Genomic DNA, 115,343 nt, shown 5'->3' on the forward strand with positions numbered 1-115,343 from the left:
TAGTCAGCGTTGCGGTGTAAGTGATCTGACCGCCTTCAACAATGTTGTTGGTCGCGGTCAGCGTCAGGCCGGTGTTATCAACCGAATCAGTGATCGTGGTAACGGCTGGCGTGGTGTTTGGCACCAGATTTTCGAAATTGCCACCGGTAGCCCCGGTGATCGTGGTGCTGACGGTGCTGCCATTGTTGTAGACGTCATTGGCCGCAGTCGGCACGTTCACGGTGCCAACGGTCTCGCCCGCAGCAATGGTGATGGTCGAGCCGTTCGACAGGGTGACGGTAACTGGCGTCTGCGCTGGATTAGTCAGCGTTGCGGTGTAAGTGATCTGACCGCCTTCAACAATGTTGTTGGTCGCGGTCAGCGTCAGGCCGGTGTTATCAACCGAATCAGTGATCGTGGTAACGGCTGGCGTGGTGTTTGGCACCAGGTTTTCAAAGTTGCCGCCGGTAGCGCCAGTGATCGTGGTGCTGACGGTGCTGCCATTGTTGTAGACGTCATTGGCCGCAGTCGGCACGTTGACGGTGCCCACGGTTTCGCCGGCCGCGATGGTGATGGTCGAACCGTTCGACAGAGTGACGGTTACCGGGGTTTGTGCCGGATTGGTCAGCGTCGCGGTGTAGGTGATCTGACCGCCTTCAACGATGTTGTTGGTAGCGGTCAGGGTCAGCCCGGTGTTGTCGACCGAATCAGTGATCGTGGTCACGGCTGGTGTGGTGTTTGGCACCAGATTTTCGAAATTGCCACCGGTGGCGCCAGTGATGGTGGTGCTAACGGTGCTGCCGTTGTTGTAGACGTCATTGGCCGCAGTCGGCACGTTGACGGTGCCGACGGTTTCGCCCGCAGCAATGGTGATGGTCGAACCGTTCGACAGGGTGACGGTAACTGGCGTCTGCGCTGGATTAGTCAGCGTTGCGGTGTAAGTGATCTGACCGCCTTCAACAATGTTGTTGGTCGCGGTCAGCGTCAGGCCAGTGTCATCGACCGAATCGGTGATGGTGGTGACCGCAGGCGTGTTGCTTGGCACCAGATTTTCGAAATTGCCACCGGTAGCGCCAGTGATCGTGGTGCTGACGGTGCTGCCATTGTTGTAGACGTCATTGGCCGCTGTTGGCACGTTGACGGTACCGACGGTTTCGCCGGCCGCGATGGTAATGGTCGAACCGTTGGACAGAGTGACAGTTACCGGGGTTTGTGCCGGGTTGGTCAAGGTCGCGGTGTAGGTGATCTGGCCGCCTTCAACAATGTTGTTGGTCGCAGTCAGGGTCAGGCCGGTGTTGTCGACCGAGTCGGTAATGGTGGTAACGGCTGGCGTCGGGTTCGGCACCAGATTTTCGAAATTGCCACCGGTAGCGCCGGTGATCGTGGTCGTAACGGTGCTGCCATTGTTGTACACGTCGTTGGCCGCAGTCGGCACGTTGACGGTGCCGACGGTTTCGCCAGCGGCAATGGTGATGGTCGAGCCGTTGGACAGCGTGACGGTTACCGGGGTTTGTGCCGGGTTGGTCAACGTCGCGGTGTAAGTGATCTGGCCGCCTTCAACAATGTTATTCGTCGCAGTCAGGGTCAGACCGGTGTTATCAACCGAATCAGTGATCGTGGTAACGGCTGGCGTGGTGTTTGGCACCAGGTTTTCGAAGTTGCCGCCGGTAGCCCCGGTGATCGTCGTGCTGACGGTGCTGCCATTGTTGTAAACGTCATTGGCCGCAGTCGGCACGTTCACGGTGCCGACGGTTTCGCCCGCAGCAATGGTGATGGTCGAACCGTTGGAAAGAGTGACAGTTACCGGCGTCTGCGCCGGGTTGGTCAGGGTCGCGGTGTAAGTGATCTGACCGCCTTCAACGATGTTATTGGTCGCGGTCAGAGTCAAACCGGTGTTGTCGACCGAATCGGTGATGGTGGTAACGGCTGGCGTGGTGTTCGGCACCAGGTTTTCGAAATTGCCGCCAGTTGCGCCAGTGATCGTGGTGCTGACGGTGCTGCCATTGTTGTATACGTCGTTGGCCGCAGTCGGCACGTTGACGGTACCAACGGTTTCGCCAGCCGCAATGGTGATGGTCGAGCCGTTCGACAGAGTGACGGTCACCGGGGTTTGCGCCGGGTTGGTCAACGTCGCGGTGTAGGTGATCTGACCGCCTTCAACAATGTTGTTGGTCGCTGTCAGGGTCAGGCCAGTGTTATCGACCGAGTCGGTGATCGTAGTTACTGCTGGCGTCGGATTCGGCACCAGGTTTTCAAAGTTGCCGCCGGTAGCCCCGGTGATCGTCGTCGTAACAGTGCTGCCGTTGTTGTAAACGTCATTGGTCGGGGTCGGCACGTTAACAGTGCCGGTAGTCTGGCCAGCGCCAATGGTAATGGTCGAGCCATTCGACAGCGTGACGGTGACCGGAGTTTGCGCCGGGTTAGTCAGCGTCGCGGTGTAGGTAATCTGGCCGCCTTCGGTCACGCTCGAACCAGCCGTCAACGTGACGGTAGTGGTGTCGACGGTGTCGGTGACTTGCGTGGTCGCCGGGATAGTCGGCGGGGTCACGGTGATGCCGTTGCCGCCGCTGGTGCCGGTGACGGTCACGTCGATCTGGGTCGGGTCGTTGTAGACCGTGTCGTTCGGTGCCAGCGGCACGTTGACGGTGCCGGTGGTGGCGCCGGCCGGGATGACGATCACTGCGCCATTGGACAGGGTGATGGTCAGGTCGGTCAGCGGCGCCTGGGTCAGGGTCGCGGTGTACACCAGCACGCCGCCGGCTTCGGTGATGGTCGGCGTGGCGCTGAGGCTCAGGGTCGAGTCACGCAGCGCGTTGGTGGTGGTGTCGGTGGTCAGGCCGCCGGTGGTGTCCTGCGCGACTTGCCCGGCAGAATTGATGCCCGCCGTCGGGAAGCCAATGGTCGGATCGACGCGGCCAGCGGTGGCGTCGAGCATGACAAAGCTGTGACCACCACCGGCGGCGCCACCGGTACCTGCGGCGGTCGGGCCGGCCGCGGTGGATTCGAGTGCGGTGGTCGGGTCGACACCAGCGGCGATGGCTTGCTGCAGTTCTTCTACAGAAGGCGCAGCCTGCGCGGTGGCTTCGGCCAGGTCAGTGCTGGAGTCAGGTGAACTGGCGCTCCACTGGGTGTCGCGACCCAGATCGAGCATGCGGCCATCGGCCAGTTCCAGCGACACCGCACCGGACAGACCGGTATCGATCTGGTCGCCGACATACAGGCGATCGCCTTCAACGAGTACGCGACGCACGCCCTCTGGGGACACCACGAAAACCTGACCGACAATGCTTTTGACGACGGCAACAACACTGCTCATTGAAGACTCTCCGGGGTGTCACATTCAGTTGACTTCCATGGACCTGACGGGCGTCGGCGCCACTTCAGTCTGGACGTACTTTCTATAGATGGATAACTTATTGACGCTGTATTTCCGTCAATAATCTGGCTATAAATTATCGCGATTAACTTTATGCCAAACTATTGACCTTCTGGGTGCCATCCTAAACAATCGCCCCACTAATGTCACATTGATATTTCCGCGGCGACCTGTCCTTCAGCCTGTCATCCAGTTCCTGTTTTGAACTTTCCGACATACGGTCTTTCGGGTTGCCATCATCCGACGCAGCACCACGTTCTGCTGTGATTCAAGACAAGAAGTTCCGGGAAAATTCCAACCATGCGTTCGCTTTTGCTCCTTGCCGCTCCCTTCGCTCTCGCCGCCTCATTCGTACAAGCACAATCCTTACCAGAAGCCATGCAACAGGCGCTGGATGTCCATCCGGAGATTCAGGCGGGGGTCAACAGTCGATTGGCGGCGGATTATCAGTTAAAGGCTGCGAAAGGGGGATACCTGCCCAAGGTCGATCTGCTCGGCGGTTATGGCCGTGAAGGCACCGACAGTGTGACCACTCGAGCGAACGGTGGAAGCAATCACTGGGAGACGTTGAACCGCAGCGAGTCAAGTTTACGTCTCTCGCAAATGGTTTTTGACGGTTTCGCGACGTCCAATGAAGTTGCGCGTCAACAAGCCAACGTCAGCTCCCGTGCTTACTCGTTGCTGGGCACTTCCGAACGCACTGCGCTGACCGTCGCCCAGGTTTATCTGGACGTGCTGACCCGTCGCGAATTCGTGCGTCTGGCCGAGGAAAACCTCAAGAGCCACCAGCGCATCTACGATCAGATCCAGCTGCGCACCCAGCGCGGCGTCGGCAGCGGTGCCGACCTTGATCAGGCCGAAGCGCGTATGGCCCAGGCCCGCAACAATCTGATCACCGAGCAGACCAACCTCGCCGATGCGGAAACCAACTTCCTCAGCGCCGTCGGCCAGATGCCCGACCAGCTCGAGCGCCCGGCGCCGTTCATGGCGATGATGCCCGCCAACCTCAATGAAGCCCGCGCGCAGATGTTGGAAAACAGCCCGATCCTGCGCTCCGCCGAGTCGGACATCGCCGCTGCCGAGAAGCAGTTCGCCACTGCCAAATCGACCTTCTACCCGCGCTTCGACGCTGAGCTGGGCCGTACCGCCGACAACGATCTCGACGGCCAGAACGGCCACAACAACGAATGGCAGGCCATGCTGCGCATGCGTTTCAACCTGTATTCCGGTGGCAGCAACAAGGCCGATCTGGAATCCAAGTCGTACCTGGCCAACCAGGCGCTGGACATCCGCAACAACGCCCTGCGTCAGTTGAACGAAGAGCTCGGCCTGGCCTGGAACGCCCTGAACAACGCCAACGCTCAGGTGCCGATCGCTCAGCAGTACGTCGATCGCAGCACCTCGGTGCGTACCGCCTACCAGCGTCAATTCAGCCTCGGCGAACGCACCCTGCTGGATTTGCTCGACAGCGAAAACGAGCTGTTCACCGCCTCGCGGCGTCTGGCGGAAATCAAGAACATTCAGTTATTTACTCAGTACCGAATCAAGGCGACCATGGGCCAATTGCTCAAAAGCCAGGGAGTGGTCGCGCCGTTGGCATCCGTTGTGCAGAACGACGTGAAGCCCAAGGTCCAGCTGCCTGGGATGAACTGAGTTATCCCTTTCAACTGTTAAAGAGTGTCGAGCGTGGAATCAGAAGTCAGTCGAGTTCAACTCAGCCATGATCCACGCGCGTTGCATGACGATCCGTTGCTGGATGGTCTGCTCGCCCTGTGCATGCTGCACCAGAAGCCTGCCAGCGCGGCGATGCTGACCACCGGCCTGCCGCTGCCCAAACAACGTTTGAGTGTCGAGTTGCTGCCGCGCGCAGCGGCTCGCGCCGGGCTGCAGGGGCGGGTGTTGCAGCGCAAGCTTGAAGAAATTCCGGCGATCGCCATGCCCGCGCTGTTGCTGCTCAAGGATGGCCGCAGTGCCGTCCTGCTCGGCTGGCAGGGCGACGACGAAGCACGCGTACTGCTCAGCGAAAGCGATGGCGGCGAGTCGGTGGTCAGCCGTGAACTGCTGACCGACGATTACACCGGCAAAGTCTTTTTCGCCCAGCCGCAGCACAAATTCGACGTCAACCACGGCACGCTGATCCCGCGCGCACGCTCGTGGTTTCGCGACACCCTCAAGCGTTCGCGCTGGCTGTACGCCGATGCGATCGCCGCCAGTTTCCTGATCAACATCATCGCCATGGCCGCGCCGCTGTTCGTGATGAACGTCTACGACCGCGTGGTACCGAACCAGGCCGAAGCAACCCTTTGGGTGCTGGCGCTGGGCATCACCGGCGCTTACATCTTCGACTTGATCCTCAAGAGCCTGCGCAGCCTGTGCCTGGATCTGGCCGGGAAGAAAACCGACCTGATCATCTCCGCCACGCTGTTCGAGCGCATTGTCGGCATGGCGATGAAATACCGCCCGGCGCGGGTCGGCAGCTTTGCCCAGAACATCCACGAGTTTCAGAGCCTGCGCGACTTTCTCGCCTCGCTGACCCTGACCAGTCTGATCGACCTGCCGTTCACCATCCTGATTTTCATCGTCATCGCCATTCTCGGCGGGCATCTGGTGTGGATTCCGGTGCTGGCGTTCCCGATTGCCCTGTTGATCGGCTACGCCTTGCAGAAGCCGCTGATCGCGACCATGGAGCGCACCATGGCGCTGGGCGCCGAGCGCCAGTCGAGCCTGATCGAAACCCTCGCCGGCCTGGATGCGGTCAAGGTCAACAACGCTGAAAGCGAGCGCCAGTATCAGTGGGAGCAGACCATCGGCACCCTCAGCCGTCTCGAGCTGCGAGTGAAAATGCTCTCCGGTCTGGCAATGAACATCACCTTGCTGATCCAGCAACTGGCCGGGGTGATCATGATCGTCTTCGGCGTGTACCAGATCATCGCCGGCAACCTGAGCATGGGCGGGCTGATTGCCTGCTACATGCTCAGTGGCCGCGCGCTGAGCCCGCTGGCGTCGCTGTCCGGCCTGCTCACGCGCTATCAACAGGCGCGGGTGACCATGACCTCGGTCGACCAGATGATGGAGCTGCCGCAGGAGCGCAACTTCGAGGAGCGCCCGCTGAGCCGCAAGGTTCTGCAGGGTGCGATCGAATGCCGTCAGCTCAGCTTCACCTATCCGGACCAGCAGAACCCGGCGCTGAAGAACATCAACCTGGTGATCCGTCCCGGCGAGAAGATCGGCATCATCGGCCGCAGTGGTTCGGGCAAGAGTTCGCTGGCGAAACTGCTGGTGGGCCTGTACCAACCGGACGACGGTGCCTTGCTGGTCGACGGCGTGGACATCCGCCAGATCGACGTCAGCGAACTGCGTTACAACATCGGTTACGTGCCGCAGGACATTCAGCTGCTGTCCGGCACCCTGCGTGACAACCTGGTGTCCGGCGCGCGTTACGTCGAAGACGAGCTGGTGCTGCAAGCCGCCGAACTGGCCGGCGTCCACGAATTCGCCCGTCTGCACCCGCAAGGCTACGAGCTGCAAGTCGGCGAGCGTGGGCAAAACCTCTCCGGCGGTCAGCGGCAGAACGTCGCCCTGGCCCGGGCGCTGTTGCTCAATCCGCCGATTCTGCTGATGGATGAGCCAACCAGTGCGATGGACAACACCGGCGAAGAACGCCTCAAGCAACGCCTCGCAGCAGTGATTGAAAACAAGACCGTGGTGCTGGTCACGCACCGGGCATCGCTGTTGTCGCTGGTCGATCGGCTGCTGGTGATCGATCGCGGGCAAATTCTCGCCGACGGCCCGAAAGCCGCCGTGATGGAAGCGTTGAAGAAGGGGCAGATCAGTGTTGCTTAAGTCCGGTGTCAAGGAGTCGATCCGTCGCTACTTCAAGGGCTCTGCCTCGCTGCAGGGTCAGCCGCTGCCGGAGGTCAACAAGGCGCTGATCGAAGACGCCCCGCGCGTCGTGCGCCTGACCATCTGGGCGATCATCGGCTTCTTCGTGTTCCTCATGCTCTGGGCCAACTTCGCCGTGATCGACGAAGTAACCAAGGGCGACGGCAAGGCGATTCCGTCGTCGAAGATCCAGAAAATCCAGAACCTGGAGGGCGGTATCGTCTCCGAGCTGTTCGTCAAGGAAGGCCAGATCGTCGAGGCCGGCGCGCCGCTGATTCGTCTCGACGACACGCGTTTTGCCTCCAATGTCGGCGAAACCGAGGCTGATCGCCTGTCGATGCTGCTGCGGGTCGAGCGCCTGAGCGCGGAAGTCGATGATCGTCCGCTGAATTTCCCCGAGGACGTGCTCAAAGCCGTGCCGGGCCAGGCGAAAAGCGAAGAGTCGCTGTACATCAGCCGCCGTCAGCAGTTGCACGATGAAATCGGCGGCTTGCAGGAGCAGTTGATCCAGCGCCAGCAAGAGCTGCGTGAGTTCAGCTCCAAGCAGGCGCAGTACCGTCAGCAACTCGGCTTGCAGCGTCAGGAAATCAACATGTCCGAGCCGCTGGTGGCGCAGGGCGCGGTCTCGCCGGTGGAAGTGTTGCGCCTCAAGCGTGCCGAAGTGGAAACCCGTGGCCAGCTCGATGCGACCACGCTGGCCATTCCGCGCGCGGAATCGGCGATCAAGGAAGTGCAGCGCAAGATCGACGAAACCCGCGGCAAATTCCGCAGCGAAGCGCTGACCCAGCTCAACGAAGCGCGCACCGATCTGAACAAGGCCCAGGCCACCGGCAAGGCGCTGGAAGACCGCGTCAGCCGTACGCTGGTTACCTCACCTGTGCGGGGTATCGTCAACAAGTTGCTGGTCAACACCATCGGCGGCGTGATCCAGCCGGGCAGCGACATGGTTGAAATCGTGCCGCTGGACGACACCCTGCTGGTCGAAGCCAAGATCCGCCCGCAGGACATCGCGTTCCTGCATCCGGGTCAGGAAGCAATCGTCAAATTCACCGCCTATGACTACACCATTTACGGCGGGCTCAAGGCGCAGCTAGAGCAGATCGGTGCGGATACCATCACCGACGAAGACAAGAAAACCACCTACTACGTGATCAAGGTGCGCACCGAGCGCAGCCACTTGGGCACGGATGAAAAGCCACTGCTGATCATCCCGGGGATGGTCGCTTCGGTGGATATCATCACCGGCAAGAAGTCGGTGTTGAGCTATTTGCTCAAGCCGATTATCCGCGCGCGGGCTGAGGCGTTGCACGAGCGCTAGATTTTCGGCGCTGGTGACGGCCTATTCTCGAGCAGGCTCGCTCCCACAGGAGATTGCATTCCAACTGTGGGAGCGAGCCTGCTCGCGAAGGCGTCCTCCGAAGCGCTACATATCCGTCGGTAAGTGACACAAATGGTCACCCACGCCCTCACCATTCGCCATATCGTTATTCATTAACGGTATTTAATTTCCAATTCTTATAGCTATAAAGTCACCCACCTGCGTACCTGCCGACCAATCGGCGCGCCGCACGACCTGAACCGACACGCAATCCAGCGTGAGTGTCTGATCGACGAGCGCGTCCGTGAGCGCGCCGTGCGTGGGAGATGATTGATGTCCGCCGCTACTGCCACCGAAAGCGCCGCAACTGCCGCGCCGCAAATCTTCGAAATTCGTCCCTTCAGCGGTGCCGTCGGCGCCGAGATCGTTGGCCTCGACCTGCGCCGGCCGGTCAATGATCAGGACTTCGCGCGCCTTCATCGCGCGCACCTGGATCACCACGTCGTGGTGTTCCGCGATCAGCAGATCACCCCGCAACAGCAAATCGATTTCAGCCGCCGTTTCGGCGTGTTGCAGATCCACGTGCTCAAGCAATTCCTCTTGGCCAATCACCCGGAAATCCTCATCGTTTCCAACATCATCGAGAACGGCCAGAACATCGGTCTCGGTGACGCCGGCAAATTCTGGCATTCCGATCTCTCCTATAAAGAGCTGCCGAGTCTCGGCTCGATGCTGCACGCCCAGGAGCTGCCCGCCGAGGGTGGCGACACGCTGTTCGCCGACATGCACAAAGCCTGGGACGACTTGCCCGCTGCGTTGCGCACTGCGGTCGAAGGACGTTCCGCTGCGCATTCCTATACCGCGCGCTACAGCGAAACCAAGTTCGAGGGTAACTGGCGCCCGACCCTGACCCCGGAACAGCTGGCTCAGGTCGCCGAAGTGGTGCACCCGGTGGTGCGCACTCATCCGGAAAACGGCCGCAAGGCCTTGTTCGTCAGCGAAGGCTTCACCACGCGCATCGTCGGTCTGCCGAAAGACGAAAGTCGTCAGTTGCTCGGCGAACTCTTCGCCCACAGCGTGCTGCCGCAAAACATCTACCGCCATCAGTGGGAACCGCATGACCTGGTGTTCTGGGACAACCGCTCGCTGATCCACCTCGCCGCCGGCTGCCCCGCGCATCTGCGCCGCAAGCTGTATCGCACGACTATCCAGGGCGACGCGCCTTTCTGATTTGCCGGAGATCGATCATGAACGCCCCTTTGCCAGGCCACGCGGCCAGCAGCCTGATCGCCCGCAGCGAAGCGTTGCTGGCCGTCGATCACGTCAGCCTTGAATACCGCACGCCGCAGCGGGTGGTGCGCGCTACCCATCAAGTCAGTTTCGCCGTCGACCCGGCTGACCGGTTCGTCCTGCTTGGCCCGTCCGGTTGCGGGAAATCGACCTTGCTCAAGGCTGTCGCCGGATTCATCCAGCCTTGCGAAGGCGAGATCCGCCTGCAAGGCCAGCGCGTCGATGCGCCGGGGCCGGATCGCATTGTGGTGTTTCAGGAATTCGATCAGCTGCCGCCGTGGAAAACCGTCAAGCAGAACGTGATGTTCCCGTTGCTCGCCTCGCGCACCTTGAACAAGAAAGAAGCCGAAGAGCGTGCGTTGCATTATCTGGAAAAGGTCGGCCTCGCAGCATTCGCCGACGCCTATCCACACACCTTGTCCGGCGGCATGAAAGCGCGGGTAGCGATCGCCCGGGCCTTGGCCATGCAGCCGAAAATTCTTTTGATGGACGAACCCTTCGCTGCACTCGATGCGTTGACCCGCCGCAAGATGCAGGAGGAATTGCTGCTGCTCTGGGAAGAGGTGCGCTTCACCCTGCTGTTCGTCACTCATTCGATCGAAGAAGCCTTGGTGGTCGGCAATCGCATCCTCTTGTTGTCGCCACATCCAGGGCGGGTGCGCGCCGAAGTGCACAGCCATCAATACGACCTGCACAGCCTCGGCGGCGTGGCGTTTCAGGAGTCGGCGCGGCGCATTCATCGTCTGCTGTTCGATGAGGGCCAAGCGCCGGAGACCGAACGTGATCACGACTTCAACGATATTCGCATCGCTTATTGAGCGGTCAGGAGGACTACCCGATGAGCCATTCATCATCCGTGCGTGAAGAATTCGAAACCGTGCTCGAGCCGCTGACCGCAGTGCCGGTCGAGCGCGAATTGCCGCTTGCGACGCGCCTTTGGCAACAGGGCTGGCTGCGCAAAAGCCTGATCCTGATCGTATTGGCGATCATCTGGGAGGTAGTCGCGCGGATTCAGAACAACGACCTGATGCTGCCGAGTTTTTTGCAAACCGCGCAGGCCCTGTTCGACGGTCTGCTCAGTGGCGAGTTGCTGGCCAAGGTGTGGATATCCCTGGTGGTGCTGATCAAGGGTTACCTGATCGGCATTGTCCTCGCGTTCGCTCTGACGACATTGGCGGTTTCGACCCAGTTGGGACGTGATCTGCTCAGTACGATGACTTCGATGTTCAACCCGTTGCCGGCGATCGCCCTGTTGCCGCTGGCGCTGCTCTGGTTCGGATTGGGGCAGAACAGTCTGATTTTCGTGCTGGTGCATTCGGTGCTGTGGGCGCTGGCGCTGAACACCTATGCCGGATTTCTCGGCGTCTCCGAAACGCTGCGTATGGCCGGGCGCAATTATGGTCTCAAGGGGTTGCGCCTTGTGTTGTTCATACTGATCCCGGCGGCACTGCCGTCGATTCTCGCCGGTTTGAAGATTGGCTGGGCGTTTGCCTGGCGCACCTTGATCGCAGCCGAATTGGTGTTTGGCGCGACCAGTGGCAAGGGCGGGCTGGGCTGGTACATCTTTCAGAATCGTAATGAGCTGTACACCGACAAGGTGTTTGCCGGGTTGGCGGTGGTGATCCTGATTGGTTTGCTGGTGGAGAATCTGGTGTTTGCCACCCTAGAGCGAGTGACCGTCAAGCGCTGGGGTATGCAGCGCTGAGCCCTTCGTTGGCTGGGCCGGCCTCTTCGCGAGCAGGCTCGCTCCCACATGAGCACGCATTCCAAGGTGGGAGCGAGCCTGCTCGCGAAGAGGCCAGCGCTGGCATCGTCACTCTTGAGGGATGTTTGTTAGCATTGCGCCCGGATCAATCCAGATCAGCCAAGAGTGCTCAGCATGCAACTCCCGGACATGAACCTTCTGGTCGCCCTCGATGCCTTGCTCGAGGAGGGCAGTGTGGTCGGCGCGGCGCGGCGGATGAACCTCAGCCCGGCGGCCATGAGCCGCACGCTGACGCGGATTCGCGAAGCCATCGGCGATCCGATCCTGGTGCGCGCCGGGCGTGGTCTGGTGCCGACCCCCAAAGCCCTCGAACTGCGCGAACAGGTGCGCGACGTGGTCGAGCAGGCGGCGCTGCTGTTTCGCTCCGCCGATAGCGTCGAACTGGGCACCTTGCGTCGACGTTTCAGCATCCGCGCCAATGATTTCTTCGTCGGCGTTTATGGCGGCAAGCTGTTCGACACCCTCGACCAGCTCGCCCCGCATTGCGAATTGCGCTTCGTCCCGGAAGGCGATGGCGACGATGAAGCGCTACGCGAAGGGCGCATCGATCTGAGCGTGAGCAACACCCGGCCGCTCACGCCGGAGGTAAAGGTACAGAACCTGTTCTCCACGCATTTCGTCGGCCTGGTGCGCGAGAACCATCCGCTGCTCGACGGCGAAATCACCGCTGAGCGCTACGCCGGTTTTTCCCATATCAGCATGTCGCGGCGTGGCATCGCTCGCGGCCCGATCGACACGGCGTTGAATGCGTTGGGGCTGGAGCGCCGGGTGGCGGTGATCGCGCCGAGTTTCCATGCGGCGATGTTTGCCTTGCCCGACTCCGACCTGATTTTGCCGGTGCCCAAAGAAGCACTGCTCAGCGTGCGGCGGCTGGGCCTGAAACTGCGTTCATTCGACCTGCCGATTCCGCTGCCCATGCTGATGCTGACCCAGGCCTGGCACCCGCGCTTCGACAAGGACCCGGCCCACCGCTGGCTGCGTGAAACCCTCAAGACCTGCTGCGATGAAACGTGGCTGGCGGCACAGCCGTAAATCATCAGGCACCATCGAATCCCTGTGGGAGCGAGCCTGCTCGCGAAAGCGGTGGATCAGTCACCTCAATGGCGACTGGTCCACCGCTTTCGCGAGCAAGCTCGCTCCCACATAGGCATTCACCGTTGTGTCTGATGCACTTATAACCTGCCAATAAGTCAATTTTCGTCAGCAGTAAGCCCCACTAAAATGCTCCGGTATTTTCACCCCCGGAGCTTTTCATTCATGACATCCCTGACGGTCTCGGCGCCTCTCGCCGCGACCAGCCCGGCGACGGCGGCTGCGCCTGCGGTGTTCGGGGCGCGGATCATCATTGGTCTGGTCGGCGTGCTGTTGGCCGTGCTGGTCTCTGGCCTCAACGAGATGGTCACCAAAGTCGCACTCGCCGATATTCGCGGCGCGCTGCACATCGGCTACGACGAAGGCACCTGGCTGGTCGCCAGCTACACGGCCACGTCGGTCGCGGCCATGGCCTTCGCGCCGTGGTGCTCGGTGACCTTCTCGCTGCGCCGCTTCACGCTGTGCGCCATCGGTCTGTTTACCCTGCTCGGGGTGCTGTGCCCGTTCGCCCCGAACTACGAAAGTCTGCTGCTGATGCGCATCCTCCAAGGCCTCGCCGGCGGTGCATTGCCGCCGATGCTGATGACCGTCGCACTGCGCTTTCTCCCAGCGAACATCAAACTGTACGGACTGGCCGGCTACGCACTGACCGCGACTTTCGGCCCGGGACTCGGCACGCCGCTGGCCGGTCTGTGGACTGAATACGTCGGCTGGCAATGGACCTTCTGGCAGATCATCGTGCCGTGCCTGATCGCGATGGCCGCAGTGGCTTACGGATTGCCCCAGGATCCGCTGCGGCTGGAACGTCTCAGGGCGTTCAACTGGAAGGGCCTGCTGTTGGGCTTTCCGGCGATCTGCATGCTGGTGATCGGTCTGTTGCAGGGCAATCGACTGGACTGGTTCGAGTCGAATCTGATCTGTGGATTGCTTGGTGCCGGTTCGCTGCTGCTGGTGGCGTTTCTGATCAATGAGTGGTCGCAGCCGATTCCGTTTTTCAAGCTGCAGATGCTCGGCATCCGCAACCTGTTGTTTGCGTTGATCACCCTCGCCGGGGTGCTGATCGTGCTGCTGGCGGTGGTGCTGATTCCGTCGAGTTATCTGGCCCAGGTGCAGGGTTATCGTCCGGCGCAAACCGCGCCGATCATGCTCATTGCCGCGCTGCCGCAGTTGATCGCGCTGCCATTGGTGGCGGCGCTATGCAACTTGCGCTGGGTCGATTGCCGCTGGGTGCTCGGCATTGGGCTGGGCATGCTCGCGCTGTCCTGCCTGGGCGGTTCGCACCTGACTTCGGCGTGGATTCGCGACGATTTCTACGTCCTGCAATGGCTGCAGATTTTCGGCCAGCCGATGGCGGTGTTGCCGCTGCTGATGTTGTCGACCGGCAGTATCACGCCGATGGAAGGGCCTTTCGCGTCGGCGTGGTTCAACACCGTCAAAGGCCTGGCTGCCGTGGTTGCCACCGGCGTCATCGAAGCGCTGACCACCGCGCGCCTGCATTTCCATTCGACCATGTTGGTCGACAGCCTCGGCAATTCGCCGCTGGCCGATCACAGCGATCCGGGTCTCGCTCACCGCGTGCATGAGCAGGCGGTGGTGCTGACTTCGTCCGATTTGTACCTGTGCATGGCCGGCGTTGCCGTGGCATTGATTCTGCTGATTTTCTGGCTGCCGACGCGGATTTATCCGCCGCGCGCGCCGACCTGATCGCTGTACTGAAACTGAAGGTTTTTTATGACTCAATCCAAGCAAAAACTCGTGGTGGCCGTGGCTGCCGCGCTGGCGGTGGGCGTGCTGGTGTATCTGGCAATGCCCGGGCTGTTCGGCCAACGCACCGAGCAAACCACCAACGACGCCTTCGTCTCCGCCGACTACACGCTGGTGGTGCCGCGCGTGGCCGGGTTCATCAAGCAGGTGCTGGTCGAAGACAACCAACAGGTCAAGGCCGGGCAGTTGCTGGCGTTGATCGATGACCGTGATTTGCGCGCAGCGGCGGAGGCGGCGGATGCGCAAACCCTGGTCGCGCGGGCGCAGTTGCAGAACGCCAACGCAACCCTGGAGCGGCAGGCTTCGCTGATCGCTCAGGCGCAGGCCACCGTGGTCTCGGCCAAAGCGGAAATGGCTTTTGCGCAGCAGGAACTGAACCGCTACAACCATCTCGCCGGTGTCGGCGCTGGCACCGTGCAGAACGCGCAGCAGGCGCGCACGCGCATCGATCAGGCCTCGGCGCGCCTCGACACCGCGACCGCGAAGCTGGCGGCCGAACGCAAGCAGGTCGAAATTCTCACCGCCAAGCGCAACGCCGCCGAAGGCAATCTGAAACACGCGCAGGCGGCGCTGGAGATTGCCAGTTTCAACCTCTCTTACACGCGCATCACCGCGCCGCAGGACGGCATGATCGGCGAGCGTGCGGTGCGCGTCGGCGCCTACGTCACCCCGGGCAGCAAGCTGTTGGCGGTGGTGCCGTTGCAGCAGGCCTATGTGGTGGCCAATTTTCAGGAAACCCAGTTGACCGACGTGCAGCCCGGGCAGGATGTGCAAGTGCGGGTCGACAGCTTGGGCGGTGAAGCCCTGACTGGCCGCGTCGAGAGCATTGCGCCGGCAACGGGCGTGACCTTTGCGGCGGTGAAACCTGACAACGCGACGGGCAACTTCACCAAGGTTGTGCAGCGGATTCCGGTGAAGATCGTGCTGGAACCGGGCCAGCCACTGGCCGAGCGGTTGCGGGTGGGGATGTCGGTCGAGGCGAGTATTGATACCGCCAGCTCAAAGGCGTCCGGGCGCGAGGTGACGCAGCGATGATCGGTGTTGAATCGGCTGTCGCCTTCGCGAGCAGGCTCGCTCCCGCAGGGACAACGCATTCCAGAATGTGGGAGCGAGCCTGCTCGCAAAAAAGCCAGTGGCAGCAGCTAACCTTCAGTGCCTTGCTCACGATGAGTCTCACCGCCTGCACTGTCGGCCCAGACTTCCAGAAACCCGAAGCCCCTCAGCCTGCCGACTGGGCCAAACCCGCCCGGTCCGCCCCAAGCCAGGCCGTTAGCGAACCCCTGAACGAACGCTGGTGGGAAACCTTCCACGACCCGCAACTTTCCGCGCTCACCCAACGCGCGCTGACCAGCAACCTCGACCTGCAACTGGCCAGCAGCCGCCTGCAACAAAGCCGCGCCGCGCGCCAAGTGATCACCGCCGAGCGTTATCCGAACAGCACCGCCAGCGGCAGCTACGGGCGCAAACGCAACAGTGGCAAAGGCTTGAACGATCCATCGGGAAATAACGGCGACGAGGCCTTCAACCTGTGGGATGCCGGTTTCTCCGCCTCATGGGAGCTGGATGTCTGGGGCCGCGTGCGCCGTGAAACCGAAGCCGCTGATGCCAATCTCGAAGTGGCGGAAAATGATCGTCGCGGTGTGCTGCTGACGGTGCTTGCCGACACCGCGCAAAACTACATTCAGCTGCGCGGGGTGCAGAGCACCCGCGCCGTCACCGAGCAGAACCTCGACGTCGCCCGCCACAGCCTGAAACTCTCGCAGCTGCGGCTGGCCGATGGTGTGGCGACCGACCTGGACGTCGCCGAAGCCGCCGCGCAAGTCGCCGCCATCGAGGCACGGCTGCCGGCGCTCGAGCAGCGTCAGGCGCAACTGATCAACGCGATCAGTCTGCTGATGGGCGAACCGCCGCAGGCCCTCGCTCAAGCGTTATCCACAGACGCGGCAGTGCCGCAGTCGCCACTGCAAGTCGCCATCGGCCTGCCGTCGCAATTGGCCGAACGCCGCCCGGATATCCGCCAGGCCGAAGCGCGTCTGCACGCCGCCACCGCCAACATCGGTGTGGCCAAGGGTGATTTCTATCCGCGCATCACCCTGTCCGGCAACCTCGGTTCACAGGCCATGCAACTGAGCGATTTCGGTTCATGGGGCTCGCGTGCCTTTGCCATTGGCCCGCAATTCAGCCTGCCGTTGTTCGACGGCGGACGCCTGCGCGGCATGCTGCAATTGCGTGAAGCCCAACAGCAGGAAGCGGCGATCGCCTACCAGCAAACCGTGCTGCGTGCCTGGCATGAAATCGATGATCAACTGACGGCCTACAACGCCAGCCAGCGCCGTCGCGACAGCCTCGCCGAAGCCGTGCGCCAGAACCAGATCGCCTTGCGCACCGCGCAACAGCAATACGTCGAAGGCGTGGTCGATTTCGTCAACGTCCTCACCGTGCAAAGCGCCTTGCTCGCCACGCAGGAACAATGGGTGGAAAGCTCGACCGGCGTTTCCCTGGCGATGGTCGGTTTGTACAAGGCGCTGGGCGGCGGATGGCAGTCGGTCTATCCGGCAGCGCAACTGGCCGCAGGCTCACCTGACGTCGCCAGACCCTGAACCCGCCGCGACAGCTATGATCAACTCCATTGCAGCGAACGGCCTAACGCCGGACCTGAATTGCAGAGGAGTTGCATCATGGAAAATCCGCAGCACAGTCTACCGGCCCTGTTCAAACAACTCGGCCTTGATGACGATCCGACCGGCATCGACCAATTCATCGCCAGCCATTCGCCGCTCAAGCCGGAATTGCATCTGGCTGACGCGTTTTTCTGGACAACAGGTCAGGCGCAGTTTCTGCGCGAGGAGATTCTCGACGATGCGGATTGGGCGGAAGTGGTGGATCAGTTGAATGTGATGTTGCGTAAGGGGCGGGCTGATTACTTCGGCTGAGGCCAAGTCCGTGCCGTATGCACCAGCGCCATGATCCAGACGGCATCTCTCTCCGTTTGATAGACAAGACGGTAACTGGGATGCGGAATCACCTCACGCGTACCGGCAATAATGCCGGCACGGCCAATCAACGGATTGTCGGAAAGGCGATGAACCGCTTCGCTGAAGCGCAGATCCATTTCGATGGGCGCTCTTGGGTTGGCGGCCTGCAGGTAGTCCCAAATGTCTGCACGATCCTGTGCGGCAACTGGCGTCCATATGATTTTCATAGGTGATCTTCTGCCTGCCTGCGCTTTGCCGCGAACGCTGCTTCTACGTCTTCGTTGTTCAATCCGTCTCCTGCACGTACGGATTCCCGAGCGATTTCAACCTTGCGTTGCAGGAACGCTTCATATTCGCGGGTCTCTCGCTGGGTTTGAACATACTGACGCATCATGTCTCGCATGATTTGAGACGCAGGCCGGTGTGCCGCTTCGGCTTCCGCCATGAACTCCTCCCGCAGTTCCGGCTCCAGTTTCATCGTGAAAACGGCTTGTTTTGACATATCAGGCTCCTGAATTTGGTGATGACAACGTATATACCTTGTCAGTATCGATGGAGAAAGCTTTGAGTCAGATAGGGCGACTAACGGAGAGATTTGTTTCAAAACTTGACTGAAATTCCCCGCCAATGCGATATTGATAGTTAGCAAACTAACAGTGTCCGTTATCCCGTGTCCGATTCCCTCGACAGTCTCCAGATGAACATCAGCAGCGCCATGGTGGTGGCCGCCCGGCATTGGCGGAAGATCTGCCAGACCACGCTGGTCAACTACGGAATTTCCGAAGCCTGCGCCGTGCCCTTGTTGATGATCGGTCGCTTGGGCGAGGGCGTGCGTCAGGTGCAAGTCGCCCAGGCTGCGGGGATGGAGAGTCCTTCGCTGGTGCGCTTGCTCGATCAGCTGTGCCATGCCGGTTACGTCTGTCGCACCGAAGATGCGCAGGATCGCCGGGCCAAGTGCCTGAGCCTGACCGATACCGGTCGCGAGCTGGTGCAAGCGGTGGAGGCCGAGCTGGTGCGCTTGCGTCATGAGGTGCTGGAAGGCATCGAGCGCAGCGATCTGGAAGCTACGCTTCGGGTACTGAGGGCTTTTGAGGCGGCGAGTTCGCCTGTGGTGGTCAATTCTTGAACGGTTTTTTCACTGGCATGCCGCCGGCCCGTGACTGGTTTTACGGGGTCCGTACTTTTGCAGCGTCGATGATTGCGCTGTACATCGCCTTGCTCATGCAAATGCCGCGTCCGTATTGGGCGATGGCCACGGTGTATATCGTCTCCAGCCCGTTTCTCGGCCCGACCAGCTCCAAAGCGCTGTACCGCGCGGCCGGTACATTTCTCGGCGCAGCGGCGGCGGTGCTGTTCGTGCCGATGTTCGTGCAGAGCCCGTACGTGCTGGTGGTGGTGATCGCGTTGTGGACCGGCATTCTGCTGTTCATGTCCCTGCATCTGCGCACCGCCAACAGCTATGCGCTGATGCTGGCCGGTTACACCTTGCCGCTGATTGCCCTGCCGGTGGTCGATAATCCGCTGGCGGTGTGGGACGTGGCCGAGGCTCGTACCGAAGAGATTTTCCTTGGCATCGCCGTCGCTGCGGTGGTCGGTGCGATGTTCTGGCCGCGTCGGCTGGCGCCGGTGTTCAACGATGCCGTGAGCAAGTGGTTCGCCGATGCGACGAGCTACAGCCTGAAGTTTCTCAGCCGCGATGTGCAGCCGGAGGAAGTCACCGCGCTGCGCATGGCCATGGTCGCCAATTTCAACAGCCTCGAGTTGATGATCGGCCAGTTGCCCCACGAAGGCGCGCGGCCACAAACCGTGCGTAACACCAAGGAGCTGCGCGGGCGCATGATTCACCTGTTGCCGGTGATCGATGCCCTTGAGGATTCGCTTTACGCCCTCGAACGCCGCACCCCGGAACTGGTAGAAAAATTCCAGCCGTTGCTGACCGCGACCCGGGAATGGCTGGGCCACGCGGACGCCAATCTCGAGCGCTGGCAAGCACTCAGAGATCAACTTGAAGCGTTGCAACCGAGCGCCGAAGCGCTGGAGGAGCGCAAGCAGTTGCTGTTCTCCAATGCGATCTACCGCCTCGGTGAATTCATCGATCTGTGGCAGGACTGCCGCAGCCTGCAGGATGCGATTCTGTGCGAGCGCCAGGACAGCTGGCGCGCGGTCTATCGGCACTGGCGCCTGGGCCGGTTGACGCCGTTCATCGATCGTGGGCTGATGCTCTACTCGGTGACCTCGACCATTCTGGCGATCATCGTTGCTTCGGTGCTGTGGATCCTGCTCGGCTGGCCGGACGGCGGCAGCGCGGTGATCCTGGCAGCGGTGGCGTGCAGCTTCTTTGCCTCGATGGACGACCCGGCGCCGCAGATTTACCGGTTCTTTTTCTGGACCGGGATGTCGGTGCTGTTCGCCAGCCTTTATCTGTTTCTGATTCTGCCCAACCTGCACGACTTCCCGATGCTGGTGCTGGCGTTTGCCGTGCCGTTCATTTGCGTCGGCACGCTGACCGTGCAGCCGCGATTCTACCTCGGCATGCTGCTGACGCTGGTCAATACCTCGTCGTTCATCAGTATTCAGGGCGCCTACGACGCTGACTTTTTCGCCTTCGCCAACTCCAATCTGGCTGGACCGCTGGGGCTGTTGTTCGCTTTTATCTGGACGCTGGTGGCGCGGCCATTCGGTGCCGAACTCGCGGCCAAGCGTCTGACCCGATTCAGCTGGAAAGACATTGTCAGCATGACCGAGCCAGCCAGCCTCGCCGAGCATCGGCATTTGGGCGTGCAGCTGCTCGATCGGCTGATGCAGCACCTGCCGCGTCTGGCCCTGACCGGTCAGGACACCGGTATTGCCATGCGTGAAGTGCGTGTCGGTCTGAATATGCTCGATCTGCTTGCCTACACCCCGCGCGTCACCGGCGTGCCAAACGCCCTGTTGCGACAAGTGGTGGGCGAGGTCGGTGAGTATTTTCGCGCGTGCCTCAAAGCCGACGAACGCCTGCCGGCACCGAGCGGTCTGCTGATGACCCTTGATCGCACCCGACGTGCGCTGAACGGCCAGGGCGACGATGAAACCCGTCGACACCTGCTGCACGCCTTGAGCGGTCTGCGTCTGGCCTTGCTGCCCGGCGTCGAGTTCGTCTCCAGCGCCGAGCCCGAAGAACCGCTGCCCGATGGAGCGCCCCTATGATCGGTGATCTGGATATCAGCGGCATTTTCCTGCCGACCCTGCTGGTGCTGATGGGCATTACTTACGTGCTGTTTTTGTTGGTGCATGGCGTGCTGCAACGCCTGCACTTTTACCGTCTGGTCTGGCACCGGGCATTGTTCAACGTGGCGCTCTACGCCGTGCTGCTGTACGGCGTGGACTCACTCAGTCGATACCTGATGACATGAAAAAACCGTTTCTGACCATCGGTCGCGTGGTTCTGACCCTGCTGATCGTGACTTTTGCCGTTGTCCTCGTCTGGCGCATGGTGATGTATTACATGTTCGCGCCGTGGACGCGAGACGGCCACATTCGCGCCGACATCATCCAGATCGCCCCTGACGTTTCCGGGCTGATCCAGCAGGTCGAGGTAAAGGACAACCAGTTGATCAAGCGTGGCCAGGTGCTGTTCAGCATCGACCAGGATCGCTTCAAACTGGCCCTGCGCCAGGCCAAGGCCGCCGTTGCCGATCGCGAAGAAACCCTTGCCCAGGCCCAGCGTGAAGCCAAGCGTAACCGCGGTCTCGGCAATCTGGTGCCGGCCGAACAGCTGGAAGAAAGCCAGTCGCGCGTCGCCCGTGCACAGTCGGCATTGGCCGAAGCCTTGGTGGCGGTCGACAGTGCGCAGCTCAACCTCGATCGCTCGGTGATCCGCAGCCCGGTCGACGGTTACGTCAACGACCGCGCGCCGCGTCCGCAGGAATTCGTCACCGCCGGGCGCCCGGTGTTGTCGGTGGTCGACAGCAACTCCTTCCACATCGACGGCTATTTTGAAGAAACCAAACTCGACGGCATCCACGTCGGGCAATCGGTGGATATCCGCGTGATCGGCGACCGCGCGCGGTTGCGCGGACATGTCGAAAGTATCGTCGCCGGCATCGAAGACCGCGACCGCACCAGCGGCAGCAACCTGCTGCCCAACGTCAACCCGGCGTTCAGTTGGGTACGCCTGGCGCAGCGGATTCCGGTGCGCATCGCTTTTGATGAGGTGCCGGCCGACTTCCGCATGATCGCCGGGCGTACCGCCACCGTGTCGATCATCGACGACCAGCATGAGGAGCCGCAGCCATGAGCAGGGCCTGGTTGATCGCCGGGTTGGGCGTGATGCTCTCGGCCTGTCAGATGGTCGGCCCGGATTATCAGGTGCCCACTGACGCGGCGGTGCAGCGCAAGGATATTCAGGGTGAGCTGGCTGTCGCCGACAAACCGGTAATCTCGGCGCCGGTGCCGACCGACTGGTGGCGGCTGTATAAAGACCCGCGCCTTGATCAACTGGTGCAGCAGGCCATGGCTTCCAATACCGACCTGCGCGTGGCGGCGGCGAACCTGTCGCGGGCACGTGCTCAGGTGGATGAAGCCGAGGCCGCTGGTGGCTGGAGCGGCGGGGTAAAAATGGGCGCGCAACGTTTGCAGGAATCCGGTCAGGCGTTCCTGCTGCCGGAGAAAGTCCCGGTGGCCAACATCGCCGATATCGGCATCAGCGCTTCGTACCAGTTCGACCTGTGGGGCACCTTGCAGCGCGGCATCGAAGCGGCCAAAGCCAATGCCGATGCAACTCAGGCCGCCGCCGACACTGCGCGTATCACCTTGGTGGCGGACGTGGTTCGTGCTTACACCCAGGTCTGCGCAGCCAACGAAGAGCGGGAAATCGCCGAGCATTCTCTCGATCTGCAATCGCAGAGCACCACGCTGATCCAGCGCCTGCGCGATGCCGGGCGTGGTGACGAGACTCAGGTCACCCGTTCGCAGACCCAATTCAAATCCCTGCGCGCCGACTTGCCGCGCTATGAAGCAGCGCGTCAGGCCGGGCTGTTCCGTCTGTCGATGCTGCTGGCCAAACCGGTCGAACAGTTGCCGGCAGGTACCGCCAGTTGCGCCGAGTTGCCGAAGATCGCGCAACTGGTGCCGGTCGGTGACGGCGCTGCGCTGCTCAAGCGCCGCCCGGATATTCGTCAGGCCGAGCGGCGTCTCGCAGCGGCAACCGCCGGCATCGGTATCGCCACTGGCGAGCTGTACCCGGACATCAGCATCGGCGCGACCATCGGCACCGTCGGCATCATTGATGACCTTGGCGACCCGTCGACCAACCGCTGGGGCTTTGGCCCGTCGCTGAGCTGGAAAGTACCGACCAACGGCGCCCGTGCGCGCATTCGTGAAGCCGAGGCCAACACTCAAGGCGCGCTGGCGCATTTCGACGGCGTGGTGCTCAACGCCATCCGCGAGACCCAGACCGGTCTGGCCCAGTACAGCGCGCTGCTGCAACGCCGCGATGCGCTGGCCGAAGCCGAACAGTCGGCGAAGCTCGCCGCCGAGCAGACGCACCGCTTCTTCCAGGCCGGCCGCGAGTCGTTCCTTGCCGACCTGCAAGCAACCCGCACCTACACCGATGTCACCGCGCAACTTGCCGCCGCCAACACCCAGGTCGCGATGAGCCAGATCGATTTGTTCCTCGCCCTGGGCGGTGGCTGGGAAAGTGGACGAACGAACACCTCGAGCGCCAGCAAACCCTGAGGCCGTTGCTATGCTTTGAAGTGTTGGAGGGGCGCCCCATGCCAAGCGCTCCTGCAATGCACATTGCTCGTGCTGGCCCAGGGGAAACCAATAATGAAAAACCCTTACGCTCTCGGCTTCTGGTGCGCTCTGGTGGCACTGGTGCTGCTCTCGGCCACGTATTTCTACGGGATCATGCTGGCCCACCAGATCGATACGGCGATGATCTTCCTCGACAGCGCCGTTGCACTGATCGCGGTGATGGCGATCGTCGTCGTCGCGTGGACCTCGATTCAGCTGCAACGGGTCAAGAAGCGCCAGCTCGAACGGGGCAAGATGCTCGTGCTGATCTGGGACACCAAAGTTGCCCTGCGCCGGGTCGAAACCGTGTTCGACCGCTACTTCTGGGGCAGCTACTGGCAGCCCGGGCGAACCTTCGCCGAAGTCATGGGCGAGCTCACCGGCACGCCGCTGGAAAAAAGCCTCGAAGCCCTGAAAAAGCAATGCCTGGAACTCGACAAGCAGATCGCCGATGACGGCTGGCACTGGCTGAACAACGCCCGCAAGCTGTCCGACGTCGCCACGGCCATGGCCCGCGAACGCTATCAGCTGGATTTCTGCGATGTGCGGGCGGATACCACCGGCGGAGCGGTGATCGATCGCGACTTTGAAGTGCTGGTGTATACCTGGACCGCGCGGCTGAAGAGCTTTGATCATCAGCTGGATGAAATCGAGGTTCAGTATTCCTGATTTGCTGTGAATCCACCGACCTCTTCGCGAGCAGGCTCGCTCCCACAGGTACGGCACTGTCCTGGTGGGAGCGAGCCTGCTCGCGAAGAGCCCGCAAAAACACCGAAACTCTTCGCTCCTGCCGACTGTCCATTCCCCCCATAGACACTCTTTAACCTTTAAACATTGGGCCGTCTTCCGCGCCCGGTGCTAATCTCCACCGCTTAATTGCGCACAGTCGAGCCGTGACCCGATCCCGGGTTCAAGGAAGACGACTTCATCCACAGCCACGGAAACCGATCAGGTCATTCATGAATAAATCAGCAGGCGTGCTTCTCGGAATTGTTGTTGCCATTGGCGCGATCAGCGCAGGCGGGGCCTGGTACACCGGGACCAAGATCGAAGGCGTGCTGAACAACGCCGTGACCAACGCCAACAAAGAGTTGCAGACCGCCATGGCCGGCTCCAACGGCACCGCGTCGCTGGAACTGGTGTCGCTGGAACGCCACACCTTCACCAGCACCGCGCACTATCGTCTCAAGGGCGAGGGCGAGATGTTCGGCGATGCGCCGGTCGAGCTGCTGTTCGTCGACCACATCGAACACGGCCCGCTGCCGTTCTCGCGTCTGGTTTCGCTGAAGTGGCTGCCGGTCATGGCCACCAGCAACTACGAGCTGGAAAAGAGCCCGTCCACGGAAAAATGGTTCGCCGCCACCAACGGCGCCGCGCCGCTCAAGGGCGTCACCAACATCGGTTACGACGAATCGACCACCAGCACCCTCAACCTGGTGCCGTTCGAAACTGCGCTGGATGAGCAATCGAGCCTGAAATTTTCCGGTCTGAGCATGGACATCGCCGCCAGCGCCCAGGCGCAGAAAGTCAAGGCCGACGGCTACATGGACAACCTGAAATTGGTCACCGTGTCGGAAGACCAGGCGCCGGTGCAGGTCGAGCTCAACGGCCTGACCCTGGCCAGCAACCTCGCCAAGAGCAGCTACGGCTACTACACCGGGGAAAACACCCTGGAAGTGACCAGCAGCAAAACCACCTTCAGCGCCAAGCCGATGGTGCTGGGCGTGAAGAACTTCGAAATGAAGAACCGCACCGAAGAAAGCGGCAGCAACGCCTCGGGGCGTGCCGACTACAAAATCGGCGAAGTGACGCTCAACGACAAGAAAGTCGGTTCGGCGGCCATGGCCATGAGCCTGAAGAACCTCGACATTCCGTCGACCATGTCGCTGATGCAGATCTACCAGACCAAACTGCAGCCGTACGAAAAAGCTGCCGCCGAAGCTGCCGCACAGGGGTTGCCGGCACCGGAGCTGAATCTGACCGAAGCGGAAAACGCCCAGGTCAAAGCCGATCTGCAGAAGTTGCTGGCGGCCGGCCCGCAATTGGCGCTGGAGAATCTGTCGTTCAACACCGCCAACGGTGAAAGCCGCGCCAATCTGGTGATCGACCTGACCAAGCCGCAATCGATGGACCTGCCGCCGGATCAACTCGGCAAGCAACTGATCGCGCTGCTCGACCTGAACATTCAGGTGTCCAAGCCGATGCTCGTCGATTTGCTCAGCGTGCAGGCGCAACTCGATGGCCAGACTGACGCCAAAGCCATCGTCGATCAGTCCAAGGAAGCGGCGGACATGTTCGCCGGCATGGCGGTCGGCTCGCAATTGGCTGTCGCCGACGGCACCAACGTGGTGACCAAACTGCATTACGCGGCCAATCAGGTCGAATTCAACGGCCAGAAGATGACCGTCGAGCAGTTCATCGGCTTCCTCATGAGCAAGTTTGCCGGCGTCACCCAAGAGCAATAAGCCCACCGCGCGCCCTCCAGACGCCCGGCCCCTGTGTAAACAGGCGCCGGGCGTTTTGCTGTACGGGTTTTGTACAGACAGGCCGATTCTGAACAATTATTGCGTTGTGAAAATTCGACTACGCTTGCGTGCAGACTGCCTCACCAAGCTTGGCCGAGGGCTGTCATCGTCGGCCACCGTTACGAATGGGCAAGGAGGGCATTGCGACCCGGCTGGCCATGTAAGGATGCTGACAAATGCCGCGTATTGATGGCCCTGTATTACATCGTGGTTTGCGCCCTTTGTTCCGATTCGCCCTGTGCAGCCAGTTGCTCTGGCCAGTGCTGGCGTTGGCCGACACACCCTACGACGAGATGGTGCGCGATGCCCGCGCCGGGCACTACACGCCTGCGCTGACGGTTTTGCGTCAGGTGCCGCCGGGCCAGGCCAGCGACGGCCAGGTCAGCGATCACCTGCAAATCGCCAGTTGGGCCGGGCTCGATGCCGAAGTGGTCAAGGTCTATGAAACCCAGGGTCGCGACCGCGTCCTGCCGGTGCAGGCACTGACCGCCGCCGCGCGTGCCTATCGCAACCTCAAGCGCTGGGATCAGGCTACCCAGGTCTACAACAAGGCGCTGGCGCTGGAGCCGGACAACGCTGACCTGCAACTGGGCCTCGCGCTGACTCAGGCCGATGCCGGCAAGCCCGATCAGGCCGTCACCCGCGCCCAGGCGCTGGTCGCCGCCAAACCCGACGATCCGTCACGCCGCCTGGCCTTGGGCTATGCCCTCGGCCGCGCCGGCAAACAATACGATGCGCTGTTTGAATTCGATCAAGCCTTCATCCGCGCCGGCAACAAACCGGAAGTCGCCCGCGAGTACGTGGTCGCGCTGCAAAAGGCCCGTCTGCCTGAACCGGCGCTGCGTCTGGCCAGTCAACGTCCCGGCCTGATTGATCCGGTGACCTTGCGCCGGCTCGAAGGCGATCTCGCCGCCGAACGCGTGCGCCTTGCCGAACTGGCCACCCGCAGCGAAAAGGAACGCTATGTCATCGCCGACCGCGCGCTGGCCGATTACGACAAACTGCTCGCAACCTGGACCCCTGACGCCACTGCCCACGATGACGTGACGCGCTGGCGCATCGACCGCATGGGCGCGCTCAAGGCCCGGGCACGCACTGCCGACGTCATCAGCGAATATCAAAAGCTGCAAGCCGAGGGCGTGGAGATTCCGACTTACGCCCTGCGTTGGGTGGCGGCGTCTTATCTGGATCAACGCGAGCCTGAGATTGCCACCGATCTGTATCGCCAGGTGCTTTCGGCGCCGGACGCCGATGTCGGTGATCGTCTTGAGGACACCACTGCGCTGTACTACTCGCTGCTGGAAAGCGACCGCGCCGACGAAGCACGCAAGGTCGCCGAGGACGCAGCGAAAGCCCAGCGTCCGCGTGTCGAGCTCAAGGGCTTGCCGATCGGCAACCCCAACGACGAATGGATGGATGCCCAGCAACTCGCCGCCCAGGCCGGTACCTACGGTTCCGATCTTCCGCACGGCGAAGAGCGCTTGCAGACGCTGGTCGATCAGGCACCGGGCAACCTTGGCTTGCGTCTGGCCCAGGCCGATCTCTACCTCGCCCGCCAGATGCCGCGCCGCGCGGAAAGCCAGCTCAAGGAAACCGAGAGCATGGCCCCGCGCGATGCCGGCCTGGAAGTCGCTCAGGCGCGCACCGCGATGGAGTTGCAGGAGTGGCGGCAGAACGATGCGCTGGTCGACGACGTGGTTGCGCGCTATCCGGACAACCGCCAGGTGCAGCGCCTGGCTCGCGAACGGGAAGTGCATGACATGGCCGAACTGCGTGTCGAAGCCTACGGCGGCAAGGCCAACGGTGGCGGCAGCGGCGATGCCGGTGCGGTCAGCGGCAGCCGTGATTTCGGTATCCAGAGCACGTTGTACAGCCCACCGATCAATGAAGACTGGCGCGTGTTTGCCGGCGCCGGTTATGCCACCGGTGATTTCGCCGAAGGCACTGGCCACCATCGTTTCCAGCGTGTCGGCCTGGAACGGCGCACCCGTGACATGACCCTCGAAGCCGAGGTGTCGAATCACGATTACGGCTTCGGTGACAAACAAGGCGCACGCCTGGCGATAGCCCGCGACATCAACGATCACTGGCAGTACGGCGGCAGCCTCGAATACCTCTCGGCGGAAACCCCGCTGCGCGCGCTCAACAGCGACATCAAGGCCAATGGCGGCAGTGCGTTCCTGCGCTGGCGCGCCAACGAAAGCCGCGAGTGGCGCGTGTCGGTCAGCCCGTCGCACTTCAGCGATGGCAACAACCGCGTCGAAGCCTTGGTGACCGGGCGCGAGGGCATCTACACCGCGCCGAACATTCAGGTCGACGCCGGCCTGGAAGTCGGCACCAGCCACAACTCGAAATCCGACGACGTGCCGTACTTCAACCCCAAGTCGGACTTCAGCGTGATGCCGCTGGTCAACGTCAATCACGTGCTCTACCACCGCTACGAGACTTCCTGGAGCCAGCAATTCCAGGCCGGCGCGGGCACCTACAGCCAGCGCGACCACGGCACCGGCGGCATGGCATTGCTCGGTTACGGCCAAAGGTACGCCTGGAACGACGTGCTCGATGTGGGCGGCATGTTCAGTGTGATCAACCGGCCTTACGACGGTGATCGGGAAACTGATCTGCGTCTGCTCGTCGACCTCACTTTCCGCTTCTAGAAGAGTTTGAAGATGCCTTTTATCTCGCGTTTCATCCTTCTGCTGGGAGCGCTGCTGGTCAGCGCCTGCGCCCAGCAAGCCCCGGCCTTCGCGCCGCCCTCCGAGCGCCCGGTCGCGGCCAGTGAACAACCGTGGCCAAAAAACCATGTGCTCGGCATCGCCTATCACGATGTCGAAGACCGTGATCCTGATCAGGCCGTGGTGGCGGTGCGCACCGAGCGCATGATCGAGCAGCTCGCCTGGCTGCGTGAGAATGGCTACAAACCAGTGACCGTCGACCAGATCATGGCCGCACGCAAGGGCGGCCCGGAGCTGCCGGCGAGAGCGGTGCTGCTCAGTTTCGACGACGGCTATGCCAGCTTCTATACCCGCGTGCTGCCGGTGCTGCGCGCCTACAACTGGCCAGCCTTGCTGGCGCCGGTGGGCACCTGGATCGACACGCCGCTCAATCAACCGGTGGATTTCGCCGGCACGCCGCGTAACCGTGACAACTTCCTGACCTGGCAGCAGATCCGCGAAATTTCCAAGTCCGGTCTGGTAGAGATCGCCGCTCACACCGATGCCAACCACAAAGGCATCCTTGGCAACCCGCAGGGCAACCTGCAACCGGCCGCCGCGACCCGGCGTTATGACCCGGTGACCAAGCGCTATGAATCCGAAGCCGATTTCCAGGCACGCATTCGTACCGACGTGAAGAACATTTCCGAGAAGATCCGCAAGGCCACCGGTTACAAACCACGGGTCTGGGTCTGGCCGTACGGCACCGCCGACGGTACCTCGCTGACCGTGGTCGGTGAGGAGGGCTATGAAATGGCCCTGACCCTGGACGACGGCCTCGACACCCTCGATAACCTGATGAGCGGGCCGCGCTTTCTCGTCGCGTCCGATCCTGACGGCGAGCATTTCGCCAACAGCATCGTCTCGGTGCAGGCCGAAGCGCCGATGCGCGTGGTGCATGTCGATCTAGACAACGTCTACGACCCGGACCCGGCCCAGCAGGACATCAACCTCGGCAAACTGGTGCAGCGCATGGCTGACCTCGGCGCCAGCACGGTGTTCCTGCAAGCCTTCGCCGATCCCAAGGGCGATGGTCTGGTGCATTCGCTGTACTTCCCCAACCGTCACTTGCCGATGCGCGCGGACCTGTTCGACCGCGTCGCCTGGCAGTTGCGCACCCGTGCCCATGTGAAAGTCTTTGCATGGATGCCGGTGCTGAGTTTCGAACTGGATTCGAAACTGCCGCGTGTAACCCGCTGGGACCCGAAAACCGCCATCACCTCGGTCGACCCGAAGCAGTACAAACGCCTGTCACCGTTCAATCCCGAAGTGCGCAAGATCATCGGTGAAATCTATGAAGACGTGGCGCGGCTGACCTCGGTCGACGGCATTCTCTACCACGACGATGCGGTGCTTTCGGATTTCGAAGACGCCAGCCCGGATGCCTTGAAGGCGTACGCCGCTCAAGGTCTGCCGGGTTCGATTGCCGCGCTGCGCGACGATCCGGCAGCGATGCAACGCTGGACGCGTTTCAAGAGCCGCTACCTGATCGACTTCACCAACGAACTGACCGCCAAGGTCCGTGCGATTCGCGGCCCGCAAGTGCTGACCGCACGCAACATCTTCGCCGAGCCGATGCTCAATCCTGAAAGCGAAGCGTGGTTCGCGCAGAACCTCGATGACTTCCTCGCCACTTACGACTGGACGGCGCCGATGGCCATGCCATTGATGGAAAAACAGACGCTGGCCGAGTCCGGCCCGTGGCTGGAAGAACTGGTTGCCACGGTGAAGAAACGTCCCGGCGCGCTCAACCGCACCGTGTTCGAATTGCAGGCGCGTGACTGGAACCAGAAGGATCAGGCCGATATCGATGCCGTGCATCTGGCGGACTGGATGGGCCGGCTCAAGCGCCAGGGCGCGACCAGTTTCGGTTACTACCCGGACAACTTCCTCGACAACCTGCCAGACCTGAAAACCGTAAGGCCTGCACTCTCCAACAAATGGAATCCATAACATGCTGGATAGACTGTTAGCCCTGCTTGTTCTGGCGATTGTCCTTGGCGTTCCGCTGGGGCTGATCTTCCTCGTGACCGGCCAGTTCCTGATGTCGTTCGTGTTCTTCTACCCGCTGTTCATGTCCGGGTTGTGGATCGCCGGCGGTCTGTATTTCTGGCTGCACTGGGAGCGCCACTGGCCATGGCAGGACGACACGCTGCCGCCGCCGCTGGAAGGCGAGCCGCTGATTTCGATCCTGATTCCTTGCTACAACGAAGGCGATAACGCTGCCGATACCATTTACGCGGCGCTGGCCCAGCACTACCCGAACATCGAAGTGATCGCGATCAACGACGGCTCCAAGGACAACACCGCCGAAGTGCTCGATGCGCTGGCCAAGGAAGATCCGCGACTGCGGGTTCTGCATCTGGCGGAAAACCAGGGCAAGGCTGTGGCTCTGCGCATGGGCGCGATCGCTGCGCGCAGCGAGTATCTGGTGTGCATCGATGGCGACGCCTTGCTGGCCCCGAACACCGCGGCTTATCTGGTCGCGCCGATGCTGGATAACGCACGTCTTGGCGCGGTCACCGGCAACCCGCGCATCCGCACGCGTTCGACTTTGATCGGGCGGGTGCAGGTCGGCGAGTTCTCCTCGATCATCGGGTTGATCAAACGTACGCAACGGGTGTTCGGGCGCATCTTCACCGTCTCCGGCGTGATCGTCGCGTTCCGCCGCACCGCGCTGAACCGGGTCGGCTACTGGAGCCCGGACATGATCACCGAAGACATCGACATCAGCTGGAAGCTGCAACTCGATCACTGGAGCATCTTCTACGAACCGCGTGCGCTGTGCTGGATCCTCATGCCGGAAACCCTCGGTGGCCTGTGGAAGCAGCGTCTGCGCTGGGCTCAGGGCGGCGCCGAAGTGCTGTTCAAGAACATTCGCGGCATCTGGCAGTACCGCCATCGCTACCTGTGGCCGCTGCTGTTCGAGTACTGCCTGTCCACCGGTTGGGCGTTCACTTTCCTGCTGTCGGTGATTTTCTGGGGCATGGGCAAGTTCATGGTCATGCCCGACGCGATCGCCGTCGATCACCTGATGCCGCCGGCCTTCACCGGTCTGTTGCTGGCGTTCGTCTGCCTGGTGCAGTTCGCTGTCAGCATCGTCATTGACCGGCGCTATGAGCCGGGTCTGGGCAAGACCATGTTCTGGGTGGTCTGGTATCCGCTGGTGTTCTGGCTCGTCAGTCTGCTGACCACCCTGGTCAGTTTCCCCAAGGTGTTGTTCAGCCAACACAAAAAACGCGCGCGCTGGGTCAGTCCTGATCGGGGTATCAAACCGCTGGGCGACGACCAGGAGGAAGTCATCAAATGAAAATTATCCGGACTCGCCAACGGCCCTTTCTCGTGGTGATCGACGTGATCCTCACCGTCCTGGCCTGGGTCGGCCTGCTGTTCCTGCTGGTACGCGGGTTATGGCCGTTGATCGAAACCAGCGGCGGCCCGCGCATCGATCATTCGGCATTCGATGCCCTGGGCACTTTGCAGGTTTATATGTGGGTGGCGCTGGTCAACGCGGTGATCCTGATCGGCTGGGCGCGTTACCAGCAACGCAAAAGCCGCAGCTTCGCCCAGCGCCGTTTGCCGTCACCGGTGATTGGCGATGAAGGTCTTAGCAAGAGTTTCAAGCTGTGCGACGAGCGTTTCCAGAAACTGCGCACGCCGGGGGTGATGACCATTCACAACGACCAGGACGGCGACATCAGCCATGTCGAAACGCACTTCTGGCCGCTTCAGCAGCAAGCACTACCGGCGCCGCTGGCACCTTTGGAGCATCCACGGGTGATCTTTCTGCATGCCGAAGAAGACGACAGTCGCGAGCCGGTGAAACGCCTGACCTGACCTCGCACAGCGCCGGTGTCAGGCCTGGATCAGCGTCCAGGCCTCTTTCATCCGCAAAGGTTGCTTCATGCGCTCAGCCAGCAACGCCATTGCGCGTTGCTTGTCGCAGGCCACCGCCGCAACGACGATGCCGTCTTTTGCAAACAGGCCAAGGAACGGCGGCTGTTCCGGCTCACCGCTGAACTCGACCTCGTCCCATTCCTGCGCGTGACCGAGATAGTCGTAGTTCTTGCCAAAGTGGTAGGTCCAGAAAAACGGCACATCCAGATAATGTTCCTCGCCACCGAGCATATTGGCCGCAGCGATGCGCGCGTGTTGCTGGGCCAGGCGCCAATGCTCAATGCGGGTTGGCTGGCCATTCAACGGAAACGTGGCGATATCGCCGATGGCCCACAGGCCATCGCTGACGCGCATGCCGTCATCAACACGCAACGATTGGTCTTCTTCCTTGGGCAATGATACGAAAGGTTCAGTGGCCGGGTGAACGCCGACGCCGGCGAGAACCAGATCCGCCGCCAGGCGCAGACCGTTGTCGAGCAGCACGCCCTCGACCTTGTCCTCGCCAAGGATCTGCGTAGCCTCGTGTTCGCTGATGAACTTAACCCCGTGCTCTTCGTGCAACCCGCGAATCGCTTTGCCCACGGCCTCGCCGAATTGCTTGGCAAACGGGATTGCATGGCGTGCCAGCACGGTGACGTCGAGGCCGAACTCGCGCAGGGCCGACGCGCATTCGAGGGCAATGAAACTGTCGCCGATGATCACCGCGCGCTGGCCCGGTTGAGCGGCGTTGATGATCTGTTCAGCCTGTGCTTTAGAACGCAGGACGAAGACGTTGGCCAACTTGGCACCAGGCAGCTTCAACGGATTGGGCGCGCCACCGGTGGCGAGTACAGCGGCGTCGTAGCGCAGGATGCCGCCGTTGTTCAGATGCAGCGTTTTGCCTGGGGCGTCGAGTGAAGTTACTTCGCCTTGCACGCGCTCAATCCGTTGCGCTTGATAGAACGCCTCATCGCGTAGCGGCGGCACTTCTTTCGGTGACATCTCTCCAGCGAGAACAAATTTGCTCAGCACCGTGCGGTCGTAGCCGGCATCCGGTTCGCCGTCGACCAGCACGATGCGTCCGCCGAAACCCTTCTCGCGTAGCGCCGCCGCGCAAGCCGTGCCCGCCGCCCCGGCGCCGACCACCACGAACGTTCTTGGGTCGTCAGCGGGCGGGGTATGCGGATCGGGCAGGGGCTGGTCATCGACCCAGACTTCATCGCCGCGCAACTCCAGCGGATAGCGCTTGAGACTGTCCAGCGATGGCGGCTCGCACAGGCCACCGTCCTCGGCGCGGTACGCGGCCTTGTGCCAGGGGCAGATCAACCTGCCATGACACAACGCCCCCTCGGCCAACGGTGCGCCGGCATGTGGACACAGGCCCTGAAACGCCCGCAACTCGCCGTTGGCACGCAGCAGGACGATCTTGCAGTCGCCGATTTCGACTTGCAGGCCACGGTCTTGCGGGACATCGGCGAAGCGGGCGACACGGTGCAGGGACATTTTCGGCTTCCTCGCAGGCATTTCTCTTGTGAGTTGGCGGCGCCGCGCGAGGTTCAGCCATTTGCTACTGCCAAGGCACGAACGGTACAGCTATAGTTTGCGGGCCGACGACGGCCTCACTGCACAAGGTGCTCCCGGAATGACCCGATTGACCTCTCTCAACCCATGGCTGGCGGCCATCGCCGTGACCCTTTGCGTGCAGTTCCCGGCACAGGCCCAGGAGCGCTTCACCCTGAGCATCCCCGGCGTGTCGGATAACCGTCTGTTCACCTCGGCAGCGGCAAGTGACGCACCCGGTTGCGGCGGCAAGAACCAGTCGCCGGCGCTGAGCTGGAACGCCGGCCCGGCCGGGACCCAGAGCTACGCCATCGTCATGCACGACCCGGATGGCCAGAAAGGTCTGGGCGTCGATCACTGGATTCACTACGGCATCAAACCCACCACCCACCAGATCGCGGCCGGCGTCGGCGCCAAATCCGCGCTCGAAGGCGTCGGCGGCACCAACAGCAAAGGCAACACCCACTACATGGGTCCGTGCCCGCCAGTGGGCGACAGCGCGCACCACTACATCATCCAGATCTACGCCCTCGATCTTGCCCCGGACGCCCTGCCTGCGGGCCTGACCCGCGCCGAGCTGATGGAGAAAATCAAAGGCCATGTGCTGCGTAACAGCAGCGCGGTGCGGCGTTATCACCGCTGAGGTTCGGCCGCTCACGGGCGGCTGACTGCCCTGATTCCCCAGCCATTTGGCATTGCCCCGCGAAAACGCGCACTATCGAGCCATTGCCAATGCGCTGGAGGACACCGTGGCAGCAAAAATCGACCGCATCGCCCAGCTACTCAACTGCCCGGAAAAGGGCGAACAAATGCGGCGTGCAGTAACCGAGACACGTAAGGAATTTCTGCTGAATCAGCCGGAAGAAGACCTCGTTGAAGAAGATGAGCTGTTTGACGAGGCTGAGGAGGAGGGGGATGACGACGGTGAATATGATGAGTTTGACTGGACGACGGAGTGACTTCTTTCAAGAACTTAACTCAAGTATTTCAACGTTAGACGGCTAGTGCAGATCCAGCGGTAGAGTTCAAAAGAAACCTGAATCGCTCCCGCTGGAATATGTCGTTTCGTCAAAGCGTTAAGAGCTGGTCAAAATTTCAGAGTTTTGATGCTAGCTTTAAATACTCCCGAATAAACAGCGCACGCCGATAATGTGCTCAGACGCTGTAACGTCCACTGTTGCACTGCTTTCTTCGCTTTCTACCTGCCAAACTCCCAACTCCGGATGGGTTAAGCACTGAATTAGACAGAGGAAGAAGAATATTTTGGGGCCAAAAGGAAGTAGCACCGGGTTCGAACTTCGTACTAGCGTGCTTATAACTAGTTCCAACTGTCCGTACGTCATTTCTGGATCATTGACGTCGTATTCAATTAGGTGATTGTCATCGGTTTCCTGTATTAAGTTGTAATTGTTCTGATTGACCTGATCGAAGAACTCCAGAACTGGAGATTTAGGGATGAACACCCATTGATCTGACGGCTCGAAATATTCAGAAGCGCCTTCGGCTTTATCTGGTTCGTAGCCCAACCCTAATATCAGACTCGTAGGCTTTGTTTCAGGAGTCGACCAACCTGCAAATGCTTTATGAACGGGCTCTATACTCAGATTTGCTAGGGTATTATCGTTAGGCGGAGTGAACTCTGCCAGAGAGTAGAGAACTATCAGTTCTATATTTGTTTCGGTACTTGTTTGTATTATGGTCGCTAGTAGATCGGCCATTTGCTTCCTGGGTAAGCAAGAGATATCAGCGACAATTTTTATTGTCGTACCGGCTAGAAACGTTTTGATTACTTTAAGAAGTGAAGCGATAGAGCTGTAATGATCGGGGTGCTGATCATCGATGCTTGTATAGTGCGTGCTCGTTTTATCAACCAAAGTACATATTTTTCCTGCCGTGATTGACAGCTTCTCAAGTACGTTGGTGGAACGCGATTCCGAGCAACTATAATTAATAAATAAATCACAGTCAATAGGGTGGTGATATTGAGGTGTATAGTTCTCTAACGTATTTAGTGTCATGCTTTTGACCTAAAATAGTTTTAGTTGACTAGCTGCGTCCGGGGATCTTACTGGTGTTTTCGTTGCTTTAACAGGTGTGACCTTTTCGACATATATCTCGTCTTTGACCTTGGTTAAAGCGCTGTACATCTTAATGTGGCGGCCGGCACGCAAGGGTAGGAAGAACTCAGGAGCTAATCTATGACAGATACGAACATGGCGACCTTGTAATCCTGATGCGCCCGTCACAAATACTGATTCTTTACTAACTTCGGTATCCACGAAGACAAGAGCGCCGAGGTGAATGCATATCGAAATAAATTCTCCGAACTCGATAGCGGATTGTTCGTCGATCGTAAAGGAGAGCGCAGGATCAGGAGAGAACGAATTGAAGAATATTTTTTCCTGAATGTGCTCCGCAAGTATTTGGAGGAAGCCATAAGGCGTTATTGAGCTTTTATTCTGAGTGCTTCTAATAGGGTAGACCTTCAACATAGATATAAATCTATCAGTAAAAGCAGAAATGGCAGACGCCTGAACCCCTTGGGAATTGATAGAAGCACCTTTTTTTCTTGTTTCGGATGCCAGAGTTTCCGCCAGATTTAAAATCCACCTTGGGTTGCCTTCGGTCAAGTCTAATATGTTAGGAAATCTTTGATAAGGCTGAGAGCTAACCTTGGATCGCTTTACATATCTATCCATACTCCAACTTTTTAATAGATGATTTCTCAGATAAACCAGGGGCGTTATTTTCCTCACGAGGGTGCCATTTGTGATTTTGTCTGAAGTTGGTAGGTCAGATATATCGATTTTTTTTGCATTTAGAAACTCGCTAAAAGACGTGTCTTTACGCTCTAGCTCCGAAAATATTTTCTTTCGTTGTTCAATAGATATTCTGCCAGAGTCGTTTTCTTTTTCAGCGTCCGTAGTTTCTTCGGCCGACCCAGATAGGCCTAAAGCTTCGGCGAGGTCTGCTTCGGGTCCAATAACCCCTTTGTTTTTTAAAGCGTGGGATAAGAGCATGCTCGCGAAGTTACGCGTGTCTTCTTTTTTCTCGTTCCAGAGTGGAATTATAGAAAAATCATTGCTCTGGCGAGGAATGTCTTCTTCTTTGCTGGAAAGAAATTTTGAGCCGGCTCCCGTTTGGCTTAATGCATACTTAAAGACCAGGTTGCCGGAGGTGGAGCGTAGGGGAGACAAAATTCGCTCTAAAAGATCCTGGGGGATAATTTCCAGTTCGTCTACAAGTAACGCCCATTTTTGATTTTCTAAGTTCAGTTGGTCGTTGATGGTCTCGATGGCAAGCGTAAAAGAATTCAACCACCCGAGCCCAATAAAAGGATATTCAGTAAAGGCAAGATCTGCACTTGCTGTTAACGCAAGTCGGCTAGATATTTTTTGAAGTTCAGATTGTTGAACTCGTAGAGCATGTTTTAGTGCGGAAAATGAGGGGGTCGATTGCGTTTTCCAGATGTCGGACAGTTTTTTTGAAAGTTCAGCTTGCTGGATGCGACCAAATTCATCGGAGACTGAATCTATCGGTCTAAGTATTCCCAAAGCTAGAGATTTTTCTAAAGCTTCTATGAGTGCGAGGCTTACAAAATTACTGAAGGCACACTCATGAATTGCAGTCCGTAGAGCTGGCTTCTCGATATCTTTAGTTACCAGCTCTAACTGTTTTGCCCACCGCACATCCGCAGCAACGAACACACCAAGAAACTTTATCGAGGTTACGGTGCGATCCGATTTTGAATTGGTCCAGCTCAATAACGCAGGCGCCTGAAGCATTTTTAGTAAAGTCGTTTTTCCACTGCCCCGTGGCCCTACCAATATACAGTTATTAAAAGCCATAAGTTCTTCAAACTGCGGCGGCGGAATAAAGTCTGCAACGACCTCAACTGATGATTTGTGTCGAGCATTAAACGTATCGTTAGTTGTTGAAGTGATGTCGTTCATTTGTTCACCCAAAGTTCATCAGGAAACCATGTGCCTTGATCCGGCGTCCTATATACTCCAATTTCTTCAAGTCGTCTTTGAAGGCTCTGAATATCTTTAGGCATAAGGTAGTTGAGTTCGCTGATTTTCTCTCTGAGCTCAGGCCAAGTCAAAACTGGAGACTCGGAGTCTTGCAATGTCTGTTTAATAATTTGTGCTAGAGATGCGGTTTTAACTGAGCTAGATTGATCAAAGCCACACCCATGAGGAAGGCCGTGTGCGACATGGCTACAGATGTTCCACGTGCTGCCTTCCCAGTAAATAGACTCAACAGTCCCTCGAAGTCTATTTTTTCCACCCTCGGAAACCATGCTTAGTTGAACTATATAAAATTGGTTTTTAGTTTTATTCGCTAGGTCACCCTGCAACAAAGCCCCAAAACTTGCAGCGCCTAAAACAATTGGTGAAAAGTCCTCGCCGCCTGATCGTGTTAAGCGAAATAAATGCTTATGTCCATGAATTACTAGCCAGTCTTCATCTGTTTCCGCAATGGTTTGAAGAAGAAGGTTTCCATTATACATCTCGATTTTACCGAGGCTAACATCTAAATCTTCGTGATTCAGCGGTGGATGGTGAAGCACTATGACTTTGTAGGCATATTTTTTAGATAAGATTTTCAGCTCTGTTTTCAACTCCGCGAGAGCGGAATTGCCAATCCGACCCCTTTCATATTCGTTAGGAAGTAGCGAATTGTGATAGTGGCAAGTGTTTATTGTCACCACAACCCAATCGTCACCGTCCAAGACTTCATATCCTCGGCCCCAATATACCCATTTTTTTTCTGGGTTAGAGAACTCTGCTGGATAATCTTGGGTCGATATTAAATGCTCGATTGGCTGAATCGCAAGCTCGGCGTTGCCTGGGGTTTCATGTTCTTCCGAAGTTCTTGAACTGACCTCGTGATTGCCTGTTGCGGCTATCAAATGCTTTGCTTGGAGAACAGATTTTAGATTCTTTAAGTCGTTCCATCCGTGCTCGAACGATTTTATACATGCTCTCGTTGTGATGTCGCCAGGACATATGAGAATTTCTGCAAGTGGTTGCAGTAAAGGGTTGGTTTTTTGAAAGTCGTCAATCAAACGGCTCATAGGATCGATCTTGGTCCCATGAACGCAAACTTGGGTCGATATTTTCCCTGCACTGTCAGCCGTATAATGCAGGTCCGTTGCAATGGCAATTCTGATTGGCGCAGGTAAGGGCATATTTAGTACTTTAGTAGTTCGTTATGATAACTTCCGGGACTTTTTTTCTACCCTTGGCGAAGCCTGAAATACTACGTTCGACTGATATTTCGTTAATATTCCAATCTTTAAACTGATCTTTTATCGCTGTAATGCTCGCGTAGGATAAGAGTATTTTCACCCCTCTTTCTGATGCGCTTTCTAATGTTTGTCGCAGACGAATAATGTCTAATTCTTTAAAAGAGTTAGGTCCGTATTCTCCTCGATCACGGGACTCAGTCCCGGCGTAAGGCGGATCTAAATATATAAAGTCATCTGCCTTGGCGTTTCGAATGGTAAACTCAAAATCGCCATTATGAAACGTTGTATTTTTGATTTTTCTAGCGAACTCGATTATTTCTTCGTGGCTAGGCACTTCAGTTAGTTTGCTACCGAATGGAACATTAAATTGACCACTTTTGTTCGTCCGATATACGCCATTGAAGCAATGCCGATTAAGGAAGAAAAAACGTATTGCTTTATCGATGTCACAGAGCTGCGCGCCATCTAAAGAGCGAATTCGATAATATTCTTCTTTCGTTCGCGATATGGAGTGAATCCCTTTGGAGATCTCTTGCGGATGTTTTTTTACATTCTTGTAAAAATTTATCAAATCTTCATTAATGTCGCCCATTATTGATTTTTTTGGGCAAAGCCGCAGGAATAGGCTCATGGATCCACAGAATGGCTCTATGTACCGTTCAAACTTTGTTGGGCTATGTTCAGTAAGTAAGTGCAGAATCCGCGTTTTACTACCTGCCCAACGTATAAGTGGTCTGTTCTTAATCGTCACTTATTTCTAACAGCGTCCTGTAAATTTTTTTGAATGTATGTTGCATCGAGAAGTGGACTTTCTAGCATAACCATTATCGGTTCTCGATTGCTGAATTTATCCGCAACGAGCTATACCTTAACTTGGAATGAAAATAAAGAAAAATTCATTTTAGAATCTCGGCATGTTGCGCTGCATGGTGATCAGCTCCGCATTGGCTTTCCCAGCATCCATCCCTGTCCACCGAAACCAAACGACCGTCTCGGGCTGGGTTTGTCTGATGGCGTACCAATTTTCACTTCCTTTATATGTACAAAAAAGCCTCAGGCCATAGGCCTGAGGCTTTCTCGTTTGATTCATGGTGCACCAGGCGGGATTCGAACCCACGACCCCTGCCTTCGGAGGGCAGTACTCTATCCAGCTGAGCTACTGGTGCAGCGGGCGACATCATACCTAGGTCGGCTCGGGGCGTCCATGCCGGGTTTGGCGGGTTTTGTCAGTGTGCGTGTCGGTGCAAAATCGCTGCATTCCTTAAAGCGGTAACGTCCTGCAAAACCCTCGCTTGGCGCTTTGCCGGGGTTGATCTAAGGTTTTTCCTGCGGCAAGGGTTTTCGGTACGTTGATCTGAAAAGCGGCATTTTTGTTCTTTTTTTCGAACGACCTATTGTCCTTTACCCCCTTTGAACCTACGATCCGTTTGAGATTTCAAACGCTCTTTGGCGGGATGTTGCAGCGCAAGTGCGCCCGGTCGTGCACTGTTGATGCGCCACAATCCGCTCACTGATTTCCCTGACGGCAGCCTTGCGAGGCGCCTTTCTACAATCATAATTTGCTCCGCGCAGGCCGCGGTGCTGTTAAGGAAAGCCGACATGCAGCTTAAAGACACCCAGTTGTTCCGCCAGCAAGCCTTCATCGATGGCGCTTGGGTCGATGCCGACAACGGTCAGACGATCAAGGTCAACAACCCGGCCACCGGCGAAATCCTCGGCACCGTGCCGAAGATGGGCGCCGCTGAAACCCGCCGTGCCATTGAGGCTGCTGACAAAGCGCTGCCGGCCTGGCGTGCACTGACCGCCAAAGAGCGTGCCGGCAAGCTGCGTCGCTGGTTCGAACTGATGATCGAGAACCAGGACGACCTCGCGCGCCTGATGACCCTCGAGCAAGGCAAGCCGCTGGCCGAAGCCAAGGGCGAAATCGTTTACGCCGCATCGTTCATCGAGTGGTTCGCCGAAGAAGCCAAGCGCATCTACGGTGATGTGATTCCGGGCCATCAGCCGGACAAGCGCCTGATCGTCATCAAGCAGCCGATCGGCGTCACCGCCGCGATCACCCCGTGGAACTTCCCGGCGGCGATGATCACTCGTAAGGCCGGCCCGGCGCTGGCCGCCGGTTGCACCATGGTGCTCAAGCCAGCATCGCAAACTCCATTTTCCGCTTTCGCCCTGGCCGAACTGGCCCAGCGCGCGGGCATTCCTGCGGGCGTGTTCAGCGTGGTCTCCGGCAGCGCTGGCGACATCGGCAGCGAGCTGACCAGCAACCCGATCGTGCGCAAACTGTCCTTCACCGGCTCGACCGAAATCGGTCGCCAGTTGATGGCCGAATGCGCCAAGGACATCAAGAAAGTCTCGCTGGAACTGGGCGGCAACGCGCCGTTCATCGTGTTCGACGACGCCGATCTGGATAAGGCCGTCGAAGGCGCGATCATTTCCAAGTACCGCAACAACGGCCAGACCTGCGTCTGCGCCAACCGTCTGTACATTCAGGACGCGGTCTACGATGCGTTCGCCGAGAAGCTGAAAGTGGCGGTGGCCAAACTGAAGATCGGCAACGGTCTGGAAGACGGCACCACCACCGGCCCGCTGATCGACGAAAAAGCCGTGGCCAAGGTTCAGGAACACATCGCTGATGCCGTAAGCAAAGGCGCCACCGTACTGGCGGGCGGCAAGGCGATGGAAGGCAACTTCTTCGAGCCGACCATTCTGACCAACGTGCCGAAAAACGCGGCCGTGGCCAAGGAAGAAACCTTCGGTCCGCTGGCGCCGCTGTTCCGCTTCAAAGACGAAGCCGAAGTAATCGCCATGTCCAACGACACCGAATTCGGTCTGGCTTCTTACTTCTACGCGCGTGACCTCGGCCGTGTGTTCCGTGTCGCCGAAGCGCTGGAATACGGCATGGTGGGCGTCAACACTGGGCTGATCTCCAACGAAGTCGCGCCGTTTGGCGGCATCAAGGCTTCGGGCCTGGGCCGTGAAGGCTCCAAGTACGGCATCGAAGACTACCTGGAAATCAAATACCTCTGCCTGGGCATCTAAGCCGGGAAAGGGATCGCTGCAAACGCAAAGGGCACGAGAGCGCTGTCCCTTTGCGTCGTTTCAAACAGGAATTTTCTCTGCGGCCGGGAACGCCGTGGCAGTCGATCATCGCATGCTGCCACCGCCGATTCCTCCCGCTTCATCCTTGAACCACGCCGCCCGATGAGCGGCGAATGAGGACTGTAATGAGCAAGACTAACGCTGAACTGATGGCCCGCCGCACCAATGCCGTACCTCGTGGTGTTGGCCAGATTCACCCGATCTTCGCCGAGTCGGCAAAGAACGCCACCGTGACCGACGTTGAAGGTCGTGAGTTCATCGACTTCGCCGGCGGTATCGCTGTACTGAACACCGGCCACGTGCACCCGAAAATCATCGCCGCCGTGACTGAACAGCTGAACAAGCTGACCCACACCTGCTTCCAGGTGCTGGCCTACGAACCGTACGTTGAGCTGTGCGAAAAAATCAACGCCAAGGTGCCGGGTGATTTCGCCAAGAAAACCCTGCTGGTCACCACGGGTTCCGAAGCCGTCGAAAACGCCGTGAAGATCGCCCGTGCCGCCACTGGCCGCGCTGGCGTGATTGCCTTCACCGGCGCTTACCACGGTCGCACCATGATGACCCTGGGTTTGACCGGTAAAGTTGTGCCGTACTCGGCGGGCATGGGCCTGATGCCAGGCGGCATCTTCCGCGCGTTGTACCCGAACGAACTGCACGGCGTGAGCATCGACGATTCGATCGCTTCCATCGAGCGCATTTTCAAGAACGATGCCGAGCCGAAAGACATCGCTGCAATCATCATCGAGCCAGTGCAGGGCGAAGGTGGTTTCTACGTCGCGCCGAAGGAATTCATGAAGCGTCTGCGCGCTTTGTGCGACCAGCACGGCATTCTGCTGATTGCGGACGAAGTGCAGACCGGCGCTGGCCGTACCGGCACCTTCTTCGCCATGGAACAGATGGGCGTTGCCGCCGATCTGACCACTTTCGCCAAGTCTATCGCTGGCGGCTTCCCGCTGGCCGGCGTGTGCGGCAAGGCCGAGTACATGGACGCCATCGCTCCGGGCGGTCTGGGCGGCACCTACGCCGGTAGCCCGATCGCTTGCGCCGCTGCGCTGGCAGTCATGGAAGTGTTTGAAGAAGAGCAATTGCTGGACCGCTGCAAGGCTGTCGGCGAGCGCCTGGTCACCGGTTTGAAGGCGATTCAGGCCAAGTACCCGGTCATCGGTGAAGTGCGTGCGCTGGGCGCAATGATCGCGGTCGAGCTGTTCGAAAACGGCGACAGCCACAAGCCGAACCCGACTGCCGTGGCCGCTGTGGTGGCCAAGGCGCGTGACAAGGGCCTGATCCTGCTGTCCTGCGGCACTTACGGTAACGTGCTGCGTGTGCTGGTTCCGCTGACGTCGCCGGACGAGCAACTGGACAAAGGCCTGGCGATCATCGAAGAGTGCTTCTCTGAACTCTGATCCGCTCGTGTGACCCGCTCGACAAAAACCCGCTTCGGCGGGTTTTTTTCGTCCCTTGAAACACATCGGACGGGTTTGCGCTGTATCGAATCGCCAGCATTGGCTAAGGTTCAGACATTGCAAGGAGAGCGCGCATGACTGCCGTTGATTTACCCGCCGTACCCCGGGTGCTGATTGCCGAGGCTGATCCCTGGTCCCGTGACCTGCTCAAACAAGTGCTGCTCAATGTGCGCTGCGATGCGCGCCTGGATTTGTGTGCCGATGGCCAGCAGGCAATGTCGTTGCTCAGCGAGGTGCCCTATGACTTGGCCATCGTCGATTGGGAGCTGCCTGGCATCGATGGATTGCATGTGCTGCGCAGCGTCCGCCAGCGCAAACGCAATCCGCCGCTGCCGTTCATTCTGATGAGCAGCCGCAACGACAGCGCCAGCGTGCGCGAAGCGATTCCGCTGGCGCCGACGGCGTACCTGACCAAACCGTTGAACATGGAAGGCCTGACCGAGCGCTTGCAGGGGTTGCTGCTCAACGCTGGCGAAGCAGTGGTTTGCGAAATGCCGGCACTGGCGCCGGGCATGACCCTGTCGGTGTTCCTTGAACGGCGTCGCGAGCAGGCCGATGGCGCGCCGCTGATGACCGACGTGCAAGTGGCGGTCAAGCGCAGCCTCAATCCCGAGGGGCTGGACCTCAAGCTGCTGGAGGAAGAGGTCCGCACCGATCCGCAGATTACCGCCGTGCTGATCGCAGCCGCCAACAGTGCCGCGCAACACTACGGCGCGCCGGTGCAAACCCTGGCCCAGGCGCTGCACCGACTCGGCACCGGGCAGAGCATGAACCTGATTCTCGGCTTGGCGCTCAAACGTAGCGCGCGGCTCAGAGATCCATGCCTGGCGGATTACGCCGAGCGCTATTGGGGGCTGTCACTGCACACGGCGGAATACGCCCGCACGCTGGCGCGCCTGCTCGATCTCGATCAGGAGCGCTGCTATTGCGCGGGCATGCTGCATCGGCTCGGCGATCTGGCGCTGCTGCGCTGCTTGCAGGAATGGCAGCAAGCTGGCGGCGAACTGGACGAGTTGCAGGAGGTCGGTGAAGCGTTGGCGAAGTTTGGTGCCTCTTATGGCTCGGCATTGCGCACCCGCTGGCGTCTGCCGCTGGAGTTGCGCGAGTTGATTGCTTCGGCCTACCAGCTCGGTGGTGGCGTTTACAGTCGCGAGGCGCTGGTGATGCACATGGCCGCGCAGATGGCGCGGCTGACCGAGCATGAAGGCGTTGAGGAACTGGCGAAGAGCCGGACGGCGCGGTTGCTCAAGATCGGGCTGCCGGAGTTGATGCGGATGCGCAAATGACAGATCACCACATTCCGATGTGGGAGCGAGCCTGCTCGCGAAGGCGGCGTGTCATTCAGCTTTGAGTTCACTGACAGAACGCTTTCGCGAGCAGGCTCGCTCCCACAGGTACAGCACCAGGCGTGGAAACCGGGATCAGGCCGCAATGATCCGGTTCTTGCCCTGCCGTTTCGCCTCGTACATCGCCGCATCCGCGCGGGCGAACAGGCTGTCCAGGCTCTTGTCTTCGTCGGTGAGGTTGGTCAGACCCTGGCTAACGGTGATGCTGAATGCTTGGCCGTCGTGGTTAAAGCGCAGTCGCTGGATCTCCTGTTGCAGGCGCTCTGCCACTTGCACCGCCATCTCCGGCGCACAGCCGGGGAACACCGCGGCGAACTCCTCACCGCCAATCCGTCCGAACAGGTCGCCACGGCGCAATGAGCCGCGCCCGCATTCGGCGATCCGTTGCAGCACATTGTCGCCTTCGGGGTGGCCGTAGCTGTCGTTGATCACTTTGAAATCGTCGATGTCCAGCAGCAGGAAGGCCAGCGGTGTGCCTTGGCGGCGCGCCTCGGCGAACTCGCGGTGGGCGCATTCGAAGAAGTGGCGGCGGTTGCTGCTTTGCGTCAGCACATCGGTGGTGGCCAAGCGTTGCAGCTCGGTTTCCATGTGTTTTTTGTCGGTGATGTCTTCGGCGATGCCGACGATGATCACCGGCTGCCCGGGCTCGTCCTGGCGATTGATAAAGCATTTGTCGCTGAGCCAGCGCACCTGGCCATCGGCCGCGATGATGCGGTACTCGCGATCTTCCACCGCACCTCGGTGCAGGACTTCGGCGAGGCTCTGCTCGGCGTACTCCAGATCATCGGGGTAAATGCTGTCGCGCCATTGGTTGTAGTCCGCCAGCAGAAGCGCGGCGGAACGGCCGAAGATCCGTTCATAGGCCGGACTGACGTACAAAACCTGGCGGGTTTCCCAGTTGAAAGCCCAGAGCACGGCGTTGACGCTAACCAGCAGCGAACTGATCAATTGTTCGCGCTCGCTCAGGCGCGCGACTTCGCCCTGCGCATGCATCAGCGCCATCAGCGTTTGCGCGGCCTCTGGCCATTGGGTGTAGGTTGTGTCTTTCTGGTTGTTGTTGACCATCGGCACAAATCTCAAAGGGCGCGCCGCAATGTCGACAACGGCCACAGGACAGCCCGCCGGGATGGCGAAGTGTCTTTGAGATAGGGGATTTTCGGCGAAGTTCCCGGCCATTACCGAGTCCCGCCGGGCGGCGGGGTTAAGGAGGCGACGTGTGCAACGAGGCTGCGATCTTCGAGATCACAGCCTCATTGCCGGTCAGGCAGTCGCAGGACGCAGCGAGTAGGTTTTCAGCTGATCAGCAAAGTCACGCAACGACTGGATGCCACTGGCCTCGGCCTCGTGAATCCATTCCTTGATGGCAGCGAGCATGTCGTGGCCATTGGAACTGGTCTTGACCCAGATCTGCTGCAAAGCCAGGCGTTTCTCGTAGATCACTTTCAGCGCATGGCTGTGTTCGAGCATGGTCTGGATGCGCAAGTGATGACGGTCTTCCAGCAGGCTGGTTTCCCGCGACAGCAGGCGTTTGGCCCGGTGGAACTGGTGGCGCACCGAATGATCGACCTTGGCCAGCTCTTGCTTGACCAGCGGGCCGATCACCAATTTGCGGTACTGGGCCATGATCTGGAAGCGGTTGTTGAGGATCGCCATGGCGGTGTCCATGTCCAGGCTGCCCTTGCCTTCGACGCGGTGGGCAATCGGTGCGACCCGCTGCACCTTGGCCAGACGCAGGAAGCAGAAGACCTTGATCCACGCCCAGCCGAGGTCGAATTCCCACTTCTTCACCGACAGCTTGGCGGAGTTGGGGTAGGTGTGATGGTTGTTGTGCAGCTCTTCGCCGCCGATCAGGATGCCCCACGGCACCAGATTGGTCGCCGCGTCACGGCATTCGAAGTTGCGGTAGCCGACGGCATGGCCGAGGCCGTTGATCACGCCAGCGGCCCACACCGGAATCCACATCATCTGGATCGCCCAGATGGTGATGCCGATGGTGCCGAACAGCAGCAGGTCGATCACGCCCATGATCGCCACGCCCAGCAGCGGATAACGGCTGTAGAGGTTGCGTTCGATCCAGTCTTCCGGGCAGTTCTTGCCGTAGATACGCAAGGTTTCCGGGTTCTGCGCTTCGCTGCGATACAGCTCGGCACCGGTGCGCAGCACCGTGGACAGGCCCTTGATGACCGGGCTGTGCGGGTCATCCTCGGTTTCGCATTTGGCGTGGTGTTTGCGGTGGATGGCGGTCCACTCGCGGGTGTTCTGCGCCGTGGTCAGCCACAGCCAGAAACGGAAAAAGTGTTTCAGACCCGCATTCAGCTCGAGCGAGCGATGGGCCGAGTAACGGTGCAGATAGACCGTGACGGCAACAATCGTCACATGGGTCATCAGCAGGGTGACCGCGACCAGTGACCAGGCCGACAAGCCAAGAAAACCTTCGTACCACATAGGCTATAGGGCCCTCGATAAAGATAAAAACAGCCGTTGCATTATCACTAAGCACACAGATAAAACCAGTCGCCCTTTCAGATAAGAAGTCGCTGAATGTTTCTTGACCTATAATTCCAACCTTTTTGTAGGGACATGGACGACCGAATGTCTGCGACTTACCGCGATGCCTTGCGTGCAGCGCTGCTCTACCTCGTACTCGCCGCCGTGTGGCTGCAGGTTTCCGATCATTTATTAAGCAGATTCTTCGATGACTCCAGTGCGCTGGCCCGCTGGCAACTGATCAACGGTTATCTGCTGGCAACGATCAGCGCCGTGCTGATTTTCCTCGCACGGGCGCGGCTGTGCGGGTTTCTCGGCATCGGCGCGCATTTGCGCGAGCGCCACACCGACCGTGAGCGTCTGCGTCAGGCGGCCGCCGTGTTCGACTGCACCCGCGAAGGGGTGCTGGTTACCGACCACCGGGGCCTGATCGTCCACGTCAATCGCGCCTTTATCGAGATCACCGGTTATCGGCGCGACGAGGTCATCGGCCAGCAGCCCAGTCTGTTCAAGTCCGGCCATCATCCGCCGGGCTTCTATCAGGCGATGTTCGCTACCCTCGAGGCTGAAGGTGAATGGAGCGGCGAGATCTGGAACCGGCGCAAGACTGGCGAGATTTATCCACAGTGGCAAACCATCCGGGTGATTCACGATGATTCCGGACGGCTCAGCCATTACGTGGCGGTGTTCTCCGACATCAGTGCGATCAAGGATTCCGAGTCCGAGCTCAAACACCTGGCGCATCACGATCCGTTGACCGATCTGCCCAATCGCCTGCTGTTCAGCGACCGCGCCGAGCAGGCGTTGTCTTCCGCGCAGACACACAAGCGTGGCTGCGCGCTGCTGATGCTCGATCTGGATCATTTCAAGATGATCAACGACAGCCTCGGGCATAACGTCGGCGACCGATTGCTAAAAGCGGTGGCGACGCGTTTGCAGGAACTGTTCGGCCACGGCATTACCTTGGCGCGGCTCGGCGGTGACGAGTTCGCGGTGCTCGCGGAAAGTTGTCCACAGCCGGCCCAGGCTGCCGCGCTGGCGCAACGGACTCTGGACGCCTTGAAGGAGCCGGTGCTGGTAGATGGCAATCAACTGTTCATCAACGCCAGCATCGGCATCAGCCTGTTTCCCAGCGATGCCCTCAGCGCCGAGCAGTTGTTACGCAACGCCGACAGCGCGCTGTTCAAGGCCAAAAGCAGCGGACGCAATGGCTACGCGCTGTATACCGAAGAGCTGACCGCCCATGCCCAGCAACGGGTCGAAATCGCCTTCGAGCTGCGCCGTGCACTGGAGCAGGAGGAGTTGCGCGTCTACTACCAACCGGTGCATGACCTGCACAGCAGCCGTCTGATCGGCGTCGAGGCACTGGTGCGTTGGCAGCATCCACAGCGCGGTCTGGTGTCACCGGCAGAATTCATTCCGATTGCCGAGCGTACCGGGCTGATCGCCGAGATCGATGCGTGGGTGATGCAGCAGGCCTGCCGGCAGATGTGCCAATGGCAGCAGAGCGGCGTGGTGCTGGCGTTCGTCGCGGTGAATGTCTCCTCGCGGCTGTTTGCCCGACGTGAGCTTTACCAGCAGGTAGCGCAGGTGCTGCACGACACGGGGCTGGATCCGGCGTATCTGGAACTGGAAGTTACCGAAAGCGCGGTGATGGACGACCCGGAAGTGGCGCTGGAACAGATGTATCGCTTGCGCGAGCTGGGTGTGCGTCTGGCCATCGATGATTTCGGCACCGGCTATTCGTCGTTGCTGCGGCTCAAGCGCCTGCCGGTGCAGAAACTCAAGATTGATCAGGGCTTCGTCGCCGGGTTGCCGTGGGATGAGGATGACGTGGCGATTGTCCGGGTGATCATCGCGCTGGCGCGGAGCATGGGTATGCAGGTGCATGCCGAGGGGATCGAGCAGGCTGAGCAGGCGACATTCCTGTTGGCGCAGGAATGCGATCTGGGGCAGGGCTACTGGTTTGGGCGGCCGGTGTCTGCGGATCGGCTTGATTGGGCGAAAACGCCATTGATTGGCTGAATAGGCCTATATGGCTATCACCGACCTTGTGGTGAGGGGATTTATCCCCGTTGGGTCGCGTAGCGGCCCCAAGAAATGGGACTGCTACACAGTCCATCGGGGATAAATCCCCTCGCCACAAGTTCTCTTGACGATTTCAAATCAGCGCAAACCCCTTGCCGTCTCTCATATTATTTTCTGGTTATATAAACATTCTTAAATAGTCTTTTTAAGAATATCCATGCCTCTCTTATATTGCTCCCACGCCGAACGCAGTGCCGCCCACTGCCAGGCAAATCCCCTTCAAAGGAGCAGCACCATGAGCGCATCCCTTCGCAGTGTTGACGGTCAGGACGAAAGCACCATCTTGCGGGAAATCCAGAGCGCCCTGCGCGATCTGCGGTTCGGCGCGGTGGAGATCACTGTGCACAACGCGCAAGTCGTACAGATCGAACGCAAAGAGAAATTTCGTTTGCAGCAACCCGGTAAACAACCGGGCTGAAATCAAAAGATCGCAGCCTGCGGCGGCTCCTACAGGGGGCTGTGTGCAGGAGCTGGCGAAGGCGGCGATCTTTCAACGGGACCCGATTCCAGCAATACATAAGAACAAGCCACCACCAGGAATTCCAGGAGCTTTCACCATGTCGTCGATTCGCCGTTATGCTTTGGCCGCGCTGGCCAGTGCCGTGTTTGCCGGTTCCGCCGTTGCCAAGGATTACGAGCTGCTCAACGTGTCGTATGACCCGACGCGCGAGCTGTATCAGGAATACAACGCCGAATTCATCAAGTTCTGGCAGCAGGATCATGCCGGCGACACGGTGAAAATCCAGCAGTCCCACGGTGGCTCGGGCAAGCAGGGCCGTGCGGTGATCGATGGCCTGCGGGCTGACGTGGTGACCCTGGCCTTGGCTGGCGACATCGATGAAATCGCCAAGCTCGGCAAGAGCCTGCCCGCCGACTGGCAGAAGCGTCTGCCGGAAGCGAGCACGCCGTACACCTCGACCATCGTGTTCCTGGTGCGCAAGGGCAACCCGAAAGGCATCAAGGACTGGGGCGATCTGGTCAAGAACGATGTCTCGGTGATCACGCCAAACCCGAAAACCTCGGGCGGTGCGCGCTGGAACTTTCTCGCCGCGTGGGCCTATGGCCTGAAAGCCAACGGCGGTGATGAGGCCAAGGCGAAGGAATACGTACAAACCCTGTTCAAGCACGTGCCGATCCTCGACACCGGCGCCCGTGGTTCGACCATTACCTTCGTCAACAACGGTCAGGGCGACGTGTTGCTGGCCTGGGAAAACGAAGCGTTTCTGGCGCTGAAAGAAGACGGCGGCGCAGACAAGTTCGATATCGTCGTGCCGTCGCTGTCGATCCTCGCCGAACCACCCGTGGCGGTGGTCGACAAGAACGCCGAGAAGAAGGGCAACGCGCAGATCGCCGAAGCCTACCTCAAGCATCTGTACAGCCCGGCCGGCCAGGAAATCGCCGCGAAAAACTTCTATCGTCCACGTGACAAGGACGTAGCGGCCAAGTACGCCCAGCAGTTCCCGAAACTGGAACTGGTGACCATCGACAAGGACTTCGGCGGCTGGAAATCCGCGCAGCCGAAATTCTTCAACGACGGCGGCGTGTTCGACCAGATCTATCAGGCGCAGTAATCTGACTTCAGCCACACAGCAAGCCTGAAGCCAGGCGCGGCAAATGTGGGAGCGAGCCTGCTCGCGAAAGCGGAGTGTCAGACGACCTAGAGTTGATTGATACTTCCTCTTCGCGAGCAAGCTCGCTCTCACATTGATGCGTTCAGCGGAATGCTTTTAACCAGGGACTCTTATGTCGCGTCGTATCTCCCCCGTCATACCCGGCTTCGGGCTGACGCTGGGTTACACCTTGGTGTACCTCAGCCTGATTGTGCTTATCCCGCTGGCGGCGATGTTCGTCCACGCCGCCCAGCTGACCTGGGATCAGTTCTGGACGATCATCACCGCACCGCGGGTGCTGGCGGCGTTGAAGCTGAGCTTCGGCACCGCGCTGTGCGCGGCGATCATCAACGGCATCATCGGCACGTTGCTGGCCTGGGTGCTGGTGCGCTACACCTTCCCCGGGCGCAAGGTGATCGACGCGATGATCGATCTGCCGTTCGCCCTGCCGACAGCCGTGGCCGGTATTGCGCTGACCGCGCTGTACGCGCCGGCCGGGCTGGTCGGGCAATTTGCCGCTGACCTCGGTTTCAAGATCGCCTACACCCCGCTGGGCATCACCCTCGCGCTGACCTTCGTCACGCTGCCGTTCGTGGTGCGCACGGTGCAACCGGTGCTGGCCGATATTCCCCGTGAAGTCGAAGAGGCGGCGGCGTGCCTGGGTGCGAAGCCATGGCAGGTATTTCGCCACATTCTGGTTCCGGCACTGCTGCCCGCCTGGCTGACCGGTTTTGCGCTGGCGTTCGCGCGTGGCGTCGGCGAGTACGGTTCGGTGATTTTCATTGCCGGCAACATGCCGATGAAAACCGAGATCCTGCCGCTGCTGATCATGGTCAAACTCGACCAATACGATTACACCGGCGCTACCGCCATCGGCGTACTGATGCTGGTGGTTTCCTTCATCCTGTTGCTGCTGATCAACTTGCTGCAGCGGCGCATCGAAACCCCATAAGGAGGCGCGAACATGTCCCAATCGTCCATTGCGGCCGCCTCTTCGGCCAACGCTGCGCGCCGTGGCAGTGCCACTTCGCGCAGAATCCTGATCGGCCTTGGCTGGCTGATCTTTTTCCTGTTTCTGCTGCTGCCGTTGTTCATCGTCGTATCGCAAGGTCTGAAAAACGGCCTCGGCGCGTTCTTCACCGCGATTTTTGAACCGGACGCGCTTTCGGCATTGAAACTCACTGTGTTCGCGGTGCTGATTTCGGTGCCGCTGAACCTGGTGTTCGGTGTCAGTGCGGCGTGGTGCGTGAGCAAATACTCCTTTCGTGGCAAGAGCATGCTGGTGACGCTGATCGACCTGCCGTTCTCGGTGTCGCCGGTGATCGCCGGTCTGGTCTACGTGCTGATGTTCGGTGCGCAGGGCCTGTTCGGGCCGTGGCTGCAGGATCACGACATCCAGATCGTTTTCGCCCTGCCGGGCATTGTGCTGGCGACGATTTTCGTCACCGTGCCGTTCGTGGCCCGTGAACTGATTCCGCTGATGCAGGAACAAGGCACCCAGGAAGAAGAGGCCGCGCGCCTGCTCGGGGCCAATGGCTGGCAGATGTTCTGGCACGTCACCGTGCCCAACATCAAGTGGGGCCTGATTTACGGCGTGGTGCTGTGCACGGCGCGGGCCATGGGTGAATTCGGTGCGGTGTCGGTGGTTTCCGGGCACATTCGCGGGGTGACCAACACCTTGCCGCTGCACGTCGAGATCCTCTACAACGAATACAACCACGTGGCCGCGTTTGCCGTGGCGAGCCTGTTGCTGATCCTGGCGCTCTTCATCCTGCTGCTCAAGCAGTGGAGCGAAAACCGTATCAACCGCCTGCGCGCCAGCGCCGCGGAGGAATAATTCATGTCGATCGAAGTGCGTAACGTCAGCAAGAATTTCAACGCGTTCAAGGCGCTGGACAACATCAGCCTGGATATCCACAGCGGTGAGCTGGTCGCGCTGCTTGGTCCGTCGGGCTGCGGCAAAACCACCTTGCTGCGCATTATTGCCGGTCTGGAAACCCCGGATCAGGGCAACATCGTTTTTCACGGCGAAGACGTTTCCGGCCACGACGTGCGTGATCGCAACGTCGGTTTCGTGTTCCAGCATTACGCCTTGTTCCGCCACATGACAGTGTTCGACAACGTCGCGTTCGGCCTGCGCATGAAACCGAAAAACCAGCGCCCGAGCGAAAGCCAGATCGCCAGCAAGGTTCACGAACTGCTGAACATGGTGCAACTGGACTGGTTGTCGGATCGCTACCCGGAGCAGTTGTCCGGTGGTCAGCGTCAGCGTATCGCTTTGGCCCGTGCTTTGGCGGTGGAGCCGAAAGTGCTGCTGCTGGATGAACCGTTCGGCGCCCTCGATGCCAAGGTGCGCAAGGAACTGCGGCGCTGGTTGGCGCGGCTGCACGAAGATATCAACCTGACTTCGGTGTTCGTGACCCACGACCAGGAAGAAGCGATGGAAGTCGCCGACCGTATCGTGGTGATGAACAAAGGCGTGATCGAGCAGATCGGCTCACCGGGCGACGTCTACGAAAACCCGGCCAGCGATTTCGTCTATCACTTCCTCGGCGACTCGAATCGCTTGCTGCTGAGCGACGACAACCATGTGCTGTTCCGCCCGCACGAAGTGTCGTTGTCCAAGCATGAGCTGGAAGATCACCACGCCGCTGAAGTGCGCGATATCCGCCCGCTGGGCGCGACTACCCGGGTGACCTTGAAAGTGGAGGGGCAGACCGATCTGATCGAAGCGGAAGTGGTCAAGGATCACGACAGCCTGATCGGTCTGGCCAAGGGTGAGACCTTGTTCTTCAAGCCGAAGGTCTGGCAGAAAGTCGCTAACCTCTAAAAGCAAAAGCTTCGCGAGCAGGCTCGCTCCCACAGGGAAAACTTATTTCAAATGTGGGAGCGAGCCTGCTCGCGAATACGATCTAGACAGCAGCGCGATTCGGATTGATCCGCACCACCCCCGCCCGCAACTCGATCTCTTGTTTCAATTCCTGCCGCATCCCGAGCATGAACGCCAGCTCGGCCACGACAAACAACGGCCCGACAATCAGTCCGCTGATGTCATCGACAAATGCCGGTTTGCGCCCTTCATAGTGATGCCCGACAAACTGGATCACCCAGCCGATCACGAACATCGCCAGGCCGCTGCTCAGCCAGACCAGGGTGCTCTGCTGCGCCAGCGCATGCCCGGCCCACACCGACAGCCCCATCAATACCGTCATCAACACGCCAAGCTTCAACTCCAGACGCAGGTAAAACCACGCCGAGGCCAGCGCCACCACAACGGCTGGAGATATCCACAGCCCGCCCAGCTCCCACTGCGGCCGAGACAGCAGGACAGCCACCGCCACCACGATCAGCGGAATGCCGATAAAGTGGCTGGCAATGTTGCGCGGGTCGCGGTGGTAGGCGGCGTATTGACTGAGGTGGTCGACGAGGCTTTTCATTGTTGTTCCTCCAGTGGGGTTGAATGCATCATCCCTCGGGATCCGCGTTCGCTCTGTCGGGCAGGCGACACTCCAGGAGTGGTTATGCAAATTCGTGCACGGTTGCTCAGCGGCCAGTGGTTCAGTCATCTGCCTGCATCTTTTCAGGATAGCCTGCTGGCGCTGGCCCGGGAGCGGCGGCTGACGGCGGGACAACGGCTGTTCCAGCGTGGCGATGCGCCGTGCGGTCTGTACGCGGTGCTCGATGGCGCAGTGCGTATCGGCGCGGTGAGCGAGCAAGGCAAGGAGGCGTTGTTGAGTCTGGTTGAGGCGCCGCACTGGTTCGGGGAAATCTGCCTGTTCGATGGTCAGCCACGCACCCATGACGCCTATGCGGTCGGGCCGTGTACCTTGCTGAATATTCCCCAGGCGGCGTTGCTCAAATTGCTCGACGAACAGCCGCAGTACTGGCGGCATCTGGCGCTGCTGATGAGCCACAAGTTGCGCCTGGCCTTCATCAGTCTCGAACAGCTGAGCCTGCTGCCAGCTCCGGCGCGTCTGGCCCATCGCTTGCTGATGATCGCCGAAGGCTACGGCGAACTCGACGCGCCGCGTCGGGTGCTGCAACTGCCGCAGGAGCAGTTGGCGGCGATGCTGTCGCTGTCGCGACAGACCACCAATCAGATCCTCAAGGATCTGCAGGGGCAGGGGATTATCGGGCTCGCATACGGCGAAATCGAAATCCTCGATGCCGCAAGACTGCGTGCCTTGGCCACGATCTGAAAACTGAAACCGATCCAATGTCGGAACTGGCACCTGTGGCGAGGGGATTTATCCCCGCTGGGGCGCGCAGCGACCCTGAAAAATGGGACTGCTGCGCACTCCAGCGGGGATAAATCCCCTCACCACAAAGGCTCACTCCTACAAAGGATCTGTGTTTGGATTACGACCCGCGATAGGTCGAGAAACCGTACGGGCTCAGCAGCAGCGGGATGTGGTAGTGCTGATCAGTCTGCTTGACCTGAAAGATCACCGGAATTTCCGGGAAGAACGTCTCGTGTTTGATCTTCTGGTAGTACTCGCCGGTCTTGAACACCACACGGTATTCACCGGCTTCGAATGGCTGTTTGGCCGGGAACAGCTCGGCGATCCGCCCTTGCTCGTTGGTGGTGCCTTGGGCCAGTGGTTGCCAGTTTTCGCCGACGTGTTTTTCCAGGGTGACGTTGATGCCCGGTGACGGCAGGCCGTTTTCCAGGTTGAGCACGTGCACGCTCAGCGGATTGCCGGCGGCGAGCGCCAGGCTGGAAACAGCGCTCAGGCCGAGCGCGGCGAGGGTCATGCGCAGGGTGGTCATGGTGGATCTCCTTAGTGGGAACGGGTGATGCTCAGGCCGGCTTTGTCGGCGGCGGCGCGGGCGCAGTTTTCGTCTTGTTCACCGCCGCCGGAACCGGCCACGCCCATCGCGCCGACCAGTTCGCTGCCGGCGAACAACGGAATGCCGCCGCCGAGCAATAGCAAATCATCGAGGGTGTTGAGGTTGGCGGTTTCCGGGTTGCTGCGGGCGCGCTCGGCGAACAGCCGCGTCGGCGTCTTGGTCGACAGCGCGGTGTAGGCCTTGCGCTGGCTGGCGGCGGTGTTGTGCGGGCCAACGCCGTCCCCACGCAGAGTCACCATCAGGCTGCCGCCACGGTCGAGTACCGACACCGTGCCGGTGCAACTGCTCATCGCCTTGTCCGCCAGCCAGCGTGCGGTTTTCAGGTCGAGATCGGCGTGGCGCGGCAGTTCTGGCGTGGCGCTCGCGGCGCCGCTGAGGCCGAGGATCAGGCTGGCGACAAGGTATTTGACGGTCATGTGCAGGCTCCGATTGAGAAGGTCTGCACCTTAACCGGCGCACTTCGTCAGAACTCCGTCAGGCGGATTACAAGTTTGTAATGGGCAACGGCGGCGAACACGCCTAGCCTGTGTACCTGATCAATCGAGGTGTGCCATGCGTTTGCTGGTCGTAGAAGATGAAGCCAAAACCGCGAATTTCCTTGCCAAGGGCCTGGGCGAGTCGGGTTTCGCCGTGGATGTGGCGCTCAATGGCCTCGACGGCCGCTATTTTATCGAGCAGCAGGAATATGACCTGATCATCCTCGACGTGATGCTGCCCGGCCTCAACGGCTGGCAATTGTTGCAACTGATTCGCCAGCGCGGCGCTACACCGGTGCTGTTTCTCACCGCCAAGGACGCCATCGAAGACCGCGTCCGTGGTCTTGAGCTGGGAGCCGATGACTACCTGCTCAAACCCTTCGCCTTCGCCGAACTGCTCGCGCGCGTGCGCACGCTGCTGCGACGCGGGCCGATGCGCGAAGCCGAGTCGTACAGCATTGCCGACCTGGAAATCGACGTATTGCGCCGCCGGGTCAGTCGCGGCGGCCAGCGCATTGCCCTGACCAACAAGGAATTCGCCCTGTTGCAGTTGCTCGCCAGCCGCCAGGGCGAAGTGCTCTCGCGCACGCTGATCGCCTCGCAGGTGTGGAACCTGAATTTCGACAGCGACACCAACATGGTCGAAGTCGCCGTCCGGCGTCTGCGCGCCAAGGTTGACGACCCGTACATGCCGAAACTTATCCACACCGTGCGCGGCGTCGGTTATCAACTGGAAGCGCCGGACGATGTGGAGTAAGTCGATCGCCTGGCGATTGGCGCTGGCCTTCGCCATGGTCTGCGCGCTGGTGCTGAGCGCAATCGGCGTGTTTCTCTACCGCTCGCTGGCCTCGGAATTGGCCTTTCGTGATGACATGGCCTTGCTCGGTCGCCTCGAGCAAGTGCGCGCCTTGCTCGCCGACAGCGACAGCCTCGACGCCTTGCAGGCACGGCCACGGTTGTATCAGAACATGCTCGGTAATCTCGACAGTCTGCTGCTGGTGCGCCGGGCCGACGGTTCCAGCGTGATCGCGATCAACCCGCGCCAACGTGAATTGCCGGCGCTCAATGCATTACCGCGAGAGCAAATGCCGCAGCGCCGTGACGTGCTCACCTGGCAGGCCAGTGACGGCGCTGAGCTGGCCTTGCTGTCCGGCCAGGCGCAAGGCCCCAACGGTGAAACCCTCACGGTGATCGCCGGCAAAGTGCTCAGCGAGCGCGAGCAGATGCTCGGCAGTTATCGCCTGCGTCTGTATCTGTCCGTCGGCCTCGGCGCGTTGCTCGCTTTTGCTCTGGGCCTGCTGTTGCTGCGGCGTGGCTTGCAGCCCTTGCATCAGTTGAGCGAAGCGGTTCGCAGTATCGATCTGCGCAGCCTCGATCGACGCCTGCCGGTCGACGGCACGCCGAGCGAACTGCGCGAACCGGTGCACGCGCTCAACACCATGCTGGCGCGGCTGGACGACAGCGTGCAGCGCCTGTCGCAATTCTCCGCCGACCTCGCCCACGAAATCCGCACGCCGCTGCACACCTTGCTGGCCAGCAACGGCCAGGCCCTGAACCATCCGCGCAGCACGGCCGAATATCAGGAAGTGCTGGCCTCGAACATGGAAGAGTTCGAACGGCTCAAGCGCATGGCCGAGAACCTGATGTTCCTCGCCCGCGCCGAACAGGCCGAACGTGCGCTCAATCTCCACACGCTGGACTTGCGCAACGTCGGCGACGAACTCTGCGATTACTTCGAAGCCCTGGCCGATGATCGCGACCTGCAACTGCAAAACCGCATGCACGGTGAGCTACTCGCCGACCAGCAATTGCTGCAACGAGCCCTCGGCAATCTGCTGGCCAACGCCGTACGCCACGCCGACCCCGGCACCCTGATCAGCCTGCAACGCCGCGATGAACCGGATATGTGCTGGCTGCAAGTGCACAACCACGGCCCGGTCATCGCGCCTGAGCATTTGGGCAAACTGTTCGATCGGTTCTACCGCGTCGACCCCTCAAGGGCGGAACCGGGGGATTCGGGTGGGCTGGGGTTGGCGATTGTGCAGTCGATCATGCACTTGCATGGCGGGCGGGTGCGGGTGAGTAGTGATGTGTCGGGAATGGCGTTTGAGTTGGGGTTTGTGGTGAATTGACAGGCCTCTTCGCGAGCAGGCTCGCTCCCACAAGGAAACGCATTCCAACTGTGGGAGCGAGCCTGCTCGCGAAGGCGCTGGATCACACAGTGATGATTTCGGATCAGCGTAACCCATCGCGAAACTGCCCCGGCGTCATTCCTGTCCAGCGCTTGAACGCGCGGCTGAAGCTGCTGGTGTCGGCGAACCCCAGCAGATAGCTGACTTCACTCAACGAGCACTGCGGGTCGCGCAAGTGCAGCAGCGCCAGATTCTCGCGGCTTTCGTTGAGCAGGGTGTCGAAGCGACAGCCCTCATCCGCCAGATGCCGTTGCAGGCTGCGCAGGCTCAGGTGCAAGGCCTGGGCGATGCGTTCGGCGCTCGGTTCGCCTTCGGGCAGTTGTTCTTCAATGGCATCGCGCACCTTGCGCTCCCAGGTCAGCGGTTTGAGCTGGGCGAGGGTGCGTTTGAGTACGGCTTCGTTGTGTTCGGCCAGTTCCGGGTTGGCGTCGTCGAGGTGGCTGTCGAAGTCGCCGAGGGCGAATTCCAGGCGGTCTTCGGCGGCGCAAAAATGCACCGGCGCGCGGAAGACTTTGTGCCATTGCTGGGCATCGCTCGGTTCGGGGCGGCGCAAGTACACCGCCAGCGGTGCGTAGTCACGGCCGAGGCGATTGCGGCAGGTGCGCACGTAGATCGCCGCGAAGGCGTCGATGGCTTCGACGGCCGGCGCCGGGTTGCCGGACGGGATTTTCAGGCGGAATTGATAACGGTCTTCGCTGCGGCTCAGCTCCAGTTCCAGCGCATCGCTGACCACTGGGTGATAGCGCACGATGCGCTCGAACACCTCGCGCAAGCTGCCGCTGGCCACCAGTGCATAACCGAGCGCGTGGAAGGTGGTCGGGCTGACGAAACGCGACACGCGCAAGCCCAGCGCCGGGTCGCCGCTGGCCTGCACGGCGAGTGCCCACAGGCGCGTGGTACCGGACAGCGGATAGCGCGCATTGGGGTCGTCCATCAGCGCTGGGTCGAGCCCGGCCTGTTGGCACAAGGCAAGACTGTCCAGCCCGAGCGCGTCGAGTTGTTTGCGCAAGGCGCGGGTCCAGCTGGCGAGGGAGGTCGGTTCCTTCATGCGGATTGGCGCGTCCGGTCAACAGGTTGGCGTTCTTGGCTAGCGCGGATCGAACCCCGGCAAGGCACGATGCATTCATCTTAGACCCGAGGATGGAAACATGGACGGTACTTCTGCAAGCCCTGAACGACTGAATGCGGCGCAGCGCTCGGCACATATTCGCCAAGTGGTGTTGGCAAAAGGTGCGCAATTGCGTGAGCGCTACCCGATTCTTCAGCATCAGGATGCCCTTGGTGCGGGGATTCTGGCGTTCGCGCTGGCCGGGATGATCGGCTCGGCGGCGCTGTACATCACTGGCCATATGGCTTGGTGGGTGTGCCTGCTGCTCAATGCTTTTTTCGCCTCGCTGACCCATGAGCTGGAACACGACCTGATCCACAGCATGTACTTCCGCAAACAACGCGTGCCGCACAACCTGATGATGGGCCTGGTCTGGCTGGCGCGGCCAAGCACGATCAACCCGTGGATCCGTCGTCATCTGCACCTCAACCATCACAAGGTTTCCGGCACTGAAGCCGATATGGAAGAGCGCGCAATCACCAACGGCGAGCCGTGGGGTTTTGCCCGTCTGCTGATGGTTGGCGACAACCTGATGTCGGCGTTTATCCGTCTGCTCCGCGCCAAGACCTGGGCACACAAGTGGAGCATCGGCAAACGCGTGCTCAAGGTCTACGCACCGCTGGCGCTGCTGCATTGGGGCGCGTGGTACGTGTTTCTCGGCTTTCACGGGGCCAATGGCATCGCCTATTTGCTGGGCTCGCCAATCGAGTGGTCAGCCACCACACTTTCGGTGATGCAAGTGATCGATATTGCCGCCGTGGTGATCATCGGCCCGAATGTGTTGCGCACTTTTTGCCTGCACTTCATCAGCTCGAACATGCATTACTACGGCGACGTCGAACCGGGCAATGTGCTGCAGCAATGCCAGGTGCTGAACCCTTGGTGGCTGTGGCCTTTGCAAGCGTTCTGCTTCAACTTCGGCAGCAGTCACGGGATTCATCACTTCGTGGTCAAGGAGCCGTTTTACGTTCGCCAGATGACCGTGCCGGTGGCGCACAAGGTGATGCGCGAGATGGGTGTGCGCTTCAATGACTTCGGCACGTTTGGCCGGGCGAACCGGTTTGTGCGCGGAGATGAGGAAGTGGTGTCCGGGGAGGCGGTGGAGGCCTGACAGATGCCCCTCACCCTAACCCTCTCCCAGGAGAGAGGGGACTGATCTAGCTGTTTATGCTGGATACATCGACCTGAAATTTCGAGCCGACCTCAGGTTGGAAAAGCATGAAGATCTGCTCCCTTTCCCCCTCTCCCTCAGGGAGAGGGCTGGGGAGAGGGCTGGGGTGAGGGGGGCTTTTGATCTTGGTTCAATCCGGCTGAAACGGCGAAGCACTGAGGATCACTCCGGTCTCTTCCACATACCGCTGCCAATGCCCGATCAAGTCAGTGAGTTTCTGCGGCTGACTCAACGCCAGATCATGAATCTCCCCTGGATCGCTCGCCAGATCATAAAGCTGCCAGGTCGCCGGACCGACCGGTCCGGGAATCCACACCGCCTTCCACGACCCTTGGCGAATCGCCCGGCGTCCGAACAATTCCCACCCTGTCACGGTGTGTTCGTCATGCACCTGCGCGGTCTCGCCGGACAGGAAGCCCAGCCATGATTTACCGCGCAGTGGCGCCACCGCTTTGCCTTTCCACTGTTTGCCCGGATGCCGCACGCCAGCCAGATCGAGAATGGTCGGGGTGATGTCCATCACCGTGCCGAAACCATGGCTGATCTGCCCTTTCAGCGGCAGTTGCGGATAGTGCAGCAGCGCCGGCACGCGGATCCCGCCCTCGGTGGTGAAAGCCTTGAACAAGCGTGACGGCGCGGTTGCCACTTGCGCCCAGTTCGGCCCGTACCAGACGTAGGAATTGGCCCGGCCGATGTTGTCGAGGCTGTTGTCGTAATGCTGGTTGAGGTAGGTCATCAGCTCCGGGCCGAACTTGGGGAACGCTTCCAGCAGCGCGCCTTCGGCCCCGTTGTCGGACATGAACAGGATGAAAGTGTTGTCGAGCTGTCCCTGCTGGCGCAGGTAATCGATGACCCGGCCGATGTTCCAGTCCATGCGCTCGACCATCGCCGCGTAGACCTCCATGGCTCGTGCGGAAATCTGCTTTTGCTCATCGCTCAAGGCGTCCCACTGCGCGCTGAGCTGAATCAGCGGGTGCGGCTCGACGTCCGCGTCGATCAGGCCCAGCGCCTTGAGTTTTTCCAGGCGTTCGAGGCGCAGCACTTGCGGGCCGGCGTCATAACGGCCACGGTATTTCTCGACGATCTCGGCCGGTGCCTGCAGCGGCCAGTGCGGCGCGGAGAAGGGCAGGTAAGCGAAGAACGGCCGGGTCTGATCGCGCTCCTTGAGGTACTGCAGCAGCTTGTCGCCGAAGGCATCGGAGGAATAGAAATCCTTCGGCAACACGTCAACAAACTGATCGTCCTCGATGTACAGCGCCGGGGTGGATTTCAGCAGGCCCGGCGTTTGCTCATCGTAGGTCGGCTCGAAACCATAGTGGTTGGCAGCGCCCGGCAACAGTGAAAACGAGCGCTCGAAACCGCGCGCATGGGGCGCCAGTTCAGCCTTCAGACCCAAGTGCCATTTGCCGCTCATCAAGGTTTGATAGCCGGCCTCGCGCAGCAGCTCGGGCAGGGCGACGACGCGGTCATTCAGGTAGCCTTCGTAGCCAGGTTTGCCGATCAGTTCCGGGGTCAACGCTTCGGCCATGGTGCCAATACCGGCGATGTGGTGATCGGTGCCGGTCAGCAGCATCGAGCGCGTCGGCGAGCAGGTCGGTGCGGTGTGGAAATCGGTCAGGCGCAGGCCGTTCTCGGCCAGCGCATCGAGGTTCGGCGTAGCGATTTCGCCGCCGAACGCACCGATGTCGGAAAAGCCCAGGTCGTCGGCCAGAATCACTAGAAAGTTGGGACGTTGCGGCATCGCGAAACTCCTGTTCAGCAGGCAATGAACGTCAGCGGCAGATCGCGGATCTGCACCGGTGCGCTCGGTTGGTAATGGTCATCACTGGTCAGCTCGTGCAGCAGTTCTTCACGCAGCTGATGAAAGTCGTAACCGCTGCGTTGGCGCGGGTGCGGCAGGGCGATGTCGACCACTTGCTTGATCCGCCCCGGACGCGGCTCCATCACCACCACGCGGTCGGCCAGAAAAATCGCTTCCTCGACATCGTGGGTCACCAGAATCGTGGTGATCTGTGCCCGCTCGCGGATCGCCAGCAGCTCGTCCTGCATTTGCTGGCGGGTCAGTGCGTCGAGGGCGCCGAAGGGTTCGTCGAGCAACAGGATTCGCGGGCTGGCGACGAGGCCGCGCGCGATCGCCACGCGTTGCGCCATGCCGCCGGAGAGTTGATGCGGATAGGCCGCGGTGAAATCGCTGAGGCCGACCAGCTCGATGAAATCCTTGATGCGTTGTTGTTTCTGCGCTCCGCTCAGCGGTTCATTGACCAGACCCAGGCCGATGTTGTCGGCGACCGTCAGCCACGGAAACAGACGATGTTCCTGAAAGACGATACCGCGCTCGCCGCCGATGCCGCTAACGGCCTTGCCATCGACACTGATGTGCCCGCGAAACTCGGTGTCGAGGCCGACCAGCAAACGCAGCAATGTGGATTTGCCGCAGCCGCTGGAGCCGACGATGGCGACGAATTCGCCCTCGGCAATGTCCAGGTTGAATTCGCGAATCGCCTCCAGTTCGAAACCGTTGACGGCGAAGGATTTGCCTACGTGGTTGAAGCTGACAATTGGTGCGTTCATGCGTGTCTCCAGCGGGTCGCGCGAATTTCCAGGCGTTGGCCGATCAGGTTGAGCAGGGCGCCGGTGAGGCCGACCAGCAGCATGCCGGCCATGATCAGATCCATGCGCAGCAGCTGCTGCGCGCCGATCATCTGACTTCCGATGCCGCCATTGGACGGCATGAAATATTCAGCGCCGATGGTGCCGAGCCAGGCGTAGATCAGGCTCAATCGCAGCCCGGCGAAGATCCCCGGCGCAGCACCGGGCAGGACCAGTCGACGCAGGCGCTGGCCGAGGCTCAGGCGCAGCACTTGCGCGGCTTCGTTGAGTTGCGGCGAGAGGTTGGCGACGCTGCGCTGGGTGGCGATGAACAGCGGGAAGAAGGCGGCGAGAGCGACGAACACCCACTTGGCCAGTTCGCCGAGACCGAACCACGCGGTGAGCAGTGGCACCCAGGCGAAAATCGCGATCTGCCGCAGTGCGGCGAGTGTCGGGCCGAGCAGGCGTTCGCTGAGACGTGACATGCCGAGCAGCAAGCCCAGGGCGAAACCGAGGCCGCCACCGATCAGCAAGCCGCCCAGGGTGCGGCTCAGGCTCAGCGCCATGCCGTTGACCAGCGTACCGTCGAGCAGTCCGTCCCATGTCGTGCTCAGCACAGCCGCAGGGCTGATCAGAATATTCGCGTCGACCCACTGCTGATCATTGGCGTGTTGCCAGAGCGCCAACAAGCCTAGCGGCAACAGCCACGGTTGCAGGCGTTGCCAGCCCTGATAGCGCGGGCCGCGTGTGATGTGCGCGGTGGCCGGGTGCGGCCAGTGCACCAGTTTGCGGTCGAGCAGGCCGATGCCGCGATCCATCGCCACGCCGATCAGACCGATGACCACGATGCACACGAACACGATGTCGAGCATGAACAACTGCCGCGCCCAGACCATCAGATAGCCGATGCCTTCGCTGGAGGCCAGCAGCTCGACCGCCAGCAACGAGGTCCAGCCGGCAGCGAGTGCCAGGCGCACGCCGGCCATGAACGCCGGCAGCGCAGCGGGAAGCACCAAGCGCCAAATCAGCAAGCGCGGCGGCAGGCGCAACACGGCGGCGGCTTCGCGCAGTTTCGGTTGTGCATCGCGCACACCAACCAGTGTGTGCAAGGTCACCGGCACCACAATGGCCTTGATCAGCACCACCAGTTTCAGCAGTTCGCCGATGCCGAAAAACACCATGAACAGCGGAATCCACGCCAGCGTCGGCACCTGCGCCAATCCGGCGAATGTCGGAAAAACCAGGCGCTCCAGACGTCGACTGAAGCCCAGTGCGGCGCCAAGCACCGCGCCGGTCGAAACGCCTGCCAACAAGCCCCAGAACAACCGTTGCAGGCTGATCCACAAATGACTCCACAACTCGCCTTGGGCCAGTTCCACAGCGCTGCTCCACACCAGCGATGGCGCCGGCAGGATCTGCTCGCTCATCCACTGATTGCGCGCGGCCAGCCACCACAGGACGAACAGGCTGACGGGCAACAGCCAAGGCAGCAGGCGTTGATTCAGGCGGGGCCAGGTGCGACGGCTTTTCAGCGGCGGCGCGGCCAGCGGCAGGCTGAGCAGAGATTGACGGGCCATGGGTGACCTCCGTTGTCGGGTTGCATGGCGAACCGCTTTTCATGTGGGAGCGAGCCTGCTCGCGAAATGGCTGTTTAAGACAGCATTGATGGCGGCTGGCATTGCCTCTTCGCGAGCAGGCTCGCTCCCACACTGGGTTTCGTCATATATGAAACTGATCTAACAAACTTGCGTTAGATGCTATCGGGAAATAAGCGAATCCATTTAAGGCTTGCCTGCTTGCGCGCATCCAATGCATTCGAAGAATATTTTCGATGCTGTTAATGCATATAGCGCTGCAAGCCGCACACGCTCTTGCTTAGCTCATATGGATATAAAAATGTGCATTTATAGTATTTAAGTGAAGGTGGGCATCCAGCCTACTTTCGGCTCCTCAGCGATCAAGGAGCCGCACCCATGAACCTTCCCTTCAAACGAATCATTGGCCTGCTGGCCGCCCCGGCGCTTGCAGGCTTTCTTGCGCTTGGCGCCCAAGCCGGAGAGCTCAAGGAAATCCGCATCGCCGTACCCGACCTCAGCGCCGGCACTCAACACAGCGGCGGCGGCATCGTCGATGTGCTGCGCGATCAGCAGATCTTCGAAAAGGCCTTCGCCGAGCAGGGCATCAAGATCCAGTGGAGTTTCTTCAAGGGCGCCGGGCCGGTGATCAATGAGGCGTTTGCCAATGGCCAGGTCGATCTGGCCTATCTCGGCGATCTGGCAGCGATCATCGGCAAATCCAATGGTCTGGACACGCGCCTGCTCAGCGCCACGGCGCGTGGGGTCAAGCAATACCTCGGCGTGGTGCCCGGCTCGGGGATCAAGACCCTGCAGGATCTCAAGGGCAAACGCGTGGCGATCTTTCGCGGAACGGCAACGCAACTGTCGTTCGATGCGGCGTTGGCCAGTCAGGGCCTGAGCGAGAAGGATCTAAAGGTGATCAATCTGGATTTCAACGCGGCGGTCTCGGCGCTCGCGGCCAAGCAGATTGATGCCTCGTGGGGCAGCTCCGCGCTGAGTGCCTTGCAAGCCAAAGGCCTGGCGGAATTGCCGCTCAACACCAAGGACCTCGGCGGCGCTGGCAGCGTGCAGGCGGTGTTGCTGGGTAATGGCAAGTTTGTCGACGCCCATCCTGAAGTCATTGCGAAACTGCTCAAGGCGCAGCAGCAAGCGGTCGAGTGGCTGACGCAGGACAGCAACAAGGACGCCTATGTGCAGCTGGTATCAGGGCTGGCCAGTTATCCGCCGGTGATTCTGGCTCAGGATCTGAAGGATCAGAATCTCAGCGAGATTTTCCCGTCGACACTGGATCCGGTGTTCTTGAGCGGCCTGCAGGACAAGGTCGACCTGGCGGCGCAGCAGAAGCTGATCCGCAAGCCGTTCAAGGTCAGCGATTGGGTGGCGCCAGAGCTTTCTGCAGCCAGGCTTTAGATCTCCAGCGTCTTTCCAGATCGTTCCCACGCTCCGCGTGGGAATGCAGCCGAGGACGCTCCGCGTCCTTTGTGACGCAGAGCGTCACGGGTTTCATTCCCACGCAGAGCGTGGGAACGATCGGCGTGTGCCACGAAGGTTTTTCAGACGGCGACGCTGACGTCCTGCCGATCCACCGCGACCAACGTCTCGATCATTGCCCTCGCCGCCGGCGACAACCGGAATCCGGTGCGGCTGACGATGCCGCAGCGGGCGTTCATGCTTTCGAGGTTCTGCGGCAGGTTGCGCCAGTGCAACAGCACCAGCGAACCCTTGGCGACATCCTCAATAAACGCCTCCTCCGTGCCGACGCCGATTGCATTGGATTGCAGCACCACTTTGACCAGTGCCGGAAAGTGCTCGGTCTCGATGGTCGGCGAGAAATCGATGCGCCCGCTGAGATTCGCCAGCAGCTTGCGAATGCCCGGCGGGATCAGGGTGGCGGCCAGCGGGTAGTCGAACATGTCGTTGGTCGACAGGCTTTCCTTGGCCAGCAACGGATGCCCCGGCCGGCAGAAAAATACCCCGCGCTTGGGCGTCAGCGGTTGCGTCTGGAAATTCGGATCGGACTCGAAATGACGGATGTCGGCGATGAAGAATTCGATCTCTTCGCGGCTCAGCGCGCGGCTCAGTTTTTCCCAGTTATCAACCTGAAAACAGGTGCGCACTTTCGGGTGCGAATTGATGAATTGCGCCACCGCGTCCGGCACCAGTTTCACCGCCGGCGCCGGCCCGCAACCAAAATGCACTTCGCCGGCGTCGAGCTTGGTCATTTGCGTCACTTCAGCGCTGAGCAACGCTGCGCCCTGCACCAGGCTCAAGGCGTGTTGCAGCACCACCTGGCCCTCGGGCGTGGGGCGCAGATCCTTGTTGCCGCGATCGACCAGCACGCAACCGAACTCCTGCTCCAGCCCCTGAATGCTGCGGCTGAACGCCGGTTGAGTGATGCCCATGGCGTCGGCCGCACGGACAAAACTGCGGTGTTCGTTGAGGGCGATGAAGTAGCGCAACTGGCGAAGATCCATATGCTTTTCCGGCATCCTAAAAATAGCTCGAAGGCATTTGCGACGAGGGTTGCTTGAGGTTTTAAATGCAAGCTCTTATTCCGTCAACGAAGCATTTTAATATCTATTAGATATAAATGGAATATAGATAGAGCGTTGTTTCGCTGCCGCCAAAACCGCAATCCGTCGATGAGGGTCTTCCCATGAGCAATGCTGCACTCGCCGTAAAACCCGTTTCTCACGCGCTGGAAATTCACCCGGTAGCCGGACGTATCGGTGCCGAAATCCGCGGCGTGCATCTGTCCGGTGAGCTGGACGCCGCCACTGTCGAAGCCATCCAGCAAGCCTTGGTCGAATACAAAGTGCTGTTCTTCCGCGAGCAGACGCAGCTCGACGATCAGCGTCAGGAAGCCTTCGCCCATCTGCTTGGCGAACCGGTGGCACACCCGACCGTGCCATCGCGCGAAGGCACCCGTTACCTGCTCGAGCTGGACGGCGCCGAAGGTCAGCGCGCCAACTCCTGGCACACCGACGTGACTTTCGTCGACGCTTACCCGAAAGCCTCGATCCTGCGCTCGGTGGTCGCCCCGGCCTTCGGCGGCGATACGCTGTGGGCCAACACCGCAACGGCATACAGCGGCTTGCCGAGCGAGCTGCGTGAGCTCGCCGACAAACTGACCGCTGTGCACAGCAACGAGTACGACTACGCCGGTGCGAAGCCGGACGTCTCGGCAGAGAAGCTGGAGCGCTATCGCAAAGTCTTCACCTCGACTGTCTACGAAACCGAGCACCCGGTGGTGCGCGTGCACCCGATCAGCGGCGAGAAAAGCTTGCTGCTGGGGCATTTCGTCAAACGCATCAAAGGTTATTCACAGGCGGATTCGGCGCACCTGTTCGGCTTGCTGCAGAGCCATGTGATCCGCCAGGAAAACACCGTGCGCTGGCGCTGGCAGGCTGGAGATGTGGCGATCTGGGACAACCGCTCGACGCAGCATTACGCGATTGATGATTACGGCACCCAGGATCGCGTGGTGCGCCGGGTGACGCTCAAAGGCGAAGTGCCGGTGGGGGTGAATGGGCAGCGGAGTCTGACCATCAAAGGTCCGGATATCGTCGGCGTCTGATTGGCCTCTTCGCGAGCAGGCTCGCTCCCACATTGATCGTTCCCACGCTCTGCGTGGGAATGCCTCAACGGACGCTCTGCGTCCGGTTTTGGGACGCGGAGCGTCCCGGGCTGCGTTCCCACGCGGAGCGTGGGAACGATCATTTGATCACAGCTACCACACACCAATCTGAACAACCTTCTCGGTTTCCGGCTCACCATAACGAAACCGCTGCCCGCGCAAATCGATCTCCGGATGGCTGATCGTCGTCCGCCGCTTCAATCCACGCATCCACTCAAACAGATACCCCGCATGCTCCTCGCGCACCGCCGTGTACGCCGGGTCCTCACCCAGATCATTCAGCTCCTGCGGATCATTCAACAGATCAAACAACTGCGGTCTAAACCCGTCGTACCCCAGGTATTTCCAGCGCTCGCTGCGCACCATGGTCATGCGGCAACGGTCGATCGGCTGGCCGAGTCGCTCGCGTGCCGGGGCCTGAAAGGCGTAGTCGTATTCGCTGATTGCATAGCGGCGCCAATCGGGATTTTCCCCGTGCAGCAGCGGGATCAATGAACGCCCTTCCAGCCGGTGTTCCGCGCCCGCTAATCCCAACGCTTGAAGAAACGTGGGCAGCGCATCAATGGTTTCCGCCAGCCGCTCATCGACAGTGCCGCGAGTGACATCCGCCGCCGCCCGAGGGTCGCGCACGATCAACGGCACGCCCACCGCCTGCTCGAGCAAAAACTCCTTCTCACCGAGCCAATGATCGCCAAGGAAATCGCCGTGATCGCTAGTGAACACGATCAACGTGTCATCCCAACGGCCGTTGTTCTGCAGAAAATCGAACAGCCGCCCCAACTGATCATCCACTTGCTTGATCAGGCCCATATAGGTGGGGATGACAGTCAATCGTACTGAATCGCGGGAGAAGTTGAGGCTTTCCTCATGTTGGCGAAAGGCAGTGTATACGGGGTGTTTGCTGGCTGCGGAGGGCATCGCGCGGACCGCTTCGAGAATCGATTTCGTACTGTACAAGGCGTGGTACGGTGCCGGTACGATGTAGGGCCAATGCGGTTTGATGTACGAGAGGTGTAAACACCAGGATTTCTCGCCTTGCTCGGTGATGAAGTCGATGGCGCGATTTGTAGTGTAGACAGTCTCTGAGTGTTGCTCGGGAATTCGTGCTGGCAAATTCGCATGACGCATTTTCCAGCCGCTGAGGATTTCGCCGTTCTCGCCTTCGGCGGCGTTCGCCCAGTCGTGCCAGGGATTCTTGCCATCGAAGCCCTGCGCGCGCAGGTATTGGGTATAGGGCGCGGATTCGCGCTTGTCGTCGAATGAAGCATCGTCGGGGTAGATGCCGTCGTGGCGCAGATACGGTTCGAAGCCGACCTCATTGAGCAACTCGGCTTGCGCGCTTTGCGGGTTGATCGCCAGACGCTGCAAGGCGTCGACATTGGCCGTCGCATGGGTCTTGCCGACCAGCGCGGTGCGGATGCCGTGAGGTCGCAGGTAATCGCCGATCGTCAATTCATCCAGCGGCAACGGCACCGCGTTCCAGGCCACTTGATGGCTGCTGACGTAGCGCCCGGTGTAGGCCGACATCCTTGAAGGACCGCAAATCGTGCCTTGGGTATAGGCGCGGCTGAAACGCACCCCTTGAGCTGCGAGGCGATCGATATTCGGTGTATGCAGATGCGGGTGGCCGTAGCAGGACAGGTAATCGCGGCGCAGTTGATCGCACATGATGTACAGCACGTTGCGCACGGGGTTGGGAGGAGTGGGCATGGAGTTCACCGGTCAGTGGGGACAGGTGAGGGTTTTCGCTGTCGGTGGGGGTTTTCGGCAAGTGCATTTGGGGAATGGTTTTTATGCAGCGATTGCATCAGCCTCTTCGCGAGCAGGCTCGCTCCCACATTTGAAATGCGTATTCCTGTGGGAGCGAGCCTGCTCGCGAAGGGGCCAGCTCAGACAGCAAAATTCTCCAGCGAACACACCTCCTCATCCTCCGCATCAACCACTTTGATCTGCTCAATCATCGCTTCGGCCAGCGGCGACAGCCGATACCCCGCGCGGCTGACAATGCCGTAGCGGGTGTACAGCTCCTCCAGATCATCCGCCAGGCCTTCGATCTTCAAACAGACCAGCTCACCCTTGGCCAGATGCAGCGCATCGGAATACGCGCCGACAATTCCGATCGCCTCCGAACGCAGCACCACGCTCAACAGCGTCGAACCGTTTTCGCATTCCACATTCGGGGTGAAATCCGGACGGCCGCTGAGGTCGACGATGACCTTGCGCAGGTTCGGCGGTCGGATGCTGGCCGCCAGTGGATAACTCAGCAACTGCTCGGCGGTGATGCGTTCGAACGCCGCCAGCGGATGCCCGGCGCGGCAGCAGAAATGCCATTTGCGCGCTCGCAGGCGGTGGGTCTGGTAATCCGGGTCGGCCTCGAATTGTCGGGTATCGGCGACGAAGAATTCGAACTCTTCGCTGAGCAGGCGTTTGCTCAGGCTCTGCCAGTCATCGACTTGAAACTGCACCCGCGCTTTCGGGTAGCGGCCGATGAACGCGCCGATCGCGCGCGGGATCAATCCAGCGGCTGGCGCCGGCCCGCAACCAAAGCGCAATTCCCCGGCTTCGAGGCCATTGAACTGGCTGATCTCATTGGCCATCTGCTGCGCACCGCTGACCAGTCGCCGTGCATGTTCGAGCAGCACCTGGCCCTGTTTGGTCGGCGGCAATTCCTTGCGCCCACGGTCGACCAACTGGCAGCCGACGCTGTGTTCCAGTGCTTGGATGCTGCGGCTGAATGCCGACTGCGACAGGTTCACCGCCTGCGCGCCAGCGATAAAGCTGCGTTGCTCAACCAGAGCGATGAAGTGACGCAATTGGCGCAAGTCGATATGCATTTTTCACATAAAAAATATCCGAGAAATGCATTGGATATGCATTAGGTCGACTCCTTATAAAGGCAATCTCTTATGCAGTAAATATTTGTAAATCCATAAATAAATAACTGAAAAGAATATGCAGCAGTGAAGATGTCTGTGTGTTTTTTGACTAGGAGCCGCGCCATGAGTCCGTTGAATCTCGCGTTACCCCCATCACCCCGACGGCTCAAACGCCTGCCTTTGGCATTGTTGCTGGCAGGCAGCGCCAGTTGGACTCACGGCTATGCCGCAGAAGCCGAAACACCGGCGCCGGTTCCGGCAGGCACAGCGGCGGCCAACGGTTCGCAGCTGGAAACCGTGACCGTCACCACGCGCCGCCGCGAAGAAAGTTCGCAAGACGTGCCGACGCCAATGAGCGTGGTCAGTGGGCAGAATCTGGAGACGCAACGGGTTTACCGGATTCAGGACTTGCAGCAACTGGTGCCCAGCGTCAACGTCGCTTACATGCATGCGCGGCAGTCCAGCGTGTCGATCCGTGGCCTCGGTAACAACCCGGCCAGTGATGGCCTGGAAGGCAGCGTTGGCCTGTACATCGACAACGTTTATCTGGGCCGTCCGGGGATGGCGGTGTTCGACCTGATGGACATCGAGCAGCTCGAAGTCTTGCGCGGTCCGCAAGGCACGCTGTTCGGCAAGAACACCACCGCCGGGGTTATCAACATCAGCACCCGTGCGCCCAGTTTCACACCGGAACGCAGTATCGAAACCTCGGTCGGCGAGGACGGTTATTTCCAGACCAAGGGCACGATTTCCGGACCGCTCAACGACCAACTGGCCGGGCGCTTCTCGGCGTATCGCACGCGCAGTGACGGCGACATCAAGAACGAATACGACGGCCACGACCTCAACGGCGGCTCCCGCGAGGGCTTCCGCGCGCAGCTGTTGTTCAAGCCCAATGAAGATTTCAATCTGCGCTGGATCGGCGATTACAACGAAGAAGATTCCAGCGCCGGCACTCGCGTGTTGTACAACACCGGGCCGACCATCAACGGCGTCAACCTGTATGAATCGCGGGCCAGTGCAGCCGGGGCGACGCTGGTCAACGGCCGGCATCGCAAGGTCAATCTCGATAACGACCAGCACGTCACCGTGCATCAGGGCGGCACTTCAGTGGAAGCCAACTGGACGTTGCCGAGCGACTTCACCCTGACGTCGGTCAGCTCTTATCGTTTCTGGAATTTCACCCCGCGCAACGACGATGGCCTCAACGTGCCGGCCAGTTACAACGCCGGCGTGTCGGTGGAAGACAAACAGTATTCGCAGGAATTTCGCCTGGCCTCGCCCAAGGGTGAGTTCTTCGATTATGTGGTCGGCGCCTACTATTTCGGCTCGGATCTGGACAACAAATCCTTCTCCTATTACGGCCCGCAGGCCGATATCTGGAATGGCACACCGGCGGGCAGCCTGGCCAACGTCACCAGCGTCGGCAACGGCCATATCCAGACCGACAGTTTCGCCCTGTTTGCCCAAGGCACCTGGCACCTGAGCGAACGTCTCGATTTCACCGCCGGGGTGCGTGGCACCTACGAAGAGAAAAACGCCTCGGTCGGCCGCAACGCGCCGGTCGGCGGTGTAGCTGTGGCCGGCGCGGCAGCCAATGCGCGTCGCGGCCGTGCCGGCGTCTACGATTCCGGTGACTTGAATCAGTACAGCTCCAGCCCCTCGGGACTGCTCAACCTGAGCTATCGCATCACCGATGATGTGCTCGGTTACGCCACGCTGTCCCACGGCGAGAAATCCGGCGGGGTCAACCTCGCGGTCGGCTCCGCACCTACCGCTGGCGCCGACTCGTTATTGATCGGCACCGAGCGCGCCAACAACGCCGAACTCGGTTTCAAAAGCACCCTGTGGGATCGCCGCCTGCAACTCAACGCCAACGTATTCTGGACCCAGGTCAACGCCTACCAGACCAATGCCTACGACGCCGCCAACCGCGTGCAATACCTGACCAACGCAGGCTCGGTGCGCTCGCGTGGCATCGAGTTCGAAAGCACCTTGGTGCCGCTGCGTGGCCTGACCCTGAATTTCAACGGCTCGTACAACGACGTCAGCTACCTCTCGTACAAGGATGCGCCGTGCCCGCCGGAAGTCAGCCAGGCCCCGGGTGCGCCGGCCTCGTGCGACCTCAGCGGCCATCAAGTGGTCGGCGCGTCGAAATGGATCGGCAACGCCAACGGCGAATACAAATGGAATCTGGCTAACGGCTTCGAACCCTACGTCACCGGCAGCTACGCGTTCCGCTCCAAAGCGGTGGGTACGGTCGAGGATTCCGACTACGGGCAGATCCCCAGTTACGCGGTGGTCAACCTATCCACTGGCTTGCGCGGTGATTTCAATCAGGGCCAGTGGGACGTCTCGCTGTGGCTGAAAAACGCCTTCGACAAAACTTATTACACGACTCTGTGGACCGGCGGCAACGGCGGCTATGAAGGCCTGCTCGGTACCCCGCGAACCCTCGGCGTTACCGGTCGCTACGACTTTTAATTGAGCTTTCAAGGCGCTGACCTGGACATGGCCGTTCAACCAATCCTCAGCGGCGCCGGCAAGCAGACGCAGCTGATCGACAGCGACGGCGGCAATCGCGCCTAACGTCGGCATTCAGCGAACCAAAACCAGCCTTTTAAGGCGTTAACGGATGCCGTATCCGAATACTTTTCATGCCGCAAAAGCATGGGGTTTATAGCAGATCGCTGCAGCCCTTGTGGTGCGCGGCTTCGGTGAAAACGGGCGATTTGCATATTCCTTGAAGGCCTATGCATAACGTCAAAGATTACTTTCGGTGATAAGCGTGCAAGCCCAATGATTACCCCCATCGACTACGCCGTGGGGGCTTCAAGAATGACGGGTCGATCGCTTTGGCTCGTAGAACGAAAGAGACCGCAGGGAGTTGAACAATGGGCAATGTCCAGACCGCCGCCAGCGCAGGGGAATTGCTGTGGCGGCATACGCCGAGTGGCGAACTGGTCGATCTTGGCCGGCCGCACCGGGTGCCGTTGGGGCAGTTGCGTTTGCAGCGAGCGCCCAAGGGTATTTTGAGTCGGCGCGAAACCCTTCTGCTCGGTGTCCTCGCGCTGGTGGTGCATGGCGCGGTGATTTACTGGGTCAGCCAGAAACCGACGCCGGTGCTGCCGGTGGTGCCGCCGGAAATTCCGCCGATGACCATCGAGTTTTCGCGCCCGGCTCCGCCAGCGCCGCCGGTTGTTGCGCCGCCACCATCGGCGCCCGTGGTCGAGCCGCCACCGCCAGTGGAGGACGAGTTGGCGGTGAAACCGCCGCCGCCCAAGCCGATTCCCAAACCAAAACCGATGGTGAAACCGCCGCCCAAATCGGCGCCAAAGGCAGTAGAGCAACCGCCAGCGCCAGCGAAACCGATAGCGCCCGTCGCCGCACCAGCGCCGGCTGCGCCACCGGCACCGGCGCCCGTTACCCCGGCGTCAGCCAACGCCGCGTATCTGAAAAACCCGGCACCGGAATATCCGTCGCTGGCCCAGCGTCGCGGTTGGGAGGGCACGGTGTTGTTACGGGTGCATGTGTTGGCCAGCGGCAAACCGGGCGAGATTCAGATTGCCAAAAGCAGTGGTCGGCAACAGCTCGACGATGCGGCGCTGAATGCCGTCAAGCGCTGGAGTTTCGTCCCGGCCAAGCAGGGTGATGTCGCCCAGGACGGCTGGGTCAGCGTGCCCATCGATTTCAAGATTCATTAAACCGAAACCAAATTCGCGCGAAATGTTTACACGAGGGAACACATCATGACGTTACTGGCATCTCCACTGGAATCCATCGAAAGCGCGGTGATCTGGCTGCTGGTGGTTTTTTCCGTCGCCACTTGGGGTTTGGCACTGCTCAAGGCTGTGCAGTTCGGTCGTTTGAAAGCGCAGGATCGGCGCTTTCACAAACGTTTCTGGGCGGCGTCGAGCCTGGATGCCGCCGCCGAGTTGAGCGAAACCCAGCCCGGCGCCGCAGCGCGAGTGGCGCAGGCCGGTTATGCGGCGATCCAGGTGGGCGAGGCGCCGCAGGCAAATGACCTGAGCCAGGCGATCAACCATCAGGATCGCCTCGAACGCGCCTTGCGCCAGCAGATCGTGCGCGAGCGGCGTTCGCTGGAAACCGGTCTGGCGGTTGTCGCGAGTATCGGCAGCACCTCGCCGTTCATTGGTCTGTTTGGCACGGTGTGGGGAATCATGGAGGCCTTGAAAGGCATCAGCGCCGCCGGTTCGGCGAGCCTGGAAACGGTGGCCGGGCCGATCGGTGCGGCACTGGTCGCGACTGGCGTGGGGATCGCCGTCGCGGTGCCGGCGGTGCTGGTTTACAACTACTTTCTGCGTCGTCTGAAATTGACCGCGGCGGATCTCGATGACTTCGCCCACGACTTCTACAGCCTGGCGCAGAAGAGCGCGTTCCGCGTGCTGATCCACCCGACCGCACACAAGGTGGCAACGTCGGGCAACGCGGCAAAAGTGAAGGAGGCGTCCTGATATGGCCTTCTCCACGCAAGACACGGATGAGGTGCTCAGCGAAATCAACGTGACGCCGCTGGTAGACGTGATGCTGGTGCTGCTGGTGGTGTTTATCGTCACCGCGCCGCTGCTGACCAACGCGATCCCGATCAACCTGCCGAAGACCGAAGCGGTGGCACCGGTCGAGCAGAAGGATCCGCTGGTGGTGAGCATCGACGGCGCCGGCAAGCTGTTTATCAACAAGGACCAGATTCAGCCCGACTTGCTGGAATTCAACCTCAAGTCGGCCAAGGCCAAGGACCCGGAAGTGCGCGTGCAATTGCAGGCCGATGACGGGGTGAACTACGGCGAAGTGGCGCGAGCCATGGCTTCGATCGAACGGGCGGGGATTACCAAGTTGTCGGTGATTACTGCGCGGTGACAGGTTTTTGCTTTTCCGGGGCCGTCTCCTTGGCAGGGTGCGGCCCTTTTTTTATCCCGCGTTATTGCCACAACACACTCACCCTGTGGGAACGCCTCATATGCATTATGGGTATTAATAAATAGCTTCTTATTCCTTAACGAATATAACTCCCATCCCTATACTCGACCCGGAACAGACACGCCGCAGGAGAGCTTCCCCATGCGCAACGAATCAATCCGCTACCTGATTGTGCCGGGCTGGCAAGGATCGCCAGAAGATCATTGGCAAAGCCACTGGCAGAACAGCCTGCCGAACAGCGCGCGGGTCGAGCAGGCCGATTGGCTGACGCCGCGCCGTGAGGACTGGGTCGCCGCGCTGGCCGAAGCGATTGCCGCCGACAGCACGCCGGTCATTCTCATCGCTCACAGCCTCGGTTGCATCACCGTTGCTCACTGGGCGGCGACTGCGCCGTTGCAGTACCTGCGTCAGGTGCGCGGGGCGTTGCTGGTCGCGCCGGCCGATGTCGAGCGTCCTGCCTGCGCGCCAGCGCTGCGCAACTTCGCACCGATTCCGACGGACCTGTTGCCATTCCCCAGTCAGGTCGTCAGCTCCGACAACGACGCCGCCGTCAGTGCGCCGCGCGCATTGGAACTGGCGCGCAACTGGGGCGCGGAGGCGGGGATTCTCGCCGGGGCCGGGCACATCAACGTCAAGTCCGGGCATCAGCGTTGGGAGCAGGGATTTGCCTATCTCTATCGCCTGCAAAACCGTCTGGAACATCACGCCCGCCGTCGCGCCTGACCTTACTATTCAACGCCCCCGTCGGCTGGCGGTTTTGGGCGGGAGCCTGCCATGAGTCTCGAAACCTTCGGTCAGCCCTTGTTGACCTTTCCCGATGCGGAAAAAAGCCCCCTGAGCATTCGCGCCAAGGCGTTGGTGTTCGTCGACCCACGCTCGCGGCAATTGCGCGAGGAGTTGGAGCAGTTGGCTCCACGTGCGATTTCAGTGTTGATTCGCGGTGAGACTGGCACCGGTAAAGAGCTGCTCGCCCGGCATATCCACCGCGCCAGTGATCGCAGCGGGCTGTTCGTTTCGGTGAACTGCGGCGCGATCAGCCCGACCTACGCCGACGCCGAACTGTTCGGCTACGCCGCCGGCAGCTACAGCGGTTCGGCCAGCAGCCGCGCCGGCTGGTTCGGTTCGGCCAACGGCGGCACCTTGTACCTGGATGAAATCGGCGATCTGCCGCTGCCCATCCAGATCAAGTTGCTCGCGGCATTGGAAAACCACGAAGTCACCCGCGTCGGTGCGCATCAGCCGAGCCCGGTGGATGTGCGCCTGGTTGCGGCGACCAGCATCGATCTGGCCCAGGCCGTGGACGCCGGAAAATTCCACGAGCGGCTCTATCACTACCTCAGCGAGGGTCATCTGGAGCTGCCGGCGTTGCGCGCGCGCACCGGCGATATCCTCTCCCTCGCGGAGTATTTCCTCGGCATTTACAGCCAGCGTCTTGATCTGCCCGTGCCGCTGATCAGCGAAGCCGCTCAGCATGTACTCGAACAACACAGCTGGCCGGGCAACACTCGCGAACTGGAAAACGTCATCCACTTTGCCCTGCTGGTCAGCACCGGCGACGAAATCCTGCCGGAACATCTGAACCTGCCTGACGTGTCTGCGCCGCAGGTTCAGATCGAACGTCTGGTCAGGCAGACCCATATAGGTGGTAGCAGTGCAGAGCGTAAGGCCTTGAAAGACTGGCTGATTCGCTTGAGCGAGGCGGTGTGAGCGTTTTCTTCAACATGAACAAAATGGAATATGAAGCTGAATAAACGTTATTGTCCGGGAATAAAAAATCCGGGTATTGTCCGCCTCACGCCAGCGATATCACTTCACTGGCACACGTATTAAATGCCGTCGTCGATGACGACCGTGATTTTCGATAAGGACACTGCATGAAAAAGGTTCTGTTGTTTACCGCATTGGCGGCTGCTCTGACGGCTTCTTTCGCCAACGCCGGCGAGAAACTGGTAGTTGCCGCAACGCCGGTGCCCCACGCTGAAATCCTTGAGCTGATCAAACCGACCCTGGCCAAAGAGGGCGTGGATCTGGAAATCAAGGTTTTCACCGACTATGTGCAACCGAACGTACAGGTCGGCGAGAAGCGTCTGGACGCCAACTACTTCCAGACCCTGCCGTACCTGAACAGCTTCAACCAGGGCAAATACAAGGACGACAAATCCAAATATCTGGTGACCGTGCAGGGCGTCCACGTTGAACCGTTCGGTGGCTACTCGAGCAAGTACAAGACCCTGGCTGAACTGCCGGACGGCGCAACCATCGCCATCCCCAACGAAGGCAGCAACAGCGGCCGCGCCCTGATCCTGCTGCAGAAGGCCGGCCTGATCGAACTGAAAGATCCGAAAAACGCTCTGGCAACGCCGAAAGACATCGCCAAGAACCCGCATAACTTCAAGTTCAAGGAACTCGAATCGGCCCTGCTGCCGCGCGTGCTGAAGGAAGTTGATCTGGACATGATCAACACCAACTACGCGCTGGAAGCCAAGCTGAACCCGCAGAAAGATGCGCTGGTGATCGAAGGCGCTGACTCGCCATACGTGAACTTCCTGGTTGCCCGTGAGGACAACAAGAACAGCGACGCGATCCAGAAACTGGCCAAGGCCCTGACCAGCCCGGAAGTCAAAGCCTTCATCGAGAAGAAGTACAGCGGCGCGGTGTTGCCGGCGTTCTGATCTGACGCTTGAGTAAATCCGCTTCAGACATGAAAACGCCGATGGCCAGTGATGGTCATCGGCGTTTTTGTGTGTGCGTTTCAAGCCGTTGAAAAGATCGTTCCCACGCTCTGCGTGGGAATGCCTCATCGGACGCTCCGCGTTCGGCTCTTAATGGGACGCGGAGCGCCCCGGGCTGCATTCCTTTGCTGCGCGTGGGAACGATCAAAGGCTCAGCCCACCTGCGTCTTCAACGCCCGGCGCAACGCCCTGAGCAATTTCACGATGTCCTGCGGATCCAGCCGCTGCGGCACTTTTACGTCCATGTCTTTCTTCCTTGTGGTGAATGGGCCGGAGAGTCTGGCCAAAAGCTGTGGTTCCTTGGAGGTCTTTCGTGGAAAAAAGATCCGTCCTACAGCGCAAAGAAAAATAGCCGTCTTATTCCTTCCCGGCAAATCCACAGGATAGTTTTTTGGGTGATATCAATATGCTTTAAAGGTATTTAAATTATGGTTTTTATACCTATAAAGTCAGTGCCTGCCGGACGGCCATCCGCCGTCCATGGATTGCATCATCGCCGCTTACCAAGCAGCGTCAGGACGCTTCATGACTTTCGACTACGCCTTTATCCTCAGCACTCTGCCGGCTTTTCTCAAAGCCGTCGGCGTGACTCTGCAGGTCGGTTTGATTGCGATCGCCACTTCGCTGCTGGTGGCGCTGCTCAACGCGACGATTCTGGTGTTTCGCACGCCATACCTGCAGAAAATGGTCGGCCTCTACGTAGAGCTGGCGCGCAACACGCCGTTGCTGATTCAGCTGTTCTTCGTCTACTTCGCGTTGCCGGCAGTGGGGATCCGGGTTTCCGGTTTCACTGCGGCAATCATCACCATGACTTTTCTCGGCGGCGCCTACCTCACCGAAGTGCTGCGCGCCGGCGTCGATGCGGTGCCCCAGGCACAACTGGAATCCGGGCGGTCGATTGGCCTGTCCCACGGCCAGTTGCTGCGCTATGTGATCCTGCCGCAGGCGGGCATCCTCAGCCTGCCGTCGCTGTTCGCCAATTTCATCTTCCTGCTCAAGGAAACCACCGTGGTTTCGGCCGTGGCGGTGCCGGAAATCCTCTACACCACCAAGAGCTATATCGCGCTCTACTACAAAACCTACGAAATGCTCGCCGTGCTGACGCTGATCTGCGTGCTGCTGTTCTTGCCGCTGTCGCTGTTGCTCAGCCGTCTGGAAAGGAGGCTCCAGCATGGCCAGTTCGGGCCTTGAACTGCTGTGGGTGTCGTTGCCGCAACTGGCAAAAGGCGCCGGGCAAACGTTGTCGATCTCGTTTCTGAGCATCGCCATCAGCACGATCGGCGGTGTGCTCTACGGTGTTCTGCGCACTTTGAACGTAACGTGGTTGAACGCGGTTTTGCGTATGTATCTGGAGCTGTTCCGGGCAATTCCGGTGCTGGTCTGGTTGTATCTGCTGTTCTTCGGTCTGCCGATTTTCTTCGGTCTGAGCCTGCCGAGCTTCTGGTGCGCGGTGCTGGTGCTGTCGCTGTGGGGCGCCAGCGAAGTTGGCGAGGTAGCGCGCGGTGCGCTGCATTCGTTGCCGCGCGGACAGCGTGAAGCGGGGCTGTCGATCGGCCTCAATGCGGCCCAACTCTATGGCTACGTGCTGCTGCCGCAAGCGCTCAAGCGCATGACGCCGCCGACCATCAATGTTTATACGCGGATCATCAAGACCAGTTCCCTGGCGGTACTGATCGGCGTCGTAGATGTGATCAAGGTCGGTCAGCAGATCATCGAGCGCACCTACGAATCGGTACTGATTTACGGTGCGCTGTTCCTGTTTTTCTTTTTCATCTGCTACCCGCTTTCGGCCGCTTCGCGCGTGCTGGAGCGGCGCTGGACGCAAGCATGAGCGCACTGATCAAGTTTCACGGGTTCAACAAATTCTATGGCGCGCAGCAGGTGCTCGACGGCATTGACCTGCAAGTGCAGAGCGGCGAAGTACTCGTCATTCTTGGTCCCAGCGGTTGCGGCAAAAGTACTTTGCTGCGTTGCCTCAATGGTCTGGAAGAGGCCCACAGCGGCAGCCTGAAATTCCTCGACCGAGAGCTGTTGGACAAGGCCACTGACTGGCGCGAAATTCGCCAGCAGATCGGCATGGTGTTCCAGAGTTATCACCTGTTCCCGCATATGAGCGTGCTCGACAATCTGCTGCTCGGCCCGCTCAAGGTGCAGAAGCGTCAGCGCCGCGAAGCGCAACAGCAGGCTGAAGCCCTGCTTGAGCGTGTTGGCCTGCTGGACAAGCGCGATGCTTTCCCGCGTGAGCTCTCCGGCGGCCAGCAGCAACGCATCGCCATTGTTCGCTCGCTGTGCATGAATCCACGGGTCATGCTCTTCGACGAAGTCACCGCCGCCCTCGACCCGGAAATGGTCAAGGAAGTGCTGCAAGTCATTCAGGGTCTGGCTCGCGAAGGCATGACCCTGCTGATCGTCACTCACGAAATGGCCTTCGCCCGCGCGGTGGCCGACCGCATCGTGTTCATGGATGCCGGGCGCATCCTCGAACAATCCCCACCCGAGATTTTCTTTACGAACCCGCAAACCGCACGCGCGCAGCAGTTTCTGGAGAAGTTCTCCTTCGTTGCCACATCGCCAGAATCGAATCCGAAAAAGGAACTGGAACTGCTATGAAAACTGCCGCTTTGTTACTGCCCCTGCTCAGCCTCGCCTTGCTTGCCGGTTGCGGTAAGACCGAAGAGCCACCAAAGCCGAAAGTCGCCAGCGAAAGCCCCGCGCCCTCGGGTTATCTGGACAAGATCAAGGCCCGCGACAAATTGATCGTTGGTGTATTTACCGACAAGCCCCCGTTCGGTTTCGTCGATGAGGCCGGGCGCTACGTCGGCTTCGACACCGACATTGGCCGGCGCTTCGCCAAGGATCTGCTCGGCGACGAAAACAAGGTCGAGTTCGTCGCCGTCGAGCCGGCCAGTCGCATTCCATTTTTGCAGAGCGACAAGGTCGACCTGATCCTCGCCAACATGACCGTCACCCCGGAACGCAAGGAAGCGGTGGAATTCACCAACCCGAACCTCAAGGTGGCCGTGCAGGCGCTGGTGCCGCAGGGCAGTTCAGTGAAAAAACTGGATGATCTGGCGACGCGCACCACGATTGTCACCACCGGCACCACCGCGGATATCTGGCTGACCAAAAACCACCCGGACTGGAAACTGCTCAAGTTCGAGAAAAACTCCGAGTCGCTGCAAGCCCTGGCCAATGGTCGTGGCGATGCTTACGCGCAGGACAATCTGGTGCTGTTCAGCTGGGCCAAGCAGAACCCGGGCTATCGCGTGCTCGAGGAAAAGCTCGGAGCCGAGGCGCCGATTGCGCCGGCAGTGAAAAAGGGCAATCTCGAGTTGCGTGATTGGGTCAACAGCGAATTGGCCAAATTGGGCGAGGAGAAGTACCTGCTCAAGCTGTATGACCAATATGTGCGCAAAGAACTGAGTGATGACACCCGGCCTGAGAGTGTGATTGTTGAAGGGGGCAAGTGGCAGGGGTGATTGCCTGTTGATCGTTCCCACGCTCTGCGTGGGAATGCCTCCAGGGACGCTCCGCGTCCAGTGACGCAGAGCGTCACGGGCTGCATTCCCACGCAGAGCGTGGGAACGATCGAATGGGCTAGTCTGGCCAATGCCACGCCGGCTCATCCAGCACCCGCTGCCCCACGATCCCGGTCTGGCCCAGCGTCTTCTCCAGCACGATGCAGTTGCATTCCGGGTCTTCCTGCAACGCCGAGATCAGTCGCCGTGCATGCGACACCACCCACACCTGACACTGCTCCGAAGCGCGAATGATCAGCCGCGCCAGCGCCGGCAGCAGGTCTGGGTGCAGGCTGGTTTCCGGTTCGTTGAGCACCATTAGTGTCGGCGGTCGCGGTGTCAGCAACGCCGCAACCAGCAGCAGATAGCGCAAGGTTCCGTCTGACAATTCCGCCGCCGACAATGGCCGCAACAAGCCTTCCTGATAAAACTCGATAGCGAAGCGTCCACCGGCCAACGGCGCGATTTTCAGTCGCGCGCCGGGAAACGCATCGCTGATCGCCGCTGTTAACGCCTGCGGATCGCCAATCTCGATAATCGTCTGCAAGGCCGCCGCCAGATCGCGGCCGTCGTGGTGCAGCACCGGCGTGCGAGTGCCCAGTTGCGGCTGACGCACCGGCGCGTCGGCATCGCTGCGAAAGTGATCATAAAAGCGCCAGCGGCGGATGAATTCGCGCATCTGGAATACTTCCGGCGAGCTGCGCAGATTGCCGACCTGGTCGAACAGGCTGTCGAAGTTCGGCGTGTGTTGCGCCAGCACATCCCAGGCGCGACCTTCGCGGGCGCGGATCATCGGACCGTTGCGATCGACCAGCAGGCTCGCCGGGCGGAACACCGGGCCGGCCCAGATGCATTCCCGCTTGATTTCCGGGTCGAGGGCAAAGCATGAAGTGCTCGGCTCCGGCAGGCCCAGGCCGATGGCGTAGCTGAAATCCTCGCCGGCGAATCCCAGTCGCAAGCGCTTGGCGCCGTGGCGCACCGTCGGCTCGATCGCCACCTCACCGTTGCGCATGCGTCGACTGATGGTTTCCGGTCCGGCCCAGAACGTCGAGTCCAGCCCGCCTTCACGCGCCAGCGCATTGACCACGCCGCCCTGGGCGGTTTCCGCCAGCAGGCGCAAGGCGCGGTAGAGGTTGGACTTGCCGCTGCCGTTGGGCCCGGTAATCAGGTTCAGGCGCCCGAGCGGAATCACCAATTTGTTGATTGAGCGGTAATTGGCCACCGCCAGGGTGTTGAGCATGAAATCCTTCTCCGGGTCACTGCGATACGCGGGCAGCATACCTTTAATGAGATAAATCTGGTGTTGGCGCCCGCAACCGTGGAACCCTGTTCTAAGCTCTGAAGTCGTATCGTCTCGACAGCAGCATTTAAGGCCAAGGAGTGTGCATGGCGGGTCCCGGATTGAAAGTGCTGATGGCCGTGAGCGCCATGGCGTTGCTCACCGCATGCGGCGACAAGAAACCTGCTCAGGAATACTTGCCACGGGTCTTTGTGCAAGAGGTCGAACCGGCCAACTACGCCGCCGCGGTGACCCTCACCGGTGATGTGCAGGCGCGGGTGCAGACCCAGTTGTCATTCCGCGTCGGCGGCAAGATCATCCAGCGCATGGTCGATGTCGGCGACCGCGTCACCGCCAAGCAGGTGCTGGCCAAACTCGATCCGAAAGATTTGCAGACCAACGTCGATTCCGCTCAGGCCCAGGTCGTCGCCGAACAGGCCCGCGTGAAGCAGGCAGCAGCAGCGTTCGTCCGTCAGCAAAAACTCCTGCCCAAGGGTTACACCAGCCAGAGCGAATACGATTCGGCACAAGCCGCGCTGCGCAGCAGCCAGAGCGCATTGAGCGCGGCGCAGGCGCAGCTGGCCAACGCCAAGGACCAGCTCAGCTACACCGCGCTGATCGCCGATGCACCCGGGGTGATCACCGAGCGCCAGGCCGAAGTCGGCCAAGTGGTGCAGGCCACCGCGCCGATTTTCAGCCTCGCCCGCGATGGCGACCGCGACGCGGTGTTCAATGTCTATGAATCGCTGCTGGCCGAGCGGCCGTCCGATCGCTCGATCGTAGTCAGCCTGCTCGACAACCCCGAGATCAAAACCACCGGCACCGTGCGTGAGATCACGCCATCGGTGTCGGCGCAATCGGGCACCGTGCAGGTCAAGGTCAGCCTCGACAAGCTGCCGCCGGGCATGCAGCTCGGTTCGGTGGTCAGTGCCACCGCCAAGGGCACCGGCAAATCGGCGGTGGAACTGCCCTGGTCGGCGCTGACGAAAAACATCAGCGACCCGGCGGTATGGCTGGTCGATGACAAGGGCGAGGCGCAGTTGCATACGGTCACGGTCGGTCGCTACCTGACCGGCAAAGTGATCATCAGCGAAGGTCTCAAGGGCGGCGAGAAAGTCATTGTCGCCGGCGGCCAGTTGCTGCACCCCGGCATGAAAGTCGAGATTGCCGAAAACACCTACAAGGATCTGCAACCGGGAGCGCAGCCATGAAGCGCCTCGGCCTGTTGTGCATGGCGCTGCTGCTGGGCGCTTGTTCGGAAAAGGAAACGCCGCCGGAACCGGTACGTCCGGTGCTGTCGGTCACGGTCAAAGCGCTGAACGAAGAAAGTCTCGGGCGCTTTGCCGGCAGCATTCAGGCGCGTTACGAGAGCAACACCGGTTTCCGCGTCGGTGGACGCATCGCCAGTCGCAACGTCGATGTCGGCGCCGAGGTGCAGAAGGGCACGTTGCTTGCCACCCTCGATCCGTCCGACCAGCAGAACCAGTTACGTTCGGCGCAGGGCGATCTGGCGAGAATCCAGGCGCAACTGATCAACGCCCAGGCCAATGCACGTCGTCAGCAAGCGCTGTTCGATCGCGGCGTCGGTGCGCAGGCGCAACTGGACGTCGCCAATACCGATCTGAAAACCACTCAGGCCTCGCTTGATCAGGCACGCGCGGCGGTCAGCCAGAGCAAGGATCAACTGAGCTACACCGAGCTGCGCTCCGATCACAAAGCCGTGGTCACCGCGTGGAACGCCGAAGCCGGGCAAGTGGTAACTGCCGGGCAACAAGTGGTGACGCTGGCGCAACCGGACATCAAGGAAGCGGTGATCGATCTGCCCGATACCCTGGTCGATCAGTTGCCCAGCGACGTGGTGTTCTCGGTGGCTGCGCAGCTCGACCCGAGCATCAACACCACGGCGATCATCCGCGAGATCGAACCCCAGGCACAAAGCGCCACACGCACCCGTCGCGCGCGCCTGACCCTGTCGGAAACGCCGGACGGTTTCCGCCTCGGCACCGCGATCAGCGTGACCCTCAGCTCTGCGATCAAACCGCGCATCGAACTGCCGCTGACGGCGTTGCAGGAAATCGACGGCAAAACCCGCATCTGGGTGATCGACACGCAGAACAAAACCGTCAACCCGCGCGACGTCAGCGTAGTCAGCCGTGGCGACAACAGCGTGGTGCTGGCCGGTGGCGTGCAGAATGGCGAGCGCGTGGTCAGCGCCGGCGTCAACAGTCTCAAACCCGGACAATCGGTAAAACTTGACGAGGACAGTCAATGAAAGGCTCTTTCAACCTCTCCGAATGGGCCCTCAAGCACCAGTCTTTCGTGTGGTACCTGATGTTCGTCGGGCTGCTGATGGGGGTGTTTTCGTACTTCAATCTCGGCCGCGAAGAGGACCCGTCGTTCACCATCAAGACCATGGTGATCCAGACCAAATGGCCGGGCGCGACCCAGGAAGAAACCCTCAAGCAGGTCACCGACCGCATCGAGAAAAAACTCGAAGAGCTCGATTCCCTCGACTACGTGAAAAGCTACACCCGCCCCGGCGAATCGACGGTTTACGTGTACCTGCGCGACACCACCAGCGCTGAGGACATTCCGCAAATCTGGTACCAGGTGCGCAAGAAGATCGACGATATTCGCGGCCAGTTTCCCCAGGGCATTCAGGGGCCGGGATTCAATGATGAGTTCGGTGACGTGTACGGCTCGGTCTACGCCTTCACCGCCGATGGCCTGACCATGCGCCAGTTGCGCGATTACGTGGAACAGGCGCGCGCAGAAATCCGCAGCGTGCCGGGGCTGGGCAAGATCGAAATGGTCGGCCAGCAGGACGAAACGATTTACCTGAATTTCTCCACGCGCAAACTCGCCGCACTGGGTATCGACCAGCGCCAGGTGGTGCAGAGCCTGCAATCGCAGAACGCGGTGACTCCGGCCGGGGTGATCGAGGCGGGGCCGGAGCGGATCTCCGTGCGCACCTCGGGCCAGTTCGAGTCGGAGAAGGATCTGGCCGAGGTCAATCTCAAACTCAATGATCGCTTCTATCGTCTGGCCGACATCGCCGAGATCAGCCGTGGCTACGTCGATCCGGCGACACCGGAATTCCGCTTCGACGGCAAACCGGCGATCGGCCTGGCGATTGCCATGCAGAAGGGCGGCAACGTTCAGGAATTCGGAAAGGCGCTGCACGAGCGCATCGACCAGCTCACCGCTGACTTGCCTGTCGGCGTCGGCGTGCACACCGTTTCCGATCAGGCGGTGGTGGTGGAAGAGGCCGTCGGCGGTTTCACCAGCGCGCTGTTCGAAGCGGTCATCATCGTGCTGGTGGTGAGTTTCATCAGCCTCGGCGTGCGCGCCGGTCTGGTGGTGGCCTGCTCGATTCCGCTGGTGCTGGCCATGGTCTTCGTGTTCATGGAATACAGCGGCATCACCATGCAGCGGATTTCCCTCGGCGCGCTGATCATTGCCCTCGGCCTGCTGGTGGACGACGCGATGATCACCGTGGAAATGATGGTTACGCGGCTGGAAATGGGCGAGAGCAAGGAGCAGGCGGCGACGTTCGCCTACACCTCGACGGCATTCCCGATGCTTACCGGTACGCTGGTGACTGTCGCCGGTTTTGTGCCCATCGGCCTCAACGCCAGTTCGGCGGGTGAATATACGTTCACGCTGTTCGCGGTGATCGCGGTGGCGATGATCGTCTCGTGGGTGGTCGCGGTGTTCTTCGCACCAGTGATCGGCGTGCACATCCTCAGCGACAAGGTGAAAGCCCACGATGCCGAGCCGGGTCGTGTTGGCCGGGCGTTCAACGGTGGTCTGTTGTGGGCCATGCGAAATCGTTGGTGGGCGATCGGCGTCACTGTGCTGTTGTTCGTGCTGGCGGTGTTCTGCATGCGTTTCGTGCAGAACCAGTTCTTCCCCGCTTCGGACCGTCCGGAAATTCTGGTCGACCTGAACCTGCCGCAAAACGCCTCCATCGATGAAACCCGCAAAGCGGTGGACAAGCTCGAAGCGACGCTCAAGGGCGACCCGGACATCGTGCGCTGGAGCACTTACATCGGTCAGGGCGCGATCCGTTTCTACCTGCCGCTGGACCAGCAATTGCAGAACCCGTACTACGCGCAACTGGTGATCGTCAGCAAGGACTTCGAAGCCCGCGAGGCACTCAGCCAGCGCCTGCGCGAACGGTTGCACAAAGACTTCGTCGGCATCGGCAGCTACGTGCAGGCTCTGGAAATGGGCCCGCCGGTGGGGCGTCCGATTCAGTATCGAGTCAGCGGCAAAGATGTCGATCAGGTGCGCAAACATGCCATCGACCTGGCCACTGAACTGGACAAGAACCCGCACATCGGCGAGATCATCTACGACTGGAACGAGCCGGGCAAAGTCCTGCGCATCGACATCGCCCAGGACAAGGCGCGGCAACTCGGGCTGTCCTCAGAAGATGTGGCCAACCTGATGAACAGCATTGTCAGCGGCTCGCCGTTGACCCAGGTCGATGACGATATCTACCTGATCAACGTGGTCGGTCGCGCGGTGGATTCCGAACGCGGCACGCCGGAAACCCTGCAGAACCTGCAGATCGTCACGCCGAGCGGCACCTCGATTCCGCTGCTGGCGTTCGCCACCGTGCGCTATGAACTGGAACAGCCGTTGGTGTGGCGTCGTGACCGCTTGCCGACCATCACCATCAAGGCCTCGGTGCGTGACGAGATTCAGCCGACCGATCTGGTGAAATTGCTCAAGCCGTCGATCGACGCTTTTGCCTCGAAGCTGCCGGTCGGCTACAAGGTCGCCACCGGCGGTACGGTCGAGGAAAGCGGCAAGGCCCAGGGGCCGATTGCCAAGGTGCTGCCGCTGATGCTGTTCCTCATGGCGACGTTCCTGATGATTCAGTTGCACAGCGTGCAGAAGATGTTCCTGGTCGCCAGTGTTGCGCCGCTGGGGTTGATCGGCGTGGTCCTGGCGCTGGTGCCGACGGGCACGCCGATGGGCTTCGTGGCGATCCTCGGGATTCTCGCGCTGATCGGCATCATCATCCGCAACTCGGTGATTCTGGTGACGCAGATCGATGAGTTCGAGCAGAAAGGCTATGCGCCGTGGGATGCAGTCGTGGAAGCGACCGAACACCGACGCCGGCCGATCCTGCTGACCGCAGCGGCGGCGAGCATGGGCATGATCCCGATCGCCCGCGAAGTGTTCTGGGGGCCGATGGCCTACGCGATGATTGGCGGCATCGTCGTGGCGACGCTGCTGACGCTGCTGTTTCTGCCGGCGCTGTATGTGGCCTGGTACAAGATTCGCGAACCGCAGAAGGATGAAAAGCCGGCGCAGTGAGCTAGCCCCTGCGATCTTTGGGAAAGGTCTGACTTACAGGGTGAGCTGACTGCGCTAACGTCCCTTCTTCATTCGAAGAGGGACGTGCCATGTCGACTGTTTCCGGCTGGTTACGCGGATGGTTGCTGCTCGCTGGCTTGAGCCTGTCGCCGGCACTACTGGCCGAAGTGCTGCTGGAAAACCAGCTTTGGCGGGTGCAGGTCGATCCTGCGACGCTGGCGGTGCGCGTTGAAGCTGCCGGCGCTGCGCCGGTGCAGGCCTCGGCCGGTGTGCTGCGGCACAAGGTCAGCGACATGGTCAGGCGCGGCAATCGCATCGATTGGCAATGGGACGATGGGCGCTGGTTGCTCAGTGTTGACCTGAATCAGCGTGACCTGACGTTTTCGATTACGGCTAGCTCGCCCTCGCAGATCGAGTTTATTCATCAGCCCGCCAGTGCAATGGGCCAGGCGCTGATCTGGCCGCTTGCCGAAGGGCGCTACGTGCCGCGCGGTGACCGGGTGTGGCAGAAGTTCCTGCTCGCGCAGGGCGCGCTCGATACCACCCAGGACTTGAGCCTGCCGCTTTGGGGGATGGAGTACGAGAAGTTCAGCCTGCACTGGTTGCTGACCAATCCTTACAACAACCAACTGCGCTTCAAGGCCAATGGCGATGCGCTGGGGCTGTCGGCCCGGCATCGATTCACATCGCTTGAACCCTCAAAACCGCTGACCTTCAGCCTGTTTCTCGGGACTCTCGATTCCTTGGCTGGGGCCAAGCGCTACAAGCAGTGGCTCATCGATAGCGATCAATTTGAAACCTTGGCGAACAAGCTGATCAAGACCCCGCAAACCGCCAAGCTGATCGGTGCCGCGCATGTCTATCTATGGGGCAACGACCTGCTCGGCCCTGACGATGTGCGCAACTGGCCGCTGCTGATTGCCCGGTTGCGCGGCTCGGGTGTGCTGGTCAGTGAACTTCGGGCAGCGATGGATCCTGAAGCGCTGCGGTTGCTCGCCAGCGAGACCGTACTCAATCGCTATCAGCAGACTGTGATGCTGCGCAGTCTCAATCGCGCGCTGAACGTTCAGGCGCGCAAAACCTGGCAGGCGCGTGCGGTGCCGGACATGCAGGCGCTGGTCAACGGGTACGCTGAGGTGCGCGAGCAGCTGGCCGATGTTCTGAAGGGTACGCTGGCGCCTGATCCTGCGCGCTGGGGGCGCACCTTGTCGCGGCGAACCATTGAACGCTTGCAGAGCGCTGGACTTTCGCGTTTATGGCTTGGGCTCGGCGAGGGCTGGGAAGGTGGACTCTGGCACCCGGAGGCGGTGCGCGCCGCCGTCTCTGCGGGGTATCTGATTGCCCCCTATGACTCCTACGAAACCGCGTTGCGCGAGGACGAAAATCCGGACTGGACCACCGCGCACCTCGGCGATCGGGCCAATACCGAGTGTGCGATCGTGGAGCAAAACGGTGCGCTGAAAAGCGGGTTTCAGCAGTCCGGTCACTATACCGATCCGCGATGTGTGCGACCGTTGCTTGAGCGGCGCATCGATGCAATCCAGAAGGTTGCCGGGTTCAACAGCTGGTTTCTCGATGCCTATGCCGCTGGGATGCTCTTTGACAGTTATCGTCCCGGCGCACCGATGACCCAGGCGCAGAATGCCGCGGGCAATGTTGCAGCATCGCGCTGGATCAACGAGGTGTTGCAGCTGCCGAGCGGCTCCGAGGATGGCAATGCCGCCACCGCTCAGGGGGTTTTGTTCGCACATGGCATGCAGACGCCAGTGATCGGCTGGGGCGATCGCGACATGCAGCAGCCGGGCACAGCGGACTTTTTCGTCGGCCAATGGTATCCGCCGGAGCAGCCTGCGGTGTTCTTCAAACCGACCCGGTTGAAGGCTGACTACCGACGCGTTCATTTCGCCCCCGCCAGCCGTTTACCGTTGTATCAGGCGGTGTTCCACGGCTCTGTCATCACCAGTCATCACTGGTTGTTCGATAACCTGAAACTGAGCGACGTGCGGGTGGAAAACGAGCTCACGCAGTTGCTCTACAACGTACCGCCGCTGTACCACCTGAGTGCGGCCAGCCTTGATCAGCGCTTGCCGTTGATCGTGCGTCAGGATCGTTTCTTTCGTCCGCTGCACGAACGTCTGGCGACGCAAGCGCTGACCGCTTTTGACTGGTTGAGCGAGGATCGCCTGTTCCAGCAGACGACGTTTGCCGACGGCACGCGACTGCTGGCCAATTTCGACGCCGCTCCACGCAACTGGCAGGGCCGGACGTTACCGGGACACAGCATGACTGCACTATTTGCGGACGGCAGCGACAGCCAGTATCAGGTACAAGCGGCGCGCTGATTCAGACTTTGCGCCACACGCTCGCCAGCCACGGCTGCTGTTCGCGCGGCAACCCCGCAGGCCGGTAATAATGCTCCAGCTCGACAAAACCCGCCGCCGTCAGCAACCCGCGCCAGGCCTCGAGATCGTGATACGAGCCATAGCGCGGCCCGTTCCAGCCCTCTTGGTTGTCGCCACGCGGATTGGAACTGAACAGCGCGCCACCCGGTTTCAAGGTGCCGTGCAGTTGCCGTAGCACTTGCGGCAACACCTGCAACGGCACATGAAACAGCACGGCATTGGCGAAGATGCCGTCGAAGCGCTCGGCCGGCAGATCAAGCTTGAGAAAGTCCTGCTGCCAGACTTCGCAACCGCTGTCCTGGCGGGCCATGCGCGCGAATTCCTGTGAGCCATCAAGGCCGATCGCGACGTGGCCCATGCGCGTGAAGGTTTGCAAATCCCGGCCCGGACCGCAGCCGAAATCGAGAATCGAGAAGGGTGCTTCACCGTGAATGTGGCGCAGCAAGGCCTCGATGTTCTGGCTGACATCGTGGTCGCGAGTGCCTTCGCGGAAATCCTCAGCCACCGAGTTGTAGTGACCGAGGGTAGTGGCGGTGATCTGTTCGAGGTCGCTGGGCGTTTGCTTCATGATCGATGCTGTATTGGCGGTGTGAGGGCGGACTATAAGCTTTTTCACCGGCAAAAAAACGCCGCCTGCGCTGGGGCCAGTGCAGGCGGCAATGGGTGCCAGGCTTCAGTGCTGCTTGGCTCCCAGACAATCGATCGAGCGGTCCATCATCGCCTTGGCCATTTCCAGCAGATGCCAGACCGAGAACACCATGGCCCGATCCGCGCCCCCGAGCTGGTCACCGCATTGATGGACGGTCACCGAAGCGCAGCGCAGCAGATCGGCAACATACAGTTGGGCGTCCTCCAGCGTCACATCTTCGCTGATACTGTAGACGCGTTTCTGTCCAGCCAACGTGACCTGATTGCCGGCCAGATGTGAGTCGACGGCGCGGCACAGTGCAGAGCGATCCTTGAGCAAATCCTCGGTGAACCGCTTGCTTGAGGTAAGGCTGAGTGGCGGATCGGCAAGTTTCTTTTCCATGGGTAAACTCCTGACTTCAAGTGGGAGCCAACCATTTCGCGACTAAACGAGCAGGACGGCGGCTGCACGCGGATCAGTTGCCGGCCGGACAACTGAATCCAGTCACCGCAAAACAGTGACGACCGGAGATTAGCTACAGGATATTTCGGGTACAAGCGGGCAAATTATTCTAGGAATCGTCCTGCAAACCCGCGTGCTTCAGGCTGGCGAAACGACAAAAGTGGTGTAGGAAGCATCTGATTTTTGCGAAGGGCGTTGCCCAAAATACTGCGATCACATGGGCCAGGTTGATGGCCACCTGCCGCCATCGACCTTAGCGCTTATTCAGCCCCCGCGCCAGCCTGTCGCCACCCAACTGAATCACCGCCACCAGCGCCACCAGCAAGACGATCACCGTCAACATGATCTGGCTATCGAAGCGCTGATAACCGTAGCGATAAGCGATATCCCCCAGCCCACCAGCACCAATTGCCCCAGCCATGGCCGACGAATTGATCATCGTCACCAGGGTGATGGTGAAACCGCCGACAATCCCCGGCAGCGCCTCGGGCAGCAGCACATGCCAGACGATATGCCAGCGCCGGCAACCCATGGCCTGTGCGGCTTCGATCAGACCATGATCGACCTCGCGAAGACTCACTTCGGCGATCCGCGCGAAGAACGGCGTTGCGGCGATTGTCAGCGGCACCACAGCGGCCCACACGCCATAGGTAGTGCCGACGATCAGGCGGGTGAACGGAATCAGCGCAACCATCAGGATCAGGAACGGGATCGAGCGGAACAGATTGACGAATGCACCCAGCGCACGGTTCAACAGCGGCGCCTCATAGATCCCGCCCTTGTCACTGGTGACCAGAATCACCGCCATGGGAATCCCCGCCAGCAGCGCGATCAGCGACGACACGCCGACCATCAGGAAGGTGTCGATAAAACCCTGCAGCAAGCGATCAAACCACATAGCCCAATACCTCCACTCGTTGCGCCCACTGCCCGGCGCGCTCGCGCAATTGCTCGGCGCTGTACGCCGAGCCGCTGACGGCCAGCAACAGCTGCCCCAGCGCGTGACCCTGAATCCTTTCCACGCCGCCCTGAAGCAGCTTCACTTGACCACCCAACGCCGCAAACAACGCGGCCAGATCCGGCTCATCAGCGGCACTGCCGGTGAACTGCAAACGCAACACCACCGCTGCATTTGAAGCCGTGGATTGCGCCTGCAATCGGCTTTGCAGTTCTTCCGGCAAGGCGTGTTGCAGCGGCGCGAGCAAGGTCTGGCTGACTGCGTGTTGCGGATTGCCGAACACTTGCCACACCGGCCCTTGCTCGACCACATGGCCATGCTCAAGCACGACGACGCGATCGCAGATCTCGCGGATCACTGCCATTTCGTGAGTGATCAGCACAATGGTCAGGCCCAGGCGTTTGTTGATCTCGCGCAACAGGCCGAGGATCGACTGCGTGGTCTCCGGATCCAGCGCCGATGTCGCCTCATCGCAGAGCAGAATGTCCGGGTCATGCACCAGCGCGCGGGCAATGCCGACACGCTGTTTCTGCCCGCCTGAGAGTTGCGCCGGATAGGCCTTGTGCTTGCTTTGCAGGCCGACCAGTTCGAGCAGTTCGCGAACCTTGTTGTCGCGCTGCTCCTTCGGCACGCCGGCGACTTTCAGCGGCAACTCGACGTTCTGCCAGACGGTCTTGGCCGACATCAGATTGAAGTGCTGGAAGATCATGCCAATGCGCCGGCGCAGGGCGACGAGGCGGTCTTCATCGAACTCGCCAATGTCGACCTGATCGATCAGCACCCGCCCCGACGTTGGCTGTTCCAGGCGATTGATCGTGCGGATCAGCGACGACTTGCCGGCGCCGCTGCGGCCGATGATGCCGAACACTTCACCACGCTGAATCGCCAGGTCGATGCCCTGCAAGGCCGCGACCGGACCTTGCCGGCCGTCGTAGGCTTTGCCCACGCCGATAAAGCGTACGTGGGCGCGATTCAACTCGGGGTGCAGCTCGGTTTTTTCAGCATTGTGTGGCTCTGGAAGCTCCAGTCGCCGTTGGATCGCCGCAGTCATGTTCAGCTTTCCCAACCGGCCTGATAGAGCTTGCCGTGGGCCTTGTCCAGCGCCGCGCGAACGGCCGGTGAATGCTGATAGATGTCGACGAACTTGATCAGGCGCGGGTCGGTTTTGCTCTTCGGCTGGATGACGAACTGGATCACGTATTCCTTGTGATCGAGGCCGTCGAACAGCAGCGGCGAGCCGGCATCGAAGGTCTTCGCCAGACGGATGTAGGCTGGATAACCCTGGACCAGATCAGCGTCGTCATAAGCGCGCACCAGTTGCACGGCTTCGACCTGCAGAATCCTGATGTTCTTCGGATTGGCGACGATGTCGTCCTCGGTAGCCTTGTAGCCGACGCCGGGTTTCAGGGTGATCAAACCGGCCTTGGCGAGCAATTGCAGACCGCGACCGCTGTTGATCGGGTCGTTGGCGATGGCAACGCTGGCGCCTTCGGGCAGTTCATCGAAGCTTTTGTATTTCTTCGAATACAGGCCGACGTTGTTGATGATCCCGGGTGCGAACGGCACCAGATCGAAACCGGACGCGGCTTTGGCGTTTTCCAGGAACGGGATGTGCTGGAAATAATTCACATCAATGTCGCCAGCGGCGAGGCTGACGTTGGGCGCGATCCAGTCGGTGAATTCCACCAGCTCGACTTTCAGGCCTTGTTTGGAAGCTTCCTCGACGGCGGCTTCCAGCGGAATGGCGAAAGCGGCGGTGGTACCGATTTTCAACGGGGCGTCGGCGGCGAAGATAGCCGAGCTGAACAGGCCGAAGGCCAGGGCCAGTGCTTTGACTGGGTGGGACAGGGTTTTTTTGGTCATGGTGGTTTTTCCAGTCAGTGCATAAGATTTGTGGTGTCTGTTGTGGCCTCATCGCTGGCAAGCCAGCTCCCACAGGTTTTGTGTGCGCCGCAGACCCTTGTGGGAGCTGGCTTGCCAGCGATGCTTTTAGCGTCGGTACGAAGAGCCGGTATGTTGTTCAGGCAACTGCGCCTCACCGTGAAACAATTTCTCGCGCAAGCTGCCGCTGTCATACGCAGTCTTGTACGAGCCGCGCCGCTGCAACTCGGGAATCACCAGTTCGATGAAATCGACATAGCTTTCCGGGGTGACGATGCGGGTCAGGTTGAAGCCGTCCAGACCGGTCTCGGCGATCCACGATTCGAGTTCATCCGCCACTTGCTCGGGCGAACCGACCACGGTGATGTAACGGCCGCCGAGGGCGTGCTGGTCGAGCAATTTGCGCCGGGTCCAGTCGTTGTTCTGCAGGTTTTTCGTCGCCGACTGAATCGCATTGCTCTTCACGTACTGGATCGGTTCGTCGATTTCGTACTGGGCAAAGTCGATGCCGGTAGACGCGGAAAAATGCGCCACGCCGGCCTCGGCGCTGGCATAGCTCAGGTATTCGGCATGCTTGGCCCACGCTGCTTCTGCGGTGGCGCCGACGATCACGTTGAGGCCCATGAACACCTTGATGTCTTCAGGATTGCGCCCGGCTTCGACGGCGCTGGCGCGGACCTTGTCGACCTGCACTTTGGTCGATGGTTTGTTCTGGCCGCTGATGAACACGCACTCGGCATGACGCCCGGCAAACAGCAAGCCGCGGTCGGAGCTACCGGCCTGAAACAGCACCGGCGTGCGCTGCGGTGACGGCTCGCAGAGGTGATAACCCGCGACCTGATAGAACTCGCCCTGGTGCTCGACCTTGTGCACTTTGTCCGGGTTGGCGTAGATGCGCTGCTCGCGATCGTTGCGCACCGCGCCGTTCTCCCAGCTGCCTTCCCAGAGCTTGTACAAGACCTGCAGATATTCTTCGGCCTGGTCGTAGCGGCGGTCATGTTCGACCTGTTCGCGCAGCCCCATGGCTTTGGCGGCGCTGTCCAGGTAACCGGTGACGATGTTCCAGCCAACGCGGCCGCGACTCAAATGATCGAGCGTCGACATGCGTCGGGCGAACAGATACGGCGGCTCGTAAGTGAGATTGGCGGTGAGGCCAAAGCCGAGGTTTCTGGTGACGGCGGCCATCGCTGAAACCAGCAGCAGCGGATCGTTGACCGGCAACTGGATCGACTCTTTCAGCGTGACGTCCACCGAGTTCTGATAGACGTCGTAGACGCCGACGATGTCAGCGATGAACAAGCCATCGAACAATCCACGCTCAAGCAACTGCGCCAGTTCGGTCCAGTACTCGATCGTGTTGTAGCGGGTCGAGGTGTCGCGCGGATGCGTCCAGAGGCCGTGATTGATGTGGCCGACGCAGTTCATGTTGAACGCGTTGAGCAAAATTTTCTTTTTCGCAGCAGTCATCAGATCGTCCCTCGCAGCGGAGGGTTTTCATCGTTGAGGTAGTAATTGCCCACGGCGTGATATTTCCAGCGCACCGGGTCGTGCAGGGTGTGCACGCGCGCGTTGCGCCAGTGCCGGTCGAGGCCGTGTTCACTCAGCGTCGCCTGGCTGCCGGCCAGTTCGAACAGCGTGCTGCCGGCGGCGAGGGAAATTTCCGTGCTGATCGCCCGCGCCTCGGCAACCGCGATCGACGCGGCGGCGACGGTTTCCGCGTTGGTTTCGGCTTGCGCGGCATCGAGGATTTCGCCGGCACGTTCGAGCAAGGCTTCGGTGGCGTGCAGCCGAATGCTCAAGTGGCCGAAGCTCTTCAATGTCAGCGGATCTTCGGTGGCCGTGTCGTTGCCGGAATCGATCCACGGACGGGTCTTGCTGCGCACGAAATGCAAGGCGTCTTCGTAAGCAGCGCGGGCAATGCCGGTGTCGATGGCGGCGTGGAGAATCTGCGCCAGCGGGCCGACCGTGGTCGGGCGCTCGAAAGCGCTCTGGAACGGCAGCACGTCTTCCGCCGCTACATACACATCTTCGAACACTACCGAGCCGCTGCCAGTGGTGCGCTGGCCGAAGCCGCTCCAGTCGTCGATTACCGTCAGGCCCTTGCTCTCGCGCGGGACGAAGGCCAGTTGCTGTACGCCGTTTTCATCGACCACCGACGTCGGAATGCGCTGCGCGTAAATCGCCCCGGTCGAGTAGAACTTGCGACCGTTGATGCGATAACCATCACCATCGCGGGTGAGACGGGTGACGCGGTCGTGAGCGGTTCTGGTGCCCAGTTCTGCCAAGGCATTGCCAAAGCGCTGGCCGGCGAGGACCTCGGCGTACAGGCGCTTTTTCTGTTCATCGCTGCCATTCACGCGCAGCACTTCCAGTGCGTAGAAATGGTTCTGCGGAATCTGCCCGAGCGAACCGTCCGCCTGCGCGATCAGGGCGATGACTTTGGCCAGGGTGATGTTGGATACGCCCGCGCCGCCATATTCTTTCGGCACGCTGATGCCCCACAGGCCGGAGCGGGAAAACACTTCCAGCTCGGCCAATGGCAGGCGGCGTTCGCGGTCGCGCAGGGCGCTGTCGCGTTTGAAATCTTCGGCCAGGTCGCTGGCGACGATCAGGGCTTGCTCATCGCTGGTGATGAGCGCGACGTGATGGGAAAGCGTCATAGGGGGTTCTCCAGATGACTGGTCGTCTCAGATCCAGGAATGGCGAGCCGGCAAAGTGCCGTTCAGGCGATAGGCGCCGACCGCGTGATATTTCCAGCGCACCGGGTCGTGCAGGGTGTGCACGCGGGCGTTGCGCCAGTGGCGGTCGAGATTGAATTCGACAAGGGTCGCGCGGCTGCCGGCCAGTTCGAAGAGCTTTTCGCTGGCCAGCAGCGAAATCTCGGTGGTCAGCACTTTTGCTTCGGCCACGGCGATCGAAGCGCGTGCGGCGGATTCGGCAGTCAGCGGCGCGGCGTGGACGTCATCGAGCACTTTTCCGGCCTTGCGCAGCAGCGCTTCGGCGGCGTGCAGTTCGATTTTCAGTTTGCCGATATCGGCGATCACGTAGAGGTCATCGCTGGCGCGCTCGACCTTGGCGTCGATCCATGGCCGTGCGCGGGTTTTGACGAAGTCGATGGCGTCGTCGATGGCGCCACGGGCGATGCCGGCGTCAATGGCCGCTTGAATCAGCTGCGACACTGCGCCCTGGGTGTTCGGCTTGTCGTTGATCTTCCAGTTGTCGATGACCAGGCTCGACTCGACGCGCACGTTGTTCAGCAGGATCGTGCCGCTGGCGGTGGTGCGCTGGCCGAAGCCCGACCAGTCATCGACGATGCGCAGACCCGGCGTGCCGCGCCGGACGAAGGCCAGCACCTGTTTACCGTCATCGTTGAGCGCTTTCACCGCGACCCAATGCGCAAACAGCGCGCCGGTGGAGTAGAACTTCTGGCCGTTGATCACGTAGTCGTCGCCATCTGCACTGATTCGCGCCTTCAGTTCCAGGGTGTTTTTGGTGCCACGTTCCGGGCCGGCATTGCCGATGCGCCAGCCTTCCAGAACACTCTGGAACAGCTGCTTTTTCTGCGCTTCGGTAGCGGTGCCGAGCAGCAGATGGATGATGCCGAACTGGTTCTGCGGGATCTGCCCGAGCGCCGGGTCGGCGGCAGAAATGATCGCGAATACTTCGGCCAGCGTGACGAAGGAAACCTGCGGGCCACCGTACTCACGCGGGATGGCAATGCTGCCCAGACCGCTGCGGGTGAACTGTTCAATTTCCGACCACGGCAGCTTGCGCTGCCGGTCGCGTTTGGCCGCCTGCACACGGGCGGCTTGCGCCAGCTCGTGGGCGGCCTTGATCGCTTGAGCGTCGTTGCGCAGTACTTGCGCGGGCAACAACAGCGGGGCGATGTCCAGATCGGACTGCACGTTGGCATCTGCAAGACTGGACATCAGTGCCGCTCCCTGGCTGCACGCAATGCCCTGGCGATCTGCACTGGGGTGATTGTGTTCCGGACCATACCTACCTCACATCTCATGAAAAACGCCGCGAAGTGCGACGATTGAAAGAATGTCCGGTGGTCCGGTTCATATACCCTAAGCGTGTATAAAAATTAAATAAACTAACTTTTAGGAATATGCATAGAAGGGGGGATGTTCGGCTTGGTTAACGAGTTTCAGGTGAGAGGCGACTGACCTCCCACCTTGGGCAGGTCTCACTTGGTGCGTGATTCGGCGGCCTTTAATTCGGTTTTCAACGGGACTTTTACGTACGGATTCACGCAACCGATTTTCAACGTGCGCGGCGGTGCCCAGCGCGAGTTGTTACCGACCCGGTCGAGGATGCAGTACGTCACGTCCAGCCGCAGGTCTTCGCCCGCTTCGACAATCACCGCCGGTGGCACCCAGACCTGAATCGGCAGCCCGACATCGGCCGCAGTGACCGCCGCCAGATCCATGCGCACATCACCCCAGCGCAATGTGATGGCGTCGTCTTCTGCCATGTTCAGATAGGGCTCGATAGTCAGCGGCACGCCGCGTTTGATCTGGCTGGGGTTCACGCCCTGACGGCGAATCGCTTCGGGGATGATCACTGGTGCCAGTTGCTGGTTTTCGTCTTCGCACTGCCCAGTGGGCTGGCCACCGGGGCAATCGAGTTTGACCTGCACCCGGGTCGCCGCCGACAGTGCCGGACCCTGGCCGACCTGCATCACGCGGTAGTGAATGCGCGCGGTGCCATTGGTGATGAAACTCTCCGGCACCCGCAGGCTGACCGACTCACCCACATCGTCTGCGCTGAGGACTTTTGACGCGACATAGCATTTGTTCCAGAACAGTTCGATCAGATCGCCAACGTCCATGTCGCGGTAGGGCGGTACATCGATCAGCAGATGGGCCGCTGTCGCCTGGTTGATGCCGGTTTTTTGTGCGCATGCCAGCGTTGGCGCTGCAAGTTCGGGTGTATGCGAAGTGCGGGTCATCGGTTTCTCTCCTTGAAGTCTTGCAGCGAAATCCGTTTCTGGAAAACAAAAAAGACGCGAATCAACTGGCAATAAAAGCGAGAACTATTTGTTCGGTTTTAGTGCGAGTTGTTTGAACTAATTGGCGCCGGTTGCCGACTAGATAAAAGTCTGCGGAGAGGGGTGTCAATAGAGCGGCTTAGTTAATGCGTGAATTACAAGTTAATCAGAAAGCTCCTACGTCACTTAGGCAATATGCCTAGTGGTACGCGCGAAACCAGCTACAGATAAATGGCTATTGCGCAGGGTTTTGCGCGGGTTTGTTCGCAGGCAAACGTATGAAAATATGACGATTCGGAGGTGCGCGTAACCGTTGCGCAATATATATCTGCGCTCGCTAGTAACAAATGTAGAAAAGATTGAAATGCCGGGGGAGAGGTAACTTCCATCCGTGGAAGTGGAGGGGTATTGCTGAGAAAGTTCTCAGGCGTGATTCAGAAACTTGCTGAGAAACTGTTTGGTGCGTTCTTCTTTCGGGTTGGCAAACAGTGCCTTGGCTTCACCCTGTTCAACAATTACGCCCTTGTCGAAAAACACCACGCGATTGGCCACGTCACGGGCAAAACCCATTTCGTGGGTGACAATCACCATGGTGCGATTTTCTTCGGCAAGACCGCGAATGGTCGCCAGGACTTCACCGACCAGTTCCGGGTCGAGCGCTGAAGTCGGTTCGTCGAACAGAATCACTTCCGGCTCCATCGCCAGCGCCCGGGCAATCGCCACGCGCTGTTGCTGGCCACCGGAGAGACGGCGCGGATAGGCGTCCTCTTTGCCGGCAAGCCCCACTTTGGTCAACAGCTTTTTACCCAGAGCAACTGCCTGGTCGCGCGGCATCTTCTTGACCACGATCGGGCCTTCGATAACGTTTTCCAGGGCGGTGCGATGGGGGAACAGGTTGAAGTTCTGGAACACGAAGCCGACGTGCTGGCGCAGGTTGCGCACCAGACTCTGCTGCTGGTTCAGCGGGCGGCTGGTATCGATTTCGATATCGCCGACCTTGATCCGGCCGCTGGTGGGTTCTTCGAGGAAATTCAGGCAACGCAGGAACGTCGTTTTCCCCGAGCCACTGGGGCCGATGATCGCGACGACTTCGCCTTCCTTTACCTCAAGGTCGATGCCGTTGAGCACGACCTGACCCTTGAATTGCTTGGTCAGTTTTTCCACGACAATCATCGCGTCAGGACTCCTGGTCGTGCCGATTGACCCGCTCTTCCAACTTGTTCTGCAAGTGCGAAAGCACCGTGGCCAGAATCCAGTAGATCAGCGCGGCGGCAAGATACATGGTGAAGACTTCGAAAGTCCGGGCGGTAATCAGCTGCGCCTGACGGAACAGCTCCGGCACCTGAATGGTCGCGGCCAGCGCCGTGTCCTTGACCAGCGAAATGAAGCTATTGCCCAGCGGCGGCAAGGCCGTGCGCATCGCTTGCGGCAGGATGGCCCGGCGCAGGGTCTGCGCGCGGGTCATGCCGATACTCGCAGCAGCTTCCCACTGACCGCGTTCGATCGAACCGATCGCGGCACGGAGGATTTCACAGGCGTAGGCGGCCATGTTCAGCGAGAAACCGATCAGCGCTGCTGGCAGCGGATCAAGCTCCATGCCCAATTGCGGCAAGCCGTAATAGATCACGAACAGCTGCACCAGCAACGGCGTGCCGCGAAAGAACGACACGTAGATGCGGGCCAGCCAACTGACCGATTTGAAGCGTGACAGACGCATCAGCGCGAGGCCGAAGCCCAGCAGCAGACCGAAGAACATCCCGCCGAGGCTGAGGACTACCGTGTAGTACGCGCCCTTCAACAGAAAGGGCGCGGAATCCAGCGCGAGTTGGAAAGCCTCTTCCATTATTTAGTGACGTCTGCGTTGAAGTACTTCTTCGACAGTTTCTCAAGGGTGCCGTCGGCACGCAGTTCATCCAGAGCCTTGTTCACCGCAGCCAGCAGTTCCGGCTCGCCTTTGCGCAGGGCGATACCGGATTCCTGACGGGAGAAGGCCTCACCGGCAGCTACGGTTTTCGGGGCTTTCTTGGCGTATTCGAGGGCAGCCAGACGGTCGATCAGGATGGCATCGGTACGACCGTTGTTGAGGTCGGCGAACTTGGTCGGATCATCATCGTAGGTGCGCACGTCAGCACCCGGCACGTTGGCGCGAACCCACTGCTCGTAGTTGGTGCCCAGGCCGACACCGACTTTCTTGCCGGACAGGTCAGCGGCAGTCTTGATGTTCAGCGCCGACTCTTTGCTTTTCAGCACGAGGGCCTGGATGCCGGACACGGTGTACGGTTCGGAGAAGTCATACTTCTTCTTGCGCTCGTCGGAGATGGTCACTTGGTTGACCACCAGATCCAGACGCTTGGATTCAAGTGCGGCGAGGATGCCGTCCCATTTGGTCGGCTGGATCTTGGCCTTGACGCCGAGCTTTTGCGCCAGCGCTTCGGACAGCTCCACTTCGAAACCGGACAGCTTGCCGTTCTCGTCGACGTAGCTGAACGGTGGGTAAGTGCCTTCCAGGCCGACGTTGAGCACGCCTTTGTCCTTGATCTGTTGCAACTGCTCACCGGCCACTGCCTGACCGATCAGGCCAGCGCTCAGTGCCAGACCCAGCGAACCGACCAGCAGAGTGCGACGTAGTGCGGAAAAATTCATGACAAGCCCCTGTGTTTTCTTATGGAAGACGCTTAAGGAATGTAGGCAAATTGGTGATTTGAACGACAGCGCTATCCTGCCTTAAAGCAGCTTAAGCGTCTCGCCCGAAATTCGCCTGCGGCGAGACTATAAGATGTCTGTTTTAGACTTGAAAATACTAGATTGTGTTTCTTTTAAGGTTTTTTGGAATATGCGCCCGTTCAGTTGTGGCGAGGGGATTTATCCCCGTTCGGCTGCACTACAGTTGCAAAGTCCTGCGACGTGTACTCACTTGCGAAAGCAAGGGGCCGCTCCGCGACCCAACGGGGATAAATCCCCTCGCCACAGGTAACTGCAATCTGGCGTGATCATCTTGTCAGAAAATCCTTGTAGGCAAACAACGCCGGCGCGCCACCGGTGTGCAGGAAGATAATCGGGCCGTCATCGAAGCGCTGCCGGCCAATCCCGTCTAACAGGCCGGCCATGGCCTTGCCGGTGTATACCGGGTCAAGCAACAGACCTTCCTGAGCCGCCAACAGTTTCACCGCCGCCAAAGTCCCGGCATTTGGTTCGCCATAACGTGGGCCGAAATATTCGTCCCACAGCTCGACCTTGAAGCTGGCCGGCAACTCGACGCCCAGCAGCTCTGCCGTGCGTTCGGCCAGACCCTGCACCTTCGGGCGCTGATCTTCTTCACTGCGCGAAACGGTCACGCCGATCACCGGCAGTTGCGGCAGCGCCTCACTCAGCGCCAGTCCGAGACCACTGTGAGTACCGGCACTGCCTGAAGCCAGCACCACCGCGGCGAAATCGAGGCCGCTGTCCTTGATCTGCTCAGCAAGCTCCAGCCCGGCGCGCACATAACCCAGAGCACCAAGGGCGTTGGAGCCGCCGATCGGCACCAGATACGGCTTCTTGCCGTTGCTGCGCAGGCGGGCGGCGAGGGCAGTCAGTTGTTCGTCGGCGTTGTCGAGGTTGTCGACCAACTCGACCTTGGTGTCGAACAGATCCAGCAGCAGGCGGTTGCCGTTGCCGGTGTAATTTCCGTCATCAGTGCCCAGCGGGTTTTCCAGCAGCGCCACACAACCGAGGCCGAGTTTCGCCGCCAGCGCGGCGGTTTGGCGCACGTGGTTCGATTGCAGCGCACCGGCCGTGATCAGCGTGTCAGCACCTTGCGCGAGCGCGTCGGCGGCGAGGTATTCGAGTTTGCGCAGCTTGTTGCCACCCATCGCCAGCGGCGTCAGGTCATCGCGTTTGATGTACACCTCGCGACCGAGCCAAGTGGACAGGCGCTCGAGTTTTTCCAGCGGCGTGGGGTGGCTCAGCAGTTCGAGACGGGGGAAGCGTTGCAGCTGTTGTTTGATCATGGGTCCGTACTGGCGCAGAAGAATGAAAGGACTATAGGCACGCGTTTTTGCACGGGCAACCGCCAATCGCTTATAGCCAAATGGACTGAGGCCAGCACTATCGGTTCTTAATTCGTCGGCAAAGGCATGCCGTAAAGTAGGCGCCGATGACGCGGCCAGACAGTCCGGCCGCCCGTAAGGAGTCTTTACCGTGAGCGAGCGTTCCAGCCATTGGCAATTGCAGACCATCGTCAGCCAGCTGCGCAGCGCGCGGGATCAGTGGCGCGCACAGAATGGCCGGGCTTCAGGGGAGCAGGGCGGCCGCGAATTGCCATCGCGAGCGGCGATCGCGGAAATCCTCGAGGCGCTGTGTGGCGCGCTGTTCCCGATGCGTCTGGGGCCGGTCGATCTGCGTGAAGAAAGTGAAGATTTCTACGTCGGCCACACGCTTGATGTAGCGCTGAATGCCTTGCTGGCGCAGACGCGCCTGGAGTTGCGTTACGTTGCCCGCCACAGCGCGCAGGACGACAGTGAAGTCGAAACCCGCGCCATCCAGATCGTGCAGGATTTCGCCTTGGCCTTGCCGGGCCTGCGCACGCTGCTCGACACCGATGTGCTGGCGGCCTATCACGGCGACCCGGCGGCACGCAGCGTTGATGAAGTGCTGCTGTGTTATCCGGGTATTCTCGCTGTGATTCACCATCGCCTCGCGCACCATTTATACCGTGCCGGGCTGCCGCTGCTGGCGCGGATCAGCGCAGAGATCGCCCATTCGGCGACGGGCATCGATATCCACCCGGGCGCGCAGATCGGCCGCAGCTTCTTTATCGATCACGGCACCGGTGTGGTGATTGGCGAAACCGCGATCATTGGTGAGCGGGTGCGCATTTATCAGGCGGTGACCCTGGGGGCCAAGCGCTTCCCGGCGGATGAGGACGGCCAGTTGCAGAAGGGCCATCCGCGTCATCCGATCGTTGAGGATGACGTGGTGATTTACGCCGGGGCGACGATTCTCGGACGGATCACCATCGGCAAGGGCTCGACCATTGGCGGCAACGTCTGGCTGACGCGCAGCGTGCCGGCGGGGGCGAATCTGACGCAGGCGAATCTGCAGCATGATGACGGGACGCAGAAGTAGGTGTTGAGTCTGTGTTGTTGTATCGGGCCTCTTCGCGAGCAGACTCGCTCCCACAACTGGAATGCGTTGCAAATGTGGGAGCGAGCCTGCTCGCGAAAGATTTCCAGGCCGGATCAAGGTAGTGGCCTTAAGCCAATTCATCAGTGAACGAATCTCTCCAAACCCACGTCATACAGCTCTTTGGGCGCTGTAGGAAACCTACCGCCCAGCCCTGCGATTAGTCCTTACCACCCCATTCATGTTTAACTTGAACGTTCATTCAAGTTAAACCGGTGGTTCGCTGCCCGCTCACAACAGGAGGCTTGCCTTTGCTGAGTCCGATCATTTCAGCCACGCTTCAACCCCTCGAGGTGCACGTTTCATGAGTGCATCGTCTACCCCCGCCAGCGGTCTGGTACGCATGAATCCGCCGGTGTTCTACTTCGCCGCGACGGTCATTCTGCTGTTTGGTCTTGTCGTCATCGCCATCCCCGAACAGGCCGGCGCCTGGTTGCTGGAAGCGCAAAACTGGGCGGCCAATACGGTCGGCTGGTACTACATGCTCGCGATGACCCTGTATCTGGTCTTCGTTGTGGTCACCGCCTTATCCGGCTACGGCAAGATAAAACTCGGTGCCGACCACGACGAGCCCGAATTCAGTTACCTGTCTTGGGCCGGCATGCTGTTCGCCGCCGGGATCAGCATCACGCTGTTTTTCTTCTGCGTTTCCGAACCGCTGACCCACATGCTGCAGCCGCCACAAGGCGAGGCCGGCACCGCCGACGCCGCGCGCCAGGCGATGCAGATCCTGTTTCTGCATTGGGGCCTGCATGGCTGGGGCGTGTTTGCCTTTGTCGGCATGGCACTTGCCTATTTCGCTTATCGGCACAATCTGCCGCTGGCCCTGCGTTCGGCGCTGTATCCGCTGATTGGTAAACGCATCAACGGCCCGATCGGCTACGCGGTGGACGGCTTCGGCATCATCGCCACGGTGTTCGGTCTTGGTGCCGACATGGGCTTCGGCGTGTTGCACCTCAACTCGGGCCTGGATTATCTGTTCGGCATCGCCCACACCCAGTGGATTCAGGTCGGCCTGATCACGCTGATGATGGGCGCGGCGATCATCGTTGCGGTCTCCGGTGTCGATAAAGGCGTGCGGGTGATGTCCGACATCAACATGCTGCTGGCCTGCGGGCTGCTGCTGTTCGTGCTGTTCGCCGGGCCGACACAGCACCTGCTCAACACGCTGATCCAGAACGTCGGCGACTACCTCGGCGCCCTGCCGATGAAGAGTTTCGACCTCTACGCCTACGACAAACCGAGTGACTGGCTGGGTGGCTGGACAGTGTTCTACTGGGCCTGGTGGATTGCATGGTCGCCGTTCGTGGGCCTGTTCATCGCGCGGATCTCCCGTGGCCGCACCATCCGTGAATTCGTCTTCGGCGTGCTGCTGATTCCGCTCGGTTTCACCCTGGCGTGGATGTCGATCTTCGGCAACAGCGCCTTGGACCAGGTGCTCAATCACGGCATGAGCGCGCTCGGTATGTCGGCCATCGACAATCCGTCGATGAGCATTTACCTGCTGCTGGAAACCTACCCGTGGAGCAAGACCGTCATCGCCGTGACGGTGTTCATCAGCTTCGTGTTCTTCGTGACGTCTGCGGATTCCGGCACTGTGGTGCTCTCGACCCTGTCGGCCAAGGGTGGCAACCCGGATGAAGACGGACCGAAATGGCTGCGGGTGTTCTGGGGCGCGATGACCGCGCTGATCACCAGTGCGCTGCTGTTCTCCGGCAGCATCGATGCGCTGAAGTCGGCGGTGGTGCTGACCTCGTTGCCGTTCTCGTTGATTCTGCTGCTGATGATGTGGGGCCTGCACAAGGCGTTCTATCTGGAGTCGCAGAAGCAGATCGCGCAGTTGCATTCGCTGGCGCCGGTCTCCGGTTCGCGGCGTGGCACCGGCGGCTGGCGCCAGCGCCTGAGTCAGGCCGTGCACTTCCCGTCCCGCGATGAGGTGTACCGCTTCATGGAAAGCACGGTGCGTCCGGCAATCGAGGAAGTGACCGCCGTGTTCGTCGAAAAAGGTCTGCACGTCGTCACCCAGCCGGATCCGGCGCATGACAACGTCAGCCTGGAAATCGGTCATGGTGAGCAGCATCCGTTCATCTATCAGGTGCAGATGCGCGGCTACTTCACGCCATCGTTCGCGCGCGGCGGCATGGGTTCCAAGCAACTCAACAATCGTCGCTACTACCGCGCCGAAGTGCACTTGCGCGAGGGCAGTCAGGACTACGATCTGGTCGGCTACACCAAAGAGCAGATCATCAACGACATCCTCGACCAGTACGAACGGCACATGCAGTTCCTGCATCTGGTGCGTTGATCGACGGCTGAGTGCCGGGTCTGCTCAGGAATCGGCGCTCAGCAGCATGAACAACACCATTGCCGCCACCGGCACGCCGAACACCGCACTGCCCATTGCAATCGCCGACCCCAGCGGTTGCCCCGCATGCACCACGCCGACCGCGCCATTAATCAGCGTCAACGCCAGCCAAAGCGCCGCAAAAGCGTACGCCAGCGTGTAGCGGCTGAAGCCGATGTGTTCGCCTATATAAAGCATCAGCGCGAGCAGCACCAAGCCGAAGAAGATGATTATGGTGGTGTGCATGGCAGGTTTGGCCTGGTGGATGGGTGTTGCCTGATCGGCCGCCTTCGCGAGCAGGCTCACTCCCACAATGGATCTCGGATGGACATGAATTTCATGTCCCCAGGAGAACTCTGTGGGAGCGAGCCTGCTCGCGAAGGGGCCAACTCGACGGCACTTTGAGCATAGCCAATCCAGCCTCTGCCATATTCATAAAGTGCTTTCGCGCTCGATCACTTGGCATCGCAGCAGGTTCAGTCGTTGCACTGCGTCGTTTGGCAGGACGCCAAGACTCTTCAGCACCCGCGTTGCCGCCAGCACACCAATCTCCAGCGAGGCTGAAGCGCAGGAAAAAATGTGAAACGTTTCAGCAATTGGTCGAACCGGAGATCGGCGCCGCGCCGCTTGGGCGTATGCTGGGCGTGTTGTTCAGAACTGGATATGAAGGCCGGACGTTGCGGCAGAACCTGGGGCTGGTTCGGCCTGCAAATCGTTTTGCATGATTGATGGGGCTTTTGTGGCGAGGAGAATCATCCCCGTTCGGCTGCGAAGCAGTCGTAAAACCAGCGCACTCGGTACACCTGATTCACCGAGGTTTCAGGTTTTGGGACGGCTTCGCCACCCATCGGGGATAAATCCCCTCGCCACATAGTTTGGTTTCACCCTCAATCTGCTGTTAATCAAACAAGAGAGGATTCGATGACTTACACCGCTGCCGAAAACCGCTACGACTCCATTCCTTACCGCCGCGTCGGCCGCAGCGGTCTGGTGCTGCCGGCCTTGTCGTTGGGCCTGTGGCACAACTTTGGCGACAGCACCCCGATCGAGACCCAGCGTGCCTTGCTGCGCACCGCGTTCGATCTGGGCATCAACCATTTCGATCTGGCCAACAACTACGGCCCGCCATACGGCAGCGCCGAGATCAATTTCGGTCGGCTGCTGCGCGAAGACTTCAAGCAATACCGCGACGAGTTGATCATCTCCAGCAAGGCTGGTTGGGACATGTGGCCCGGCCCGTATGGTCAGGGCGGCGGTTCGCGCAAATACGTACTGGCCAGCCTCGACCAGAGCCTGCAACGCCTCGGCCTGGACTATGTGGACATCTTTTATTCGCACCGCTTCGACCCGGACACTCCACTGGAAGAAACCGCCAGCGCCCTCGCCACCGCCGTGCAGCAGGGCAAGGCTTTGTACATCGGCATCTCGTCCTACTCAGGGGTGAAAACCCGAGAAATGGCCGCGCTGCTGAAAGAATGGAAAGTGCCGCTGCTGATTCATCAACCGGCGTACAACCTGCTCAACCGCTGGGTGGAAAAGGATCTGCTCGATACCACTGACGAACTCGGCACGGGCGTCATCGCCTTCACGCCGCTGGCGCAGGGTTTGCTCACCGACAAATACCTCAACGGCGTGCCGGCCGATGCGCGAGTCAATCGTCCCGGCGGTGGTTCGTTGCAGGCTTCGCACTTGTCCGAGGCCAACATCGCTCACGTGCGAGCGTTGAACGAGATCGCCCAGCGTCGCGGCCAGAGTCTGGCGCAACTGGCATTGGCGTGGACCCTGCGTGATCCACGAGTGACCTCGGCACTGATCGGCGCGAGCCGGCCGGAGCAGATCATCGAGAACGTCGGCGCGCTGAAGAATCTGAATTTCAGTGCTGAAGAGCTGGCGGAGATTGATCGGTTTGCCCAGGAGGGCGGGATCAATCTTTGGGAGAAGCCTTCAACAGCCGAATAAGCCGCTGAGAGGATCGTTCCCACGCTCTGCGTGGGAATGCCGCCCGGGACGCTCTGCGTCCCATCTAAAGCCGAACGCGAAGCGTCCGTTGATGCATTCCCACGCAGAGCGAGGGAACGATCATCAGCGATCACTTGAAGAACGGCACATCCCCCAACACCGTCGCCCGCTGCATCACCCGCCGCGCCGGTCGGTAATCGTCCACCGCGTAATGCTGGGTCACGCGGTTGTCCCAGAAGGCAATATCGTCTTTCTGCCAGCGCCAGCGAATGGTGAATTCCGGTCGCGTCGCGTGGGCGAACAGAAACTTCAGAATCGCCTCACTCTCGGTTTCCGACAGCTCGTTGATCTTCGAGGTAAACCCTTCATTGACGAACAGTGAGCGCCGGCCGCTCACCGGGTGCGTACGGATCACCGGGTGCGACAGCGGTGGATTCTTGCGCCGTGCTTCTTCCCACTGCGCCAGCGCTTCAGGCGTGTTGCCGTAGCGCTCGAGCGGAAACGAACGAGTGAAATCGTGGGTGGCGGTCAGACCTTCGAGCAGGGTTTTCATCGGTGCCGACAGCGCTTCATATGCCGCGATGCCGCTGGCCCACAACGTGTCACCACCGAACTCCGGCAGCAACTTGGCGCTGAGCACTGCGCCCATCGCCGGCGTCGGCAGGAAGGTCACGTCGGTGTGCCAGATCGCGTTATCGCGCACGTCGGTGACGGCGGTGTCGAGGATCAGTACTTCCGGTTGTTCCGGCACGTTCGGGTAGATCGGATGAATGTGCAGGTCGCCGAAATAATGCGCGAAACGTGCCTGCTGTGCCGGCTCGATCGGCTGGTTGCGGAAGAACAGCACCTGATACTTGAGCAGCGCCTGTTCGATGGCGTCGCGGTGTTCCAGGCTCAGCGGCTGGCTGATGTCGACGCCACTGATCTGCGCGCCGAGGGCCGAGCTTAATGGGGTGATGCTGAGGGTGCTCATGGTCGTTCTCTTCGAATTCGGAGTGTCATGCTTTTGTGGGAGCGAGCCTGCTCGCGAATGCAGAGTGTCAGGCGACAGTGCAGTGACTGATCTAACGCTTTCGCGAGCAGGCTCGCTCCCACAGGGGAATTTTCACAAAGCGATTTAGTGCGCCTGGCCGTGCCACGGCACCAATCTGCGCTGCAATGCGCGCAGGCCCATTTCCATGGCGAAGGCGATCAGGGCGATGACCAGAATTCCCAGCACCACCACATCGGTGACCAGAAACTGCGCGGCCGACTGCACCATGAAGCCCAGGCCACTGGTGGCCGCGATCAGTTCAGCGGCGACCAGGGTCGACCAGCCGACGCCCAGACCAATGCGCACGCCGGTGAGAATGTCCGGCAGAGCGCTCGGCAAAATCACATGGCGAATCAACTGCACGCGCGTCGCGCCCAACGACTGCGCCGCGCGCAGTTTTGCCGGGTCGACGGTACGCACGCCAGTCGCGGTGGCGATGGCAATCGGCGCAAAAATCGCCAGATAGATCAGCAGCACTTTCGACAACTCGCCGATGCCGCACCAGATCACGATCAGCGGCAGATAGGCCAGCGGCGGGATCGGGCGGTAGAACTCGATCAGCGGATCGAGCACACCGCGGGAAATGCGGTTGGTACCGATGGCAATGCCCACCGGCACGGCGGTCAGAATCGCAAAAGCGAGACCCAGGCCGATGCGGCTCAGGCTCGCGCCGAGGTGCTGCCACAGCGTCGAATCCATGTATCCGGAAGTCGCCAATAGCCAGCCCTTTTGCAGCACGGCAGAGGGCGGTGGCAGAAACAGCGGTTCGATCATCCCGGTCGCGGTCACCGCCCACCAGATCGCCAGCAGGCCGAACAGGGTCAGCAGGCTGATCCAGCGAGTGCTGAGGCTGCGGCGCACCGGGATGCTCACCGAAGGTGTTTTCACCGCCGCAGCGGAAACGTCGTAACTGCTCATGCGCGCTCCTGCCGGGATACGGCGCTGCGTTGCGAGAAGACTTTGCTCAGCACGTGCTCGCGGGTTTCGATAAAACGCGGATCGGATTTGATCGCGCGCGCCGACTCGCCAGCGGCATAACGCTGACCGAAATCCAATCGCAGGCGCTCGACGATCTGCCCTGGATTCGGCGCCAGCAGAATCAGGTCCGTGGCGAGGAACACCGCTTCTTCAATGTCGTGGGTAATCAGAAAAACCGGTTTGGCAGTGCGCTGCCAGACTTGCAGCAACAGCTCCTGCATCTGCTCGCGAGTGAATGCATCAAGCGCACCGAACGGCTCGTCCATCAGCAACACGCGCGGGTCGGCGGCCAGGGCGCGGGCGAGGCCGACGCGTTGTTTCTGGCCACCGGACAATTGCCAGATGCGTCGGTCTTCGAAGCCGGCGAGATCGACCAGTGCGAGCATTTCCCGGGCGCGCTGTTCGCGTTTGTCCTTGCCGACACCGGCCAGTTCAAGGCCGAAGGCGACGTTGGCCAATACGTCCTGCCAGGGCAGCAAGGCGTCGTCCTGAAACACCACGCCACGTTCGGCGCTCGGGCCTTTGACCGGCACGCCGTCGAGGGTGATGCGCCCGGCACTCGGTTCGACGAAGCCGGCAATCAGGTTCAACAGCGAAGTCTTGCCACTGCCGGACGGGCCGAGGGCGACCAGCAATTGCTGCGGCCCGAGGGTCAGAGAAATATCCGCCAGCACCGGCTCGGGGCTGCCCGGGTACTGTGCGCTGATGCGCTCCAGCTGTAGCAAGGCCATCGCTGTATCTCCCGATCAGTTGGTGATGTATTTGGCGCTGACGTAAGGCGCGTAGTCCGGCAGCACGGCTTCGACCTTGCCTTGCTCCTTGAGGAACGCGGCGGTGTCAGTGATGGCTTTGGTGGTCGGCGCGCCGAGGTCACTGACCTGATCCGCCGCCAGCGGGTAGACGTTGCCCTGCAGCAGCAATGGGATGTCGCTGGCCTTGGCGCCGGAGAGTTTGACCAGTTTGTCGACGTTGCTCTGATTGGCCAGCCAGGCCTGCGGATCCCTGCGGTAATCGGCGTAGGCGTCGAGGGTGACCTTGGCGAACGCGGTGACGATTTCCGGGTGCTTTTCGGCGAAGTCTTTGCGCACGATCCAAGCATCGAAGGTAGGCGCGCCGAACTTGGCCAGCTCGCCGGAGGTGATCAGCACTTTGCCGTTTTCCTTGGCCACGCCCAGTGCCGGATCCCACACGTAAGTGGCGTCGATGTCACCGCGTTTCCACGCCGCGATGATGGCTGGCGGCGCGAGGTTGAGCACGGTGACTTTCGACGGGTCGATGTTCCAGTGCTTGAGCGCGGCGAGCAGGCTGTAGTGCCCGGTGGACACGAACGGCACGGCGATTTTCTTGCCGATCAGATCCTGCGGAGTCTTGATGCCGGAGCCGTCGCGCGCGACCAGTGCTTCAGCGGCGCCGATCTGCGTGGCAATCAGGAAGGTTTCCACCGGCACTTTGCGGGTGATGGCAGCGGTCAGCGGGCTCGAACCGAGGTAGCCGATCTGCACATCGCCGGAAGCGATGGCGGCGATGATGTCGGCGCCGTTATCGAACTTGCGCCAGCTGATGTCGGCCTTGGTGGCTTTCTCGTAGGCGCCATCGGCCTGAGCGACCTTGGCCGGGTCGACGGTAGTCTGGTAGGCGACAGTGAGGTCGGCCGCCTGGGCGAGGCAGCTTGCAGCGGCCAGTAAGGCGGCGGCGAGCAGGCGAAGCGGGAAATTCAGTTTCAATTGAGAGCTCCAGATCAGGCGACCGAATGTCGGCGTGAGTGGAGACTAAATGATCTAAGAATCGCGAAATAAATAACTTTTTCGAATGAGCTTATGAGCGGAAAAATCTAAGACAGGCGAGGATGTGAGCCTTTGACTGATCGTTCCCACGCTCTGCGTGGTAACGCCTCAAGGGACATTCTGTGTCCAAAGTGACGCGGAGCGTCACAGGCTGCATTCCCACGCAGAGCGTGGGAACGATCAAGGCCGGGGCGGCTTTAATTGCTGATGGCGAGAATACTCGCCTGATACGCGCCAACAAACACATCGAAATCGCCAACCTCGTTCTGCTCAAGCTCGGTCTGCTGCGCCAGCGATGCGCGCGCCAGTTCTTCAAACTTCGCTTGCTCATCCGCCGCCAGTGGCTCGCTACGGAAAAACTCTGCATGCGCCTGACTCTGACGCAACGAGAACTGCGCAAAGCTTTCCTTGTGCTCAGCCATGGCCGCCAGCACCTGCGCCGATGGCGTCAGCGACGGGTCGTTGACCTTGGCCAGTTGCGCATCCAGCGCCTTGCTGTGGGCATCGCCGCCGACGCTCTGATCGAGCATCGCCGCCAGCGGAGCAATCTGTTCCAGCAGTTCAGCGGCCCATTGCTTCATCTCGACCGACTCACCATCACGCTGCAATTGCAGGCCCGGACGGCGACCTTCCTTGACCACGCTGAGGAAGTTCGAGGTGGCGTTGCCGCACGAAGTGTTGGTCAGCAGCGGGCTGTCGTTCAGCGCGCAGTACAGCAGGAAGGCGTCGATGAAGCGCGATTCGGTGAGGTCGATGCCCATCGGCAGGAACGGGTTGATGTCCAGGCAGCGCACTTCGACGTACTGGATGCCGCGCGCCATCAGCGCCTGGATCGGCCGCTCGCCGGTGTAGGTCACGCGTTTCGGGCGGATGTTGGAGTAGTACTCGTTTTCGATCTGCAGGATGTTGGTATTGAGCTGCACCCACTCGCCATCCTTGTGCGTGCCGACTTCCACGTATGGCGCGTAGGGCGTGGCCACCGCTTCGCGCAGGCTGTCGGTATAGCTCGCCAGATCGTTGTAGCACGGTGTCAGGCCGGCCTGGGCGTTGCTCTGATAACCGAGATCGCTCATGCGCAGGCTGGTCGCGTATGGCAGATACAGCGTGTCCGGGTCGAGCTGCTCGAGCTGATGCGAACGCCCGCGCAGGAAGCCGGCGTCCAGCGCTGGCGAGGCACCGAACAGGTACATCAGCAGCCAGCTGTAGCGACGGAAGTTGCGGATCAGCGCGATGTAGGAC

97 protein-coding genes, 1 tRNA gene and 1 pseudogene (1 of these 99 running past the window's edge) are annotated in these 115,343 nt (G+C 60.2%); 57 read left to right on the forward strand and 42 right to left on the reverse strand.

The genetic code is table 11. The annotated features are described in order from the left end of the window. A partial coding sequence (locus J5M66_RS14985) for a retention module-containing protein (RefSeq protein ID WP_207817491.1) occupies positions 1-3,295 on the reverse strand: 3,295 nt, incomplete at its 3' end. Positions 3,296-3,655: 360 nt separating this feature from the next. Between J5M66_RS14985 and J5M66_RS14990 the strand changes: the two genes are divergently transcribed. The 11 genes from J5M66_RS14990 (at position 3,656) to J5M66_RS15040 (ending at position 17,399) form a co-directional block, all read left to right on the forward strand. After that, a complete protein-coding gene (locus J5M66_RS14990) occupies positions 3,656-5,008 on the forward strand; it encodes a TolC family outer membrane protein (RefSeq protein WP_071174002.1) in 1,353 nt (450 codons plus the stop codon). A 33-nt stretch (positions 5,009-5,041) separates the two neighbouring features. Then, positions 5,042-7,198, forward strand: a complete 2,157-nt coding sequence (locus tag J5M66_RS14995; protein WP_016772277.1) for a type I secretion system permease/ATPase — start codon at positions 5,042-5,044, stop codon at positions 7,196-7,198. Further along, positions 7,188-8,555, forward strand: coding sequence for an HlyD family type I secretion periplasmic adaptor subunit (locus tag J5M66_RS15000; protein WP_024011116.1), 1,368 nt, complete (start codon positions 7,188-7,190; stop codon positions 8,553-8,555). The genes J5M66_RS14995 and J5M66_RS15000 overlap by 11 nt, the downstream gene beginning before the upstream one ends. A gap of 333 nt (positions 8,556-8,888) precedes the next feature. Continuing rightward, positions 8,889-9,785, forward strand: a complete 897-nt coding sequence (locus J5M66_RS15005) for a TauD/TfdA family dioxygenase (protein ID WP_207808077.1) — start codon at positions 8,889-8,891, stop codon at positions 9,783-9,785. Positions 9,786-9,802: 17 nt separating this feature from the next. Continuing rightward, the gene (locus J5M66_RS15010; RefSeq protein WP_207808076.1) at positions 9,803-10,663 is read left to right on the forward strand and encodes an ABC transporter ATP-binding protein; all 861 of its coding nucleotides are present in this window, start codon (positions 9,803-9,805) and stop codon (positions 10,661-10,663) included. Between the two features lie 20 nt (positions 10,664-10,683). Beyond that, positions 10,684-11,550, forward strand: coding sequence for an ABC transporter permease (locus J5M66_RS15015; RefSeq protein ID WP_130887559.1), 867 nt, complete (start codon positions 10,684-10,686; stop codon positions 11,548-11,550). A 174-nt stretch (positions 11,551-11,724) separates the two neighbouring features. Next, complete coding sequence (locus J5M66_RS15020; RefSeq protein WP_207808075.1) at positions 11,725-12,642, forward strand: LysR family transcriptional regulator; 918 nt, start codon at positions 11,725-11,727, stop codon at positions 12,640-12,642. Between the two features lie 225 nt (positions 12,643-12,867). Next, on the forward strand, positions 12,868-14,406 hold the full coding sequence (locus J5M66_RS15025) for an MFS transporter (RefSeq protein ID WP_207808074.1): 1,539 nt from the start codon (positions 12,868-12,870) through the stop codon (positions 14,404-14,406). A 27-nt stretch (positions 14,407-14,433) separates the two neighbouring features. Continuing rightward, positions 14,434-15,501 (forward strand): HlyD family secretion protein, encoded by a 1,068-nt coding sequence (locus tag J5M66_RS15030; protein ID WP_123444126.1) that lies wholly within the window; start codon positions 14,434-14,436, stop codon positions 15,499-15,501. Further along, positions 15,498-17,066 (forward strand): efflux transporter outer membrane subunit, encoded by a 1,569-nt coding sequence (locus J5M66_RS15035; RefSeq protein WP_207808073.1) that lies wholly within the window; start codon positions 15,498-15,500, stop codon positions 17,064-17,066. Before J5M66_RS15030 ends, J5M66_RS15035 begins: the two co-directional genes overlap by 4 nt. A 78-nt stretch (positions 17,067-17,144) precedes the next feature. Beyond that, positions 17,145-17,399 carry a DUF2789 domain-containing protein gene (locus J5M66_RS15040; protein ID WP_207808072.1) on the forward strand — a complete coding sequence of 85 codons (255 nt, stop codon included), beginning with the start codon at positions 17,145-17,147 and terminating at the stop codon, positions 17,397-17,399. Here the strand turns inward: J5M66_RS15040 and J5M66_RS15045 are convergent. Both J5M66_RS15045 and J5M66_RS15050 read right to left on the reverse strand, forming a co-directional pair. Then, positions 17,387-17,668 (reverse strand): type II toxin-antitoxin system RelE/ParE family toxin, encoded by a 282-nt coding sequence (locus J5M66_RS15045; protein WP_207808071.1) that lies wholly within the window; start codon positions 17,666-17,668, stop codon positions 17,387-17,389. The two genes, J5M66_RS15040 and J5M66_RS15045, sit on opposite strands and share 13 nt — an antisense overlap. After that, on the reverse strand, positions 17,665-17,943 hold the full coding sequence (locus J5M66_RS15050; RefSeq protein WP_110602291.1) for an antitoxin of toxin-antitoxin stability system: 279 nt from the start codon (positions 17,941-17,943) through the stop codon (positions 17,665-17,667). Before J5M66_RS15050 ends, J5M66_RS15045 begins: the two co-directional genes overlap by 4 nt. A 195-nt stretch (positions 17,944-18,138) precedes the next feature. On the opposite strand from J5M66_RS15050, the gene J5M66_RS15055 reads away from it, so the two are divergent. The 11 genes from J5M66_RS15055 (at position 18,139) to pgaD (ending at position 32,292) form a co-directional block, all read left to right on the forward strand. Beyond that, a complete protein-coding gene (locus tag J5M66_RS15055; RefSeq protein ID WP_016772266.1) occupies positions 18,139-18,567 on the forward strand; it encodes a MarR family transcriptional regulator in 429 nt (142 codons plus the stop codon). Next, positions 18,564-20,627: an FUSC family protein gene (locus J5M66_RS15060; protein WP_206421277.1), complete on the forward strand. Its 2,064-nt coding sequence runs from the start codon at positions 18,564-18,566 to the stop codon at positions 20,625-20,627. The genes J5M66_RS15055 and J5M66_RS15060 overlap by 4 nt, the downstream gene beginning before the upstream one ends. Next, positions 20,624-20,833 (forward strand): DUF1656 domain-containing protein, encoded by a 210-nt coding sequence (locus J5M66_RS15065; protein WP_016772264.1) that lies wholly within the window; start codon positions 20,624-20,626, stop codon positions 20,831-20,833. Before J5M66_RS15060 ends, J5M66_RS15065 begins: the two co-directional genes overlap by 4 nt. Then, positions 20,830-21,717, forward strand: coding sequence for an HlyD family secretion protein (locus J5M66_RS15070; protein WP_016772263.1), 888 nt, complete (start codon positions 20,830-20,832; stop codon positions 21,715-21,717). Before J5M66_RS15065 ends, J5M66_RS15070 begins: the two co-directional genes overlap by 4 nt. Next, complete coding sequence (locus J5M66_RS15075; protein ID WP_123444123.1) at positions 21,714-23,156, forward strand: TolC family protein; 1,443 nt, start codon at positions 21,714-21,716, stop codon at positions 23,154-23,156. The genes J5M66_RS15070 and J5M66_RS15075 overlap by 4 nt, the downstream gene beginning before the upstream one ends. 93 nt (positions 23,157-23,249) lie before the next feature. Continuing rightward, positions 23,250-23,885 carry an NADH:ubiquinone oxidoreductase subunit N gene (locus tag J5M66_RS15080; RefSeq protein WP_207808070.1) on the forward strand — a complete coding sequence of 212 codons (636 nt, stop codon included), beginning with the start codon at positions 23,250-23,252 and terminating at the stop codon, positions 23,883-23,885. Between the two features lie 290 nt (positions 23,886-24,175). Next, complete coding sequence (locus tag J5M66_RS15085; RefSeq protein ID WP_207808069.1) at positions 24,176-25,681, forward strand: YdgA family protein; 1,506 nt, start codon at positions 24,176-24,178, stop codon at positions 25,679-25,681. 236 nt (positions 25,682-25,917) lie between these two features. After that, complete coding sequence (gene pgaA, locus J5M66_RS15090; protein ID WP_207808068.1) at positions 25,918-28,398, forward strand: poly-beta-1,6 N-acetyl-D-glucosamine export porin PgaA; 2,481 nt, start codon at positions 25,918-25,920, stop codon at positions 28,396-28,398. A gap of 12 nt (positions 28,399-28,410) precedes the next feature. Continuing rightward, entirely contained in the window at positions 28,411-30,408 is a 1,998-nt protein-coding gene (pgaB, locus tag J5M66_RS15095; RefSeq protein ID WP_024011127.1) for a poly-beta-1,6-N-acetyl-D-glucosamine N-deacetylase PgaB, read from the forward strand. Position 30,409: 1 nt separating this feature from the next. Next, positions 30,410-31,765: a poly-beta-1,6-N-acetyl-D-glucosamine synthase gene (gene pgaC / locus J5M66_RS15100; protein WP_016772256.1), complete on the forward strand. Its 1,356-nt coding sequence runs from the start codon at positions 30,410-30,412 to the stop codon at positions 31,763-31,765. Beyond that, a complete protein-coding gene (pgaD, locus tag J5M66_RS15105; RefSeq protein WP_123444120.1) occupies positions 31,762-32,292 on the forward strand; it encodes a poly-beta-1,6-N-acetyl-D-glucosamine biosynthesis protein PgaD in 531 nt (176 codons plus the stop codon). The genes pgaC and pgaD overlap by 4 nt, the downstream gene beginning before the upstream one ends. 18 nt (positions 32,293-32,310) lie before the next feature. Here pgaD and J5M66_RS15110 read toward each other — a convergent pair whose 3' ends face one another. After that, positions 32,311-33,834, reverse strand: coding sequence for an FAD-dependent oxidoreductase (locus J5M66_RS15110; RefSeq protein WP_207808067.1), 1,524 nt, complete (start codon positions 33,832-33,834; stop codon positions 32,311-32,313). A gap of 139 nt (positions 33,835-33,973) precedes the next feature. On the opposite strand from J5M66_RS15110, the gene J5M66_RS15115 reads away from it, so the two are divergent. Together J5M66_RS15115 and J5M66_RS15120 are read left to right on the forward strand one after the other, a co-directional pair. Next, a complete protein-coding gene (locus J5M66_RS15115; RefSeq protein WP_016772253.1) occupies positions 33,974-34,534 on the forward strand; it encodes a YbhB/YbcL family Raf kinase inhibitor-like protein in 561 nt (186 codons plus the stop codon). Between the two features lie 46 nt (positions 34,535-34,580). Continuing rightward, the gene (locus J5M66_RS15120) at positions 34,581-34,850 is read left to right on the forward strand and encodes a hypothetical protein (protein WP_207808066.1); all 270 of its coding nucleotides are present in this window, start codon (positions 34,581-34,583) and stop codon (positions 34,848-34,850) included. A 156-nt stretch (positions 34,851-35,006) separates the two neighbouring features. Here the strand turns inward: J5M66_RS15120 and J5M66_RS15125 are convergent, their stop codons facing one another. From J5M66_RS15125 to J5M66_RS15145, 5 genes are all read right to left on the reverse strand, one after another. Then, a complete protein-coding gene (locus J5M66_RS15125; protein WP_207808065.1) occupies positions 35,007-35,909 on the reverse strand; it encodes a hypothetical protein in 903 nt (300 codons plus the stop codon). Positions 35,910-35,918: 9 nt separating this feature from the next. Then, positions 35,919-37,844 carry a hypothetical protein gene (locus tag J5M66_RS15130; protein WP_207808064.1) on the reverse strand — a complete coding sequence of 642 codons (1,926 nt, stop codon included), beginning with the start codon at positions 37,842-37,844 and terminating at the stop codon, positions 35,919-35,921. Next, on the reverse strand, positions 37,841-38,971 hold the full coding sequence (locus J5M66_RS15135) for a metallophosphoesterase (RefSeq protein WP_341802449.1): 1,131 nt from the start codon (positions 38,969-38,971) through the stop codon (positions 37,841-37,843). The genes J5M66_RS15130 and J5M66_RS15135 overlap by 4 nt, the downstream gene beginning before the upstream one ends. A gap of 124 nt (positions 38,972-39,095) precedes the next feature. Beyond that, positions 39,096-39,896 carry a Dam family site-specific DNA-(adenine-N6)-methyltransferase gene (locus tag J5M66_RS15140; protein WP_207808062.1) on the reverse strand — a complete coding sequence of 267 codons (801 nt, stop codon included), beginning with the start codon at positions 39,894-39,896 and terminating at the stop codon, positions 39,096-39,098. Positions 39,897-40,234: 338 nt separating this feature from the next. Continuing rightward, positions 40,235-40,311 (reverse strand) — tRNA-Arg (locus J5M66_RS15145). A 433-nt stretch (positions 40,312-40,744) separates the two neighbouring features. On the opposite strand from J5M66_RS15145, the gene gabD reads away from it, so the two are divergent. The 3 genes from gabD to J5M66_RS15160 all read left to right on the forward strand — a co-directional run bounded on the left by gabD (position 40,745) and on the right by J5M66_RS15160 (position 44,996). Next, entirely contained in the window at positions 40,745-42,187 is a 1,443-nt protein-coding gene (gene gabD, locus J5M66_RS15150; RefSeq protein WP_024011131.1) for an NADP-dependent succinate-semialdehyde dehydrogenase, read from the forward strand. A gap of 185 nt (positions 42,188-42,372) precedes the next feature. Beyond that, a complete protein-coding gene (gene gabT, locus J5M66_RS15155; protein WP_016772251.1) occupies positions 42,373-43,650 on the forward strand; it encodes a 4-aminobutyrate--2-oxoglutarate transaminase in 1,278 nt (425 codons plus the stop codon). A 134-nt stretch (positions 43,651-43,784) separates the two neighbouring features. Beyond that, positions 43,785-44,996, forward strand: a complete 1,212-nt coding sequence (locus J5M66_RS15160; RefSeq protein ID WP_136494185.1) for a response regulator — start codon at positions 43,785-43,787, stop codon at positions 44,994-44,996. Between the two features lie 135 nt (positions 44,997-45,131). Here the strand turns inward: J5M66_RS15160 and J5M66_RS15165 are convergent, their stop codons facing one another. Both J5M66_RS15165 and desA read right to left on the reverse strand, forming a co-directional pair. Beyond that, entirely contained in the window at positions 45,132-46,121 is a 990-nt protein-coding gene (locus J5M66_RS15165) for a sensor domain-containing diguanylate cyclase (protein ID WP_130902991.1), read from the reverse strand. 195 nt (positions 46,122-46,316) lie between these two features. Continuing rightward, positions 46,317-47,501, reverse strand: a complete 1,185-nt coding sequence (desA, locus tag J5M66_RS15170) for a delta-9 fatty acid desaturase DesA (protein WP_071174023.1) — start codon at positions 47,499-47,501, stop codon at positions 46,317-46,319. A 147-nt stretch (positions 47,502-47,648) separates the two neighbouring features. Between desA and dibA the strand changes: the two genes are divergently transcribed. The 6 genes from dibA (at position 47,649) to J5M66_RS15200 (ending at position 54,071) form a co-directional block, all read left to right on the forward strand. Next, positions 47,649-49,568, forward strand: a complete 1,920-nt coding sequence (gene dibA, locus J5M66_RS15175) for a phosphodiesterase DibA (RefSeq protein WP_207808061.1) — start codon at positions 47,649-47,651, stop codon at positions 49,566-49,568. A 298-nt stretch (positions 49,569-49,866) separates the two neighbouring features. Beyond that, the gene (gene oscA, locus J5M66_RS15180; RefSeq protein WP_007917682.1) at positions 49,867-50,049 is read left to right on the forward strand and encodes a sulfur starvation response protein OscA; all 183 of its coding nucleotides are present in this window, start codon (positions 49,867-49,869) and stop codon (positions 50,047-50,049) included. Between the two features lie 139 nt (positions 50,050-50,188). Beyond that, positions 50,189-51,202, forward strand: coding sequence for a sulfate ABC transporter substrate-binding protein (locus J5M66_RS15185; RefSeq protein WP_024011134.1), 1,014 nt, complete (start codon positions 50,189-50,191; stop codon positions 51,200-51,202). A gap of 172 nt (positions 51,203-51,374) precedes the next feature. Continuing rightward, positions 51,375-52,193 carry a sulfate ABC transporter permease subunit CysT gene (gene cysT / locus J5M66_RS15190; RefSeq protein WP_122751855.1) on the forward strand — a complete coding sequence of 273 codons (819 nt, stop codon included), beginning with the start codon at positions 51,375-51,377 and terminating at the stop codon, positions 52,191-52,193. A 12-nt stretch (positions 52,194-52,205) separates the two neighbouring features. Further along, positions 52,206-53,078: a sulfate ABC transporter permease subunit CysW gene (gene cysW, locus J5M66_RS15195; protein WP_007917679.1), complete on the forward strand. Its 873-nt coding sequence runs from the start codon at positions 52,206-52,208 to the stop codon at positions 53,076-53,078. Between the two features lie 3 nt (positions 53,079-53,081). Beyond that, entirely contained in the window at positions 53,082-54,071 is a 990-nt protein-coding gene (locus J5M66_RS15200; protein WP_207808060.1) for a sulfate ABC transporter ATP-binding protein, read from the forward strand. 82 nt (positions 54,072-54,153) lie between these two features. On the opposite strand, the gene J5M66_RS15205 is transcribed toward J5M66_RS15200, so the two are convergent. After that, positions 54,154-54,678 (reverse strand): Mpo1-like protein, encoded by a 525-nt coding sequence (locus J5M66_RS15205; RefSeq protein ID WP_207808059.1) that lies wholly within the window; start codon positions 54,676-54,678, stop codon positions 54,154-54,156. A gap of 84 nt (positions 54,679-54,762) precedes the next feature. Here J5M66_RS15205 and J5M66_RS15210 point away from each other — a divergent pair, with 84 nt between their 5' ends. Beyond that, entirely contained in the window at positions 54,763-55,440 is a 678-nt protein-coding gene (locus J5M66_RS15210; protein WP_207808058.1) for a Crp/Fnr family transcriptional regulator, read from the forward strand. Positions 55,441-55,600: 160 nt separating this feature from the next. Here J5M66_RS15210 and uraH read toward each other — a convergent pair whose 3' ends face one another. Together uraH and J5M66_RS15220 are read right to left on the reverse strand one after the other, a co-directional pair. Further along, positions 55,601-56,011: a hydroxyisourate hydrolase gene (gene uraH, locus J5M66_RS15215; RefSeq protein WP_042610175.1), complete on the reverse strand. Its 411-nt coding sequence runs from the start codon at positions 56,009-56,011 to the stop codon at positions 55,601-55,603. Between the two features lie 11 nt (positions 56,012-56,022). Then, positions 56,023-56,508: a heme-binding protein gene (locus J5M66_RS15220; RefSeq protein WP_207808057.1), complete on the reverse strand. Its 486-nt coding sequence runs from the start codon at positions 56,506-56,508 to the stop codon at positions 56,023-56,025. A gap of 136 nt (positions 56,509-56,644) precedes the next feature. Here J5M66_RS15220 and J5M66_RS15225 point away from each other — a divergent pair, with 136 nt between their 5' ends. Both J5M66_RS15225 and J5M66_RS15230 read left to right on the forward strand, forming a co-directional pair. Beyond that, positions 56,645-57,325, forward strand: a complete 681-nt coding sequence (locus J5M66_RS15225; protein WP_041477440.1) for a heavy metal response regulator transcription factor — start codon at positions 56,645-56,647, stop codon at positions 57,323-57,325. Further along, positions 57,315-58,700 carry a heavy metal sensor histidine kinase gene (locus J5M66_RS15230; protein WP_207808056.1) on the forward strand — a complete coding sequence of 462 codons (1,386 nt, stop codon included), beginning with the start codon at positions 57,315-57,317 and terminating at the stop codon, positions 58,698-58,700. Before J5M66_RS15225 ends, J5M66_RS15230 begins: the two co-directional genes overlap by 11 nt. 103 nt (positions 58,701-58,803) lie before the next feature. Here J5M66_RS15230 and J5M66_RS15235 read toward each other — a convergent pair whose 3' ends face one another. Then, complete coding sequence (locus tag J5M66_RS15235) at positions 58,804-59,808, reverse strand: AraC family transcriptional regulator (protein ID WP_207808055.1); 1,005 nt, start codon at positions 59,806-59,808, stop codon at positions 58,804-58,806. Between the two features lie 100 nt (positions 59,809-59,908). On the opposite strand from J5M66_RS15235, the gene J5M66_RS15240 reads away from it, so the two are divergent. After that, the gene (locus J5M66_RS15240; protein ID WP_207808054.1) at positions 59,909-60,979 is read left to right on the forward strand and encodes a fatty acid desaturase; all 1,071 of its coding nucleotides are present in this window, start codon (positions 59,909-59,911) and stop codon (positions 60,977-60,979) included. A 190-nt stretch (positions 60,980-61,169) separates the two neighbouring features. On the opposite strand, the gene J5M66_RS15245 is transcribed toward J5M66_RS15240, so the two are convergent. The 3 genes from J5M66_RS15245 to J5M66_RS15255 are packed head-to-tail and all read right to left on the reverse strand — an operon-like array spanning position 61,170 to position 65,205. Further along, entirely contained in the window at positions 61,170-62,780 is a 1,611-nt protein-coding gene (locus J5M66_RS15245) for an arylsulfatase (protein WP_207808053.1), read from the reverse strand. 14 nt (positions 62,781-62,794) lie between these two features. Then, positions 62,795-63,610 (reverse strand): ABC transporter ATP-binding protein, encoded by an 816-nt coding sequence (locus J5M66_RS15250; protein ID WP_122881302.1) that lies wholly within the window; start codon positions 63,608-63,610, stop codon positions 62,795-62,797. After that, positions 63,607-65,205 carry an ABC transporter permease subunit gene (locus J5M66_RS15255; protein ID WP_207808052.1) on the reverse strand — a complete coding sequence of 533 codons (1,599 nt, stop codon included), beginning with the start codon at positions 65,203-65,205 and terminating at the stop codon, positions 63,607-63,609. Before J5M66_RS15255 ends, J5M66_RS15250 begins: the two co-directional genes overlap by 4 nt. A 396-nt stretch (positions 65,206-65,601) precedes the next feature. Here J5M66_RS15255 and J5M66_RS15260 point away from each other — a divergent pair, with 396 nt between their 5' ends. Further along, a complete protein-coding gene (locus J5M66_RS15260) occupies positions 65,602-66,615 on the forward strand; it encodes an ABC transporter substrate-binding protein (protein ID WP_122747902.1) in 1,014 nt (337 codons plus the stop codon). 143 nt (positions 66,616-66,758) lie between these two features. Here the strand turns inward: J5M66_RS15260 and J5M66_RS15265 are convergent, their stop codons facing one another. Further along, positions 66,759-67,679, reverse strand: a complete 921-nt coding sequence (locus J5M66_RS15265; protein WP_207808051.1) for a LysR family transcriptional regulator — start codon at positions 67,677-67,679, stop codon at positions 66,759-66,761. 182 nt (positions 67,680-67,861) lie between these two features. Here J5M66_RS15265 and J5M66_RS15270 point away from each other — a divergent pair, with 182 nt between their 5' ends. Next, a complete protein-coding gene (locus J5M66_RS15270; protein WP_207808050.1) occupies positions 67,862-68,782 on the forward strand; it encodes a TauD/TfdA family dioxygenase in 921 nt (306 codons plus the stop codon). Positions 68,783-68,935: 153 nt separating this feature from the next. Here the strand turns inward: J5M66_RS15270 and J5M66_RS15275 are convergent, their stop codons facing one another. Both J5M66_RS15275 and J5M66_RS15280 read right to left on the reverse strand, forming a co-directional pair. After that, positions 68,936-70,552 (reverse strand): alkaline phosphatase family protein, encoded by a 1,617-nt coding sequence (locus J5M66_RS15275; RefSeq protein ID WP_207808049.1) that lies wholly within the window; start codon positions 70,550-70,552, stop codon positions 68,936-68,938. Positions 70,553-70,731: 179 nt separating this feature from the next. Further along, positions 70,732-71,676 (reverse strand): LysR family transcriptional regulator, encoded by a 945-nt coding sequence (locus tag J5M66_RS15280; protein ID WP_122611164.1) that lies wholly within the window; start codon positions 71,674-71,676, stop codon positions 70,732-70,734. A 165-nt stretch (positions 71,677-71,841) separates the two neighbouring features. Between J5M66_RS15280 and J5M66_RS15285 the strand changes: the two genes are divergently transcribed. The 11 genes from J5M66_RS15285 (at position 71,842) to J5M66_RS15335 (ending at position 82,867) form a co-directional block, all read left to right on the forward strand. Then, complete coding sequence (locus tag J5M66_RS15285) at positions 71,842-74,202, forward strand: TonB-dependent receptor (protein ID WP_207808048.1); 2,361 nt, start codon at positions 71,842-71,844, stop codon at positions 74,200-74,202. A gap of 410 nt (positions 74,203-74,612) precedes the next feature. Then, the gene (locus tag J5M66_RS15290; protein WP_207808047.1) at positions 74,613-75,422 is read left to right on the forward strand and encodes an energy transducer TonB; all 810 of its coding nucleotides are present in this window, start codon (positions 74,613-74,615) and stop codon (positions 75,420-75,422) included. A 45-nt stretch (positions 75,423-75,467) separates the two neighbouring features. Next, the gene (locus tag J5M66_RS15295) at positions 75,468-76,193 is read left to right on the forward strand and encodes a MotA/TolQ/ExbB proton channel family protein (protein ID WP_041477454.1); all 726 of its coding nucleotides are present in this window, start codon (positions 75,468-75,470) and stop codon (positions 76,191-76,193) included. Position 76,194: 1 nt separating this feature from the next. Continuing rightward, complete coding sequence (locus J5M66_RS15300; RefSeq protein WP_024011153.1) at positions 76,195-76,596, forward strand: biopolymer transporter ExbD; 402 nt, start codon at positions 76,195-76,197, stop codon at positions 76,594-76,596. 201 nt (positions 76,597-76,797) lie between these two features. After that, positions 76,798-77,379 carry an alpha/beta hydrolase gene (locus J5M66_RS15305; protein ID WP_007918704.1) on the forward strand — a complete coding sequence of 194 codons (582 nt, stop codon included), beginning with the start codon at positions 76,798-76,800 and terminating at the stop codon, positions 77,377-77,379. A 51-nt stretch (positions 77,380-77,430) separates the two neighbouring features. After that, positions 77,431-78,363: a sigma 54-interacting transcriptional regulator gene (locus J5M66_RS15310; protein WP_123444099.1), complete on the forward strand. Its 933-nt coding sequence runs from the start codon at positions 77,431-77,433 to the stop codon at positions 78,361-78,363. Positions 78,364-78,530: 167 nt separating this feature from the next. Beyond that, entirely contained in the window at positions 78,531-79,328 is a 798-nt protein-coding gene (locus J5M66_RS15315; RefSeq protein ID WP_016772222.1) for a MetQ/NlpA family ABC transporter substrate-binding protein, read from the forward strand. Between the two features lie 585 nt (positions 79,329-79,913). Next, positions 79,914-80,579, forward strand: a complete 666-nt coding sequence (locus tag J5M66_RS15320; protein ID WP_207808046.1) for an amino acid ABC transporter permease — start codon at positions 79,914-79,916, stop codon at positions 80,577-80,579. Beyond that, complete coding sequence (locus J5M66_RS15325) at positions 80,560-81,219, forward strand: amino acid ABC transporter permease (RefSeq protein ID WP_122611160.1); 660 nt, start codon at positions 80,560-80,562, stop codon at positions 81,217-81,219. The genes J5M66_RS15320 and J5M66_RS15325 overlap by 20 nt, the downstream gene beginning before the upstream one ends. After that, positions 81,216-81,998 (forward strand): amino acid ABC transporter ATP-binding protein, encoded by a 783-nt coding sequence (locus tag J5M66_RS15330; RefSeq protein WP_110602233.1) that lies wholly within the window; start codon positions 81,216-81,218, stop codon positions 81,996-81,998. Before J5M66_RS15325 ends, J5M66_RS15330 begins: the two co-directional genes overlap by 4 nt. Further along, positions 81,995-82,867 carry a transporter substrate-binding domain-containing protein gene (locus J5M66_RS15335; protein WP_122611158.1) on the forward strand — a complete coding sequence of 291 codons (873 nt, stop codon included), beginning with the start codon at positions 81,995-81,997 and terminating at the stop codon, positions 82,865-82,867. Before J5M66_RS15330 ends, J5M66_RS15335 begins: the two co-directional genes overlap by 4 nt. A gap of 118 nt (positions 82,868-82,985) precedes the next feature. Here J5M66_RS15335 and J5M66_RS15340 read toward each other — a convergent pair whose 3' ends face one another. Then, the gene (locus J5M66_RS15340; protein ID WP_122698835.1) at positions 82,986-84,146 is read right to left on the reverse strand and encodes an AAA family ATPase; all 1,161 of its coding nucleotides are present in this window, start codon (positions 84,144-84,146) and stop codon (positions 82,986-82,988) included. A gap of 146 nt (positions 84,147-84,292) precedes the next feature. Here J5M66_RS15340 and J5M66_RS15345 point away from each other — a divergent pair, with 146 nt between their 5' ends. From J5M66_RS15345 to J5M66_RS15360, 4 genes are all read left to right on the forward strand, one after another. Further along, on the forward strand, positions 84,293-85,396 hold the full coding sequence (locus J5M66_RS15345) for an efflux RND transporter periplasmic adaptor subunit (protein ID WP_024011162.1): 1,104 nt from the start codon (positions 84,293-84,295) through the stop codon (positions 85,394-85,396). Next, positions 85,393-86,457 carry an efflux RND transporter periplasmic adaptor subunit gene (locus J5M66_RS15350; protein WP_024011163.1) on the forward strand — a complete coding sequence of 355 codons (1,065 nt, stop codon included), beginning with the start codon at positions 85,393-85,395 and terminating at the stop codon, positions 86,455-86,457. Before J5M66_RS15345 ends, J5M66_RS15350 begins: the two co-directional genes overlap by 4 nt. Beyond that, positions 86,454-89,516, forward strand: a complete 3,063-nt coding sequence (locus tag J5M66_RS15355) for an efflux RND transporter permease subunit (protein WP_024011164.1) — start codon at positions 86,454-86,456, stop codon at positions 89,514-89,516. Before J5M66_RS15350 ends, J5M66_RS15355 begins: the two co-directional genes overlap by 4 nt. A gap of 89 nt (positions 89,517-89,605) precedes the next feature. Then, positions 89,606-91,858 carry a glycoside hydrolase gene (locus J5M66_RS15360; RefSeq protein WP_207808045.1) on the forward strand — a complete coding sequence of 751 codons (2,253 nt, stop codon included), beginning with the start codon at positions 89,606-89,608 and terminating at the stop codon, positions 91,856-91,858. A gap of 1 nt (position 91,859) precedes the next feature. Here the strand turns inward: J5M66_RS15360 and J5M66_RS15365 are convergent, their stop codons facing one another. From J5M66_RS15365 to J5M66_RS15425, 13 genes are all read right to left on the reverse strand, one after another. After that, positions 91,860-92,486 carry a class I SAM-dependent methyltransferase gene (locus J5M66_RS15365; protein WP_016772211.1) on the reverse strand — a complete coding sequence of 209 codons (627 nt, stop codon included), beginning with the start codon at positions 92,484-92,486 and terminating at the stop codon, positions 91,860-91,862. A 105-nt stretch (positions 92,487-92,591) separates the two neighbouring features. Further along, positions 92,592-92,948: a hypothetical protein gene (locus tag J5M66_RS15370; RefSeq protein ID WP_016772210.1), complete on the reverse strand. Its 357-nt coding sequence runs from the start codon at positions 92,946-92,948 to the stop codon at positions 92,592-92,594. Positions 92,949-93,261: 313 nt separating this feature from the next. Beyond that, complete coding sequence (locus J5M66_RS15375) at positions 93,262-93,906, reverse strand: methionine ABC transporter permease (protein ID WP_016772208.1); 645 nt, start codon at positions 93,904-93,906, stop codon at positions 93,262-93,264. Continuing rightward, a complete protein-coding gene (locus J5M66_RS15380) occupies positions 93,896-95,017 on the reverse strand; it encodes an ATP-binding cassette domain-containing protein (RefSeq protein WP_207808043.1) in 1,122 nt (373 codons plus the stop codon). Before J5M66_RS15380 ends, J5M66_RS15375 begins: the two co-directional genes overlap by 11 nt. A gap of 2 nt (positions 95,018-95,019) precedes the next feature. After that, complete coding sequence (locus J5M66_RS15385; protein WP_207808042.1) at positions 95,020-95,829, reverse strand: MetQ/NlpA family ABC transporter substrate-binding protein; 810 nt, start codon at positions 95,827-95,829, stop codon at positions 95,020-95,022. Between the two features lie 126 nt (positions 95,830-95,955). Then, positions 95,956-97,314, reverse strand: a complete 1,359-nt coding sequence (locus J5M66_RS15390) for an LLM class flavin-dependent oxidoreductase (protein ID WP_207808041.1) — start codon at positions 97,312-97,314, stop codon at positions 95,956-95,958. Further along, complete coding sequence (locus J5M66_RS15395) at positions 97,314-98,507, reverse strand: SfnB family sulfur acquisition oxidoreductase (RefSeq protein ID WP_206421248.1); 1,194 nt, start codon at positions 98,505-98,507, stop codon at positions 97,314-97,316. Before J5M66_RS15395 ends, J5M66_RS15390 begins: the two co-directional genes overlap by 1 nt. Before the next feature lie 27 nt (positions 98,508-98,534). After that, complete coding sequence (locus tag J5M66_RS15400) at positions 98,535-99,776, reverse strand: SfnB family sulfur acquisition oxidoreductase (RefSeq protein ID WP_207808039.1); 1,242 nt, start codon at positions 99,774-99,776, stop codon at positions 98,535-98,537. 263 nt (positions 99,777-100,039) lie between these two features. After that, a complete protein-coding gene (locus J5M66_RS15405) occupies positions 100,040-100,804 on the reverse strand; it encodes a hypothetical protein (protein WP_123444087.1) in 765 nt (254 codons plus the stop codon). A 462-nt stretch (positions 100,805-101,266) separates the two neighbouring features. Continuing rightward, the gene (tcyN, locus tag J5M66_RS15410) at positions 101,267-102,016 is read right to left on the reverse strand and encodes an L-cystine ABC transporter ATP-binding protein TcyN (protein ID WP_076565047.1); all 750 of its coding nucleotides are present in this window, start codon (positions 102,014-102,016) and stop codon (positions 101,267-101,269) included. Between the two features lie 4 nt (positions 102,017-102,020). Then, positions 102,021-102,686, reverse strand: a complete 666-nt coding sequence (gene tcyL, locus J5M66_RS15415) for a cystine ABC transporter permease (RefSeq protein ID WP_016772200.1) — start codon at positions 102,684-102,686, stop codon at positions 102,021-102,023. Then, entirely contained in the window at positions 102,686-103,486 is an 801-nt protein-coding gene (gene tcyJ / locus J5M66_RS15420) for a cystine ABC transporter substrate-binding protein (protein ID WP_016772199.1), read from the reverse strand. Before tcyJ ends, tcyL begins: the two co-directional genes overlap by 1 nt. Positions 103,487-103,833: 347 nt before the next feature. Continuing rightward, on the reverse strand, positions 103,834-104,832 hold the full coding sequence (locus J5M66_RS15425) for a D-cysteine desulfhydrase (protein WP_122751833.1): 999 nt from the start codon (positions 104,830-104,832) through the stop codon (positions 103,834-103,836). A 190-nt stretch (positions 104,833-105,022) separates the two neighbouring features. On the opposite strand from J5M66_RS15425, the gene epsC reads away from it, so the two are divergent. Both epsC and betT read left to right on the forward strand, forming a co-directional pair. Continuing rightward, positions 105,023-105,949 carry a serine O-acetyltransferase EpsC gene (gene epsC, locus J5M66_RS15430; protein ID WP_207808038.1) on the forward strand — a complete coding sequence of 309 codons (927 nt, stop codon included), beginning with the start codon at positions 105,023-105,025 and terminating at the stop codon, positions 105,947-105,949. Positions 105,950-106,349: 400 nt separating this feature from the next. Next, positions 106,350-108,311: a choline BCCT transporter BetT gene (betT, locus tag J5M66_RS15435; RefSeq protein ID WP_207808089.1), complete on the forward strand. Its 1,962-nt coding sequence runs from the start codon at positions 106,350-106,352 to the stop codon at positions 108,309-108,311. 24 nt (positions 108,312-108,335) lie between these two features. Here the strand turns inward: betT and J5M66_RS15440 are convergent, their stop codons facing one another. Both J5M66_RS15440 and J5M66_RS15445 read right to left on the reverse strand, forming a co-directional pair. Beyond that, complete coding sequence (locus tag J5M66_RS15440; protein ID WP_207808036.1) at positions 108,336-108,596, reverse strand: hypothetical protein; 261 nt, start codon at positions 108,594-108,596, stop codon at positions 108,336-108,338. Positions 108,597-108,782: 186 nt separating this feature from the next. Next, positions 108,783-108,905, reverse strand: a pseudogene (locus J5M66_RS15445) (LacI family transcriptional regulator); the annotation flags it as partial. Between the two features lie 366 nt (positions 108,906-109,271). Here J5M66_RS15445 and mgrA point away from each other — a divergent pair. Then, complete coding sequence (gene mgrA / locus J5M66_RS15450; RefSeq protein WP_016772192.1) at positions 109,272-110,309, forward strand: L-glyceraldehyde 3-phosphate reductase; 1,038 nt, start codon at positions 109,272-109,274, stop codon at positions 110,307-110,309. A 130-nt stretch (positions 110,310-110,439) separates the two neighbouring features. On the opposite strand, the gene tauD is transcribed toward mgrA, so the two are convergent. The 5 genes from tauD to gshA all read right to left on the reverse strand — a co-directional run. After that, the gene (gene tauD / locus J5M66_RS15455) at positions 110,440-111,282 is read right to left on the reverse strand and encodes a taurine dioxygenase (protein WP_207808034.1); all 843 of its coding nucleotides are present in this window, start codon (positions 111,280-111,282) and stop codon (positions 110,440-110,442) included. A gap of 144 nt (positions 111,283-111,426) precedes the next feature. Then, entirely contained in the window at positions 111,427-112,260 is an 834-nt protein-coding gene (gene tauC / locus J5M66_RS15460; RefSeq protein ID WP_207808033.1) for a taurine ABC transporter permease TauC, read from the reverse strand. Continuing rightward, positions 112,257-113,051: a taurine ABC transporter ATP-binding subunit gene (tauB, locus tag J5M66_RS15465; RefSeq protein WP_207808031.1), complete on the reverse strand. Its 795-nt coding sequence runs from the start codon at positions 113,049-113,051 to the stop codon at positions 112,257-112,259. Before tauB ends, tauC begins: the two co-directional genes overlap by 4 nt. A gap of 15 nt (positions 113,052-113,066) precedes the next feature. Next, positions 113,067-114,044, reverse strand: coding sequence for a taurine ABC transporter substrate-binding protein (gene tauA / locus J5M66_RS15470; RefSeq protein WP_207808030.1), 978 nt, complete (start codon positions 114,042-114,044; stop codon positions 113,067-113,069). 257 nt (positions 114,045-114,301) lie between these two features. Next, a protein-coding gene (gene gshA, locus J5M66_RS15475; RefSeq protein ID WP_207808029.1) for a glutamate--cysteine ligase crosses the window boundary here: on the reverse strand, positions 114,302-115,343 show its 3' portion. The gene runs 542 nt beyond the window's last position; only the last 1,042 of its 1,584 coding nucleotides appear in the window; its start codon lies off the right edge, out of view — the gene reads right to left on this strand; it ends in the stop codon at positions 114,302-114,304.

The organism is Pseudomonas sp. 67(2021), assembly GCF_017491835.1.
Lineage (GTDB): Bacteria > Pseudomonadota > Gammaproteobacteria > Pseudomonadales > Pseudomonadaceae > Aquipseudomonas > Aquipseudomonas atacamensis.

What these genes read in the sequence shown, in the direction of transcription:
- J5M66_RS15425 (WP_122751833.1), bottom strand. Translation starts at nt 104,832, where the DNA reads ATGATCAAACAACAGCTGCAACGCTTCCCCCGTCTCGAACTGCTGAGC.
- J5M66_RS15050 (WP_110602291.1), bottom strand. Translation starts at nt 17,943, where the DNA reads ATGTCAAAACAAGCCGTTTTCACGATGAAACTGGAGCCGGAACTGCGG.
- pgaA (WP_207808068.1), top strand. Translation starts at nt 25,918, where the DNA reads ATGCCGCGTATTGATGGCCCTGTATTACATCGTGGTTTGCGCCCTTTG.
- tauC (WP_207808033.1), bottom strand. Translation starts at nt 112,260, where the DNA reads ATGAGCAGTTACGACGTTTCCGCTGCGGCGGTGAAAACACCTTCGGTG.
- J5M66_RS15030 (WP_123444126.1), top strand. Translation starts at nt 14,434, where the DNA reads ATGACTCAATCCAAGCAAAAACTCGTGGTGGCCGTGGCTGCCGCGCTG.
- J5M66_RS15245 (WP_207808053.1), bottom strand. Translation starts at nt 62,780, where the DNA reads ATGCCGCAACGTCCCAACTTTCTAGTGATTCTGGCCGACGACCTGGGC.
- J5M66_RS15220 (WP_207808057.1), bottom strand. Translation starts at nt 56,508, where the DNA reads ATGACCGTCAAATACCTTGTCGCCAGCCTGATCCTCGGCCTCAGCGGC.
- J5M66_RS15085 (WP_207808069.1), top strand. Translation starts at nt 24,176, where the DNA reads ATGAATAAATCAGCAGGCGTGCTTCTCGGAATTGTTGTTGCCATTGGC.
- J5M66_RS15005 (WP_207808077.1), top strand. Translation starts at nt 8,889, where the DNA reads ATGTCCGCCGCTACTGCCACCGAAAGCGCCGCAACTGCCGCGCCGCAA.
- uraH (WP_042610175.1), bottom strand. Translation starts at nt 56,011, where the DNA reads ATGACCACCCTGCGCATGACCCTCGCCGCGCTCGGCCTGAGCGCTGTT.
- J5M66_RS15395 (WP_206421248.1), bottom strand. Translation starts at nt 98,507, where the DNA reads ATGACGCTTTCCCATCACGTCGCGCTCATCACCAGCGATGAGCAAGCC.
- J5M66_RS15035 (WP_207808073.1), top strand. Translation starts at nt 15,498, where the DNA reads ATGATCGGTGTTGAATCGGCTGTCGCCTTCGCGAGCAGGCTCGCTCCC.
- mgrA (WP_016772192.1), top strand. Translation starts at nt 109,272, where the DNA reads ATGACTTACACCGCTGCCGAAAACCGCTACGACTCCATTCCTTACCGC.
- J5M66_RS15380 (WP_207808043.1), bottom strand. Translation starts at nt 95,017, where the DNA reads ATGACTGCGGCGATCCAACGGCGACTGGAGCTTCCAGAGCCACACAAT.
- J5M66_RS15360 (WP_207808045.1), top strand. Translation starts at nt 89,606, where the DNA reads ATGTCGACTGTTTCCGGCTGGTTACGCGGATGGTTGCTGCTCGCTGGC.
- J5M66_RS15185 (WP_024011134.1), top strand. Translation starts at nt 50,189, where the DNA reads ATGTCGTCGATTCGCCGTTATGCTTTGGCCGCGCTGGCCAGTGCCGTG.
- J5M66_RS15250 (WP_122881302.1), bottom strand. Translation starts at nt 63,610, where the DNA reads ATGAACGCACCAATTGTCAGCTTCAACCACGTAGGCAAATCCTTCGCC.
- tcyN (WP_076565047.1), bottom strand. Translation starts at nt 102,016, where the DNA reads ATGATTGTCGTGGAAAAACTGACCAAGCAATTCAAGGGTCAGGTCGTG.
- J5M66_RS15350 (WP_024011163.1), top strand. Translation starts at nt 85,393, where the DNA reads ATGAAGCGCCTCGGCCTGTTGTGCATGGCGCTGCTGCTGGGCGCTTGT.
- tauB (WP_207808031.1), bottom strand. Translation starts at nt 113,051, where the DNA reads ATGGCCTTGCTACAGCTGGAGCGCATCAGCGCACAGTACCCGGGCAGC.
- J5M66_RS15400 (WP_207808039.1), bottom strand. Translation starts at nt 99,776, where the DNA reads ATGTCCAGTCTTGCAGATGCCAACGTGCAGTCCGATCTGGACATCGCC.
- J5M66_RS15260 (WP_122747902.1), top strand. Translation starts at nt 65,602, where the DNA reads ATGAACCTTCCCTTCAAACGAATCATTGGCCTGCTGGCCGCCCCGGCG.
- J5M66_RS15335 (WP_122611158.1), top strand. Translation starts at nt 81,995, where the DNA reads ATGAAAACTGCCGCTTTGTTACTGCCCCTGCTCAGCCTCGCCTTGCTT.
- J5M66_RS15160 (WP_136494185.1), top strand. Translation starts at nt 43,785, where the DNA reads ATGACTGCCGTTGATTTACCCGCCGTACCCCGGGTGCTGATTGCCGAG.
- J5M66_RS15080 (WP_207808070.1), top strand. Translation starts at nt 23,250, where the DNA reads ATGAAAAACCCTTACGCTCTCGGCTTCTGGTGCGCTCTGGTGGCACTG.
- J5M66_RS15365 (WP_016772211.1), bottom strand. Translation starts at nt 92,486, where the DNA reads ATGAAGCAAACGCCCAGCGACCTCGAACAGATCACCGCCACTACCCTC.
- tcyL (WP_016772200.1), bottom strand. Translation starts at nt 102,686, where the DNA reads ATGGAAGAGGCTTTCCAACTCGCGCTGGATTCCGCGCCCTTTCTGTTG.
- J5M66_RS15135 (WP_341802449.1), bottom strand. Translation starts at nt 38,971, where the DNA reads ATGAGCCGTTTGATTGACGACTTTCAAAAAACCAACCCTTTACTGCAA.
- J5M66_RS15045 (WP_207808071.1), bottom strand. Translation starts at nt 17,668, where the DNA reads ATGAAAATCATATGGACGCCAGTTGCCGCACAGGATCGTGCAGACATT.
- J5M66_RS15015 (WP_130887559.1), top strand. Translation starts at nt 10,684, where the DNA reads ATGAGCCATTCATCATCCGTGCGTGAAGAATTCGAAACCGTGCTCGAG.
- J5M66_RS15225 (WP_041477440.1), top strand. Translation starts at nt 56,645, where the DNA reads ATGCGTTTGCTGGTCGTAGAAGATGAAGCCAAAACCGCGAATTTCCTT.
- J5M66_RS15265 (WP_207808051.1), bottom strand. Translation starts at nt 67,679, where the DNA reads ATGGATCTTCGCCAGTTGCGCTACTTCATCGCCCTCAACGAACACCGC.
- J5M66_RS15115 (WP_016772253.1), top strand. Translation starts at nt 33,974, where the DNA reads ATGACCCGATTGACCTCTCTCAACCCATGGCTGGCGGCCATCGCCGTG.
- desA (WP_071174023.1), bottom strand. Translation starts at nt 47,501, where the DNA reads ATGTGGTACGAAGGTTTTCTTGGCTTGTCGGCCTGGTCACTGGTCGCG.
- J5M66_RS15205 (WP_207808059.1), bottom strand. Translation starts at nt 54,678, where the DNA reads ATGAAAAGCCTCGTCGACCACCTCAGTCAATACGCCGCCTACCACCGC.
- J5M66_RS15440 (WP_207808036.1), bottom strand. Translation starts at nt 108,596, where the DNA reads ATGCACACCACCATAATCATCTTCTTCGGCTTGGTGCTGCTCGCGCTG.
- J5M66_RS15270 (WP_207808050.1), top strand. Translation starts at nt 67,862, where the DNA reads ATGAGCAATGCTGCACTCGCCGTAAAACCCGTTTCTCACGCGCTGGAA.
- J5M66_RS15280 (WP_122611164.1), bottom strand. Translation starts at nt 71,676, where the DNA reads ATGCATATCGACTTGCGCCAATTGCGTCACTTCATCGCTCTGGTTGAG.
- J5M66_RS15240 (WP_207808054.1), top strand. Translation starts at nt 59,909, where the DNA reads ATGGACGGTACTTCTGCAAGCCCTGAACGACTGAATGCGGCGCAGCGC.
- pgaD (WP_123444120.1), top strand. Translation starts at nt 31,762, where the DNA reads ATGAAAATTATCCGGACTCGCCAACGGCCCTTTCTCGTGGTGATCGAC.
- tcyJ (WP_016772199.1), bottom strand. Translation starts at nt 103,486, where the DNA reads ATGAATTTTTCCGCACTACGTCGCACTCTGCTGGTCGGTTCGCTGGGT.
- J5M66_RS15285 (WP_207808048.1), top strand. Translation starts at nt 71,842, where the DNA reads ATGAGTCCGTTGAATCTCGCGTTACCCCCATCACCCCGACGGCTCAAA.
- J5M66_RS15235 (WP_207808055.1), bottom strand. Translation starts at nt 59,808, where the DNA reads ATGAAGGAACCGACCTCCCTCGCCAGCTGGACCCGCGCCTTGCGCAAA.
- J5M66_RS15310 (WP_123444099.1), top strand. Translation starts at nt 77,431, where the DNA reads ATGAGTCTCGAAACCTTCGGTCAGCCCTTGTTGACCTTTCCCGATGCG.
- J5M66_RS15390 (WP_207808041.1), bottom strand. Translation starts at nt 97,314, where the DNA reads ATGACTGCTGCGAAAAAGAAAATTTTGCTCAACGCGTTCAACATGAAC.
- J5M66_RS15405 (WP_123444087.1), bottom strand. Translation starts at nt 100,804, where the DNA reads ATGACCCGCACTTCGCATACACCCGAACTTGCAGCGCCAACGCTGGCA.
- J5M66_RS15315 (WP_016772222.1), top strand. Translation starts at nt 78,531, where the DNA reads ATGAAAAAGGTTCTGTTGTTTACCGCATTGGCGGCTGCTCTGACGGCT.
- J5M66_RS15075 (WP_123444123.1), top strand. Translation starts at nt 21,714, where the DNA reads ATGAGCAGGGCCTGGTTGATCGCCGGGTTGGGCGTGATGCTCTCGGCC.
- J5M66_RS15290 (WP_207808047.1), top strand. Translation starts at nt 74,613, where the DNA reads ATGGGCAATGTCCAGACCGCCGCCAGCGCAGGGGAATTGCTGTGGCGG.
- dibA (WP_207808061.1), top strand. Translation starts at nt 47,649, where the DNA reads ATGTCTGCGACTTACCGCGATGCCTTGCGTGCAGCGCTGCTCTACCTC.
- J5M66_RS15125 (WP_207808065.1), bottom strand. Translation starts at nt 35,909, where the DNA reads ATGACACTAAATACGTTAGAGAACTATACACCTCAATATCACCACCCT.
- J5M66_RS15275 (WP_207808049.1), bottom strand. Translation starts at nt 70,552, where the DNA reads ATGCCCACTCCTCCCAACCCCGTGCGCAACGTGCTGTACATCATGTGC.
- J5M66_RS15320 (WP_207808046.1), top strand. Translation starts at nt 79,914, where the DNA reads ATGACTTTCGACTACGCCTTTATCCTCAGCACTCTGCCGGCTTTTCTC.
- J5M66_RS15040 (WP_207808072.1), top strand. Translation starts at nt 17,145, where the DNA reads ATGGAAAATCCGCAGCACAGTCTACCGGCCCTGTTCAAACAACTCGGC.
- J5M66_RS15375 (WP_016772208.1), bottom strand. Translation starts at nt 93,906, where the DNA reads ATGTGGTTTGATCGCTTGCTGCAGGGTTTTATCGACACCTTCCTGATG.
- cysT (WP_122751855.1), top strand. Translation starts at nt 51,375, where the DNA reads ATGTCGCGTCGTATCTCCCCCGTCATACCCGGCTTCGGGCTGACGCTG.
- J5M66_RS15110 (WP_207808067.1), bottom strand. Translation starts at nt 33,834, where the DNA reads ATGTCCCTGCACCGTGTCGCCCGCTTCGCCGATGTCCCGCAAGACCGT.
- J5M66_RS15065 (WP_016772264.1), top strand. Translation starts at nt 20,624, where the DNA reads ATGATCGGTGATCTGGATATCAGCGGCATTTTCCTGCCGACCCTGCTG.
- J5M66_RS15340 (WP_122698835.1), bottom strand. Translation starts at nt 84,146, where the DNA reads ATGCTCAACACCCTGGCGGTGGCCAATTACCGCTCAATCAACAAATTG.
- J5M66_RS15200 (WP_207808060.1), top strand. Translation starts at nt 53,082, where the DNA reads ATGTCGATCGAAGTGCGTAACGTCAGCAAGAATTTCAACGCGTTCAAG.
- J5M66_RS15385 (WP_207808042.1), bottom strand. Translation starts at nt 95,829, where the DNA reads ATGACCAAAAAAACCCTGTCCCACCCAGTCAAAGCACTGGCCCTGGCC.
- J5M66_RS15020 (WP_207808075.1), top strand. Translation starts at nt 11,725, where the DNA reads ATGCAACTCCCGGACATGAACCTTCTGGTCGCCCTCGATGCCTTGCTC.
- J5M66_RS15325 (WP_122611160.1), top strand. Translation starts at nt 80,560, where the DNA reads ATGGCCAGTTCGGGCCTTGAACTGCTGTGGGTGTCGTTGCCGCAACTG.
- J5M66_RS15130 (WP_207808064.1), bottom strand. Translation starts at nt 37,844, where the DNA reads ATGAACGACATCACTTCAACAACTAACGATACGTTTAATGCTCGACAC.
- J5M66_RS15210 (WP_207808058.1), top strand. Translation starts at nt 54,763, where the DNA reads ATGCAAATTCGTGCACGGTTGCTCAGCGGCCAGTGGTTCAGTCATCTG.
- cysW (WP_007917679.1), top strand. Translation starts at nt 52,206, where the DNA reads ATGTCCCAATCGTCCATTGCGGCCGCCTCTTCGGCCAACGCTGCGCGC.
- pgaB (WP_024011127.1), top strand. Translation starts at nt 28,411, where the DNA reads ATGCCTTTTATCTCGCGTTTCATCCTTCTGCTGGGAGCGCTGCTGGTC.
- pgaC (WP_016772256.1), top strand. Translation starts at nt 30,410, where the DNA reads ATGCTGGATAGACTGTTAGCCCTGCTTGTTCTGGCGATTGTCCTTGGC.
- J5M66_RS15165 (WP_130902991.1), bottom strand. Translation starts at nt 46,121, where the DNA reads ATGGTCAACAACAACCAGAAAGACACAACCTACACCCAATGGCCAGAG.
- J5M66_RS15330 (WP_110602233.1), top strand. Translation starts at nt 81,216, where the DNA reads ATGAGCGCACTGATCAAGTTTCACGGGTTCAACAAATTCTATGGCGCG.
- J5M66_RS15300 (WP_024011153.1), top strand. Translation starts at nt 76,195, where the DNA reads ATGGCCTTCTCCACGCAAGACACGGATGAGGTGCTCAGCGAAATCAAC.
- gabT (WP_016772251.1), top strand. Translation starts at nt 42,373, where the DNA reads ATGAGCAAGACTAACGCTGAACTGATGGCCCGCCGCACCAATGCCGTA.
- J5M66_RS15370 (WP_016772210.1), bottom strand. Translation starts at nt 92,948, where the DNA reads ATGGAAAAGAAACTTGCCGATCCGCCACTCAGCCTTACCTCAAGCAAG.
- J5M66_RS15055 (WP_016772266.1), top strand. Translation starts at nt 18,139, where the DNA reads ATGAACATCAGCAGCGCCATGGTGGTGGCCGCCCGGCATTGGCGGAAG.
- J5M66_RS15295 (WP_041477454.1), top strand. Translation starts at nt 75,468, where the DNA reads ATGACGTTACTGGCATCTCCACTGGAATCCATCGAAAGCGCGGTGATC.
- J5M66_RS15255 (WP_207808052.1), bottom strand. Translation starts at nt 65,205, where the DNA reads ATGGCCCGTCAATCTCTGCTCAGCCTGCCGCTGGCCGCGCCGCCGCTG.
- J5M66_RS15010 (WP_207808076.1), top strand. Translation starts at nt 9,803, where the DNA reads ATGAACGCCCCTTTGCCAGGCCACGCGGCCAGCAGCCTGATCGCCCGC.
- J5M66_RS15355 (WP_024011164.1), top strand. Translation starts at nt 86,454, where the DNA reads ATGAAAGGCTCTTTCAACCTCTCCGAATGGGCCCTCAAGCACCAGTCT.
- J5M66_RS15070 (WP_016772263.1), top strand. Translation starts at nt 20,830, where the DNA reads ATGAAAAAACCGTTTCTGACCATCGGTCGCGTGGTTCTGACCCTGCTG.
- gabD (WP_024011131.1), top strand. Translation starts at nt 40,745, where the DNA reads ATGCAGCTTAAAGACACCCAGTTGTTCCGCCAGCAAGCCTTCATCGAT.
- J5M66_RS15345 (WP_024011162.1), top strand. Translation starts at nt 84,293, where the DNA reads ATGGCGGGTCCCGGATTGAAAGTGCTGATGGCCGTGAGCGCCATGGCG.
- J5M66_RS15025 (WP_207808074.1), top strand. Translation starts at nt 12,868, where the DNA reads ATGACATCCCTGACGGTCTCGGCGCCTCTCGCCGCGACCAGCCCGGCG.
- oscA (WP_007917682.1), top strand. Translation starts at nt 49,867, where the DNA reads ATGAGCGCATCCCTTCGCAGTGTTGACGGTCAGGACGAAAGCACCATC.
- tauD (WP_207808034.1), bottom strand. Translation starts at nt 111,282, where the DNA reads ATGAGCACCCTCAGCATCACCCCATTAAGCTCGGCCCTCGGCGCGCAG.
- J5M66_RS15230 (WP_207808056.1), top strand. Translation starts at nt 57,315, where the DNA reads ATGTGGAGTAAGTCGATCGCCTGGCGATTGGCGCTGGCCTTCGCCATG.
- J5M66_RS14990 (WP_071174002.1), top strand. Translation starts at nt 3,656, where the DNA reads ATGCGTTCGCTTTTGCTCCTTGCCGCTCCCTTCGCTCTCGCCGCCTCA.
- J5M66_RS15305 (WP_007918704.1), top strand. Translation starts at nt 76,798, where the DNA reads ATGCGCAACGAATCAATCCGCTACCTGATTGTGCCGGGCTGGCAAGGA.
- betT (WP_207808089.1), top strand. Translation starts at nt 106,350, where the DNA reads ATGAATCCGCCGGTGTTCTACTTCGCCGCGACGGTCATTCTGCTGTTT.